126 protein-coding genes and 2 pseudogenes (1 of these 128 running past the window's edge) are annotated in these 115,343 nt (G+C 35.5%); 25 read left to right on the top strand and 103 right to left on the bottom strand.

Going from position 1 to position 115,343, the window contains the following annotated elements; genetic code table 11:
* Nucleotides 1-213: 213 nt before the first annotated feature.
* From CWO92_RS09790 to CWO92_RS09820, 9 genes are all read right to left on the bottom strand, one after another.
* Nucleotides 214-675 carry a YopX family protein gene (locus CWO92_RS09790; RefSeq protein WP_101354031.1) on the bottom strand — a complete coding sequence of 154 codons (462 nt, stop codon included), beginning with the start codon at nt 673-675 and terminating at the stop codon, nt 214-216.
* A gap of 103 nt (nt 676-778) precedes the next feature.
* Complete coding sequence (locus CWO92_RS25360; RefSeq protein ID WP_207767793.1) at nt 779-943, bottom strand: hypothetical protein; 165 nt, start codon at nt 941-943, stop codon at nt 779-781.
* A 25-nt stretch (nt 944-968) separates the two neighbouring features.
* Complete coding sequence (locus CWO92_RS09795) at nt 969-1,637, bottom strand: ERF family protein (protein ID WP_101354032.1); 669 nt, start codon at nt 1,635-1,637, stop codon at nt 969-971.
* Nucleotides 1,634-2,113, bottom strand: a complete 480-nt coding sequence (locus CWO92_RS09800; RefSeq protein WP_101354033.1) for a siphovirus Gp157 family protein — start codon at nt 2,111-2,113, stop codon at nt 1,634-1,636. Before CWO92_RS09800 ends, CWO92_RS09795 begins: the two co-directional genes overlap by 4 nt.
* Nucleotides 2,114-2,183: 70 nt before the next feature.
* A complete protein-coding gene (locus tag CWO92_RS25365) occupies nt 2,184-2,321 on the bottom strand; it encodes a hypothetical protein (RefSeq protein WP_165786654.1) in 138 nt (45 codons plus the stop codon).
* Nucleotides 2,322-2,358: 37 nt separating this feature from the next.
* Nucleotides 2,359-2,655 (bottom strand): hypothetical protein, encoded by a 297-nt coding sequence (locus CWO92_RS09805; RefSeq protein ID WP_101354034.1) that lies wholly within the window; start codon nt 2,653-2,655, stop codon nt 2,359-2,361.
* 30 nt (nt 2,656-2,685) lie between these two features.
* A complete protein-coding gene (locus CWO92_RS09810) occupies nt 2,686-3,051 on the bottom strand; it encodes a YqaI family protein (protein WP_101354035.1) in 366 nt (121 codons plus the stop codon).
* 1 nt (nt 3,052) lies between these two features.
* The gene (locus CWO92_RS09815; RefSeq protein ID WP_101354036.1) at nt 3,053-3,247 is read right to left on the bottom strand and encodes a helix-turn-helix domain-containing protein; all 195 of its coding nucleotides are present in this window, start codon (nt 3,245-3,247) and stop codon (nt 3,053-3,055) included.
* 52 nt (nt 3,248-3,299) lie between these two features.
* Complete coding sequence (locus CWO92_RS09820; protein WP_235851592.1) at nt 3,300-3,497, bottom strand: helix-turn-helix transcriptional regulator; 198 nt, start codon at nt 3,495-3,497, stop codon at nt 3,300-3,302.
* A gap of 185 nt (nt 3,498-3,682) precedes the next feature.
* Between CWO92_RS09820 and CWO92_RS09825 the strand changes: the two genes are divergently transcribed.
* From CWO92_RS09825 to CWO92_RS09830, 3 genes are all read left to right on the top strand, one after another.
* The gene (locus tag CWO92_RS09825) at nt 3,683-4,009 is read left to right on the top strand and encodes a helix-turn-helix domain-containing protein (protein WP_101354037.1); all 327 of its coding nucleotides are present in this window, start codon (nt 3,683-3,685) and stop codon (nt 4,007-4,009) included.
* 150 nt (nt 4,010-4,159) lie between these two features.
* Complete coding sequence (locus CWO92_RS26295) at nt 4,160-4,291, top strand: hypothetical protein (RefSeq protein ID WP_268877588.1); 132 nt, start codon at nt 4,160-4,162, stop codon at nt 4,289-4,291.
* Nucleotides 4,260-5,384, top strand: coding sequence for a site-specific integrase (locus tag CWO92_RS09830; RefSeq protein WP_165786655.1), 1,125 nt, complete (start codon nt 4,260-4,262; stop codon nt 5,382-5,384). Before CWO92_RS26295 ends, CWO92_RS09830 begins: the two co-directional genes overlap by 32 nt.
* A gap of 63 nt (nt 5,385-5,447) precedes the next feature.
* On the opposite strand, the gene CWO92_RS09835 is transcribed toward CWO92_RS09830, so the two are convergent.
* From CWO92_RS09835 to CWO92_RS26525, 9 genes are all read right to left on the bottom strand, one after another.
* Nucleotides 5,448-6,095, bottom strand: a complete 648-nt coding sequence (locus tag CWO92_RS09835; RefSeq protein ID WP_101354039.1) for an ATPase, T2SS/T4P/T4SS family — start codon at nt 6,093-6,095, stop codon at nt 5,448-5,450.
* Nucleotides 6,096-6,293: 198 nt separating this feature from the next.
* Nucleotides 6,294-7,232: an LCP family protein gene (locus CWO92_RS09840; protein WP_233270117.1), complete on the bottom strand. Its 939-nt coding sequence runs from the start codon at nt 7,230-7,232 to the stop codon at nt 6,294-6,296.
* A gap of 414 nt (nt 7,233-7,646) precedes the next feature.
* Complete coding sequence (locus CWO92_RS26515; RefSeq protein ID WP_101354041.1) at nt 7,647-7,985, bottom strand: DUF2785 domain-containing protein; 339 nt, start codon at nt 7,983-7,985, stop codon at nt 7,647-7,649.
* Nucleotides 7,945-8,196, bottom strand: a complete 252-nt coding sequence (locus tag CWO92_RS26520) for a DUF2785 domain-containing protein (protein ID WP_101354042.1) — start codon at nt 8,194-8,196, stop codon at nt 7,945-7,947. The genes CWO92_RS26515 and CWO92_RS26520 overlap by 41 nt, the downstream gene beginning before the upstream one ends.
* A 261-nt stretch (nt 8,197-8,457) precedes the next feature.
* Nucleotides 8,458-9,744, bottom strand: a complete 1,287-nt coding sequence (locus tag CWO92_RS09855; protein ID WP_101354043.1) for a S41 family peptidase — start codon at nt 9,742-9,744, stop codon at nt 8,458-8,460.
* 70 nt (nt 9,745-9,814) lie between these two features.
* A complete protein-coding gene (locus tag CWO92_RS09860; RefSeq protein WP_101354044.1) occupies nt 9,815-11,425 on the bottom strand; it encodes a S8 family serine peptidase in 1,611 nt (536 codons plus the stop codon).
* A 276-nt stretch (nt 11,426-11,701) separates the two neighbouring features.
* Nucleotides 11,702-12,115, bottom strand: a complete 414-nt coding sequence (locus tag CWO92_RS09865) for an NUDIX hydrolase (protein WP_101354045.1) — start codon at nt 12,113-12,115, stop codon at nt 11,702-11,704.
* A 29-nt stretch (nt 12,116-12,144) separates the two neighbouring features.
* Nucleotides 12,145-12,549, bottom strand: coding sequence for an alpha/beta fold hydrolase (locus tag CWO92_RS09870; RefSeq protein WP_101354046.1), 405 nt, complete (start codon nt 12,547-12,549; stop codon nt 12,145-12,147).
* Between the two features lie 120 nt (nt 12,550-12,669).
* A complete protein-coding gene (locus CWO92_RS26525; RefSeq protein ID WP_367593488.1) occupies nt 12,670-12,861 on the bottom strand; it encodes an alpha/beta fold hydrolase in 192 nt (63 codons plus the stop codon).
* Nucleotides 12,862-13,025: 164 nt separating this feature from the next.
* Here CWO92_RS26525 and CWO92_RS09875 point away from each other — a divergent pair, with 164 nt between their 5' ends.
* Nucleotides 13,026-15,554, top strand: a complete 2,529-nt coding sequence (locus tag CWO92_RS09875) for a glycosyltransferase (protein ID WP_165786656.1) — start codon at nt 13,026-13,028, stop codon at nt 15,552-15,554.
* 45 nt (nt 15,555-15,599) lie between these two features.
* Here CWO92_RS09875 and CWO92_RS09880 read toward each other — a convergent pair whose 3' ends face one another.
* A complete protein-coding gene (locus CWO92_RS09880) occupies nt 15,600-16,217 on the bottom strand; it encodes an NUDIX hydrolase (RefSeq protein WP_101354048.1) in 618 nt (205 codons plus the stop codon).
* Nucleotides 16,218-16,438: 221 nt separating this feature from the next.
* On the opposite strand from CWO92_RS09880, the gene CWO92_RS09885 reads away from it, so the two are divergent.
* Both CWO92_RS09885 and CWO92_RS09890 read left to right on the top strand, forming a co-directional pair.
* Nucleotides 16,439-17,692 (top strand): MFS transporter, encoded by a 1,254-nt coding sequence (locus CWO92_RS09885; protein WP_101354214.1) that lies wholly within the window; start codon nt 16,439-16,441, stop codon nt 17,690-17,692.
* 178 nt (nt 17,693-17,870) lie between these two features.
* Nucleotides 17,871-18,110, top strand: a complete 240-nt coding sequence (locus CWO92_RS09890; protein WP_101354049.1) for a DUF2626 domain-containing protein — start codon at nt 17,871-17,873, stop codon at nt 18,108-18,110.
* Nucleotides 18,111-18,143: 33 nt separating this feature from the next.
* Here the strand turns inward: CWO92_RS09890 and CWO92_RS09895 are convergent, their stop codons facing one another.
* Complete coding sequence (locus CWO92_RS09895; RefSeq protein WP_101354050.1) at nt 18,144-18,779, bottom strand: MBL fold metallo-hydrolase; 636 nt, start codon at nt 18,777-18,779, stop codon at nt 18,144-18,146.
* Between the two features lie 216 nt (nt 18,780-18,995).
* On the opposite strand from CWO92_RS09895, the gene CWO92_RS09900 reads away from it, so the two are divergent.
* Nucleotides 18,996-19,169, top strand: a complete 174-nt coding sequence (locus tag CWO92_RS09900) for a DUF2759 domain-containing protein (RefSeq protein WP_101354051.1) — start codon at nt 18,996-18,998, stop codon at nt 19,167-19,169.
* A gap of 13 nt (nt 19,170-19,182) precedes the next feature.
* Here the strand turns inward: CWO92_RS09900 and CWO92_RS09905 are convergent, their stop codons facing one another.
* The 8 genes from CWO92_RS09905 to rpmG all read right to left on the bottom strand — a co-directional run bounded on the left by CWO92_RS09905 (nt 19,183) and on the right by rpmG (nt 26,371).
* Nucleotides 19,183-20,313, bottom strand: coding sequence for a YqgU-like beta propeller domain-containing protein (locus CWO92_RS09905; RefSeq protein WP_101354052.1), 1,131 nt, complete (start codon nt 20,311-20,313; stop codon nt 19,183-19,185).
* Nucleotides 20,314-20,431: 118 nt separating this feature from the next.
* Nucleotides 20,432-22,300, bottom strand: coding sequence for an LTA synthase family protein (locus CWO92_RS09910; protein WP_101354053.1), 1,869 nt, complete (start codon nt 22,298-22,300; stop codon nt 20,432-20,434).
* 117 nt (nt 22,301-22,417) lie between these two features.
* Complete coding sequence (locus CWO92_RS09915; RefSeq protein ID WP_101354215.1) at nt 22,418-23,389, bottom strand: ROK family glucokinase; 972 nt, start codon at nt 23,387-23,389, stop codon at nt 22,418-22,420.
* 5 nt (nt 23,390-23,394) lie between these two features.
* A complete protein-coding gene (locus tag CWO92_RS09920; protein ID WP_101354216.1) occupies nt 23,395-23,601 on the bottom strand; it encodes a YqgQ family protein in 207 nt (68 codons plus the stop codon).
* A 36-nt stretch (nt 23,602-23,637) separates the two neighbouring features.
* A complete protein-coding gene (locus CWO92_RS09925; protein ID WP_101354054.1) occupies nt 23,638-25,167 on the bottom strand; it encodes a rhomboid family protein in 1,530 nt (509 codons plus the stop codon).
* A 124-nt stretch (nt 25,168-25,291) separates the two neighbouring features.
* Nucleotides 25,292-25,468, bottom strand: a complete 177-nt coding sequence (yqgO, locus tag CWO92_RS25370; protein WP_165786657.1) for a protein YqgO — start codon at nt 25,466-25,468, stop codon at nt 25,292-25,294.
* Between the two features lie 64 nt (nt 25,469-25,532).
* Entirely contained in the window at nt 25,533-26,093 is a 561-nt protein-coding gene (locus CWO92_RS09930; protein WP_101354055.1) for a 5-formyltetrahydrofolate cyclo-ligase, read from the bottom strand.
* Nucleotides 26,094-26,221: 128 nt separating this feature from the next.
* Nucleotides 26,222-26,371 (bottom strand): 50S ribosomal protein L33, encoded by a 150-nt coding sequence (rpmG, locus tag CWO92_RS09935; RefSeq protein WP_055739270.1) that lies wholly within the window; start codon nt 26,369-26,371, stop codon nt 26,222-26,224.
* A 183-nt stretch (nt 26,372-26,554) separates the two neighbouring features.
* On the opposite strand from rpmG, the gene CWO92_RS09940 reads away from it, so the two are divergent.
* Both CWO92_RS09940 and CWO92_RS09945 read left to right on the top strand, forming a co-directional pair.
* Entirely contained in the window at nt 26,555-26,908 is a 354-nt protein-coding gene (locus CWO92_RS09940) for a hypothetical protein (protein ID WP_233270114.1), read from the top strand.
* Between the two features lie 23 nt (nt 26,909-26,931).
* Complete coding sequence (locus CWO92_RS09945) at nt 26,932-27,381, top strand: endolytic transglycosylase MltG (RefSeq protein WP_101354057.1); 450 nt, start codon at nt 26,932-26,934, stop codon at nt 27,379-27,381.
* Between the two features lie 30 nt (nt 27,382-27,411).
* On the opposite strand, the gene CWO92_RS09950 is transcribed toward CWO92_RS09945, so the two are convergent.
* The 5 genes from CWO92_RS09950 to CWO92_RS09970 all read right to left on the bottom strand — a co-directional run bounded on the left by CWO92_RS09950 (nt 27,412) and on the right by CWO92_RS09970 (nt 34,977).
* Nucleotides 27,412-29,613: a peptidoglycan D,D-transpeptidase FtsI family protein gene (locus tag CWO92_RS09950; RefSeq protein ID WP_101354058.1), complete on the bottom strand. Its 2,202-nt coding sequence runs from the start codon at nt 29,611-29,613 to the stop codon at nt 27,412-27,414.
* A gap of 145 nt (nt 29,614-29,758) precedes the next feature.
* On the bottom strand, nt 29,759-31,981 hold the full coding sequence (locus tag CWO92_RS09955) for a peptidoglycan D,D-transpeptidase FtsI family protein (RefSeq protein WP_101354059.1): 2,223 nt from the start codon (nt 31,979-31,981) through the stop codon (nt 29,759-29,761).
* 190 nt (nt 31,982-32,171) lie between these two features.
* Nucleotides 32,172-33,392, bottom strand: coding sequence for an MFS transporter (locus CWO92_RS09960; RefSeq protein WP_101354060.1), 1,221 nt, complete (start codon nt 33,390-33,392; stop codon nt 32,172-32,174).
* Between the two features lie 365 nt (nt 33,393-33,757).
* Complete coding sequence (gene sodA / locus CWO92_RS09965) at nt 33,758-34,366, bottom strand: superoxide dismutase SodA (protein ID WP_101354061.1); 609 nt, start codon at nt 34,364-34,366, stop codon at nt 33,758-33,760.
* Between the two features lie 128 nt (nt 34,367-34,494).
* Nucleotides 34,495-34,977 (bottom strand): DUF456 domain-containing protein, encoded by a 483-nt coding sequence (locus CWO92_RS09970; protein WP_101354062.1) that lies wholly within the window; start codon nt 34,975-34,977, stop codon nt 34,495-34,497.
* 328 nt (nt 34,978-35,305) lie between these two features.
* On the opposite strand from CWO92_RS09970, the gene CWO92_RS09975 reads away from it, so the two are divergent.
* The 3 genes from CWO92_RS09975 to ispG all read left to right on the top strand — a co-directional run bounded on the left by CWO92_RS09975 (nt 35,306) and on the right by ispG (nt 37,878).
* Nucleotides 35,306-36,079 carry a DUF1189 domain-containing protein gene (locus tag CWO92_RS09975; RefSeq protein WP_101354063.1) on the top strand — a complete coding sequence of 258 codons (774 nt, stop codon included), beginning with the start codon at nt 35,306-35,308 and terminating at the stop codon, nt 36,077-36,079.
* 109 nt (nt 36,080-36,188) lie between these two features.
* Nucleotides 36,189-36,509: a protein YqfZ gene (gene yqfZ, locus CWO92_RS09980; protein WP_235851593.1), complete on the top strand. Its 321-nt coding sequence runs from the start codon at nt 36,189-36,191 to the stop codon at nt 36,507-36,509.
* 262 nt (nt 36,510-36,771) lie between these two features.
* The gene (ispG, locus tag CWO92_RS09985; protein ID WP_101354065.1) at nt 36,772-37,878 is read left to right on the top strand and encodes a flavodoxin-dependent (E)-4-hydroxy-3-methylbut-2-enyl-diphosphate synthase; all 1,107 of its coding nucleotides are present in this window, start codon (nt 36,772-36,774) and stop codon (nt 37,876-37,878) included.
* Between the two features lie 50 nt (nt 37,879-37,928).
* Here ispG and CWO92_RS09990 read toward each other — a convergent pair whose 3' ends face one another.
* A complete protein-coding gene (locus tag CWO92_RS09990; protein ID WP_437177537.1) occupies nt 37,929-38,309 on the bottom strand; it encodes a DUF4190 domain-containing protein in 381 nt (126 codons plus the stop codon).
* A 245-nt stretch (nt 38,310-38,554) separates the two neighbouring features.
* Here CWO92_RS09990 and CWO92_RS09995 point away from each other — a divergent pair, with 245 nt between their 5' ends.
* The gene (locus CWO92_RS09995; RefSeq protein ID WP_165786658.1) at nt 38,555-39,124 is read left to right on the top strand and encodes a hypothetical protein; all 570 of its coding nucleotides are present in this window, start codon (nt 38,555-38,557) and stop codon (nt 39,122-39,124) included.
* A gap of 23 nt (nt 39,125-39,147) precedes the next feature.
* Here CWO92_RS09995 and CWO92_RS10000 read toward each other — a convergent pair whose 3' ends face one another.
* From CWO92_RS10000 to CWO92_RS10010, 3 genes are read right to left on the bottom strand one after another with little or no spacing between them, the layout of a single operon-like run.
* Nucleotides 39,148-39,573, bottom strand: a complete 426-nt coding sequence (locus CWO92_RS10000; RefSeq protein WP_101354218.1) for a Fur family transcriptional regulator — start codon at nt 39,571-39,573, stop codon at nt 39,148-39,150.
* 6 nt (nt 39,574-39,579) lie between these two features.
* The gene (locus CWO92_RS10005; protein ID WP_101354067.1) at nt 39,580-40,440 is read right to left on the bottom strand and encodes a metal ABC transporter permease; all 861 of its coding nucleotides are present in this window, start codon (nt 40,438-40,440) and stop codon (nt 39,580-39,582) included.
* Between the two features lie 21 nt (nt 40,441-40,461).
* Nucleotides 40,462-41,220 carry a metal ABC transporter ATP-binding protein gene (locus CWO92_RS10010; protein ID WP_101354068.1) on the bottom strand — a complete coding sequence of 253 codons (759 nt, stop codon included), beginning with the start codon at nt 41,218-41,220 and terminating at the stop codon, nt 40,462-40,464.
* A 181-nt stretch (nt 41,221-41,401) separates the two neighbouring features.
* Between CWO92_RS10010 and CWO92_RS10015 the strand changes: the two genes are divergently transcribed.
* Entirely contained in the window at nt 41,402-41,656 is a 255-nt protein-coding gene (locus CWO92_RS10015; RefSeq protein WP_101354069.1) for a DUF2624 domain-containing protein, read from the top strand.
* 38 nt (nt 41,657-41,694) lie between these two features.
* On the opposite strand, the gene CWO92_RS10020 is transcribed toward CWO92_RS10015, so the two are convergent.
* Both CWO92_RS10020 and CWO92_RS10025 read right to left on the bottom strand, forming a co-directional pair.
* Nucleotides 41,695-42,591 carry a deoxyribonuclease IV gene (locus CWO92_RS10020; protein ID WP_101354070.1) on the bottom strand — a complete coding sequence of 299 codons (897 nt, stop codon included), beginning with the start codon at nt 42,589-42,591 and terminating at the stop codon, nt 41,695-41,697.
* 24 nt (nt 42,592-42,615) lie between these two features.
* Nucleotides 42,616-43,932: a DEAD/DEAH box helicase gene (locus CWO92_RS10025; RefSeq protein ID WP_101354071.1), complete on the bottom strand. Its 1,317-nt coding sequence runs from the start codon at nt 43,930-43,932 to the stop codon at nt 42,616-42,618.
* 262 nt (nt 43,933-44,194) lie between these two features.
* Between CWO92_RS10025 and vrrA the strand changes: the two genes are divergently transcribed.
* Together vrrA and CWO92_RS10035 are read left to right on the top strand one after the other, a co-directional pair.
* Nucleotides 44,195-44,947, top strand: coding sequence for a VrrA/YqfQ family protein (vrrA, locus tag CWO92_RS10030; protein ID WP_101354072.1), 753 nt, complete (start codon nt 44,195-44,197; stop codon nt 44,945-44,947).
* Nucleotides 44,948-45,141: 194 nt separating this feature from the next.
* Nucleotides 45,142-46,101, top strand: coding sequence for a 4-hydroxy-3-methylbut-2-enyl diphosphate reductase (locus tag CWO92_RS10035; protein ID WP_101354073.1), 960 nt, complete (start codon nt 45,142-45,144; stop codon nt 46,099-46,101).
* A gap of 31 nt (nt 46,102-46,132) precedes the next feature.
* Here CWO92_RS10035 and CWO92_RS10040 read toward each other — a convergent pair whose 3' ends face one another.
* The 24 genes from CWO92_RS10040 to rpsU form a co-directional block, all read right to left on the bottom strand.
* Nucleotides 46,133-47,251 (bottom strand): Nif3-like dinuclear metal center hexameric protein, encoded by a 1,119-nt coding sequence (locus CWO92_RS10040; protein ID WP_101354074.1) that lies wholly within the window; start codon nt 47,249-47,251, stop codon nt 46,133-46,135.
* Entirely contained in the window at nt 47,248-47,952 is a 705-nt protein-coding gene (locus tag CWO92_RS10045; RefSeq protein WP_101354075.1) for a tRNA (adenine(22)-N(1))-methyltransferase, read from the bottom strand. Before CWO92_RS10045 ends, CWO92_RS10040 begins: the two co-directional genes overlap by 4 nt.
* A 98-nt stretch (nt 47,953-48,050) precedes the next feature.
* A complete protein-coding gene (gene cccA, locus CWO92_RS10050) occupies nt 48,051-48,431 on the bottom strand; it encodes a cytochrome c550 (RefSeq protein ID WP_101354076.1) in 381 nt (126 codons plus the stop codon).
* 343 nt (nt 48,432-48,774) lie between these two features.
* Entirely contained in the window at nt 48,775-49,914 is a 1,140-nt protein-coding gene (locus tag CWO92_RS10055) for an acyl-CoA dehydrogenase (protein WP_101354077.1), read from the bottom strand.
* 97 nt (nt 49,915-50,011) lie between these two features.
* Complete coding sequence (locus CWO92_RS10060) at nt 50,012-50,542, bottom strand: hypothetical protein (RefSeq protein WP_101354078.1); 531 nt, start codon at nt 50,540-50,542, stop codon at nt 50,012-50,014.
* Nucleotides 50,543-50,659: 117 nt separating this feature from the next.
* Nucleotides 50,660-51,796 (bottom strand): RNA polymerase sigma factor RpoD, encoded by a 1,137-nt coding sequence (gene rpoD / locus CWO92_RS10065; protein WP_101354079.1) that lies wholly within the window; start codon nt 51,794-51,796, stop codon nt 50,660-50,662.
* A gap of 75 nt (nt 51,797-51,871) precedes the next feature.
* On the bottom strand, nt 51,872-53,683 hold the full coding sequence (gene dnaG / locus CWO92_RS10070) for a DNA primase (protein ID WP_101354080.1): 1,812 nt from the start codon (nt 53,681-53,683) through the stop codon (nt 51,872-51,874).
* 425 nt (nt 53,684-54,108) lie between these two features.
* Nucleotides 54,109-54,915, bottom strand: coding sequence for a pyruvate, water dikinase regulatory protein (locus CWO92_RS10075; RefSeq protein WP_101354081.1), 807 nt, complete (start codon nt 54,913-54,915; stop codon nt 54,109-54,111).
* Nucleotides 54,916-55,008: 93 nt separating this feature from the next.
* Complete coding sequence (ccpN, locus tag CWO92_RS10080; RefSeq protein WP_101354082.1) at nt 55,009-55,635, bottom strand: transcriptional regulator CcpN; 627 nt, start codon at nt 55,633-55,635, stop codon at nt 55,009-55,011.
* 154 nt (nt 55,636-55,789) lie between these two features.
* Nucleotides 55,790-56,542, bottom strand: coding sequence for a DNA repair protein RecO (gene recO / locus CWO92_RS10085; RefSeq protein ID WP_101354083.1), 753 nt, complete (start codon nt 56,540-56,542; stop codon nt 55,790-55,792).
* A 59-nt stretch (nt 56,543-56,601) separates the two neighbouring features.
* Entirely contained in the window at nt 56,602-56,748 is a 147-nt protein-coding gene (locus tag CWO92_RS10090; protein ID WP_101354219.1) for a YqzL family protein, read from the bottom strand.
* A 161-nt stretch (nt 56,749-56,909) separates the two neighbouring features.
* Complete coding sequence (gene era / locus CWO92_RS10095; RefSeq protein WP_101354084.1) at nt 56,910-57,833, bottom strand: GTPase Era; 924 nt, start codon at nt 57,831-57,833, stop codon at nt 56,910-56,912.
* Nucleotides 57,826-58,224 (bottom strand): cytidine deaminase, encoded by a 399-nt coding sequence (locus tag CWO92_RS10100; RefSeq protein WP_101354085.1) that lies wholly within the window; start codon nt 58,222-58,224, stop codon nt 57,826-57,828. Before CWO92_RS10100 ends, era begins: the two co-directional genes overlap by 8 nt.
* 198 nt (nt 58,225-58,422) lie before the next feature.
* Complete coding sequence (locus tag CWO92_RS10105) at nt 58,423-58,818, bottom strand: diacylglycerol kinase family protein (protein ID WP_101354086.1); 396 nt, start codon at nt 58,816-58,818, stop codon at nt 58,423-58,425.
* Nucleotides 58,796-59,266 (bottom strand): rRNA maturation RNase YbeY, encoded by a 471-nt coding sequence (gene ybeY / locus CWO92_RS10110; protein ID WP_101354087.1) that lies wholly within the window; start codon nt 59,264-59,266, stop codon nt 58,796-58,798. Before ybeY ends, CWO92_RS10105 begins: the two co-directional genes overlap by 23 nt.
* Before the next feature lie 56 nt (nt 59,267-59,322).
* Nucleotides 59,323-61,473: an HD family phosphohydrolase gene (locus CWO92_RS10115; protein WP_101354088.1), complete on the bottom strand. Its 2,151-nt coding sequence runs from the start codon at nt 61,471-61,473 to the stop codon at nt 59,323-59,325.
* A 242-nt stretch (nt 61,474-61,715) separates the two neighbouring features.
* Nucleotides 61,716-62,678 carry a PhoH family protein gene (locus CWO92_RS10120; RefSeq protein WP_101354089.1) on the bottom strand — a complete coding sequence of 321 codons (963 nt, stop codon included), beginning with the start codon at nt 62,676-62,678 and terminating at the stop codon, nt 61,716-61,718.
* Nucleotides 62,679-62,680: 2 nt separating this feature from the next.
* Nucleotides 62,681-63,868, bottom strand: a complete 1,188-nt coding sequence (yqfD, locus tag CWO92_RS10125) for a sporulation protein YqfD (protein ID WP_101354090.1) — start codon at nt 63,866-63,868, stop codon at nt 62,681-62,683.
* Between the two features lie 12 nt (nt 63,869-63,880).
* On the bottom strand, nt 63,881-64,165 hold the full coding sequence (gene yqfC, locus CWO92_RS10130) for a sporulation protein YqfC (RefSeq protein WP_101354091.1): 285 nt from the start codon (nt 64,163-64,165) through the stop codon (nt 63,881-63,883).
* A gap of 110 nt (nt 64,166-64,275) precedes the next feature.
* Nucleotides 64,276-64,707, bottom strand: coding sequence for a YqfB family membrane protein (locus tag CWO92_RS10135; protein ID WP_101354092.1), 432 nt, complete (start codon nt 64,705-64,707; stop codon nt 64,276-64,278).
* A gap of 26 nt (nt 64,708-64,733) precedes the next feature.
* Nucleotides 64,734-65,735 carry a flotillin-like protein FloA gene (floA, locus tag CWO92_RS10140; RefSeq protein ID WP_101354093.1) on the bottom strand — a complete coding sequence of 334 codons (1,002 nt, stop codon included), beginning with the start codon at nt 65,733-65,735 and terminating at the stop codon, nt 64,734-64,736.
* A 28-nt stretch (nt 65,736-65,763) separates the two neighbouring features.
* Entirely contained in the window at nt 65,764-66,522 is a 759-nt protein-coding gene (locus tag CWO92_RS10145; protein ID WP_101354094.1) for an NfeD family protein, read from the bottom strand.
* Between the two features lie 142 nt (nt 66,523-66,664).
* Nucleotides 66,665-67,111, bottom strand: coding sequence for a GatB/YqeY domain-containing protein (locus CWO92_RS10150; protein WP_101354095.1), 447 nt, complete (start codon nt 67,109-67,111; stop codon nt 66,665-66,667).
* 14 nt (nt 67,112-67,125) lie between these two features.
* Nucleotides 67,126-67,299 (bottom strand): 30S ribosomal protein S21, encoded by a 174-nt coding sequence (rpsU, locus tag CWO92_RS10155; protein ID WP_055739232.1) that lies wholly within the window; start codon nt 67,297-67,299, stop codon nt 67,126-67,128.
* Nucleotides 67,300-67,505: 206 nt separating this feature from the next.
* Here rpsU and CWO92_RS10160 point away from each other — a divergent pair, with 206 nt between their 5' ends.
* Nucleotides 67,506-68,441, top strand: coding sequence for a Na/Pi symporter (locus CWO92_RS10160; protein ID WP_101354096.1), 936 nt, complete (start codon nt 67,506-67,508; stop codon nt 68,439-68,441).
* Nucleotides 68,442-68,684: 243 nt separating this feature from the next.
* On the opposite strand, the gene deoC is transcribed toward CWO92_RS10160, so the two are convergent.
* The 13 genes from deoC to gpr form a co-directional block, all read right to left on the bottom strand.
* The gene (gene deoC / locus CWO92_RS10165; protein ID WP_101354220.1) at nt 68,685-69,356 is read right to left on the bottom strand and encodes a deoxyribose-phosphate aldolase; all 672 of its coding nucleotides are present in this window, start codon (nt 69,354-69,356) and stop codon (nt 68,685-68,687) included.
* Between the two features lie 117 nt (nt 69,357-69,473).
* Nucleotides 69,474-70,829, bottom strand: coding sequence for a tRNA (N(6)-L-threonylcarbamoyladenosine(37)-C(2))-methylthiotransferase MtaB (mtaB, locus tag CWO92_RS10170; RefSeq protein WP_101354097.1), 1,356 nt, complete (start codon nt 70,827-70,829; stop codon nt 69,474-69,476).
* A gap of 5 nt (nt 70,830-70,834) precedes the next feature.
* Entirely contained in the window at nt 70,835-71,587 is a 753-nt protein-coding gene (locus tag CWO92_RS10175) for a 16S rRNA (uracil(1498)-N(3))-methyltransferase (protein WP_101354098.1), read from the bottom strand.
* 5 nt (nt 71,588-71,592) lie between these two features.
* Nucleotides 71,593-72,531 (bottom strand): 50S ribosomal protein L11 methyltransferase, encoded by a 939-nt coding sequence (gene prmA / locus CWO92_RS10180; protein ID WP_101354099.1) that lies wholly within the window; start codon nt 72,529-72,531, stop codon nt 71,593-71,595.
* 23 nt (nt 72,532-72,554) lie between these two features.
* On the bottom strand, nt 72,555-73,682 hold the full coding sequence (gene dnaJ, locus CWO92_RS10185; RefSeq protein ID WP_101354100.1) for a molecular chaperone DnaJ: 1,128 nt from the start codon (nt 73,680-73,682) through the stop codon (nt 72,555-72,557).
* A gap of 332 nt (nt 73,683-74,014) precedes the next feature.
* Nucleotides 74,015-75,844: a molecular chaperone DnaK gene (dnaK, locus tag CWO92_RS10190; RefSeq protein WP_101354101.1), complete on the bottom strand. Its 1,830-nt coding sequence runs from the start codon at nt 75,842-75,844 to the stop codon at nt 74,015-74,017.
* Nucleotides 75,845-75,877: 33 nt separating this feature from the next.
* A complete protein-coding gene (grpE, locus tag CWO92_RS10195; RefSeq protein ID WP_101354102.1) occupies nt 75,878-76,474 on the bottom strand; it encodes a nucleotide exchange factor GrpE in 597 nt (198 codons plus the stop codon).
* A gap of 106 nt (nt 76,475-76,580) precedes the next feature.
* Nucleotides 76,581-77,609: a heat-inducible transcriptional repressor HrcA gene (hrcA, locus tag CWO92_RS10200; RefSeq protein WP_101354103.1), complete on the bottom strand. Its 1,029-nt coding sequence runs from the start codon at nt 77,607-77,609 to the stop codon at nt 76,581-76,583.
* 256 nt (nt 77,610-77,865) lie between these two features.
* Nucleotides 77,866-78,996 carry a radical SAM family heme chaperone HemW gene (gene hemW, locus CWO92_RS10205; RefSeq protein WP_101354104.1) on the bottom strand — a complete coding sequence of 377 codons (1,131 nt, stop codon included), beginning with the start codon at nt 78,994-78,996 and terminating at the stop codon, nt 77,866-77,868.
* Between the two features lie 71 nt (nt 78,997-79,067).
* Complete coding sequence (lepA, locus tag CWO92_RS10210) at nt 79,068-80,900, bottom strand: translation elongation factor 4 (protein ID WP_101354105.1); 1,833 nt, start codon at nt 80,898-80,900, stop codon at nt 79,068-79,070.
* Between the two features lie 261 nt (nt 80,901-81,161).
* On the bottom strand, nt 81,162-81,497 hold the full coding sequence (locus tag CWO92_RS10215) for a YqxA family protein (RefSeq protein WP_101354106.1): 336 nt from the start codon (nt 81,495-81,497) through the stop codon (nt 81,162-81,164).
* Nucleotides 81,498-81,562: 65 nt separating this feature from the next.
* Nucleotides 81,563-82,771 carry a stage II sporulation protein P gene (gene spoIIP / locus CWO92_RS10220; protein ID WP_165786659.1) on the bottom strand — a complete coding sequence of 403 codons (1,209 nt, stop codon included), beginning with the start codon at nt 82,769-82,771 and terminating at the stop codon, nt 81,563-81,565.
* 81 nt (nt 82,772-82,852) lie between these two features.
* Nucleotides 82,853-83,980 (bottom strand): GPR endopeptidase, encoded by a 1,128-nt coding sequence (gene gpr / locus CWO92_RS10225; protein ID WP_101354107.1) that lies wholly within the window; start codon nt 83,978-83,980, stop codon nt 82,853-82,855.
* A 238-nt stretch (nt 83,981-84,218) separates the two neighbouring features.
* Here gpr and rpsT point away from each other — a divergent pair, with 238 nt between their 5' ends.
* The gene (gene rpsT, locus CWO92_RS10230) at nt 84,219-84,482 is read left to right on the top strand and encodes a 30S ribosomal protein S20 (protein ID WP_101354108.1); all 264 of its coding nucleotides are present in this window, start codon (nt 84,219-84,221) and stop codon (nt 84,480-84,482) included.
* A gap of 73 nt (nt 84,483-84,555) precedes the next feature.
* Here the strand turns inward: rpsT and holA are convergent, their stop codons facing one another.
* Complete coding sequence (holA, locus tag CWO92_RS10235) at nt 84,556-85,569, bottom strand: DNA polymerase III subunit delta (protein WP_101354109.1); 1,014 nt, start codon at nt 85,567-85,569, stop codon at nt 84,556-84,558.
* 296 nt (nt 85,570-85,865) lie between these two features.
* Between holA and CWO92_RS10240 the strand changes: the two genes are divergently transcribed.
* Nucleotides 85,866-85,997 (top strand): YqzM family protein, encoded by a 132-nt coding sequence (locus CWO92_RS10240; protein WP_101354110.1) that lies wholly within the window; start codon nt 85,866-85,868, stop codon nt 85,995-85,997.
* 104 nt (nt 85,998-86,101) lie between these two features.
* Here the strand turns inward: CWO92_RS10240 and CWO92_RS10245 are convergent, their stop codons facing one another.
* The 3 genes from CWO92_RS10245 to CWO92_RS10255 all read right to left on the bottom strand — a co-directional run bounded on the left by CWO92_RS10245 (nt 86,102) and on the right by CWO92_RS10255 (nt 89,747).
* On the bottom strand, nt 86,102-88,393 hold the full coding sequence (locus CWO92_RS10245) for a DNA internalization-related competence protein ComEC/Rec2 (RefSeq protein WP_101354111.1): 2,292 nt from the start codon (nt 88,391-88,393) through the stop codon (nt 86,102-86,104).
* Between the two features lie 57 nt (nt 88,394-88,450).
* On the bottom strand, nt 88,451-89,011 hold the full coding sequence (locus tag CWO92_RS10250) for a ComE operon protein 2 (protein ID WP_101354112.1): 561 nt from the start codon (nt 89,009-89,011) through the stop codon (nt 88,451-88,453).
* Nucleotides 89,012-89,135: 124 nt separating this feature from the next.
* Nucleotides 89,136-89,747 carry a helix-hairpin-helix domain-containing protein gene (locus CWO92_RS10255; RefSeq protein WP_101354113.1) on the bottom strand — a complete coding sequence of 204 codons (612 nt, stop codon included), beginning with the start codon at nt 89,745-89,747 and terminating at the stop codon, nt 89,136-89,138.
* A gap of 136 nt (nt 89,748-89,883) precedes the next feature.
* Here CWO92_RS10255 and comER point away from each other — a divergent pair, with 136 nt between their 5' ends.
* Nucleotides 89,884-90,708 (top strand): late competence protein ComER, encoded by an 825-nt coding sequence (gene comER, locus CWO92_RS10260; protein ID WP_101354114.1) that lies wholly within the window; start codon nt 89,884-89,886, stop codon nt 90,706-90,708.
* 90 nt (nt 90,709-90,798) lie between these two features.
* Here the strand turns inward: comER and CWO92_RS10265 are convergent, their stop codons facing one another.
* The 8 genes from CWO92_RS10265 to CWO92_RS10300 form a co-directional block, all read right to left on the bottom strand.
* Entirely contained in the window at nt 90,799-91,542 is a 744-nt protein-coding gene (locus tag CWO92_RS10265) for a class I SAM-dependent DNA methyltransferase (RefSeq protein ID WP_101354222.1), read from the bottom strand.
* Between the two features lie 5 nt (nt 91,543-91,547).
* Nucleotides 91,548-91,895, bottom strand: a complete 348-nt coding sequence (gene rsfS / locus CWO92_RS10270) for a ribosome silencing factor (RefSeq protein ID WP_101354115.1) — start codon at nt 91,893-91,895, stop codon at nt 91,548-91,550.
* Nucleotides 91,892-92,467: a bis(5'-nucleosyl)-tetraphosphatase (symmetrical) YqeK gene (gene yqeK, locus CWO92_RS10275; RefSeq protein ID WP_101354116.1), complete on the bottom strand. Its 576-nt coding sequence runs from the start codon at nt 92,465-92,467 to the stop codon at nt 91,892-91,894. The genes rsfS and yqeK overlap by 4 nt, the downstream gene beginning before the upstream one ends.
* Nucleotides 92,454-93,029 (bottom strand): nicotinate-nucleotide adenylyltransferase, encoded by a 576-nt coding sequence (locus CWO92_RS10280; RefSeq protein ID WP_101354117.1) that lies wholly within the window; start codon nt 93,027-93,029, stop codon nt 92,454-92,456. Before CWO92_RS10280 ends, yqeK begins: the two co-directional genes overlap by 14 nt.
* Before the next feature lie 184 nt (nt 93,030-93,213).
* The gene (gene yhbY / locus CWO92_RS10285) at nt 93,214-93,504 is read right to left on the bottom strand and encodes a ribosome assembly RNA-binding protein YhbY (protein ID WP_101354118.1); all 291 of its coding nucleotides are present in this window, start codon (nt 93,502-93,504) and stop codon (nt 93,214-93,216) included.
* Nucleotides 93,504-94,343 (bottom strand): shikimate dehydrogenase, encoded by an 840-nt coding sequence (gene aroE, locus CWO92_RS10290; RefSeq protein WP_101354119.1) that lies wholly within the window; start codon nt 94,341-94,343, stop codon nt 93,504-93,506. Before aroE ends, yhbY begins: the two co-directional genes overlap by 1 nt.
* A 13-nt stretch (nt 94,344-94,356) precedes the next feature.
* Nucleotides 94,357-95,463 (bottom strand): ribosome biogenesis GTPase YqeH, encoded by a 1,107-nt coding sequence (yqeH, locus tag CWO92_RS10295; RefSeq protein WP_101354120.1) that lies wholly within the window; start codon nt 95,461-95,463, stop codon nt 94,357-94,359.
* The gene (locus CWO92_RS10300) at nt 95,460-95,984 is read right to left on the bottom strand and encodes a YqeG family HAD IIIA-type phosphatase (RefSeq protein WP_101354121.1); all 525 of its coding nucleotides are present in this window, start codon (nt 95,982-95,984) and stop codon (nt 95,460-95,462) included. Before CWO92_RS10300 ends, yqeH begins: the two co-directional genes overlap by 4 nt.
* A gap of 372 nt (nt 95,985-96,356) precedes the next feature.
* On the opposite strand from CWO92_RS10300, the gene CWO92_RS10305 reads away from it, so the two are divergent.
* Nucleotides 96,357-96,497 (top strand): sporulation histidine kinase inhibitor Sda, encoded by a 141-nt coding sequence (locus CWO92_RS10305; protein WP_101354122.1) that lies wholly within the window; start codon nt 96,357-96,359, stop codon nt 96,495-96,497.
* A 176-nt stretch (nt 96,498-96,673) separates the two neighbouring features.
* Here CWO92_RS10305 and CWO92_RS10310 read toward each other — a convergent pair whose 3' ends face one another.
* Nucleotides 96,674-97,453 (bottom strand): phosphatidylserine decarboxylase, encoded by a 780-nt coding sequence (locus CWO92_RS10310; RefSeq protein WP_101354123.1) that lies wholly within the window; start codon nt 97,451-97,453, stop codon nt 96,674-96,676.
* 116 nt (nt 97,454-97,569) lie between these two features.
* Here CWO92_RS10310 and pssA point away from each other — a divergent pair, with 116 nt between their 5' ends.
* Nucleotides 97,570-98,109, top strand: coding sequence for a CDP-diacylglycerol--serine O-phosphatidyltransferase (gene pssA / locus CWO92_RS10315; RefSeq protein WP_199256924.1), 540 nt, complete (start codon nt 97,570-97,572; stop codon nt 98,107-98,109).
* Between the two features lie 37 nt (nt 98,110-98,146).
* Here pssA and CWO92_RS10320 read toward each other — a convergent pair whose 3' ends face one another.
* The 6 genes and pseudogenes from CWO92_RS10320 to CWO92_RS10340 form a co-directional block, all read right to left on the bottom strand.
* A complete protein-coding gene (locus tag CWO92_RS10320; RefSeq protein ID WP_101354124.1) occupies nt 98,147-99,940 on the bottom strand; it encodes a M3 family oligoendopeptidase in 1,794 nt (597 codons plus the stop codon).
* A gap of 172 nt (nt 99,941-100,112) precedes the next feature.
* A pseudogene (sigK, locus tag CWO92_RS10325) lies at nt 100,113-100,658 on the bottom strand (RNA polymerase sporulation sigma factor SigK); the annotation flags it as partial.
* Complete coding sequence (locus CWO92_RS10330) at nt 100,630-102,222, bottom strand: recombinase family protein (protein WP_235851594.1); 1,593 nt, start codon at nt 102,220-102,222, stop codon at nt 100,630-100,632. The pseudogene sigK and the gene CWO92_RS10330, both read right to left, overlap by 29 nt.
* A gap of 120 nt (nt 102,223-102,342) precedes the next feature.
* Nucleotides 102,343-102,477, bottom strand: coding sequence for a hypothetical protein (locus tag CWO92_RS26300; RefSeq protein ID WP_268877589.1), 135 nt, complete (start codon nt 102,475-102,477; stop codon nt 102,343-102,345).
* A gap of 399 nt (nt 102,478-102,876) precedes the next feature.
* Nucleotides 102,877-103,296: an arsenate reductase (thioredoxin) gene (gene arsC, locus CWO92_RS10335; protein ID WP_101354126.1), complete on the bottom strand. Its 420-nt coding sequence runs from the start codon at nt 103,294-103,296 to the stop codon at nt 102,877-102,879.
* Nucleotides 103,297-103,321: 25 nt separating this feature from the next.
* Entirely contained in the window at nt 103,322-104,617 is a 1,296-nt protein-coding gene (locus CWO92_RS10340) for an arsenic transporter (protein WP_101354127.1), read from the bottom strand.
* A 227-nt stretch (nt 104,618-104,844) separates the two neighbouring features.
* Here CWO92_RS10340 and CWO92_RS10345 point away from each other — a divergent pair, with 227 nt between their 5' ends.
* The 3 genes from CWO92_RS10345 (at nt 104,845) to CWO92_RS10360 (ending at nt 108,742) form a co-directional block, all read left to right on the top strand.
* Entirely contained in the window at nt 104,845-105,831 is a 987-nt protein-coding gene (locus tag CWO92_RS10345) for an FTR1 family iron permease (protein WP_101354128.1), read from the top strand.
* Between the two features lie 807 nt (nt 105,832-106,638).
* Complete coding sequence (locus CWO92_RS10350; protein ID WP_101354129.1) at nt 106,639-107,106, top strand: divergent PAP2 family protein; 468 nt, start codon at nt 106,639-106,641, stop codon at nt 107,104-107,106.
* A 586-nt stretch (nt 107,107-107,692) separates the two neighbouring features.
* Nucleotides 107,693-108,742 carry a DUF3231 family protein gene (locus CWO92_RS10360; protein WP_233270112.1) on the top strand — a complete coding sequence of 350 codons (1,050 nt, stop codon included), beginning with the start codon at nt 107,693-107,695 and terminating at the stop codon, nt 108,740-108,742.
* Between the two features lie 260 nt (nt 108,743-109,002).
* On the opposite strand, the gene CWO92_RS10365 is transcribed toward CWO92_RS10360, so the two are convergent.
* From CWO92_RS10365 to CWO92_RS10400, 8 genes and pseudogenes are all read right to left on the bottom strand, one after another.
* The gene (locus tag CWO92_RS10365) at nt 109,003-109,629 is read right to left on the bottom strand and encodes a class I SAM-dependent methyltransferase (RefSeq protein ID WP_101354131.1); all 627 of its coding nucleotides are present in this window, start codon (nt 109,627-109,629) and stop codon (nt 109,003-109,005) included.
* Nucleotides 109,630-109,936: 307 nt separating this feature from the next.
* Nucleotides 109,937-110,335: a DoxX family protein gene (locus CWO92_RS10370; RefSeq protein ID WP_101354132.1), complete on the bottom strand. Its 399-nt coding sequence runs from the start codon at nt 110,333-110,335 to the stop codon at nt 109,937-109,939.
* A 31-nt stretch (nt 110,336-110,366) separates the two neighbouring features.
* A complete protein-coding gene (locus tag CWO92_RS10375; RefSeq protein ID WP_101354133.1) occupies nt 110,367-110,981 on the bottom strand; it encodes an alpha/beta hydrolase in 615 nt (204 codons plus the stop codon).
* Nucleotides 110,982-111,923, bottom strand: coding sequence for a ring-cleaving dioxygenase (locus tag CWO92_RS10380; protein WP_101354134.1), 942 nt, complete (start codon nt 111,921-111,923; stop codon nt 110,982-110,984).
* Between the two features lie 15 nt (nt 111,924-111,938).
* A complete protein-coding gene (locus CWO92_RS10385) occupies nt 111,939-112,547 on the bottom strand; it encodes a flavin reductase family protein (protein ID WP_101354135.1) in 609 nt (202 codons plus the stop codon).
* Nucleotides 112,548-112,570: 23 nt separating this feature from the next.
* Nucleotides 112,571-113,509, bottom strand: a complete 939-nt coding sequence (locus CWO92_RS10390; RefSeq protein WP_101354136.1) for a ring-cleaving dioxygenase — start codon at nt 113,507-113,509, stop codon at nt 112,571-112,573.
* 871 nt (nt 113,510-114,380) lie between these two features.
* Nucleotides 114,381-114,581 (bottom strand): annotated as a pseudogene (locus CWO92_RS10395) (flagellar biosynthesis protein FliA); the annotation flags it as partial.
* 186 nt (nt 114,582-114,767) lie between these two features.
* Nucleotides 114,768-115,343: the 3' end of an MFS transporter gene (locus CWO92_RS10400; protein WP_101354137.1), read on the bottom strand. It continues 618 nt past the right edge of the window; only the last 576 of its 1,194 coding nucleotides appear in the window; its start codon lies off the right edge, out of view; its stop codon occupies nt 114,768-114,770.

Below are 115,343 nucleotides of genomic sequence, written 5' to 3' on the forward strand. Positions count from 1 at the left end.
TTGTTCATTAACTGTAATATCCATCATTTTCACTCCTTCGCATTCTTGGTCTTATCTACATCACAAAGCCTTCTTCAATGCTTCATATGCCTTCTCCATGGTTTCTAACTCTTGGATGCGGGTTTGTTGGTGTTCGACGGTTTGGATTAACCATACCACTTCCTCAACTTCTAAATTATCCAAAACATGTGCATATTGAAGATTATCTTTGGCTCAATTTAATTGATCTTTGATATGTTGCAATTTATCATGTTGTACCTCCAGGAGAGAAGGGTTTTCGTAAATATTGCCGATAACTTCCCATGTTACTTTTGGTACATTCCAAGAATCAAAATGATTGTAAACCTTATCATTCTGATATACGCATACAAAACTTCCTTCTCGATATTCAACGACACATTTCCATTTTCTGTCATTAATAGAGTTGTTGAATAGCAATATATCCCCTTCATAAATCTCACGACCATTTTTGTCTTTTAGGCCTGTGTATTGTCCTATTGATTTAGGATTAACAAGATAATCACCACTATTGGTGTATAACCACCAATTAGAATCACGTCCCACTGCTTTTGCGTGATGTTCCGCAAACTTTAATTCCGAAACACCGAAACCTTCAAGCCACTGACCATTCACCATTTCTTCTACTGCATAACCGCGAAACTTAATTTCTCTCATGTTTCCTCTCCTCCTTCACAAACACACCTATCGTAATACCAAGCACCGAAAACAAAGCAGCAACACAATATAAAGCGCCTAATCCGAACATGGGTTGTCCTCCTTAGTTTTTTATATATTCTATATAGTTTTTTAAAGTATCAATTCTTCCTTGCACGTAACTAACCATCCCATTCAAGTTGATGCTTTGGTACTTATCTAAATCGCGTTGAGCCATTTTAATATCGCTTTCCATCATTTTTATTAAATCTTTTTGCCATTCCTCCATCATTGAACCTCCTTAGAGGGAGCGATTAAGCTCCCTTTTTACTTAATTCCTTTTTAGCTGATGCAATCCATCCGTTTAGCTTAGTGATAGAAAGTTTTGCTTCTCTTTCGTTCAAACTTTCCAAATCAGATATATTTAGAACTGCGTATACCTCTGCATCTGTTTTATTTCGTAGTTGCGCAAATTCAAGAACTCTTGCTTTCAATGTTCCTAAATCATGCGCTGAAATTGGGTCTGGTTTACGATATGATTCTGATTTCTCTTGGAAAGAGTCTGGATCATCTTTATCCGTTGCGATGTTGAATTGTTTCAGAAGGAAATATTTCTCTGCATACGTAAGAGCTTTCCCTACTCCTTTTTCTCCTGCTATATCAACACCTTGACCATAGAAAGGTAAGGTTAATGTTTCCTCTGGATTATCTGCGTTAATCCAGGTAAACTCTAAATCTAACTCTGTGAAGTAAGTAGTAGTCTTTTTCAGTTTGTCGTACTTATCTCTGTTTTCTACTGTCTCTGATTGCACGTTATGACCAATCACCTTAACTGTTAATAAAAGTCCTAATTCGTCCATTTTGGCACGCACAGCCGCTAATACTTGTGAACTACCTACGTATTGGTATTGAGCGCCTTGTGCTTCTTTTTGAAGATAAGGAACAGACTTACGAACCTCTACTAATTTTTGATAGATATTCATTTAATCCTCACACTCCTAGATTGAGATAAAGTACAACCTTCGATATATTCACCGTTTTTTAATGCAGTAAGAATCGCTTTTTTGTCGATTTTGTCTGGAACAGGTACTAAGTAAGTAGATGGGATTATGCTTTCATCTTCAATTTGTACACATGGAGGGTTGTTAACAACCGATACTGTGAAAGTCGGACGCTTCACTTTATCTATCCCAGCAACCTCCATTTCGTTCTGAAGGTATGATTTAATGGATTCAATTTTGTTTTCCATAGCTTTTCTTCTGTCGGCAAGTCGTTTTTCCTCAACCTTTATTGCTTCTATATCTCCTTGAAGTGAGCGAATTAGTTTGGCGGTATTTTCGATTTTTACATCCATTTCTTCTTGAATAGATTCCAACGTATCCAAAAACGTTTCTTGATCCAACTCTTCTGCCATTTCAAGTAATTGATTGTAGCTTTGAGATAATTCATACAACTTCACTTATTGGTCAACCTCCTGTATAATGTCCGTATAGTATTTTATTAAGGGCCACTTTGTAGGGAAGTGGTCCTTATTCATGTTCTAACTGCTCTTTCAAAAGCAAAAGCTCTTTCAATACTGTTCGTATCTCTCCGCTAGGATGATGATGGTTTACATGTTCTACATAGCCGATTAATTCAGTTAGAGTGAATTTTGCTTGTTCGGTCATGGTAAAACCTCCTTCATTTAATCTTCAAACTATGACATTATGGTTTGATTATTCCATATGGTGTATATACATCCTCTCTCCAATCCCAGCAATTATCTTCTGTATCAAATTCATCACCATTTTCATCATAGTCAATTGCTTTTTTATCTGTTTCGTATCCGTAGAAATGTTTTTCAACTTTTGCAAGAATTACCGTTTCATCAGTTGTAAACTCGCCTTCACCTTGAACATAATCCTTTTGATACTCCTTGCACTTTTCGTAATCACTTAACGCTTCCTCATATTTGTCATAAATACCAAGCAAGCCTTCTTCATTGTCATAAACAATCCACATTTTTATTCCTCCTTATGTCTCTTTATGGTTCTACTCCGCAATCGTAAATTGAAACCCATATTCTAATTTGAGATACGCTTCGAAATCATCTTCCCATTCCATGTTGATGATGTTTTCTTTCTTGGAGTCGTAAGCGAGTCTATCGCCTTTTTCGATTTCATTTCCGTAAAAATCTTTGCTGCCAGTTGCAGTTGCAGTATAGAATCGAAATTCATGTTCGCCTTGCAAGTAAGATTGAAGATGATCTTTTAGAATGACTTCTCCTTCGTCCAACACGATTAAGTCACCGCTTAATATCTCATCATGGAATGTGTCGAATCCATTAAACTCAGGTTGCGCAGCTAAGTTTGGATCGCCAGTAAGCATGATGTTCTCAATAATCGGATGTTCTCTCATATCATGAAACCTCCTTATTGGATTGTTTATCTAACCAGGTGAAGAAATCATCCCTATTTACTCGTTTGGATCTACGAATTCTAATTAATGGGAAATCCTTTTGGTCCATAATTTCATAAGCAACACGTTTGCTACATTTTAGTATTTGAGATATTTCATCAGCAGTTAATAATACTGGGAAGTCTTTTTGTTCCATTTTCGTCACTCCTTTTTTCCTATGAGGGTTGAGTTATAATTCAAGTTGTATTTTAAAAAAATAGATCGTCTAACTTGCAATCCAGTTCTTTAGCGATTCTGACCGCTAATTTCAAACTCGGGGTGCCTGCTCCTCTCTCTATTTTTCTAAGATGACTCAAAGAAATGTTAACTCTTTCGGCAAATTCCTTAGGACTCAAACCTTTTTTGATTCGATAATCTCTAATATTATTGACCAATAGGGTAAACATCCCTTCTTAAACTTTCCTTATAACTCAACCCTTGTCATTATTATAAACTCAACTTGAATTATTAGTCAATAACTTTATTTAAAATAATTTAAATTAATTTTAGTGCGATTAGTAAACTGTTGATGTATTAGTCAATTTTGTAGATAATATAGGTTGAGTTATCGTTAATCCAAAGGGGTGAAATTATGAGAGGACACGGTAAAAAAATAAAGTATTATCGGCAAAAACAACAGATGAGTCAAGAAGAACTAGGGAAAAGGTTAAATGTTTCCAATACTTATATATCGAAAATAGAAAATGAAAAGACACCAATAAGTTTGGAAACTCTAGGTAAAATAGCTGAGATATTGGATGTAAATCCAAAAGATTTAATCGACAATACGAAAATAGAGGTCAATGGTGATTCTGGAACAAGATGGATTATATTAGGTAAGAAAATGGAGGAAAGAGGAATTACTCCAGAGCAGATAGAAGAATGGGCAAGAATTGCTAAATTTTACGACGATAAATAAGGTCGAATTTTGTCGTAAAATGATAATGTTTAGATTTGCGAAAAAATAATCCGCACTCGTGTTAATGGTGGTATAATAAGATATACAGACATACAAACATATGTTCCTATATTTTGTTCTTATATCATCTATTAATAAGGGGTGTCTATTTTGCTAAAGAAAATCATCTATGTCCCAGAACTTCCAAACGGCGTATATATCGAAACAGAAAAGTACTTTCTTGTAGGAATTAGCGAAGGAGATGCTAAAGATGAGAGGCTATGTCCGCAAGAGGGGAAATAAGTGGAGTTATACCGTTGATATTGGTAAGGATCCTATAACAGGGAAAAGAAAACAAAAAACTAAAAGTGGATTCGATACAGAAAAAGAAGCAGAAACCGCTTTAAATGAAATTATTTATGAATTAAACAAAGGAATATGGATTGCTCCGCAAGATATAAAATTGAAGGACTTTGCAGAGGACTGGATTAAGATGCATCGTCACAAATTGAGAGCAACAACCGCAGAGCAATACCATTTAAAAATCAAAAATTGGATTGTACCATTGCTAGGAAACTATAAGATTCAAGACTTAAAACCTATACATGCACAAAAGTTTTCTGCTCAACTACTAGAAAAAATGCAAGAAAATACCGCTCATAAAATATATTCAATCACTAAGATGATTATGAATCACGCGGTGGATTTAGAAATTATTAATAAGAACCCTTTCAAAAATATTAATTTAATTAAACAAAAAAAGGGTAAGGTAAGCACTTGGACATTTGATGACTTGGAACACTTTTTAAAAGTGACGAAACGATATAGCAACTTTTATTATCGTTTGTTTGCTACTGCTGCATATACCGGACTTCGCAAAGGGGAATTATTAGCTTTAACAAAAGATGATATTGATTTCGAAAAGAAGTTCATCAAAGTTTGTAAAAGTATGTATTCAACAAAAGAAGAAGGAGTTCAAATCGGTGAATTAAAAACTTCTTCTTCTTTCAGAAAAGTAGCTATTGATGATGTAGTCGCTTCTATTTTAAAGGAACAAATTGCAAAAAACAATGAGATGAAGCTAAAACTAGGTAAAGAATATAACGACTCAAAATTAATCTTCTGTCATCCGGACGGTATGTATTATCATCCGACTAGTTTAGGAAGAATTATGAACAAATATATCGAACTATCTGGAGTTAAACAAATAAGATTTCACGACTTGCGACATACACATGCTACTTTGTTACTTGAACTTGGAGTAAACCCAAAAGTAGTTGCAGATCGTTTAGGTCATGCTTCCGTAAAAATAACATTAGATACGTACTCTCATGTATCTTTAGACTTGCAATCTGATGTAGCTGAAACCTTCTCAAAACGTATCAAAAAAGCTTGATGTGGTCAAAATGTGGTCAAGCCTAAATGAGTAAAGTTAAAAACACTGATATAATCACATCATTTAGGCTTTAACCATAATCATATCTGGGTCATGGCGTAATACTGCTCTTAATCCATTACTATACGTAATCCCAGCTTTTTCATTTACCTGTACTTGTAAAAAATGTTCATTTTTAATCTCAACAGGATCTTCCAATGTAATAACATTTCGCATAGCATGGTTTGCACTTTTTTCCACTAATGTATACATAGTGGTCGATTTGCCACTGCCGGTTGGACCAGTAAATAGTAGAAGGCCATGGGAATGCATTAATAGGGACAATAACTTTTTGGCACTGCTCGGAAAAAGTGACATTTGATTAATGGATAATGTCTGTTGATTTGAAAGGATTCGGATGACTAGGCTTTCTTTGGAGTTTGCCGTTGGGAGAGTAGATATTCTTAAGGAAGTATATTGATGTACAAAACTTAGTTGAAAGGAACCACTTTGTGGTTTTCTTTTTTCACCGATGTCTAAAGAGGCCATAAATTTGAAATGGGAAACAAGTCTTTCCCCAATCTTGGCCGGTAAGGGCCGATGCGGAATCAATCTGCCATAAAGCCGAAACTGTGTTAGATAATCATCTTGCCTCGGGATAATATGAATATCTGTTGCATTCAGCTTTATCGCCTGCTCCAATAACAAATCTGCAATTTTTTCTATGGACATATAAAATAAAACACCACCTTTTCATTTGGTTAAGACTTATTTCGACAAAAAGTTAGAGATTCCTGCAAGAATTTTAAAATAATTTATTTTATTATGAATCATCCTATCCGTATATTTTTTTACTTAGCAGAATTTGTAGAATGACCAAAAGCAGAGATTCAGTTCAAAACTCTCTGCTTTTTATCACAATTACACCGTTTAACTATTCGATGATAAAAATTCATCTAAAGCATGTTTATTTTGAGCTAAATCAATATTTAAAACAGCCCCTACATTGTCATATGTTTCGTTTGTATAGGATCCATTAACGGGAATTCGCAATGTTTGTACTTTGCTGGACTTGTTTGTTAGTAAGTCCTTTCCTAATGTAAATAAAGTTGGTGTATCTAAATCCGTATCCAAATATGGATTAATTACTCCAAGTATTTTAGGTAGTTTTAACAGACTTGTCATACTCATTGCTTGATCTTTCAGTTTCTCGATAACCTCTTGCTGTCTTTGAACTCGACCGAAATCGCTTAAGTTATCGTGTCTAAACCGTACATAACCTAATAATTTATCTCCATGCAGCACTTGTTTCCCTGGCTGCAATGTCATTCCAATTCCATAGGACATTTTCGATGGTACATCCACTTCAATTCCTTTTGGAGCAATAACATCGACTACTTTTTCAAATCCCTTGAAATCAACAACCGCATAGTAATTGATATCAATTCCAAAATTCTCTTTAATCGTTTTCCTTAACAGTTCTGTTCCGCCAATAGCATATGCTGCATTAATTTTTTGTCTTCCATACCCTGGAATATCTACAAAACTATCTCTCATGATGGAAATTAATTTTGGCTCATGAGTATTTTGATCATAATGGGCAATCATGATGGAATCCGTTCTTGCATGTTTTTCTCCGCGGGAATCACTCCCTAATAAGAGGACGTTTATTTTCCCAAACTTTACTTCTTCCCCTTGAAATGATTTTGCATTTTTATTATCATCACTAAAATTACCGGCCTTCGCTATTCGGGTGCCTTGGTAGTATTCCATAATCGCATAAATCCCTACACCAATAAATGCGAAAACCAATAAGACAGATATAACTCTTCCCCATCTTACCCGTCTTCTTCTTTTTCTTTTCTGCATTTTTCTCTCCCTTTTTAAATTCATTTGATCTTTTTTTCAATGTTATTGTCCAATAATAAAAAAACTCTTTTAATAATATGACATAAATTTATTTCATAGAGATTACAAAGCTCTAAAAATAATATGAACTTGTTTTATTATAGGTCGTTATACCCAGCCTAACTTGAAAAACAAAAAGCATTCCCAGTTTAAGGAATGCCCGATATCAAAAGATATATGATATTGCCGGTAAGCAAAAAGCATAGACAGAAAATCTAGTATATTTTCTATTTAATTTAGGGCGTTTTTGCTTATGTATTTCCATAACTTTAAACTCTTACTATTATTAACGAATAGTTCAAGTAAAAGTTTCAAAATATAAAAACGAGTTCCGGCTTTGTGTGTCCATTTTAAGCCAGAACTTGATTTCTTGGCTTAATTTACATAAATTACATCATGCCAATTCTTGATTATTTGGTAAATGAGCTTTCTGGAGGTGTTTCCTTTTTCCTTAAATTCCAAACGAAAATATAAGGTTTTTAGAAAGTTCATTATATTGGTCCTACTTCTATAAAAACCCAAGGAATACCTATCCTTCTTAAATATTTTTTCAAGAGTATGACTGATTGATGTGATCCAGCCTTCTAACATTTCATTACTTATATCTTTATCTAACAATGCTTCAACTGCAAATATAAGTCTTTCATCTTCATCATCTATATAGCTTCCATTCTTAAATAGACAAGAATGAATGGCCTTTAATGCAGTGGGGATATTCCGTGGCTATACTGTGTGCCCACCCTTTTTCTTCGACATATCCGGGCACATCCTTTTCTTGATGTAAATAAAGAAAGCTGCTTTGAATACTTTTTTCTAAAAGCTCTCTTGATAGAAATTCTTCTTTAATATCATGATTTAATATTAACTGAGCAGTAAGTGCTGAATATGATCTTGTGAATACCGCATCAGCGTTTTCTTCCCCAATTTAAAAAATAAATAATCCGACCCTATACAGGTTTCCAGTATTTTTTCCATTAGCTTAAACCCAATTAAACTATTTTTACTAGTCTGCAAAAAGATAAATAAATTAAGTCATCCCTTAATTCAGGCTCTGTATCTCCTATATGTTGCAACATGTTCTCGATTAGTGCATCCAGGTCTAATTGGATAATTTGTTCGTCCTTCATGTCTTTTATGTGAGTAACTGTTTTTTTAGATTCATTTCATGCCCTCAATACAATTTTGTTTATATTTTCCTCGACGCTGTCTCTTTTATCATATTAAGTGCCATTTTCATATCTATATCTTCAAAAATATGTTCCGGTGTCCATGGAATATGCACATGTGGGGTAATGCCAACTCCAGTCATTCCTTTCCCTTCGTCAATTCTAGAAAGCCTCGATGTCGGGTACCATAGTTCAAATAGACCATTCCAACTCTTAATTGCTAAATTCGCGTAATCATTTACCCCTAATGTTGGTCTGCCGATTACTTTTACCTTAGAGGACTTTTTGCATGTTTCTACAAATGAATCACCAGAACTAGCACAAGTCACATCCGCTAAAACAATCACTCTTTCCGGATTTTTTCTCCCTCCAATTATCTCAAAGGTCTTTAACTCAGAAAAATCAAATTCTACAAATCCTCTACCCTTATTTTTCTCCCATTCTCGAATAAAGACATTAATCACCTTATGTGTACCTTCGTCTTCTACCTCTTTAAGGGAATTTTTCATATCTTCTACTATCAAGTTATAATTATTTTCAGTGCAATTAATTAACATACTTTCTTCATCTGGATTTATATTAGTTAATTGCTCAGGAAATATATAGGGTAACAATGGATAGTAAGAAGAATCGCTGCCTCCATTATTTATTCTTACGTCAATTATTAAATTCTTGAAATTATTTAATTTCTCTTTATTGTCCTTTATCAGTTCATTGACAGCATCAGGATTCCCAAAATCTGTTAAAGTCATTAACAAAATTTCATCCTCTAAATTTTGTAACGAATACTGTGGAATATATTTTGCTCTTTCATACTTTTTTAAATCTAACATGAACCTTTTTCCGTTTAAATTTTCTATCTCACAGTAAGAATATTCACGGATAATCGTATCCCAGTTCTCTCTTTCCTGATTATTTTCTAATAATCTTCTTTTATGAAGCTCCAATAATTCCGGTATTCTTTTGTTTTCAAGGGAAATAATTGAATTTCCTTTTTCCACTCTGCTTTCCTTTCCAACAGAAGAAATATATAATCGATCCTCAAATCTTTTCACCTTAAATCCAACATCATACTGTTTTTGATTTTCATTCGTTACTAATTTAAAAAACATATGATGATCCTTGAAATCTAATAGATAATCCTGTACGATTTCTGCAAACTTAATTGGTGTTAATTCATTTTTCTCTTCCATTACTTGAATTGCCTTTGTATACACATCCGGACTATCCCAGCCTTTTTTATCTTCCCAACCAGAATAGTCATGGTGGCATATGGAAACAATTTCTTGAAATATCTCTTTATACATGATTTTCTCCCTTTATAATAGTAATAATTTCCTATAATTACTAAATTCATTATTACTATAAAAATTCCTGCTAAACATGATAAATATTCTCTAAATATTCCCTCCATTTTCGTGCTATATATAAACGTGATAGCATTCTCTTTTCTGAATAAGGATCCTCCCCTTCTCTCCAAGGTGTATCTAGTCCTACTTTAAATCCAGTAATTTCTTCTAACGCCTTACAACGATTTCCGAATGTAGCAATTCTCATTTTTCTTGCGTCTTCTTCCATTCCTTCTACTAATGATGTAATTAGTTTTTCATCTTTAAATCTCATTGCTAATCTCGTTGCATTAAAACGAATATCTTCGTTATGATCGTTAATCAAATTAGCTATAGTATTAGTAAAGCATTTCCACATAGATTCATACTTATTAAGAATATAAAGTCCAGCCATTCGGACAAAAATGTTTGAGTCCTGTAGAAACTCTTCTAGTTCTGCTTTCTTTATTACATGTAAATTGCAAGAAAGGACTAAAATAGCAGCTACACGGACTTTCTTAGAACCGTGATATAAATATTTTCTAATGAAGTCGGTTGCTTGTTCTGAAACACCTTCCGGGAAAAAGGACATTAGTATTTCAACTATATTTTGTTTTACTTCCAGTTCTGCTAATCTCTTCTTTTCAGAAAGAGATTTATAGTGTAGCCAATAGGTATAAACACTTTCTTCCTTCCAAATAAATTTGGCTTCTTCAAAAGAATACTTGGAAATAACCCCCGCTTTTAACTCTTTGCAGTTCGGATGTCTAAATCCACCACTTATAATCGCCATTTTCATTTGACTTGCACTCCACTCTGGATTTGCTTGCCATAAGCATGCGGCAAATCCTAAAACGATTGGACTGGCAAAAGAAGTCCCCCACTCCCGAGCATATGGGATGGGAAGATTATCTTCATTTGCTGTAAAATGTTTCCGTTTATCCTCCTCATTTTTATAAGGAAAAGGCAACATAACATTCCCAGCTGGTGCCAACACGTCAGGGTTCCATTTCCCGTCAAATGTAAGACCCCTGCTTCCGTGAAAAGGGAGAATGTTGTCTTTATCATTCTTATCAGGAATATAAATGCCGCCTACATTTAAAATAGAAGGAGAAACGGTTGAACCGCTTGTAATCTCTTGATGATTTCCAGAGGAGGATATTATCAGCAAACCATCACTAAACAGTTCTTCACATAATACACGAACGGGATCGACTTGCCATGGCAATAAGCCTGTATCCACTTGACAAACTATTGTTAAGACTGCACCTCGTATGTTGTAATTCTTCCAATTTTGTTTTAGCCAAAGTAGCGCATTACAAGTGCTTTCTTGAATTTCTTCACTGATTTGCAAAAGATAAAGATTTGCTTCTGGTGCTGCGCCACTATAAACCCCATTAGATAAACTCCCTGACCCACTTGCTGCTGCAGCTGTACATAATCCATGGTTTGCTAGTTTCCATTCACCTTTCATAGGATTAACTATTTGGGGTTTAGTACAAGGCCCATTAGATGTCTTGACTAAAAAGGTATTCCTTCCTTCGTTTGTTGCAATATCGGGATGTGGTGGAAACTTCCCATCGATGATTGCAATATTCACATCTTTTCCTGTTAGATGCTCTGGAATTTCGAGAAACCTTCTGATAGATGGCCACTTCATTGTTACTCCTCCAATATAAATTAAATGTAAAAAACAATTATGTGTACTAGAATTTGTTATTTGTGATAATCCAATGTATCGTTCTAGACGGACACTGGTTCCGTCATCAATGATAAAACACAAGAAACTCCCCTTTTTAGAGACAATAACGAAATCTTAGTGTTCAAAAGCTTGAAAATAACCATTTTGTCACATATAAAGGAACTGGTGTGCGTCTTCATTAGTGTTCACTCCATATAAAAGACCAAATCATCAGCGATTTGGTCAAATTGATTTCTATGCTTTTTTCAAAATATGTTTCTTTAGTAGTTCATCGATTACTTCCCTAGGTCTAATATCTTTGGACAAGCAGTCCTTAAGAGACAGCCAAACAGGTTCATATGTACCCCTATTTCGTTTTTGATTCGTGAATTCTTCCCCTATCCCTGTTCCAAATTTACCATCATTCATTTCTGCCAAGTAGAAATATTGTGTTCCATTGAACTCCACTATTCCAATTAGATCCTTGATTTCAATCTTTACACCTAATTCTTCATAAGCTTCTCTTATCGTAGCTTCCTCTGGCGTTTCTCCTTCCTCCATTCCCCCGCCGGGAAACACATAATAAATAATTCCTTCTCTATTTCGTTTGATTAGCGCGATATTTTGATTTTCCCAATCGATAAGAACCGCTGATCCCCTGTTTCTAATTTGGAATGCCTCCTATGCTTCTTATTAAGCTATGTTATTTTATTTTTTTGTAAAAACATTTCAAGAAAATTTGTATAAATTCCGGGTTGATTATCATGAACGAGATGGGAGGCGAATGGAATGACTGCAATATGAATATCAGAAACACGCTTTTTATATTGTACAGCACCAAACACTTCATGTTGTTTTTCTTCCCCTACAATGTATAAAACGGGAATGGTTACATTTTGTACATTGCTTGTTTCATGAAACGGATACCAATCTTGTTGTTTCACTAGTGAAAGAAACTTCGTCCAGTCATTACTTTCATGCAAACCATCAAAATAGGCCTTTGCGTTTTCATCGGAAAGAATCCTATCCTGCCGTTCTATATCGATACGTTGTAATTCTTCCCAATCATCTGGTTTTGTCGGTATTACTCTTGATTTCGCCAAAGTAATAACTCGTTTTGGATATCTTTTTGCAAAACATTAATCCCACTAATGCTCCTAATGAGCAACCGACTATATGGCATTTTAGAATCTTTAAGGAATCAAGTGTTTCAAATAAATCTTCTACCGAATCATGAAAGAAGTTCTCAACATTACACTAGTGGATTTTCCATGTCCCCGTAAATCCGGCAAAAGAATTCGGTAATGCTGTTGAAAATAATTTGCCTGATATTGAAAATCCGTTTCCCCTGTTTGTAAACCTGTATGAAGAAAGAGAATCGCCTCTCCTTCTCCGAATACCGTTGTATGTAAAATTAACCTCTTTCCCCCTAAATAGCATCATTCCCCTATAAAATAGAATCTTTTTCCAAAATGTAATTTTACTTTTATTGTAAACGGACATACTAATATTGCCAAGTGTTTTTGCAATATATTTCAGATTTTTCAACCACTTGATGAAATATGGAGGAGAAGTATTAGTGAAAAAGGCAACAATCGTGAAGAAAGCAAAGTTTGTCCTCAGTCCAATGAAGAAATATGTTATGGATAGTGGATTCCGAGGCAGAATTTTATATACAAAATGTCTAAAGAGCAAACCAATACAGGAAAGAACCATTTTGTATGAAGCATATCATGGTCAGAGTATGACTGGTAATCCTTATGCAGTTTTTAAGTATTTAATCCAACACCCAAAATACAAAAACTACCAGCATATTTGGGTTATCCAGGATGAATCGGTTATCCATGAGGAGTATAAACAAATACGCAACATCAAGTTTATTAAAAAGGATAGCAGCAAATATATTACATATCTTGCCACTGCTAAATATTTAATTAATGATACGACATTCCCATATTACTTTCAAAAAAGAGAGGGGCAAATTTACGCAAATATTTGGCATGGCACCCCTCTTAAGACAATGGGTTTGGATATAAAAAAACGCGGAAAGACGGACCATAAAAATATTCAGCGCAATTTTCTTTTTACAAACTTTTTTGTCAGTCCCAATAAATACACAGCGGAAAAACTGCTCCATTCTCATGATGTATATAGTATTTTTAATGGAAAGGTGCTCGATTCCGGTTATCCCCGTGTCGATCTAATGTTTCAAGCAAATAAGGATGAAATGAAGAAGAAATTATCTGTACCGCCTGATAAAAAAGTAATTCTCTATGCACCTACCTGGAGAGGAACATTAGGCAATGAAAAAAATGAAAGTGAAAAACTATTGAACGATATAAATATGATGCAAGAGCAAGTTGGAACTGAGTACGCTGTCCTATTAAAATCTCATTATTATGCTCACAAGTTTTTCGAAGAACAAGGGTTAGCTCATTTATGTGTTCCTAATAAGCTTGATTCCAATGAAGTACTTTCAGTCGTTGATATTTTAATCACCGATTACTCCAGTATTTTCTTTGACTTTTTACCTTCGAAAAATCCGATTATTTTTTACGCATATGACGTAGACGAATACCAAAAAGACAGAGGTACTTATATTCCGATGGATCAATTACCTGGGCCATTATGTATCCATTTAGAGGAAGTGATTGAGTCCATTCACAACATTGAAAACATAAACCAACAATACCAGGATATATATAAAAAGTTTTTACAAGAGTACTGCTATCATGATGATGGGAATGCAACTTCTCGTTTTGTGGATATCGTTTTGGAAGGAAAATCATCCGATAAGCTTTTTCAAACACTTTCTTCTAAAACAAAGATCCTAATTTATTGCGGCGGCTTTTTAAATAACGGAATTACCACATCGGTTATAAACTTACTTAACGCTATTGATTATGATAAATACGATGTAACCATTCTTGATTATGCAAGTAACGACAAACAGGAAAAATGGAAAAACGTTGAAAAACTAAATAAGAATGTCCGATTCATTCATAGGGTTGGAACCTGGAATGCTACTCTTTCCGAGTGGTACCGCCACGTCTTAATGCTACGCAGAGGTGCCTATACACTTTCCATGAAAAGACTCGTTCCTATCGAAATGTATAGGAGGGAACTAGAACGGATAATTGGTAATACTACTTACGATATCGGCATTGACTTTAGCGGTTATAGTCCCTTTTGGGCTGCTTTAATTGCATTTGGAAATTTCAAAAAGAAAAGCATATACCTACATAATGATATGGGTCAGGAAATGAATAAAAAAGTGAATAATAAGTATCCCCATCGTCAAAACCTAAAAGTGATTTTTTCTTTATATAACTATTTTGATAATGTCGTATCTGTTTCCAAATTGACAAATGAGCAGAATAAGAGAAGTTTAAATAAAGTGGTAAAAAATATAGATGAGCGCATGACATATGTGGTTAATAATATTGATTATGAAAACATTTTAGCTGGAAGAGAAGAATTTTCTGAGGAATTGGTGATCGATTTTAAGAATAGGAAGTTTATGCTATCCATTTCGCAAGATCATTATAATCATCTAGAATTAACAGGTTATCAAATTCCAGATGAAAAGGATATTAATTTTATTACAATCGGAAGGCTAAGTCCGGAAAAAGATCATGAAAAATTAATAGCTGCTTTCTCTCATATCGCCGCAAGACATTCCAATGCCAAATTATTTATTGTAGGGGATGGCGATTTAAAAACCTCCTTGCTGGAGTTAGTAAGAAAACTGAAACTGGAGGAAAAAGTCATCTTTACTGGACAAATCACTAATCCTTATGCCCTTTTACACAGATGTGATTGTTTTGTCCTGTCTTCTAATCATGAAGGACAGCCTATGGTGCTTCTGGAAGCCTTAACACTTGGAAAACCTGTAATTGTTACAGATATACCCGGATCCAGGAGTGTTGTTGAGGGTGGGCATGGCTTAATTGTTGACAACTCTATTAAAGGACTAATAGACGGCATGGAACATTTTCTTATGGGAAAAGAGCTCTTTGAAAAACAATTTGATTATGTAAACTATCGTGAAGAAGCAATGAAAATGTTTTACGAAAAGGTATGCTTGCCGGAAGATCAAACAGGCTGATAAGTAGATTATGATGAAACACCCCATATATTATTTGGAGGTGTTTCATTGTTTAATTAAATCTACAAACTGTTTAATAATGCTAGCTGTTAAACCCCAAATTACATGGTCTTGATAATAGTAAAAATACTCATCCATATGTCTTGTCTGCCAGTTATATTTTTCTCCACCGCGTATATGTTCATATGGAAAATTTTCCTCAGGTGCAGCTTTGAAATGAACTTTAAAACAATCTGGAGGGTTTGAAAGAAAATGGGATAAGGGAACCGTAAATACTTCTTCTACCTCGGATGAATTAGGATGAAGCTTCTCATGCTCTGAAATAAAGCCAACAAAAGGATAAATTATGGTACCAAATGGTGAAACCGAATAATCCAACGGGGCAATAATTGAAATTCTTTCTGTAGAAATCCCTAATTCTTCAGAGGTTTCCCGTATAGCTGTGTATTGCTCATTTTTATCGCCAGAATCCATTTTACCTCCGGGAAAGCATATTTCACCTGGCTGTCTTCGCAGACTAAGAGCACGCACTTCCAACATTAAGTGAAGTTCATTCTCTTTTTTTATGATCGGTAGCAAAACAGCATATTTTATAAAATTTTGCGTTCCCCAAATGGTAGGAACTCTATTTTGTAAGGTAGACTTTATTTTTTCTAGATCCATGTTTAATCACCCTCTTTTTGAAATGATCCCTTCATTCTCTATCTTTATTTTAACATGATAATTTTACATAATTTACGATTCTTTATATCAATATTCCTTCATTCATTTATTAGAATCCTTACCTGTCACAGCTTCTTCATAGATTATTTCCATTATTGCAAAAAATATATGATATAATTTCTATACAAAAAATGAATAAAATAAGCAGGTGATGTATATTGGTGCATACTAATAAAAATGGAAAAGAAAGCTGGAAATTGCCTATTTTACTGTTGTTAGGAATAGGTATCTCTGGTTTAGGTGATTTTGTTTACCTTATTGCAATCAATTTATTTATTTTAAATATGACACATTCTGCAGCCGCTGTAGCAGGATTATGGATTATCGGACCGATTATTGCCATTCTAACAAATTTTTGGTCAGGAGGTTTGATTGACCGCGGAAATAAAAGAAATATATTAATAATAACAGATATAGTTCGGGCTATTTCGGTAGCCATTATCCCATTACTGTCCTCTATTTGGTTCATTTATCTTATGCTTATTATCATCAGCTTGGCGAAAGCCTTCTTTACCCCTGCATCCACAACTTATATTGCAAAATTAATTCCAACTCATCAGCGGAAAAGATTTAATTCCATCAATAGTCTGGTCCGTTCCGGCGCCTTTATTGTAGGACCTTCGGTTGCTGGAGCTTTGTTACTAATTGGTTCTGTTGATATTGCCATATACATCAATGCAATCAGCTTTGCTTTTTCAGCACTTATCCTACTTATGATGCCTAATTTAGATGACACCTGGACTTCATCTAACTCCCCAAAAATTCGGAAATTCCAATCTCTTCTGTCAGATTGGCATGATGTAATCGGTGAATATAAAAAACAAGCATTCGTATTCCTTGTCTATAGCTTATATTTGTTTACGATTATTTTTACTTTTGCAATGGACTCTCAAGAAGTGGTCTTCACCCGAAAAGTAATTGGGCTTAGTGAGATGGAATTTAGTCTACTCGTCAGTATTACAGGAATAGGTTATTTGCTTGGATCTTTATTTGTCTCGTTTGTGTCTCAGCATATGAACATTAAACAATTAATCGGAATAGGATTAACGCTTATGTCCATTGGCTATATTATCTTTTCTGTTTCCCAAAACTTCACTACAGCTGTAATCGGTTTTACTCTATTAGGATTTTTTAATGCATTTTCTGGCACTGGGTTTACAACATTTTATCAAAACAACATTCCGATTGAAATGATGGGTCGGATAACGAGTATTTTAGGTGTATGGCAGAATGCTGCTCAAGTCATTTTTCTATTAATTATTGGTTTTCTTGGTGATTTATTTTCACTGCGTTATATTATTATTACTTTATCGATTTTGAACTTTTTAGTGGCTATCATTATAAACTTGCTTGTTTTCAAACCGGAAAAGCATTTGTACTTTACAGATCCTTCTAGTGAAAAGAAAAGCCAATAGAATTTTTAAGTATAAAACAACAAATTCGTTTAAAACTAATAATAATTCATATGAATATGGACTCGCACTTTTATCACGTAAATGTCACAAACAAACTTATTGGTGTATTTACAATTTGCACATTTTTCCTTTATAATTATAAATTGATGGATACACACGGTACAAAGGAGGGATACATATGGATCGAATGTACAGAGTATTAGGATTTTGGACTGCTATGTTTACTGTAATGTTTTATCTTCTAGGGTTGGATAAAACCGCTCTACTTTTCCTTGCACAAACAGGATTTTTTGTATTACTAAGTTATTTGAAATTATCAGAACGTATGTATATGTATATCTTTGGTGCATATTTGACCGTGTTTTTCGCAGGATTTACATACTATACAACTTTCTTAATGGTACCAGGCGCAGAATAATAGTATTAAAAAAAGACTCCTAAGAGTCTTTTTTTAATACCCATTAATAAATGGATTAAAGTGAACTTCCTTTTCAATGGATGTTACTGGACCATGGCCCGGAAGTACGGTAGTTTCTTTTGGCAAGGCCAATAACTTTTCTTTAATGCTGTTAAGTAATTGTTCCTGATTACCATCAGGCAAATCAGTTCGGCCAATACTTCCTTGAAACAGAGTATCACCTGCAAAAACAGTGTTCATATTTTCCACATAAAATGATACACTGCCTGGTGAATGTCCAGGCGTTTCCAATATTTCAAAGGTAAATCCACCTATAGATAAAACCTCTTCTTTCTTTATTATCTTATCTGGCGGTGAAACAGTGATAGATCTGCCATTCATGAATAATTGGGATCCATTAAGGGTTGAATCTGTTAACCAATTCGCTTCGTTTTCATGGACATAAACAGGAACTTTATAATATTGCCGTATCTCATCAACTGCCCCTATATGATCAAAATGAGCATGGGTTAATAAAATTGCCTGCGGTTTAAGCTGTTCCTTTTCTAAATAGGCAATTAGCTTTTCCCCTTCTGCCCCTGGATCAAAAATAATGCAATCTTTCTGTGGATTATAAAGCACATAACAATTGGTTTGTAATAGCCCTAGAGGAATTTGCCTCCACTCCATTTCCAATCACCCTCCTCGTCTCGTTCATTCTATCACGACCTTTTAGAAAAGAAAAAGAATCAAAAATTTATTCATGAAATTTACATGTAAGGGTATACTATGACAAAGAACTTTCACTTTTTCTCCTCGACAAAATTTATTAGAAAATGTAATATAATAAAGAGTGCTATTATTATTTACATAAGATTCAAACAAATGAAAGGGGTTCTGTGAGACATGGGGACTGTTATTATCTTTGCTCTTGTAACATTATTAGCTTTATTTGCAGTATTTACAACCATAAAAAGTAGAAATCCACTTGGATTCATTTGGGCAATTCTTACTTTATTCGTTTTTGGATTTTTTACTCTTATGACGGTAATCCATTCCGGATATCCTGCAACTGCCTAATACAAAAAAGGACCTATTCTGGGTCCTTTTTTTTATATTCCACAATCGATTTTATTTTTCCATTGCTTAAGTTAATAAGCTGAGTGAACTGATTGCCATATAAACTCATTTTCCCATCTGGTGAAAGGGAAAGAGGTTGGTTATTCAACTCTCCTGTTATCATTTTTTGATCTTTCTTCTGAATATCATATTTTATCAATTGGTACTTTCCGCTAAATTCATCAACAAAACCGCTCTTACTTGGCACAAAGGTTAGAAATTGATTGCGGATAAAATCATAGTTTGGCACAAGCCAATTATCGTGCTGGCTTAACAGCGGAACCTCGAAAGAATACAATTTCTTTACATTCTGATTATAAAAATGATATTCAGCACGATCTTGATGTTTCTCCGGTATAGTAATGGTCATTAAGTAGGAGGCAAATGTATCAAATTGATAAATTTCAGGAAATAATGTTATTGCCTTATCGGTGTCTGATAAGGAATAAGAACGCAATGGAGCAAATAAGTGCACCTTATTCTTTTTCCAATCTTGGATAAGGACCGTGTCGGTTTGAAACCACTTTACAAACGGATCCTCTATACCATACTCTTTAAATGTTTGATTCTTTATATTTAAAATATGTACTTGGTAACTCCAGTCTTCAAAAAAGACAGTTGTTAAAATGACGTCTGGATTGTCTGGATTCCAATTAAAATTTAAATCATAGGAAGGAACTTTTCTCGAAATCAGAATTTTTCCTTTTAAATTTATCACCTTAATTTCCGCTAAATTGGTTAAGGAAGCAGAATGAATTAATAGCCTCTTTTTATCTGGACTAATAACTGCAGTTTTAATTGGGGTTTTTGAAGTAAAAATAATGTGCCTTTTGCCATTTACCAAATTATAACGATACAAATTCGTATGGTTGTTTTCATCCGCAATATAGATCACTGTATTATTATTCAACCACCCTACTACTTTTTGAAAAGAATTCTCTTTAACGAGCAGCGGTCTTACTTGATTGAAAAATGCCGCAGTGGATGGTTTATGTTTTGAAGGTGTTGGTTTTATTTCGCGATGCTGACATGCAGAGAGGGTTAATACTAAATTAAGAAAGATGAGGAATCGCAAGGTCTTACCATAAATATGTTCTTTTTTCACTTTTCCCCATCACCCCTATTCCTCTTTAATATTTAATATTTAATATTTTATCTTTATTATATTATAAGGAAGGGTAAATATTAAAATGGTTTCATCCGAAAACCATTGTGATATATCACTACCTCTCTTTATTAAATCTTAAGAGATCCCCGTATATTATCTTATCTGAATACATAAAGATTTTGGATTCTTTCCCGATATAAGGTTTGCACTGTTCTACGTCTACTGCTATTCCTGATTCTCGCAAATAACATGTATTAGCTGTCCAAAGATATTGATCCGTAACAAATCTTCCGTCTCTAAATATCACATATTGCTTAAAGCTTGGTGAAAGCAAATCGTGACCAAATTGTACATCCTCCTTTGTTTCAATTCCCAATAGATGAAGGATAGTCGGTCTTATATCAATTTGGCCGCCAACAGTGGAAAAAGTAATTCCTTTCCCTTGATCGGTTATTCCTGGTATATGGATGATAAAAGGTACTCTATGAAGATTAAAGGAATCATATGGAGTAATTTCCTTTCTCAAATAGTGACTCATCGCAGCATGATGGTTTTCAGATATTCCATGATGGTCTCCGTATAATACAATGATGGAACGTTTATAAAGATTTTCTTCCTTCAGTTTTTGAATAAAATGTTTCAATGCTTCATCTTCATATCTTACCGTTGTAAAATACCTATTTACTATTGGATCATCAGAATCGTATTCATCAATAAGATTATCTTCCTCATTCAGTCTAAATGGATGATGATTTGTAAGGGTTATTAGCTTCACATAATAAGGATTCGGTAAACTCCTTATAAGATTTGCAGACTGCTCAAAAAAGGGGATGTCTTTTAATCCCCATCCGACGGAATTATTAGGTGTAATCTCATAAGATGTAGAAGAAAAAAACTTCTGATACCCAATCGACTTGTACATAATATTACGATTCCAAAAGCTTTTATTATTTGCGTGCATTGCTGCTGTATAGTAACCTGCAGTTTGCAGCTTTTTAGCCATGGAAGCGTAGGTATTTCCGCTATGTGTAAAAAATACGGCACCACGGTTTAATGGATATAGAGAATTTTCCACTATAAATTCTGCATCAGAAGTTTTTCCCTGCCCTGTTTGATGATAAATATTAGGAAAATAAAAGCTGTCTTTAAGAAAATGATTTAAAAAGGGAGAGATTTCCTTGCCATTTAACGTAGAGTTAATCACAAAATTTTGAGTAGATTCTAACGAGATAAGGATTAAGTTGCGGCCTTTTGCTAATCCATAATACTCTTTATTAGGTGGCGTATAATTTGCCTGAACATACTGTTGGGTATCCATTAATTTCGTTTCATCCGCAAATGCCTTTTGTGCAGAAGATTTCGATTGAAGGATTATATCATATAATTGATAGCTATAAGGTCCAAGATTTTTGACTAGCAATTTACGATCAAAAGTTCTTGTCAATAGCTGGGGTCTATCTATCTCAGAAATTCCAAGATTCACCATCATAATTATACATGCAATTAAAAAATACAGCCGACGGTGTCGAACATTATCTGGATTAACGGATATTGATAATAAAAACTGCTTTTTTTGGACGTAATATAAAACCAAAATATCGAGGAAAAAGATAAAATCCCACCACTTAATTTCTGTATAAACACTGTCCCCGAGTTCTCTAAAATTATTTGTTTGAAAAAGAATAGGTATCGTAATAAAGTCGTTAAAGAAACGGTAAAAAACGATATTTGCATACAGTATGATAGACAAAATAAAGCTTGATATAAGAATGTAACGAGATCGGCTTTTTCTAGTTTTTAAAAATAAGCAAGCTCCGAACAGTATCATTAAAAAACCGATAGGATTAATGAATAAAATAATTTCCTGCGTTAAATTGATCGGTTTAAAATGAAAACATGTGCGATATACAGTATAGGTTTTTAACCATAATAAAAAGGTTGCAATCATTGGTAAGAAAATATCTGCCCTTCTGTTACGAAACATTAAAATCGAAACCTCCATCTTACAAGGACCAGTTAAGGAAGAATTATTTCAGATCGTAATATTTATATAGTGGGCATTTATATACATTTCATACCATTCATGCAACCATTTTAAATACTAGTAACGATTATTTTTTGCTAACCATGCAGCTCCAAGAATTCCAGCGTCATTACCCAGTGTTGCAATGACCAATTCTGTTGACACGGCAACTGCAGAATAGGCAAATTGTTTAAAGTAGTTTTGTAATGGATGTAATAACAGGTTACCTGCTTTTGATACTCCACCACCGATGACAATTTTCTCAGGATTGAGTACATTTCCAATATTTGCAAGAACCAATCCCAAGTGATGTGTAATATGGTCAATTATCTTTTTAGATAAAGAATCTCCTTGACTCATGCAGTCAAAAACATCCTTCGCCTCAATGATTCCTTTATTTTTATAGAGTTCCTTTAAAGAGGATTTCCCCTCATATTTGATTATTTCTTCCTTAGCAATTCTAACGATACCGGTGGCGGATGCAACTGTCTCCAGACAACCAGTTTTTCCACAGTTACAAGGAGCTCCCCCTTCCGGAACAATCGTAATATGGCCTATTTCACCAGCGGCACCTTTTACGCCTTGTACAATATTCCCATTTACTATTATTCCTCCACCGACACCGGTTCCTAATGTCAAGCAGGCTATATCCTTAGCACCATTTCCTGCACCTTTCCACATTTCTCCTAATGCTGCACAATTGGCATCATTATCAATGTCTACCGGGAGACCGCTTAATTCACCTAGTATTTTTACGATTGGGTAATTCTTTGGCCAGCCAAGATTTACTGCCTCATAGATAATTCCTTGTTCTTTATCAACAGCTCCAGGCGCCCCCATGCCAATCCCGCTTAACCTCTCCTTGGTTTCCCCGAGTTCTGTTATTTTATTAAGAATGGAAGCAGCGATATCCGGTAAAATATTTTTACCTTGTTCAGATTTATCCGTTGGTATTTCCCACTTTTGGAGAATCTCCCCTTCTTCCTGAATAAAAGCTAATTTGACACTTGTTCCCCCTAAATCTACCCCTACAAACCATTTATCTTCCATCCAACTCACCCTTTTCCCCTACTTTTTTCTTTACCTATTTCCATTCTTAATACCAAAAGTGCCTTTTGAAAATCATCCTTTTGAATAAGCCCCGTTTTGTATAAATCTTTTATCTCTGATTCCATTAGTTCAAGATCTAAGAGCCTTTCCCCAACATAGATAATAATCCCAAATCGTTTTAGCAATTGTTGTACGTCATAAACTGTTTTTATCTTGAACACCAACTTTCTTGTTTAACCCTTTCATAGTTATTCACTTCGATTCAGTTGATCAAGCAAATCTTTAAATTTTTTATCATCTGAAAGTTGGACAGCTTTCTCGGCTTCTTTCTTCGCATCCGATTGATTCCCCTCATCCAAATAAATTAATGCTAAATTAAAATGAGCTTCTGGAAATCCTGGTTGCATTTTAATTGCCTTTTTGAGATGCTCCTTCGCATCGGAATATTTCTTTAATTGAATTTCGGCAAAGGAAAGCTGAAAATACGTAATAGCGTTTCCTTTCCCTTTTGACACATAGCCATTTAACAACTTATAAGCTGAATCATATTCTCCATCACTTATCTTCTGTTGTGCCAACGTATTCATCACATCTGGGGTAGAATAATTCCCCCCATGGTAACCCATTAAAAGGCCACCTACACAAAGGGCAATGGTTAATAGAAAAGCTCCTAATTGAACAATTAGTCTTTTTTTCTTAGGAAAATGTACAATAGCAGCTGCTAGGAAGCCCCCAACTAGTCCGCCAATATGACCAAAATTGTCAATACCGGAAACAGAGTAACCAAAAATTAAATTAATGATAATTACTACTATTACATTCGTCCCCATTGTTCTGAAAAATAATTTTGGATAGACGGCACCTATATACAGCAATGCACCGAAGCAGCCAAATATGGCACCACTTGCCCCGGCGGACACACTGCTACTGAAAAGAAAGCTCGCAAGGGTACCAGTAAACCCAGCTATTAAATAGATGATCAAGAAGCGAAGACGACCATAAATCCGCTCTATAGTAGGACCTAAAAAATAGAGTGCTAAAGAATTCATTAATAGATGTATGATTCCTATATGCAGGAAAATTGGTGTAATAAAACGCCACCACTGTCCTTCAATTATTAATGGATTATATTTGGCACCAAAACGTATCAGGTTTTGAGTATTAGAGCTGCCACCCATCACTTCTAATAACAAATAAACGATTATCTGAATCCCCAGTAATATATAAGTAAAAAATGGTTTCCCATTCTCAAATAAATTTCGCTCTTCTTGTGATCTCGAAACAGCGTCTGTTAATACGGTATCCCGAAGATAGTTAACATCTGCTTCTTCATAATGGTCGTTAAGCGAAATCGATATAGGCTGTTGGATAAAACCGCTGATTTGTTGAATCCCATTTTCGACATCTGTGCCTTCTATTAAGCGATTATACAAAATGGTCTTGCCCTTATTGATTGCCAATGGTGATTTTATAATAGTTTGATATTCGTCCACCGGCGGATATGTACTAACATAAATGTTTAAAACTTTCAGGTTTCTTTTCATAAAGTGCTTTCTCAGACTCTCTGCTTGGATGCATGAACGTTCAGCATCTCTTTTCAACCAATTTCCCCAATCAAGGTCGTATCTAAGCATTCTAATAATCTGTGCACTTTTATTAGAGGTATCTTCCATCCATATTTCACGATAATCTTCACTAATTTGAATGAGACGATACTTTTTTTCTACAATAAAAAAATAAGCTAGCCTCCAAAACAAAAAGTCCTGCGTACCGCTCAAACGTTTCCCCGCCTTTATGTATCTTTTTTATTTGATTATTATTAAATATAACGAAAAAATAGACCACCTGTAAAGCAATAGATATACGCTTAACAGATGATCTCTATTTTTTGTTTTTTCATGATTACCGAAATGTACTTTCCAAGAATTTAGTACGTAATCCTGGAATTCTCATAGCTGCACTAATAGCCAATTTTCGTATCCAGTAGCTGCCAAGTACTATATTTAATATTTTATATCGGTATTTTATAATTCCGGCAAACAGTACAAACGGAATAACCCATTTCATAATAGTACTCATTAAATGCCCTCCATTGCTTTTTATTTTAGTATGTGGAGAGAAGTGAAATTTATCCCATTTAGTACTATGAAAAGAAATGTTCCTTTTCCGTAATAATAGATTGCACGGGTATATCATGTTTTTCAATTGGTAGCTCCTGAAGTATTTGTAAAGAAAATGCTAATGACAACGTTTCTCCGTTAAAATTCTCCAAGTAGCGATCGTAATATCCGCCACCAAAGCCAATTCTATATCCTTGCTTATTAAAAGCTACTCCAGGCACAATCATTAACTCTATTTCGTGTTTCTTTATTTCCTCGGTTTGCATTTTTTGGGGCTCATATAATCCAAAATATACAGACTCTAATTGTTCAAAGGAAGTGATTTGTCTGAATACCATTTGTTTGGACTCGGGAAGGCATTTTGGAGCAACGATTCTCTTTCCTTCTAACCAGCCATTTCGAATAATTTGCCATGTATCTACTTCTGGTGATCGTGATATCGTTAGGGCAATAGTACTTGCCCTTTTCCAAATAGGCAGTTGATATAGTTTTCGGGCAATCTCAAATGAATATTGTTCATATGTACTTTTATCTAATGCTCTTAAATCATGCAAGACTCGCTTCCGAATTTCTTTCTTTTCCATCCCATCTCCACCTTTTCTAGCCGACAGGCGTTTTCGCTAGACATAGACGATTTTTCAAAAAAGTTACCCGGTTAAAATTTATAATTTCCTTAAAATGATAAGAAAAGCAGCAGGAAATCTCCTACTGCTTACTTTGTTTCACGGTGTGTTGTTGTACGTTTTTCTCTAGGACAGTATTTTTTAAGCTCAATACGGTCTGGATTATTACGTTTATTTTTTGTTGAAATATAGTTACGCTCACCGCACTCAGTGCAAGCTAATGTTATATTTACACGCATATTTTTCCCTCCAAACTTCATTGCATTCTCAACTATTCATACGACTTTTCTATAATATCATTTTTTCCACGGAAATGCTAGTCCGTTTTTTAACCTCCATTAGCATATGATCTCCTTAATATGCTAGATAAGAAAATTTGTTTATGATATAACTTTAAATAGTACATGAAGAGGAGTGAGATTTTGGACTCTTTAATCTTTTTTTTATTAGGATTGTCCATTCTATTATTTTTTATTTCTTTTTTTCAAAAAGACCGAACGTCTAAAGTGGAAAAAGACGTTGAGGAGCTTTCTTTGAATCTCTATCAAGAAACGTATCAATTAAAAAAACGAATGAAAGTGCTCGAAGAAGAATTTATGATAGATGGACAGGCACCCCATCTTCCCACTTTTTCAACACCGCCACATGAAATAAATGCGATTTTGAAAAATCAAGTTATAGCATTGCATAAACAGGGATTAAACGTAGAACAAATATCTAAGCAGTCTGCCTTATCCGTTTCGGAGGTGCAAAAAATTATTTTACAGCTCAGCTAAAAAGAAATGGAGAGAAAAAAATAATGGATCGAAGAACTACAAGAGCTTTTGCATCCGGCCTTTTACTTTCATCCTTATTAGTAATGGGGTATCAGTATTGTTACGGGAGTAAGGAGTCTGCATCTGTAAAGGAAGGCTATAAATCTGTAAAAATCAGTGACCTTAATAAATTAAAGAATGATGTTGATACTTGGAAAAATAAATATAATCATCTCGAAAAAGAAAAGGCGGTAAAAACACAGAATAATCCGCAACAAATTATTGATAAGTACCATCTATCTATAACAAGCGGAATGACACCGGATGAAATTGGAACAAGACTAAAAACAGGGGGAGTTATTAAAGATAGCAAGAAATTCGTACAATATTTAATCAATCACAAATATCATAGTAAGATTCAAGTTGGAGAATACGAGTTGAATAATACGATGAGTTTTGCTCAAATAGCAAAAACCATTACAAAAGAAAAATGATCAGCACTTTGTCTGCTGATCATTTTCTTATTATTGATTTGCATTATTTTCTGAATTAGCTTCTTCCTTTTTAACTTCATCAATATTTTCAACCTTTTGGATGGATTTAGCACTACTTAATCCTTCTTTTTCCCTTTTCTCCTTTAAATCGAAATAGGCTTTGAATACGGCATCCGCTATTTCTAGGTTAACATGTGTTTTATCTGTAAGGGAATATGGAACAACTACAGAAATTGCAACTTCAGGATTATCATATGGAGCATATCCAGCAAATGTAACGTTCCATGTCCATATAATTTGATTAGGCTTACGATTTGGACCATCATATACTGCTTGAGCAGTACCTGTTTTCCCAGCAATTTTAAATTGTTTATTATGAATTCCGCCATAAGCTGTTCCCAATGGATCGTTCACTACTAGCTTTAGTCCTTCTTGCACATGTTTCACCCAATCGCTTTTCATGTCAACTTTATTTAGGATTTTGGGTTCATTCTTGTAGACAATCGGTCCAAGCTCATCTGATTTAACACTTGGCTTCCGTATTTCTTTTACGATATGCGGCTGTAATCGATAGCCCCCATTTGCAATGGTTGAGATATATTGTACGAGCTGAAGCGGGGTATATGTATCGTACTGTCCAATAGCAAAGTCTAATACTTTACCACTTTCAGGAGGGATACCTCCACCAATTCCTGCAGATTCCCCAGGTAAATCTATACCCGTTTTCACTCCAAGGCCAAATTGTGAAAAGTTATTACGAAACTTCCTGATTGTTTCTACTTTGTCAAATAATAATGGACCATGTGGAACATAATTTTGTCCTCCAACCTGCATTGCCAATTTAAACATGTATACATTGGACGATCTTTTAAGTGCATATAAATCATTTATATAACCAAAGCCACCGACATCCCATGATTTCTTTACATCTGTACCTTTTAAATATATTGGCTCATCCCGAATTACATCATAGGGTTTAATAGCCCCTGTTTGATAGCCTGTCAATACCGTTGCCCCTTTAACTGCGGAACCCATCGAATAGGATGAATTAATATTTCCAAGCGCATAATCATTAATTTCCGTTTTTCCTGTTTCTTTATCTTTCACATATTGTTTTCCCGCCATCGCTAAAATCTCTCCGGTTTTTGGATTCATAACCGAGACAAATGTACGGTCCAAGTATGGCTGGCCAATATGTGCTTTACTAAGTTTATTCTGAATTATTTTCTCTATAGCTAGCTGCAAATCAATATCCGTAGAAAGGACTAGATCATCGCCTCTTTTTCCTTTTCGAATCACCTTCGACTCTAGAACATTTCCAGCTTTATCCGTCCTATTTTTGACTTTCTCTTTTTCTCCTTTTAGTACATCCTCGTATTGATATTCAAGATAGCTTTTTCCTACTCGATCATTTCTACTGTATCCAAGTGCAGTATAATATGTCGCTTTTTCCTTTGGCAACCCTTCCTTAGAAGAAGTTACCTTCCCTAATACAGAACCTAAAACAGTATCACCTGATTCATTTTTAAACACAGTATATCGATCCCAATCGATTGTAGTATCTACACCAGGGAGATTATCTAAGTTTTCGCTTACTACAGCAAATTCTCTCGGAGTAACGTCTCTTTTAATGATTTGCGTAGTTAAAGCATATCCGTTCATTTCTCGATAGATAGCTAATACCTCTAAATCCTGCTTCGTAAAAGATTGAATATCCTTCTTTGTAATACGTTTAAGTTGAAGCTGATAACTTCTTGCATCTATTTCCTTTTGGTCAAGGTCTTCCTTTTTAAACGCCGCTAAATCTTGATCGGTTATCAGGGCTTTTGCCTCATCAGGATGCGTAAGAATCCAGAAATCCTTTCGATCCCTTTGTGTAATTGCTTTTAAATCCTCTTTTGAGTCTTTGTCTATTAGTTTTGCCAGTTTCCGTGCCACCTTTAATTTTAATTCCGATTTTGCAGATTGAGGGATAGTATATGTAATGGCATTTAACGGTTTATTTCCAACAATCAGCTTTCCATTGCGATCATATATCAATCCCCTAGGCACCGGATTATAAACAGACACATCATTAGTTTTATTAATTTCTTTCTTGTAATCTTCCCCATGAACGATTTGAACAATGCCTAATCGCAAAATAAGGATTGAAAACAGTAAAAAGACCATTAAAAATAACAAGTTCATCCTTAATAGTATGAACGGCTTTTTTTTATTTTTGACTGTTTCCATTTCCCCACTCCCCTTGCATAATTTTCCTTTCTACCATTGTAATGGATATATCAAATGTATTCTATAAGAAAGTATAAAAAATAATGAATGTTTTTCTAAGGTATAAAAAAACGTTTAGCCTCAAAGAGACTAAACGTTTGCTTCATTATTGTGCAGAACTTGACGTTTTTACATTAGAATTGGTAATTTTTGCATCATCTGCATTTTCAACCTTTTGAACAGTATCGGACTGATCAAGGCCCTCTTTTGCTCTTTCTTTTTTCAGATCAAAGTACGCTTTAAAAACTTGATTTGCTATTTCTAGATTTATATGTGGATCCTTTTGAATTCCTTCATATGCCCAAGGTACAACAACAGAAACTGCAACTTCTGGATGATCGTATGGGGCATATCCAACAAAGGTTAGATTCCAAGTTATTGGTGGTAATTCATTTCTCTTCCAATATTCATTTGCTTTTGGACCATCATATAGACCCTGGGCAGTTCCCGTTTTTGCAGCTACCTTATATTGACTATCAATATAACCGTGGGCTGTACCACCCTGTTCATTTACAACCTCCCATAACCCTTTTTTCACATGGTCAATCCATGAACTCTTCATGTTTAAAGTATTTAAAACATTAGGTTGAACCTCATCTATTATAGGTCCTAATTCATCTGACTTTTCACTTGGTTCACGAATCTCTTTGACAATATGCGGCTGAATTCTATAACCACCGTTTGCAATTGTAGAAATATATTGAACAAGTTGTAGTGGAGTATAAGTATCATATTGTCCAAACGCGAAGTCTAATACATTACCGTTTTCTTGTGGAATTCCTCCCCCAAATCCAGTAGATTCTCCCGGTAAATCAATACCAGTTTTAACTCCTAAACCAAACTGATTAAAATTGTACCGAAGTTTTTTAATGGCATCCAATTTATCAATACTTAGGGGACCATTTGGTACATATGTTTGTTGTCCACCAATCTTCATAGCAATTAACATCATGTATACATTGGAAGATCTTTTTAAAGCAGTTAAATCAGATATTGGCCCCATTCCATATGGAGTCCAAGACTTCTTCACTTTCGTATGTGCAAATTTTAAAGGCTGGTCCACCTGCACCTCACCGGGATGAATAACTCCCGTTTGATAACCAGTTAGTACAGTAGCCGCCTTTACAACAGATCCTGGTGAATAGGAAGTAGTCATATTTCCTAAAGCGTAGTCTGCTAATACTGTTTTACCTGTTTTCTTGTCTGTAACATACTGTTTTCCAGCCATTGTCAACAGATCCCCAGTATTGGGATCCATCACAGAAACAAATGCTCTATCCAAAAATCGGTGACCTGGTTTATTTTTAGCTAACTCTTTTTCAATTATTTTCTCTACCTGCTGCTGAAGGTCAATATCAATCGATAAGACTAAATCGTCCCCTCTTTTTCCTTTGCTTACTACTTCTGATTCGAGAACATTCCCGGATTTATCGGTTTTATTTTTAACCTTTTCCTTTTGCCCCTGAAGAACATCTTCATATTGGTACTCTAGATAACTTTTACCAACTCGGTCATTACGGCTGTATCCTCGAGACAGATAATAATCAACAAGCTCTTTCGGTAAACCCTCCTTGGATGATGATACATTTCCAAGAACTGAACCAAGAACAGCGTCGCCTGAATCATTTTTAAACACATTGTAGCGTTCCCAGTCTGTAGTAGTATCCACACCTGGAAGCGAGTTTAAATTTTCGTTAACGACAGCAAATTCCTTTGGTGTAACACCTTTATTTTTTACGATTTGTGGAGAAAGAGCATACCCACTGGACATTTCTCTGTAGATAGCCAAGACTTCAAGTTCTTGCTTTGAAAATGAATTCATTTCTTTATCTGTTATTCTATCTAATTGCATTTGATAGATTTCATCATCACTTAACTTTCCATCTTTAAACTTCTTCCATTCAGCATCTGTAATTTTTGCTTTTGCCTTATTAGGATGTAGCATAATCCAATAATCCTGGCGATCCCTTTTAGTGATCGACTTAAGATCATCCGGCGAGTCCTTTTTAATAAGTGTTGCCAATTTACGAGCCTCAGCTAACATTTCTTTTTGCGATGTTGTTTTTGACCTAGTATACGTTATAGCATTTAGAGGTTTGTTTCCAACAATCAATTTATGATTGCGATCATAAATCTTCCCTCTTGGAACGGATGTATCTACCGTTACATCATCTGTACGTGCAATCTCTCGTTTATAATCTTGACCATGTACAATTTGCACAATTCCCAGCCGAAGAATTAAACATGAAAACAACACAAAAACAACAAAAAACAACATGTTCATCCTTAAAGGAACATGTGTCCTTTTTTTCTTTTTCGTCTTCTTCAATGTTCACAATCCTTCCTGCATTTAAATATCTATTCTTATATTGTATAGGAACAAGCTCTATTATTCTACAGGTAGAATAAAGAAATGTCGAATGGGATTGTGTTTTGTCAAAAAATAGTCAAAGACAATCGACAAATGTCGATTGCCCTTTATTAAAAAAAAACCGGTGTCAATAGAAAATTTTTTCTACTCAAGCGGATGGTTGGATTTTTACATGTCTAATAAAAAAGGAAATGCATAAATGCCCAGCACCAATAAACATTAGCAGTATAGGAATGCTTTTCTGCTCATCAAAGAAGGAAATTGCAAAAATAAAACATAGGATGGAAACAACGCGGCCGAAATTAAGGAAAAGTTCGCGGACCACAATATATTCAATCCTTGCTTCCGCAGCTTTCCACCCTTTTCCGATAACATCATATGTCATCGAAATATATGGTACTAAAGTCATTGGATATGCAAGTGCAATTACAGCTCCATAAATTAATAAACGGGGAAAGGTAACTTCAAAGACAATGATATAAATGGCTAAATATAAAAACAACCCACCAATTAATATCGACTTTTTACGGTATTTGGTTTTAATCAACCTTGAAGCAAGCGAATAACCTATAAAGGATATACCGGAGTTAATAAGGCCAAATGTTCCTAGTGCAAATTCGCTTCCTGTTGAGATAAAAACAAATACCGAAATAACGAAGACAAATGTCCCATCTCTCAAACCCTGCACAAAATGTGCATTGGTTATTAAACGCCAATTTGGATTATTTTTTCTCTCTTGAAAAATTCTTTTAAATAAGTAACTTCCATGTGCAGGTCTTCGTTTTAGAAAAAAACTCATTACTACAGCAAGTCCGAAAAGCAACAGAGATAGGCCGAATACTATGGTGTAGCCTAAATTGGACGGGAGTCTGGAAATAATAAATCCTGCTAAAATTGGACCAATCATGCCCCCTGCTGAATTCAAGGTTCCTAAAAATCCATTAAAAAAATCTCGTGTTTCAGGTTCCGTAATTTCGAAAGTTAAAACATTAAAGGCTAACCAATAAAATCCATAACCAATGCCTAACAATCCACCTAAAACAATGATAAACTGTGAGGCATTACTGCCAAAAAAGAGGACAGATAAATAAAAAAGTGCTAAAAAACTTACTCCAATCCTTAGCACGATTACCCTGTCAATTTTTTTTGCCCATCTGCCTGCTAATATAAATGTTAACGGCTGTAAAACAACAACAGATAAATTATAAATCGCTAAGTCCAAAAATTCCCCTGATTGTTTCCATAAATAAATATTTACGAAGGTATTGGATAAGGAGATACTGATGGAATATATCCCGCCTATCACCAATAACAAAGTCAAATCTTTTGTTAACTCAACCTCACCTAACAACTTTTGTAATTTACTCATTTAAAACTCCCCTTTTTCGTCCTTTATATTTTTAGAAAAAGAGGCGACATTATACATACGAATATGAGGAATTAGAAGTTGTTATACTATCTCTTAACAATATATCCGTTATGAATCTTTATTGAAGTATTTGTGCTTTGGATTGTTATCTGCTTGCAGGTCTTTCCTTTTACAGACATATCTATTCTGGTTGTTACCTGGATATGTACTGAAATGATTGGCACAGATAATAAAGGTGAGGTAGTTTGGGAAGTGGGTTAGTTTTTTTAATTATGAATGATACAATTGTCCAAATTCATACAGTAGGAATCAATAACAATTAAAAAAGCATCGGGATACTTAATTTGCCCGATGCTTTCATCTTATTATTTTGCAGCTTCGTAAAGTTTAGAAACTTCATCCCAGTTTACAACATTCCAGAATGCTTTAATGTAATCAGGACGACGATTTTGATAATTTAAGTAATAGGCATGTTCCCATACATCCAATCCTAGTAATGGAGTTTTGCCTTCCATTAATGGATTATCTTGGTTTGGTGTGCTAGTGATTTCTAGTTCACCATTATTAAGAACTAGCCAAGCCCAACCAGAACCGAAACGTCCAGCTGCTGCTGCAGCAAAATCTTCTTTAAATTTATCAAAGCTTCCGAACTTGCTATTGATTGCTTCCGCTAAAGCGCCAGTTGGTGCGCCTCCGCCATTTGGAGAAAGAAGCTTCCAGAATAAGGAGTGGTTTGCATGTCCACCACCATTATTACGTACAGCAGTACGAGCTGCTTCAGGAACAGCATCTAAATTAGAAATAAGATCTTCTACAGACTTACTTAATAATTCATCTTGACCTTGAAGTGCATTGTTCAAGTTAGTTACATAAGTGTTGTGATGCTTAGTGTGATGGATATTCATCGTTTCCTTGTCAATATGAGGCTCAAGTGCATCATAAGCGTAAGGTAATTGCGGTAGTTCAAATGCCATTTTAATACTCCTCCTTATGTATCAATTTTGAACCAAATTGATTCAAATTCTCTTCCACTTAAGATTAACAAATTTATGCAGAGCAATCAAATATGTTGCACAAATTCTTGAGAAAAAATTATACATTTTTAAAGCACAACAAACAGGAAATAGCCAACCATTAAAATTTGAATGAATCCTTTCGTGATGACACTGCTAATAAATCCGAGCAAAGATCCTATTCCAATTTTGAAGGCAGATTTCATGGAAGTGCGATTTACAAGCATTTCCCCTACTATTGCTCCAAGAAATGGACCAACTAGGATTCCAATGACTGGAATGACGAACGGACCAATCAGTAAACCGATTGTACTTCCCCACACACCTGCTTTAGAACCGCCAAACTTTTTCACACCAATTAAATTAGATACATAATCCGCACTAAATAGTAAAACAATGAAGAGAATTTCAATGCTCCAAAACAGCCAATTCAATGGATGGAAAGTGAAGAGAATTCCATACAGTATGAATGCTCCCAAGATAAATAGCACACTCGGAATAATCGGATAAACTAATCCTATAAAAGCAATGATAATAAGTATAACTATGAGTATCCAATAAAAAACTTCCATTCTTATCATCCTTTATACAAGAAGTAGAAAACAATACTTAACATTATGAACTTTTATTATTAAAATGGTGAATAGCGGAGTCTAAAAACAAATGCATAAGCTCCTTGCCCATCTGCATATGGATGTCGTAGGATACATACGAGATTAAGGACTTAAGTAGATTACGGGCTACTGAAATAGGCACTCTAATTTTAACGCGTGAAAATAGTACTTTCATTTTTCACTTGATGTTAACTTATCGTAGAGAGGAGATGTAGAAATCAGATAGACGTGGACAATTTTTTTATATTTATCCACATGTTAAACGAATATAAAGGAAGTGAAGTATATGAATATATTTACAAGATTCGTTAAGAGTCTATATTCCCCAAAAGAGGTTGCTAAATATCGATTTCTTGGTATCGGAAAAACGATATTTTATGTTTTTGTGATTATGTTAATTTCCATTTTACCAGGAATTTATCATTTTTCAAAAATGGCTGCAACAGCAATAGAAGAAGGAAAACAAGTTTTTTTAGAGGATCTTCCGCCATTTACGATTACAAATGGAAACCTAGATACGAAACAAAATCAGCCGCTTATTATCCCAAAAAGCAATGTTACGATTGTATTCGACCCAACAGGAGATATGAGTACAAAAGACGTCCAAGAAAAGGGCAATTCTGTTGGTCTCTTAAAGCATGATTTTGTTATAGTAGCGAATGGACAAGTACAAACCTTTCCATATTCAGCACTTGAAAATATGAAGGTAACCAATAAAGATATTGATAACTTTATTAATTCATTAAAAGGTGTTATGTGGATAGCTGTACCAATTATCTTTCTTTTCTACTATTTATTTGTTTCTGCGTTAGGATTTATTAAGATATCTATTTTTGCAGGAATTGGTTCTTTATTTGCTCAAACTCTTAATAGGAAACTAAGTTATCGTCAAGGTTGGCGACTAGCAGCGCATAGTATTACATTATCCACTATCTTTTTTATGCTAATGGATTTCTTAAATACTGGCGTTCCGGCCGGGATGTTTATAGATTGGTTCGTGTCCCTTCTATTCCTATATTTAACCATTAGAGAAATACCAAAATCAAAGAAAGTTGGATAAAGAACTGGCAGATGCCAGTTTTTTTTTATATAAATATTTTCTTTACAGTCATATTCCTCTATGGACAAGCATATATACATGATATATCAATTCTTAGGGGGCATTCATTTTGAAAAAATTCGTAGCTTTAGTCGCAGCAATAATTGTACTTTACAGTGTTTATTATGATTTGAAGATTGGAACCATCCCCTCTGTAACACATGCATCCGAGGTAAAAACTCCTTCCCAAAATACCACAAAACCAACTACACCATATGAAAAAAAGATTGTTCAGCCGGGTGATACTGTTTTGACGATTGTTGAGCAATTACAAAAGGGATCACTTTCTGTATCCATGGATAAAGTCATAACTGATTTTCAAAAATTAAATAATGGAATAAAGCCTGAGGAAATTCAGATTGGGCAAGAATATAAATTCCCCATTTACTAAGCTCCTTTGCTTTAATAGTATACGAAAATCTTAAATACACTTATTTAGTTAAAATAATTAAACTTTATGAGCGGATACCCATTACCAAAAACACCCGTAGGATTAATAACAAATGACCAGCGAAACCATTAATCAAAAACTGCTTTTATTAAAAAGACGAAAGGGTATTTCTTGTCAATTTCGGGAGAAGTGATAAAATACATATGTATATGTTAATTTAAAAATATAATTAGAGTTTTTAAATATAAAGGAGAGAAAACCCTTGGGTGAACTTATACATCGTTCAAAAACGCGTCCCGTTAAAGTTGGTAATTTAACAATCGGGGGCAGCAATGAACTTTTTATTCAAAGTATGACAACAACCAAAACTCATGATGTAGATGCAACCGTACGTCAGATTGAACGTTTAGAAGAAGCTGGATGTCAGATTGTCAGAGTGGCATGCCCAGACGAGCGTGCTGCTAATGCGATTCCAGAAATAAAAAAACGAATTAATATTCCTTTAGTCGCAGATATCCATTTCGATTATCGCCTTGCATTAAAGGCAATTGAAGGCGGAGTAGACAAAATCAGGATAAATCCTGGTAATATCGGAAAAAGAGAAAAGGTAGAAGCTGTTGTGAAGGCTGCCAAAGAACGCGGTATTCCGATTCGTATTGGAGTGAATGCAGGAAGTTTAGAGAGACATATTTTGCAAAAATATGGATATCCTACTGCTGACGGTATGGTAGAAAGTGCTTTGCATCATATTAAGATCCTGGAAGATTTAGACTTCCACGATATTATTGTATCCATGAAAGCATCCGATGTTAATCTTGCTATTGAAGCGTATGACAAAGCTGCCAGAGCATTCGATTATCCTCTTCATCTTGGTATTACGGAATCAGGAACATTATTTTCCGGGACTGTGAAAAGTGCAGCTGGACTGGGCGCTATCTTAAATAAAGGTATTGGTAATACACTTCGGATTTCCCTAAGTGCTGACCCTGTAGAGGAAGTAAAAGTTGCAAGAGAGCTTCTAAAGGTATTTGGCCTTTCCTCTAATGCAGCTACTTTAATTTCTTGTCCAACATGTGGAAGAATTGAAATCGACCTTATCAGTATTGCCAATGAAGTTGAAGAATATATTTCAACTATCAAAGCACCTATTAAAGTATCCGTACTTGGCTGTGCTGTAAATGGACCTGGCGAAGCTAGAGAAGCTGATATTGGAATAGCCGGAGCACGTGGAGAAGGTTTATTATTCCGTAAAGGACAAATTGTTAGAAAAGTACCGGAAGAAACGATGGTGGAAGAATTAAAGAAAGAAATTGATATCGTCGCGGAGGAGTACTTTAAAAAACAAGCATTAGAAGAACAAAATCAATAAAAGAAAAAGCGTGCCAAACGGCACGCTTTTTCTTCGCTCCTACGATCCATTTAAAAAAATGGAAGAACAAATATCCCTATAATGATGGAAACGACTCCTATCCCTATACTCCATGCACCCAAGGTTCCAGCACCCTTATGACGGGCTACAAAACCAAGAATAACTGCCGCAGCACCTAATATGACTGGTAAGACAAATAATGAAATAATCGATAATGCTAATGCAGCCCAGCCAATTACTCGGCCGCCTGTGTTCACATCATCCCTGTCATTTTCGTCCGTATCCTCATAATGATTCATATTAACAGGTGTGGCAATTTCTGCAGCTGTTTCTTCATGAAAATCATGATGATTATCATCCACTTTTCGAGCATGATAAAAATCGTCTACATCTTCTGCATCCTGTATTTCATCATAATCATCCTCGACAATATTTACATCATTATCAAGCTTGTCATAACGTGTATCTTCTTTCAATGCTATCCCCTCACTTTCTAGAGTAAGAGCAGGAGCATTTATTAGTGTGTGTCTTTCAAAGCGAAAATATTCGATTTAGGTAATATACTATATTTTTTTCACATCATTCTTAGGATATGTTACACTTTGTTCGTAGCATTTTATCCTTACTAAAAACATGGATTGAAATGAAAAAGAACATGCTAAGGAGTATCGTCTTTATGAAAAAAAGATTTGGAATAGATATTGATGGAACCGTAACAAGCCCTGATGCACTATTGCCATTCATCAACAATGAATATCAATTAACATTAACATTGGATGATATCACAGAATACGAACTAACAAATGTGATTGATATTCCGCCTGCTGAATTTTATGATTGGTTTACCAAAACCGAACCGGTGATTTATGCTGAATCCCCGCTTGCAGTAGGAGCAAAAGAAGTTTTAAATAGATGGAAAGAAGAATTTGAACTTTATTTCATTAGCGCAAGAAGTAAAAGCCTGTTGGAAGTAACGAATAAATGGTTTAATCAAAATGATATAAAGTTTCATCATATTGAATTAATCGGCTCCCATCATAAAGTAGAAACAGCCAAAAAATACAAAGTAGACTTATTTTTCGAAGATAAACACGATAACGCGGTCACAATACATAAAGAGTTAGGAATTCCCGTCCTCTTATTTGATACACCATATAATCGTGATCCTATTCCAGAAGGTGTGGTTAGGGTAAAGGATTGGAAAGAAGCGGAAGAATGGGTAAAGAATTGGATTAAAAAATCATAAGGAAATCACTCCTTATGATTTTTTTACATTTGATGTTGATTCCTGCAATCGGGGCATTTCCCATATATTTCAAATTTATGTCCTGATACTTCATAACCTTTCATATCCCCTTGTATTTGGGTCATGGGACATATATCAATTTCTTTCGTTTTCCCACAATCTAAACAGATAAAATGATGATGATGATCTCTCGTGGAACAACTAAAACGAAAATGCTTTTCACCAGATAGCTCCGTTTCTTCCAATATATCTAATTGTGCGAATAAGGATAAATTCCGATATATTGTATCAAAGCTTAATCCTGGATAATCCTCTTTCATATATTCAAGAACATCCTTTGCTGTCAAATACTTATTATTTGAAGCAAATAGCTCAAGCATTTGTTCTCGTTTTCCCGTATGCTTATAACCTTTTTCTTTAAGTGTTTGCATGGCTTCTGCTAATTCCATGACCATTTACACCTCTTCTTCTCTTGTCTTTAATAGCCCAGTTCTTGTACGTTTGATGAGTATAGAAATTAGTAATAATATAATCGAAATGATGACAATGGTTCCACCTGGAGCTAAATCCATGTAATATGCACTTACTAATCCGCCAATAACCGATATCTCCCCGAAGATGATCGAATAAACAATCGTTTGTTTAAACCCCTTGGCAATTCTCATACTTGCAGCAACTGGCAATGTCATTAAAGCTGATACAAGCAATATTCCGACAATCCTCATAGCGGAAGCGATGACTAGTGCAACAATAATAATAAATATAAAATGGATTGTTTTGGCAGGAATTCCAGATGCTTTGGCGTGTTCCTCGTCAAAGGATAAAACAAATAACTCTTTATATAACAAGAAAATCGTTGCAAGCACAATGATGAAAATAATGGAAATAATCCATAAATCAGTACTACTTACAGCACTAACACTTCCGAATAGGTAGTTCATTAAATCGGTATTAAATCCACCTGCCATTGAAATAAATATCACCGCAACACCGATACCACTTGATAATATAATTGGAATCGCAAGCTCTTGGTAATGCTTATATACTGCTCGCAACCGTTCTATAAAGATGGAACCGAAGACGGAAAATGCCATCCCCAAATAAAGAGGGTTCAACCCTGATAATACAGCAATCTTTTTACTGATAAATAAACTAACCGCAATACCTGACAATGTTACATGACTTAATGCATCTGCAATTAATGAAAGTCTGCGTACAACAATAAATGTGCCAAGGAGAGGCGCAATGATTCCAATAATTAAACCAGTTAAAAAAGTATTCCTTAAAAATTCGTAATGAAAGAATGCTGAAATCATTCGATTTTGTTCTCCTTTATATTAATTATGTTCATGGGAAAGTACTTTCACGTCAAACTGATAAAAGGAAGATAAATCCTTCTCTTCAAGTTTTTCATATTCTTCCTTGTCACCATGAAAATGCAAAAATTTGTTTAAACAAGCTACATGAGTAACTTTGTTCGTAACCGTTCCAATATCATGGGTTACCAGAATTAACGTAATTCCTAATTGTTTATTGAGCTTATCCAGCATTTCATAAAAGGCTTGAACGTTTTTCACGTCCACCCCTACGGTGGGTTCATCTAAAATAAGAATTTCCGGTTTGCTTACAATTGCCCTAGCAATAAATACTCGCTGTTGCTGTCCTCCGGAAAGTTCCCCGATATTTCGATGTATAAATGGATCCATGCCAACTGAATGAATGGCAGAGATAACATCTTCTTTCATTTTCTTATCCATAAAGTGAAATAAACCAATCTTTTTGGTCAATCCGCTGGCAACTACTTCATATACAGTAGCTGGAAACCCCGTGTTAAAAGAATTCGCTTTTTGTGAAACAAAACCTATCCGATCCCATTCTCGAAATTTCGATATTGGCATTCCGAATAATTCGATTCTCCCTTTTTGCGGCTTTAATAATCCCAGAATCAATTTTAATAATGTGGATTTTCCAGAACCATTTGGACCCACAAGCCCCAAAAACGATCCTTTTGGTATAGAAAGATCTATATTTTCAAGAACATTTTCACGTTCATATCGAAAACTAACATTTTTTACATTAATAATCGGATTTTCCAATGAAGGTTCTCCTCTCGATAATAATCATTCCGATTTAGAACATTTATGAGTATACCCCAATTCGCACAGTATGTAAAACTTTTTCGCTTCAGGAGTTGTTTTTTATTTAGTAAAAAAGCATATAAAAATTGGAACATTTTCTATGTCCCCTTCATATGTTTCAACAAGGGAGTGATGTGCGATGAAATTATTACAAAATGTGATTAATTACAAAATCAACATAATCACAGGAGATGAATTACTTAAATATGCCAAACAATTTAATGTTCAATTAACGAAAGCGGATGCAAGTAAAATCGCAGCTTATCTGCGTGGTAAAAATCTAAATATTTTCAGTGACAGCGACCGTGCCAAGGCCATAAAAGATGTAGCGAAAATAACAAGTCCAGAGATTGCCAAAGAAATTAATAAGGTTTTAGTTCAATTTACAAAATAGGTATCAAAAATAAAAGATCGGGAAATTCCCGATCTTTTTTATTCTTCATTCATGATTGTCTCTAATAAGTTATCATCAAATTTCTTATTTAGAAGCATAGCAATTTCATGCTTATACGGTGGCTTCTTATTATTCTTGTCTTCCCCTACAAATGGGGTTTCTAATATTTTCGGAATGTCCTTTAACTGATCATGGTGAACAACATAGTTTAAAGCATCGAACCCAATATGTCCAAAACCGATATTCTCATGACGATCCTTTCTAGCTCCACATGGGTTTTTGCTATCGTTAATATGCAGTACTTTTATTTTATCAATTCCGAGGATTTTATCGAACTCCTCTAAAACTCCATCAAAATTATGAACGATATCGTAGCCAGCATCATGGGTATGACATGTATCAAAGCATACAGATAATTTATCATTATGTTTTACACCTTCAAAAATTTGCGCAAGTTCTTCAAAGGATCGACCGCATTCAGATCCTTTTCCCGCCATAGTCTCTAAGGCAATTTGGACCTTTTCATTACCTGTCAAAACCTCATTTAATCCTTCAATTATTTTCTTAATCCCTATTTCTGCACCTTCCCCTACATGTGCACCAGGATGTAAAACGATTTGCTTTGCACCGATAGCCTCTGTACGATCAATTTCAGAGCGCAGAAAATTCACTCCAAGTTCAAAAGTATTAGCATTTACGGCATTCCCTATATTAATGATATACGGTGCATGGACAATAATTTCATCGATTCCATGCTCTTTCATATGTGCCACTCCTGCCTCAATGTTCAAGTCTTCTATTTTTTTTCGTCTTGTATTTTGAGGTGCACCAGTATAAATCATGAATGTATTAGCACCATATGACACCGCTTCTTCACTTGCTGCGAGCAGCATCTTTTTTCCACTCATAGAAACATGAGATCCTAATCTAAGCATTTCTCACAACTCCCTCTCGCCTATTTATTTGCGTTTTTGAAGTTTTCTTTCCCTTTTCTTAATTTGCTCTACTTCTCTATTTATTTTCTTCTTATAGCCTGGTTTTACCTTTTTAGGTTTCTTCACCATATTTCTAGCTTTTTCTTCTATTTCATTTGATATTTTTCTTCTTTTAGTTCTTTTATTACGATCCTCAAGTTGTATCCATTCTCCCCTGTGAATATCCTGATTCTGAAAATGAATTCCCAATTTCTCCAAACGATTTAAAGCATCTTCATCCGAGATATCGTAGATTGTCAAGGCTATTCCGGAAGCACCGGCCCGAGCCGTTCTTCCGGCACGATGAATATAAAAATCAAGATCCTGAGGTAGCTCATAATTAATGACATGACTAACCCCTTCTATATCAATACCACGAGCAGCAAGATCTGTTGCAATAATATATTGATATTCAAGGTTACGGATTTGCTTCATCACTTTGGTGCGTTCACGCGGTGTTAAATCACCATGTAACTTACCCACTTTCATCCCTTTTTCCAGCAGTTGATCTGCTACTTGATCCGCCATTGCTTTTGTATTAGTAAACACAATAGCTAGATATGGGTTAATCATCCCTAAAATTTGATATAACAAGTCGATTTTTTCGCGACTTTTCAGCGGAACAAGAATATGCTCAATATTCTCTGCTGAAATATGTTTAGTTTGTACATGCTCGTACGTTGGATTTTCCATATATTTTTTTAAGAAGGGCTTCATTTTTTCTGGGATGGTTGCCGAGAATACAAGCATCTGCAGTTCTTCTGGCATACGTCCTGCTATTTGATCTACATCAAAGAGAAAGCCCATATCCAACATTAAGTCAGCTTCATCCACTACCAGTGTCTTAGCAGTATAAACCAATAAAGCCTGTTCCCTTATTAAATCGTTAATTCTCCCCGGAGTACCAACCACGATTTGCGGTTGTTTTTTCAGCTTTTCAATTGTACGCTGTTTATCCGTACCCCCAATAAATAAGCGGGAATGAATCGCACTTTGAGCATCTTCATTTATTTTCGTTATTTTTTGGATCTCATGATATATTTGACTGGCTAATTCCCGAGTCGGAGCCGTAATAACAGCTTGTACCTCCTCTTTGCCTGGATCAATAGAGTGAATAATTGGTAACAAATAGGCATGTGTTTTCCCTGTACCTGTCTGTGATTGCCCAATTGCACTCTCCCCTCGCATAATATTTGGAATCATCTTTTTTTGAATTTCAGTCGGTTCATAAAAACCCAGTTCATTTATTGCTTTTTCTATAAATGGTTTAAAGTGGAAAATAGAAAATCGATTTTCACTCAAAAATTTCACACCCTTTAAAAGGAAATTTTATATTATTTTCAATCAAAAATGTACTAAATCAAGTCAAATTTAATGAAAAGTCCATTTTGTTATTATAATCGACATTAAAGAAAACTTCCACCCTCACCTAAAAGGATTGGATAAGATATCACAGGAGCCTTTCCTTAGAATTATATTTCTGTGGAAATACAAGACGTTTTTTACTTTTTTGCATATTGTAATATAGAGCAAATTTTTGTTTTCTAGAGAGGAGGCGTAAGGGATGAATATGCCACCAGGAGGATTCCCACCATTCTTTGGGAATATGGGTAGGGCACCCATGCAAATGGGTGGAATGACAAGAGCACCACTTAACCTACTAGGCAGATTTGGTAGAGCAAATATGTTAGGTGGTGGCATGGGTCAAAATCCTATGCAAATGATGGGCAGAATGGCTGGTCTTGGCGGACAAATGCCACCAGGGGTTGGCGGAATGAACGCAGGCGGAGGAGGAGGTCTTCTTTCCAGACTTTTTTCCCGTGCAGGGGCTGGTCTTGGCGGTGCAGGAGGTAGTGCTGGCGGCGGCGCAGGGAATATAGCCAATGCAGCGGCTGGTTTTCAAAGGGCGGCAACAGGCGGTGGCGGAGGTCTATTACGTGGGTTAGCAAACCCAGGAACCATTAGTACCTTCTTAAATAATACACAAGGTGTTTTAAGAGCTGCAGGTCAAGTTGGCCCAATGGTAAAACAGTATGGGCCACTAGTAAGAAATATACCAGGCATGATTAAAATGTATAGAAGTTTAAATAGTTCCAATACTGATGATGAATCTACAGAAAGTAATGATATTGAAGTTGAATCTTCCACAAGCAAAAATAAGAGTACCACAAGAAAACAAAACAAAAGGAATACCTCCAGTAAGTCATCAAAAAGATCAAGTAACAAGTTGATAGAGAAAGATACAGATAATCAACCTCAAAAAAAGACCACAACGAATAATACGAAGGGTGCATCTGTTCCTAAACTATATATTTAAGTAAAAGAGCGTTATGTGGTATTTTTCACATAGCGTTTTTCTATAGTTTCAAAGTGTACTCATCAAAAAAAAGAATCCTGTTACGGCGCCTGCATATTTGAGCTTTTCTTTGTAAAATATACTTTTTTTTTATATAATGTTTTTAATGTGTAATAGAATACAGAGGATATTTTTATCCTCAAGGAGGATTTTTCATGGAGGTTATTAAAATATCCCCCCGAGGTTATTGCTATGGCGTCGTAGATGCAATGGTGATTGCACGCAATGCAGCTTTAGATAAATCATTACCACGTCCCATTTATATATTGGGGATGATTGTTCATAATAAACATGTAACAGATGCGTTTGCTGAAGAAGGAATTATTACTCTTGACGGAAAAAACCGCAAAGAAATTCTAGAAAAAGTAAATGAAGGAACTGTAATATTTACTGCCCACGGTGTTTCTCCAGAAGTTCGTGAGCTAGCTAAGGAAAAAGGACTTGTGACAATTGATGCAACCTGCCCCGATGTTACAAAAACACATAACCTAATACTTGAGAAGAAAGCCCAAGGATATGATGTTATTTATATCGGAAAGAAAGGTCACCCTGAACCAGAAGGTGCTGTGGGAGTAGCTCCCGACATTGTTCATTTAGTCGAAACATTGGAAGATGTAAATCAATTAGATATTAAAAATGAAAAGATTATTGTAACCAACCAAACAACAATGAGCCAATGGGATGTTCAACACATAATGAAAAAAGTACAAGAAAAATACCCTAATGTGGAAATGCATAAAGAAATATGTCTTGCTACACAAGTAAGACAAGAAGCAGTGGCAAAACAGGCGGGTGAAGCAGATGTACTAATCGTAGTTGGCGATCCAAAAAGTAATAATTCTAACAGACTAGCACAGGTTTCTCAAGAAATCGCAGGGACAAAAGCTTATAGAGTTGCGGATATTTCAGAAATTCAACTGGATTGGATTAAGGATGCAAAAAAAATAGCCGTTACAGCAGGAGCTTCCACCCCAACCCCAATAGTTCGGGAAGTGATTCAATTCCTTGAACAATACGATCCAATGGACGAATCAACGTGGTCTAGAAAGAAAGAAGTACCGCTAAATAAAATACTTCCTAAAGTTAAAAAACTTAGTGAACAACCAACAAAATAAAAAAATCGGCTTTTGCCGATTTTTTTATTTTTTAGATAAACGTAAACGGATCAGTATGAATATCGGAAGCAACAAAAGTAACGTCAAACCCCTTTTCCTCACTCATTTTCGTTAACACCTTCGCTACTCCTTGTTTCATCACCTTTTCCACATTGTGTCCCGGATCTACTACATTCAATCCAGCATTCATCATATCATGAGCGGTATGATAATATACATCTCCCGTCACGTAAACATCCGCCCCTTTAAATTTTGCATGCTGAAAATATTTATTTCCATCGCCTCCAAGAACCGCTACCTTTTTGACGGTATCCTTTAGATCACCGACAACACGAACAGCTTTAACATCTAATGCTGTTTTGACATGCTGCGCAAATTGTGCCAAGGACATGGAGTCAGGAAGTACCCCGATTCTGCCAAGTCCTAAACTCGGTCCTTGGTTTTCAAGCGGATAAATATCATATGCCACTTCTTCATATGGATGCGCCTTTAGCATTGCAGTCAAAACCTTTTTCTCCAAATAATCCGGGTAAATGGTTTCAATTTTTACTTCTTTCGTAGCTTCTAATTTCCCTACCTCACCTATGTATGGATTGGTATTATCACCGGGTAAAAATCTGCCTATTCCTTCTGACGTAAAGGAACAATTACTGTATAGCCCAATGGCTCCCGCTCCAGCTTTTCCTAATGCTGTTCTGACCTCATTCTCACTTTCTATTGGAACATAGACAGCAAGCTTCTTTAATTTTTGTTCATACGTAGGAACAAGAACACTGACATCTTCTAACTGCAATGCATTTGCTAATAAATCGTTAACTCCGCCAGTAGCTACATCAAGATTTGTATGGGCAGCATAAACCGCTATATCATGCTTTATTAGTTTTTCGATTAGCCTTCCAGAAGGAGAGTCTGTAGCAATTTTCTTTAAAGGGCGAAATATTGGCGGGTGGTGAGCAATAATTAGCTGAACATTCTTTTCAATTGCTTCATCCACAACTTCTTCCAACACATCAAGAGCAACCAACACTTTCGTCACTGGCTGATTTAGCCTGCCAATCTGTAATCCAATTGGATCTCCTTCCATCGCATATTGCTTGGGTGAAAAGCTTTCAAATAGTTGAATAATCTCATGTCCATTCACCTTTTTCACGAGATTACCTCCTCTACCATTGTTATATTTTTCTGTAACTGCTTTTTCTTTTCCGTTGTTTCCGCGGTTTCTGCAGCTTGTTCTAATGATTTTAAAATACGTTTCCATTGTTGCAATTCCTGATGCCATTTTGCCTGAAAAACGCTATTATTTTCTTTTATTAATATCGGCCCCATTAATAGCTCCGCTTCGGTTAAGAAATATGGCTTTTTATCTTTAAGCTTCTCTAACACTAAAATTTCGTAAATTTTTTGATCTTCTTCGATTATTTCTTCCGCAATAATCTGCCATCCTTGTTCGATACACCATTCACGTATGAAATTCGCTGCGATATTCGGTTGAAGAACTAATCTTTCATTTTCACTAAGTTTCTCCATACCTTTGTTTAATATCGACGAAATCAATGCACCGCCCATTCCAGCAATCGTTATACAGTCCACTTCCCCTTTTTGGATAACTTCAAGGCCATCTCCTTTTCTCACAGAAACAGCATCACCTAAACCTGAATTCTTTACTTGCTGCAATGCAGATTGATAGGGTCCCTCTACCACTTCGCCTGCAATAGCAAATGAAGCTATTCCATTCTTTACTGCATAACAAGGCAAATAGGCATGATCGGAACCTATGTCCGCAATTCTCGAACCACTTGGTATATATGTACACACGGTTTCTAATCTTTTCGATAGTTTTTCTATGTTCATTATTCCACCACTTTTTTAGTTTACTTTCTCTATTTTAGACTTAATCTGAATGAAAAAAAAGTTCTTCGCACATATGCGAGGAACTTTTTTTATACAAATTATTTTAGATTTGCGACCCAATCAGCCATAGCATCAATATTTTCAGCTGGAACCATACCTGCTGGCATCGCTCCTTTACCATTTTTCAATACATTTTTTATTTCATCTTTTGAGATCTTTTTACCAATTCCGTGTAAATTAGGACCGGCATTTCCTTCTAAATTGTTACCATGGCAGGCAACACAAGTTTGTTTTGCAAACCCTTCCGGATCAAATTTACCTCCTGTTTGACCCGCTGGAGCTTCTGTCTTCGCATCTCCCTTTTTATTATCTTTGGCAATCTCTTTTGCATCACCAAGCCCCTTGACAGAGAGAAAAAATACAAGTGCAATTCCTAGTAACATAATAAAAATGTAAGGTATAGCAGGATTACGTTTCACAAAATAACCTCCCTTATGTAAGAAAACAAAAAAGTACAAATTGGTACAAACAACTTTATTTTACTCGAAAAACAAATGAAGGAAAACCCCTATTAGAAAGATTTATTATATTTTCGGAATTTAGACAAAAACTTCATCCATAAAAAGATGAAGTTTTCTGCTTTCATATTTAGTTTGTTCATTTTTTTTATTTTCATAAGACACTTTTCTTAAACTTTTGTGATTTTGTATATGAACATACCATTTCCTTTTATTAGCTAGAAATAGCCCCTTATTGAAAGATGCTTTGTCACTAATGTTAGCTAGAGTTGTATTCTAAATCCAAATGTCTGCGAAACCGATACTAACATCCAACTTCTCTAGAAATGACCATGCGCTGAACCTCTGATGTACCTTCACCGATCTCTAGTAATTTTGCATCTCTCATAAATCTTTCGACATGATAATCCTTCATATAGCCGTTTCCGCCATGAATTTGAACAGCTTGATTCGTAATTTCCATACAAATTTCAGAAGCATACAATTTACACATTGCAGCTTCCTTAGTAAACGGTTTTCCTTGATCTTTTAACCATGCTGCCTTATAGACCATATTTCTAGCTAACTCAATTTTCATCGCCATATCCGCAATTTTAAATTGAGTAACCTGAAATTCAGACAAAGAACGTCCGAACTGCTGTCTTTCCTTTGAATACGCTAAAGCTTTTTCAAACGCGGCCTGTGCAATACCTACAGCCATTGCCCCGATACCGATTCTTCCACCATCTAAGGTAACAAGAAACTGTTTAAATCCTTTACCGCGTTCACCTAACAGATTTTCCTGAGGGACTCGAACATCTTCCAATACTAATTCCGTTGTATTAGAAGCATGCAATCCAAGCTTTTCATAGTTATCAATAATCTTGAACCCTGGTGCATCAGTTGGAACAATGATTGCACTTATTTCCTTACGATTATTAGATTCACCTGTTATTGCTGTAAGCGCTAAATGCTTTGCATAACTGGCATTAGTAATGAAGCATTTATTACCATTGATAACAAAATTATTGCCTTCTTCTCTCGCCGTTGTTTTTGTCCCTCCTGCATCTGAACCAGCGTTCGGCTCCGTTAGACCAAAGGCCCCAAAGGATTCGCCAGTACATATGGGAGTCAAATATTTTTCCTTTTGTGCCTTTGTTCCAAACAAATGAATCGGTGCACCTCCAAGAGAAATATGTGCAGAATATGTAATACCTGTGGACCCGCACGCACGACTTAATTCTTCTACGACAATGGCAAAACTTATTGTATCGGCACCTGCTCCACCATATTCCTCAGGGAAAGGAAGCCCCATCATTCCTAGTTCACTTAATTTCTTAAAAACATCAATCGGAAACTGTTTATTCCGATCACGTTCTAAGGCTCCAGGCGCAACCTCTGTATCAGAAAATTCACGAATGGTGCGCTGAATCATCTTTTGTTCTTCCGTAAGTTCAAAGTTCATATCCATCCCCCTCGAATCTTGAATCCGCTTACATTTAATATTATAATAGAGGTAGATGAATATTCTCAACTTTAAAAAGTTTTTCATTATTTGATTATTATACTGAAATATAAATTATTAGAACAATAATTCCTATTATTCCAGATAGGATAAAATAGTACAGTTTTAATTTCCAGCCTGTCAAAATCCAAAGAAGGCAATTGATAATTATCATTATGCACAATGATTCCGCACCATTGTGAAATAATTTATCATTAAAAAAAACAGAGAGTAAGAGTAGTTCAATAGCAGTACCAATATAAAAAAATGTATACCAATATTTTTTTTTAGAATAATAAATTCCGAATAATAGCAATAAAACGACAAAACTTGTCAAAATCATCGTTTGCAAAACAAAATTGAATTCAGTAAAATAAATGACAAATACTGATAAACCTAATGCAGCTAGTGCTAGAAAAATAATTAAACTATTCTTTACTAAATGTTTATCATAACTTTTTTCACTTGCTTCTGTTTCCCCTTCTGTATACAAAGCAAGTAAAAAATCGCAATAATGTTCAGGAAGCATATGATGTTGCTTCCAATAGGTAATTTCATTAATAATGATCTCTTTTCTAGAAGAATTCATTTGCAACACATCCTGTAATTCTATGATTCGATAAAGATAGGCAAAATTCCTGTTTAAAATTAATTTTTTTACAAAAAAAATTAGTTTACCCGTGAAAGGTAAACTAACTTTAAAATATTATTCAAGAAAATCTTTTAACCTTTTGCTGCGGCTGGGATGACGAAGCTTTCTAAGTGCTTTTGCTTCTATTTGGCGAATACGCTCACGCGTAACTCCAAATACTTTTCCAACTTCTTCTAATGTTCTTGTTCTGCCATCGTCCAAGCCAAATCGTAAACGAAGGACATTTTCCTCACGATCTGTTAAGGTATCTAGAACGTCTTCCAATTGTTCTTTCAACAATTCATAGGCGGCATGTTCAGATGGTGAAGTAGCATCCTGGTCTTCAATGAAATCACCTAAATGGGAATCATCTTCCTCACCTATTGGTGTTTCTAACGAAACCGGCTCTTGAGCAATTTTTAAAATTTCACGGACCTTTTCAGGAGTTAAATCCATTTCCTCTGCAATTTCTTCTGGTGATGGTTCACGACCTAAATCTTGAAGTAATTGGCGTTGCACACGAATGAGCTTATTGATCGTTTCCACCATATGAACTGGAATACGAATGGTCCTAGCTTGATCCGCAATAGCTCGAGTAATAGCTTGTCGTATCCACCAAGTTGCATAAGTACTAAATTTAAAACCTTTATCGTAGTCAAATTTTTCTACCGCTTTAATTAGTCCCATGTTACCTTCTTGAATTAAATCCAAGAAAAGCATCCCGCGGCCGACATATCGTTTTGCAATACTTACAACAAGGCGCAAGTTTGCTTCTGCTAATCGTCTTTTCGCTTCTTCATCGCCTTGCTCTATTCGTTTTGCAAGTTCAATTTCTTCATCAGCAGAAAGGAGATCAACACGCCCAATCTCTTTTAAATACATTCTAACTGGGTCATTAATTTTAACACCTGGAGGGACACTTAAATCATTTAAATCGAATTCGTCCTCATCGTCTTTTTCGAGTTCATGGATATCAGGAGATTCCTCGTCATCATCATCATTGTCTTCAAGAATCTCAATTCCTTGCTCACCTAAAGTTTCATAAAATTCATCCATGTGTTCGGAATCCAATTCAAAATGGCTAAGTTTTCCCGATATTATTTCATATGTTAAAAATCCGCGTTTTTTACCGCGTTCAATTAATTGTTCTTTTGCTTGATCAAGAGTCAATTCAGGTTCTAATTCTTTGGAACGAGCTGATTTTTCAGCCATTTGTTCCCCTCCTTCCAACTATTTAAACAAAACGAATATAATGGATTATCTAATTTAAAATGATCCCTTATATTATCATAATGACTTGCGGAGTTGTATTATTTCTTTTGCGATGGATAGTGCCTTTTGCAAATCATTTTCCAACTCGGCTTTTTTTTGTTCTTTTTCTTTTTCATTTATTTTTAACATCTTTTGATGTTTCAACACTTGATTTATATAATCTTCAATTTCTTGATTAGATACATCATTATTTAGTGGCATCATTTCTATATCTGCTACAACTCTTCGCAGCTGTTCATCTGGCAAATAAAGCAAAAACGAACTAGTGTCTGGTTCATTACCTTCCTCATAAAAGCCGAGTAAGTATGTTAGGATTGCCTGATGCTCATCTATATTAAAGGTATGATTAGCTAATAAATCTCTGACCTTATATGCTATTTCCACATCTCTTAACATATGACTAATAAGTCGCCTTTCTGCAGTTTGATGAGCAGGAAATAACTTTTTTTCTGGTTTTATTAATACTTTATGATTAGTGCTTTGTGGAATGAATGAGTTTTTTTTCTTATTTGCATAAAATGTTTGACGCTGCTGTTGTTTTAAAGCATCCATTGAAATTTGAAATTCATCCGCCAACTGACGTAAATAGTGATCTCTTTCAACTGCATTTTCAAGCTTAGAAATTTCACTTATTATTATTTCTATATACTTGAGCTTTTCTCCTTCATTTTGAAGCTTTTTTCCAATGCGATGGTATTGCATCTTAAAAGCCATAAATGTCATGCTCGCCCCTATTACATCTTGGCGGAATTTTTCCGCACTGTTCTGTCTAATGTAGTCATCAGGGTCTAAGCCGTCCGGCATTCTTGCAATTCGAATATTAAAATGTTGTTGAGCAAGCATTTGGCCAGCTTTATATGCAGCCTCCGTTCCAGCAGAATCAGAATCGTAACAAATGATAATATTATCCGTTAATCTTCGTATTTGCTGAACATGCTGCTCTGTTAATGCAGTTCCCATAGTGGCTATCCCATTAAAAACTTCAGCCCGGTCCGCCGAAATGCAATCAGCAAATCCCTCAAATAAAATAGCTTGCTGCTGTTTCTTTATATGACTCCTGGCATGATGCAAATTATATAGAACGGAGCTCTTATTAAATAATTCAGTTTCAGGGCTATTTAAATACTTAGGCTGATCCTTTTGATCTAAAACTCTGCCAGAAAATGCAATAGTTTGACCTTTGGAATTTAAAATAGGAAACATTATCCTGTTTCGAAAGCGATCAAAATAAGAATCATCACTTTCTCTTTTAATAATTAAACCGGCTTTTTCCATTAAAGATAATGGAAAACCTCTTTTTTGAAACAGCTTTACAGTGAAATCCCAACTTGGTAAGGAATAACCAATTTGAAATTTCTCCATACTTTCCCTTGTAAAACCTCTTTGAATAAGATATTCAAAAGCTTCTTGACCCTCTTTTGTATTTACTAATAAATGATGGTAAAATTTTTGCAACAGCGCATGTGCTTCTAACATTTTCTGATGATCATTAGAATACTGGGATGTTGAATGCTGTTTCAATTCCGGGTCAATATTTAGTTCAATATTTGCCTTTTGAGCTAGTTTGAAAACCGCCTCTTGGAAACCAATCCCGTCAATATCCATTATAAATGTAATAACGTTACCACCGGCTCCACATCCAAAACAATGAAATATTTGTTTATCGGATGAGACGGAAAAAGATGGAGTATTCTCTCCATGAAAAGGACATAAACCGAAGTAATTTCTCCCTTGCTTTTTCAAATGAACATATTCACCAATCACATCTACTATGTCTACGGATTGACGAATTTCATTAATCTTTTCCTCAGGAATTATTCCCGTCACGAAAACATCCCCAATTGCCTATATTTTTATTTTTTTGCATTTTTCGACAAAATTCGCACAAGTGCAGAAACTGAATACAATTGGTTTAGAGATCATCGATACTTTTAACATTTTTCCTCAGCATCGTTAAGTCGGAAAGTTTACTTTCCTCATTACTAGTAACTATTCTACATCACTCCACAGAATCCTTCTTTCTTTACCCAATCATTTTTTAGAATTTACGGACCTTGTCGAACAATTTCAAGAAAATAATCTTGACATATCCCAATAGTTAGTTTATTCCTTATTTCGTGACTCTAAACCTATTTTAATTACATTTTTATCACAATTTTTTATTATAGTATATTTTTATGCATTTGACCATATATTTTTATGTTGATGCTGATAAAAAAATGAAAAAACACATCATCCATACAGATCATGTGTTATTCCGTACCGTGAATATGGTTGATAATAATGTTAGCTGTTTCCTCTACTGCCTTATTGGTAACATCTATAACCTTACAACCAATTTTATTTGCTATTTGATCGAAATATTCAATTTCTGATTTAATGCGTTCAATATTGGCATAGCTTGCTTGATCATTAAGCCCTAAAGTTAACAACCGTTCTTTTCGAATATGATTTAATTTCTCCGGGCTAATCTTTAAACCAATACATTTCTCAGGAGAAACTTGAAATAATTCTTCCGGAGGGTCCACTTCCGGTACTAAGGGGACATTGGCAACTTTATATCTTTTATGTGCCAGATATTGAGATAGCGGTGTTTTTGATGTTCGCGAAACACCAATTAATACGATATCGGCCCGAAGGATACCTCTTGGGTCACGACCATCATCGTATTTAACAGCAAATTCTATAGCTTCTACTTTTTTAAAATACTGTTCGTCTAATTTACGAACTAGCCCTGGTTCACATAATGGCTTTTTTCCATACAAATCTTCGAGTTTATCTAATAACGGGCCAATGATATCAATGGTGTATATTTGATTCTGCTCAGAATGTAATTTTATATATTGCCTCATCTCTGGCTTTACCAAAGTATATACAATGATTCCATGATTCAATTTAGCAAGTGATATTACTTCATCAATATGCTGGAAATCCTCCACATAAGGATATCTTTTTATTTCTGCATCTTTTCCGTTAAATTGACTTATGGCAGCCTTGGTAACTAATTCCGCCGTTTCCCCAACCGAATCAGAAATAATATAAATGATTGGTTTTATCATCTATTTCACCAAACTCCTTTTAAATTTATAAAGCTTTCGATTCAACAATTTTTAATGATTCAACTATAACAAAATAAAGCGAAAGCTGCCTTCCTATAATTCTCCTTCTACGAGAGCTACAAATGCTTTGGTAATATTCGTTTTCGTAATTCTCCCTGTAACTTCTAGGCCTTGATCTGTACTTTTCACAACCGGCATAGAATCAATTTGTTTATCGATTAGCTTTTTAGCTACTTCAATTAGCAAATCGTCCTTTTCACAGTATGTAATGTTTGGCATTCGTGTCATAATAATATTCACCGGTAATGCGGAAAGTTCTTGTTTTCCTATACTAGCTCTCAGCAAATCTTTTCGCGAAAGCACACCAACCAAATGAGAGTGTTCGTCTACTACATATAAAGTACCTACATCTTCTAAAAATACCGTAACGATCGCATCGTAAACAGAAATACTTTCATTAACCACTACAGGCATAGATTGATACTCTCGAACATAAATTTTATTTAGATTTTCCGTTAGGAGCTGTGCTCCAGTCTTCCCGGTATAAAAATAACCTACTCGCGGGCGCGCATCTAAATAACCAGCCATCGTTAGAATTGCTAAATCTGGCCTTAAAGTTGCTCGAGTTAGTTTTAACCGATCTGCTATATGCTCACCTGTAATAGGGCCATTATCCTTTACAATTTGCAATATTTGTTGTTGCCTTTTATTAAGTTCTATCGTTTACACCCCCATTCAAAGAGATTTCAGATGTGTTATACTTTTATATAATTATTATATACTAATTTTAAATTATAAGAAAAAATTTGCAAGAAATACAGAACATAAATAAAGACTCTATTTCCTTTATGAAAGGAAGAGCCTTTATTCATTATCAAAAAATATCTTTGAATTTTTCTATTTGATCCAGGAATTTTTTTGATTTTAGGTGCAGACCTGAATATTCATCATAATACATGGTAATGGTTGTCCGAAGTTCCCTTTTTGTTTCTGGCTTAACGGAAATCGAACCCAGTCTTTGAATGTCAATATAATAAAAAAGACGTAAAAGTCGAATGCTGCTCTGTGAAATAGGCAAAAGATATGGATCCTTTTCAAAACACCGATGACAAATGAGACCATTTTCCCGAATAGAAAAAGCAAATGTACCATTTTTACTGCCGCAAACCGCACACTGATCCATAATTGGGTATAACCCTAAAACATTTAACATTTTCATCTCAAATATATTGGTAATGATATCTAAATCAACATCTTCGTTAATATAATTTAATGTTTGGTATAATAATTCAAACAAAAAAGGATTTCGTTGCTTTTCTTCGACACTTTTATCCAAAAGATCAACTATATACGATGCATATGCGGTTTGGAATATATCTTCTCGGATAGACCTCATGGAGGAAATCATTTCTCCTTGCTGAAGTGTCCCAAGACCATTTCCTGTTTGCACAAGAAAGTATCCATACGTAAAAAGTTGGGAAACAGCTGAGAGACGGCTGTTGGTCTTCTTTGCCCCCCTTGCCATCATCCCAAGTTTCCCAAACTCACGTGTATATACATTGACAATTTTATTCGATTCACCATAATCATGTGTTCTAATTACAATACCTTCACATTTTTGAAGCATCATATCCACCTTCCAAAGCAATCTTTATTTGCTTCATTCAGGTGATAACAGAAACTTTCTCAGGAAATTGGATTAAAATCAATTCCTGTGATTTCATGCTCTGTTTTCATTGGTTCATCTTGTCCTTCTTTTTCCAGTTCCTTAAAAAGCAAATAGGTATCAATACTACCAGTTTCAGCAAAAACTTTCCATGTAAACTCTAGCATATAAACCCCGCCTTTCATGTTGTGAAAACTCATGAAATCTTTAATAAAGCTTTAATAATTATAGCTTCACCAAGACTTCCTGAAATCATGTGACGTAAAAATTGCTAACAAAGTTTGATGTATAATTCATTTCATCACTAAAACACAACTTAAGGCTAACCTTAATATTCATCTTCCCTAAAACCAAAATCCCGCAATTGATTGATTTTATTTCTCCAATCTTTTTGAACCTTTACCCATAGTTCAAGAAATACCTTAGAACCTAATAAGTGTTCAATATCAACACGGGCTCTTTTCCCCACTTCTTTCAGCATACTCCCCTGTTTACCTATAATAATTCCTTTTTGAGAAGATCGTTCCACGATAATAGTTGCCATCACATGAACAACATCAGATTCAGATTTTTTCTCCATTTTATCGATTACAACCGCAATAGAATGTGGTACTTCTTCTCGAGTTAAGTGTAAAACCTTTTCTCTAATTAATTCAGAAACAATAAACCGTTCTGGATGGTCTGTTATCTGGTCCGCAGGATAATATTGAGGGCCAACAGGGAGATACTTTTGAATTTCTTCTAATAATTTTTCGGTATTATTGCCTTGTAATGCCGAAATTGGAATAATCTCTTTAAAATCAAAGAGACTCTTATACTGCTCAATAATAGATAATAATTCATCCGGATGTATTTGGTCGATTTTATTAATTACAAGAAATACTGGCGTCTTGACTCCCTTTAATTTATCAATGATAAATTCATCACCACGTCCTAGTCCTTCCGCCGCATTAATCATAAATAATATTAAATCAACTTCTTTTAATGTATTGGTTGCAACCTTCATCATAAAATCGCCTAGTTTATGTTTCGGTTTATGAATACCTGGAGTATCGATAAAAATCATCTGAGCTTCGTTTGTCGTGTAAACTCCCTGAACCTTGTTTCTAGTTGTTTGCGGCTTATCACTCATAATGGCAATCTTTTGCCCAATTACTCTATTCAGATAAGTTGATTTCCCAACATTAGGACGTCCAATAATGGAGATAAAGCCTGATTTATATTCCTTATCTTCGAATTGTTTATTACTCATGTAAGTCCTCCGGAGAAAAAGCACCAGGCAATAGCTCTTCCACTGTCAATTCTTTTGAATCGCCCTTTAAATTTGTAAGGATGATTTTCATATCTTTCGGACAAAGCTCAGATATTACTTGACGACAAGCTCCACAAGGGGGTACAGGACGGTTAGTATCTGCCGTAACGACTAATGCGGCAAAGGAAGTGTCTCCTTCTGAATAAGCCTTAAAAAGAGCTGTACGTTCAGCACAATTGCCAACAGTGTATGCAGCATTTTCAATGTTACAGCCTTGGTAAACCTTTCCGTCTGTTGTAAGCAATGCAGCACCTACTGCGAATTTAGAGTATGGTACATATGCTTTTTCCCTCGCTTGTTTCGCTTCCTCAATTAAATGATCTACGTTCATATTTCTTCCCCTTCAAAACTTATTTTACCACAAAATTGTCAATAATCACAGAATATTTTTAATTTGCTTGAAATTATTAAAAAATCTGACTAAAAAAGTTTATCCACTAAATTGCTGGATAAACTTATTTTAACTCAAATAAATGTTGGATTCAAATTCTACAATGGTAAAAACTGTTACGATCACTTGTTATCATTACTATATGAAATTTATTATTAAATGTGCAAATTTAGGAATAAAAATAACACATGCAATGATAACAGACATGATTGAATAGACTAAAACCGCTCCTGCTGCCAAATCCTTTGCTTGTTTCGCTAAAGGATGATATCCAGGTGCTGCCAAATCCACTACCCTTTCAATTGCAGAATTTACCAATTCTAAACTAACTACCCCAAAAATGGACAAAATTACAAATAACCATTCCATTAATGAAATTCGCAACAGAAAACTAATAGAGATTGCCATTATAGCTGCAGCAGCATGTATTTTAAAATTTTTTTCCGCTTTAAATCCATGGATAATACCACAAATTGCAAAAGAAAATGTTTTGTGCAGAGGAGTCTTTTGTTTATCTTTTAAGTCCATATTCATCTAATATTTCCTTTTGTAGTCCAAACATTTCTTTCTCATCTTCTGGTGTCATATGATCATATCCCAGCAGATGCAAAAATCCATGAAGGGCCAAAAATCCTAATTCACGCGAAAAAGCATGTCCGTAGTCATCGGCCTGTTCATGTGCTTTCGAAACGGAGATAATAATATCTCCAAGTACCCTTGGCATTTCGGATCCATTGATTTCTATTTCACCTTCCCCTAACTCTTCCATCGCAAAAGAAATAACATCAGTGGGCTGGTCCTTATCCCGGTATTCTCTATTTATTTCTCGAATTTTCTCGTTTGATACAAACGTAACCGAAACTTCACTTCCATTTTCAATCTCTAATTTATTTCCTGCAAAGTTCAAAAGACTTTCCACTAAATCAAAATCTTCTTTTTTTAATTCATTTGTTTCATCCATAAAATCCATGGATAAAGACATAATATCCACCTCTAAATATTCAATTTTATTGTAAATAACAAAGGGATGACGATGAATCAGCCGCTAATGCTTTTGTTATTCGGATACTCAATTCGGGAGTGAAATATACCGTTTAATGTTTCACAAAATGTTTTCTTTATTACTTCAAGTTCCTTTAGAGTAATGTCACATTCATTTAGCTGGCCATCCTGCAACCGCTCCTGAACAATGTTATGAATTAGCTCTTTAATTTGATCAGGCGATGGGTGTGACATGGATCGAACCGCGGCTTCCACACTATCTGCAATGCTAATAATAGCAATTTCCTTCGTTTGCGGCTTTGGTCCGGGATAGCGAAAAGATTCTTTATCGATATCCGGATTTTCTTCCTTAGCCTTGACATAAAAGTATTTAAGCAATGTTGTACCATGATGCTGTTCAGCGATATCAATAATTTCTTTTGGAAACTTATGCTTTCGCAGCATTTTACCTCCGTCCACTGCATGGGCAATAATGATATCTCTACTTACTTCTGGAGATAAGTGATTGTGCGGATTCTCCATATTTATTTGGTTTTCTATGAAAAACTGCGGACGCTTTGTTTTCCCAATATCATGATAATAGCATCCAACCCTTGCTAGCAAACCATTTGCTCCTACAGCTTCACATGCTGCCTCTGCTAAGTTTGCAACCATAACACTATGATGATATGTTCCCGGTGCCTCTGTTAAAATTTTCTTTAATAACGGGTGGTTCGGATTGGAAAGTTCAATTAATTTAATCGTTGATAATATTCCAAACCCAGCCTCAAAAAATGGAACAAGTCCGATTGTAAATATAGCGGACAACAAACCGGAGACAAGAGCAAATACCACAAAATATATGTATTCAATGTTCGAATACTGCCCATTTCCTAATAGTATTAAGGCAAATATCATCATCAAGTTAATAAGCGATACAAATAAACCTGCTTGTAAAATATTGGAGCGCCTGTTTCGATTAGTTAAAAATAATATCCCGGCAGTACCACTAAACAGAATATAAACAGCAATTTCAATATTGATCGTTCCGGCAAGCTCATCCCTAAAGATAATAGATCCACATGCAGCTAATAAAATCGTGACAATAAAAGCAAAGCGTTCATTTAACATGATTCGAATTAACATTGGCGCCAGGGCAGCTGGATAAATATAGCCTAAATTAGGTAAATCTGCATTATCAATATATCCCACAATTCTCATTAACAAAAGGGATATAACAAAAATAAAACTCACAAGTATTAAATATAGTTGTTTTTTATCTTCTGGGTACGATGTACTATGTATATAAAGATAAATAGGTGCAATCATTAATATGACAAACAAAGCAAGCCCGTAAAAAGGCTTTACTGTTGGATTACTTTTCAATAAACCAAGTATCTGCAACTGATGATATATATCCCTGTCAATAAGATGTCCTTCTTGAACAATAATTTGTCCTTGTAATATTTTTACTGGTTCCACATTTTCCATTGCCTGTTTCTGTCTCGCTTCAGTAAGTTGCCGATCATAAATATCGTTCGGTACAATCGCATATTTACCTAATTCTACAGCAGCTTCACGCAAGTCTCTATTTAAATTGGACTGATTAATTTTATCTGCTATTCGCAACCTTGCTTGAGATACTTGATCATCTCTTATTTTTTCACTCATTAAGGTTTCTACTTGTTCAATGACAATATTTCTCGCCTGTTCTAGATCATAATGATTGGTTTTTAGTAAAGTATAGAATATATCATCAGGTATCTTTTTCGTTACATCCTCATTTACATTTTTCGATAAGTCGGATTTTAATATGTGTAACTTCTCTGTATCGGATTTTTTTTCTGGCTTATCCTTGGATTTTTCTTGTACGCCAGGTTCATAATTTACATCATTCACAAAGTCAAAGATCGAGTTAATTAGGGATACTCTGTTTTGTACGGTTTCTTTTTTAAAGGTATAAACCTTACCTACTTCTTCTGCAGCTTTTTGGCGTTCCTCATTAGTTTTCGCTTCGTCTTCAACCGTTTTCGGAGAACGAACTGTTTTATCAGCAATGGAAAATAGCTCCATATTATAGGTCTGAGGCTTCACATTATAATAAAGTACTCCATAAATCAAAACCGACAAAATAAGTAACGTTATAATGGTAAATACTCTGTAGCTTAATAGAGTTCGTATTTTTCCAACATAATCTTGAATGTTCACGTACCTCTCACACCACCTTCAAATAACCTAAACGTTCTTCGAAGCAAACAGTTATAATATAAAAATTACTTTTAGAAATTGAGAGTTATGTTCTTCCCTAATTATGTAAAATCATATCAGTTTTTGTACAGAAATGCACTTCATTTTATAAAAAAACCTGAACAACAGGATGTTCAGGTTTTTAGGTAGTATTGACCTAATAACGGAAATGTACTTCTTGTTTTGCAAAAGCAATCGACACCTTAAGAAGAATACTGATTATAAGCATCAATTATCTTTGCAACTAGTGGATGACGGACAATGTCACTTTGTTCCAGATACACAAATGAAATCTTTGGAATATCTTTTAATATTTTTTCCGCTTCTATCAGACCTGATTGCGCACCTTTTGGCAAATCAACCTGAGTTCTGTCCCCAGTTATAACCATTTTAGAATTAAATCCCAAGCGGGTTAAAAACATTTTCATTTGTGCATGTGTCGTATTTTGCGCTTCATCTAAGATAACAAAGGCATCATCTAATGTCCTACCTCTCATATACGCAAGGGGAGCAATTTCAATCGTCTCCCTCTCTATTAGCCGAGCTGTATGTTCACTTCCCAATATATCATGCAATGCATCATATAATGGCCGTAAATAAGGGTCTACTTTTTCTTTTAAGTCACCCGGTAAAAAACCTAGGCTTTCTCCTGCTTCTACAGCTGGTCTGGTTAATATTATCTTTTTCACCATTCCATTTTTCAATGCGTGAACAGCCATTACAACTGCTAAGTAAGTTTTTCCTGTTCCCGCTGGCCCAATACCGAATACTAAATCATGCTTTTTAATTGCAGTAATATACTGCTTTTGTCCTAATGTTTTAACACGTATTGACTTGCCACGGGCATTTTTGGTTATTTCTTCATCATAAATTTCTTCAAAAAATTCCAATGTTCCTTGGTTTTCCATTTTTATAGCATATAGAACATCCCTGGAACCTATATTGATTCCTTTTCTAATAATTAATAATAGACGTTCTAATATTTTATTAACCCGCTCTACATCCTCTGTATTACCAGATATATGAACGGATTCACCCCTTGTAATGATGGATACTTTAAAAGATTCTTCCAGTAGTTTTAAATGGTTGTCTGATATTCCAAATAAAGAAATCGCTTCATTTGGATTTTGTAATTGTATCTTGGCTGTAATAATTTCTATTGACATTCTCAGTCTCCTTGAACAATTGGTTTTGCCTCTGCTATGTCTTCTATAACTTGGAAATACATCGATAATTTTACTTTACCATTCTCCACTTGTTCATGCAAAACATATTCATCCACTATTTTTGCATCATTTGGAATTTTTGTTTTCAAATCATTTACAGCAAGTTCTTTTGCTGCATTCACAGCTTGTGCTTTTGTATAATCTCTTTGAACTAGTTGCCTTTCACGTACTGTTTTGTGCACATATTCAATCGGGAGTGTCCATTTCAAAAATTTTATCGGATGTACATTCTTTTCTGTTTCATATTCTTTATACTTTATCTTGCCAAATCCCCAAAAAGGAATACTGAAAGATCCGATTTTTAAAGAATATTTTTTTTGTTCATGACCGGTAAATACTTGAAAATCTGATTGTAAAGGCAGCTCAACATCAGTTTTATACCATGTCTTCCCGTATACTTTTCCAATAGCGGCTATTGGTTTTTGATCTTCCTCTCTGCCAACCAGGCCAGACACCAATAATTCTCCTTTATTAACAAATTGATTGATTTTTACCATTGGAATCCCGGCCTCTACAAACATATCTACGATAATAGCCTTTTGATTTGCAACCAAATGTCTAGGACTCAAAGACTTCTTTTGTTTAGGCGTGTTTTTTTCTACCACGTGTAATTGGAAGGTTGTCCCATGTAAATCCACACCGACCCATGTTATGTTCGGAACTTTATTCGTCAACTCATGTTGGATTGATTCTAGGCTATCCATATTAAATTGTAATTTTCCAACTTGAATACCCATTTTATTTAATTCTTTTTTGATTTGGTGCTCTGTCTGCGGACTGGCGCCTTTTATCTGGATTCCCCATACAACATTGGACAGCAATGTAATAACTATAAAAAATAATATTAATCCTGTTAAAAAACCTGCATTTTTCAAAGTGCGCTTCCAGAGAAACGGCATACCTTGTCCACTTAAAAAAGATATACGACAATCAAACTTCCTTGCTTGATGCCGCAGCTTATGAAGATCCTGAAGTCGAATATAAAAGGTAATAGCATCCGTTCCCTGTCTTTTCACATTCCATATCAATAGACGGGTACGGGTGAGCTGATTAATGAACCGCTCTACCCCTCTCCCCTCCACTTTCACATGAATTGTCCCACCTAGAAATGTAATCCAATGATTTTTCAAGCCCTGTCACTCCTATTCATTCAAATAACTGACTGCATCTATTTTTCCTTCCAACAATATTTCTTCTGGTAAAATGGTTTTAATAACAAACGATTTTCCCTTTATTAACAATTGACCTTGTTTGAGAAGCAGCCTTACCTCCCGATCCGAGAAGGTAAGAAGTCCGCGGTGATTTTCTATGTAAATGTGTATTTGGCCAATCATGGTAATACGCGGCAGGTCCATCATGACATCTTGCGGAAGCTGCATCGTGTTGGTCATCAGATTTTGCAAAAGTCGGCTCCATTTTTTTGCCATAGAAAAGAACCCCCCTTTCATATCATATTTATGAATAAAAGTAAGGATTCAGCACCTATTTTTGTATTAATAAAAAAAATCCGTACCATCATACAACGGCACGGATTTTTTTACTTTCTCCTATATGGTTTTTTGGCGCGAGGAGGACCTAATATTTCGGATAAAATGATTCCTCGTACCAAATCATCACCATTATTTAAAAGTGACAGGTTCTCCCTTTTTTCAATATTGCTGACTTGTTTATTTATTTGTTCAAGTTTCTTTTGATAATACTCCTCTTGAATCTTTAAACGGTCGGCCTCAATTTGCGCCTCCAATTCTTCATCTCGATAGACATTATCATTACTTTTATTCTTTTTTGCCGTCTGAGATGGCGTCTGAGGAGAAAACTTTTTTGTATTTTCTTCCATGTTTTTTTGCATTTCTCCAAAGAGTGACTTTGGATTTGGAACAGGTTTTCCGCTTTTAGGTTTTTCAAGTTTTTTCTTATTTGCAAGAGCTCCAATAATACCAATGATTATTGCTAGCAAAATCGCTTCCAAAGGAAAAACCTCCTTCCTGCGATGTCTTATTCCGGCTTATTCGGATCTTTCTTTTCTCCCGTCATTTTTCCTATAGATCCTCTCATATCTGTATCTGATTCTATATTTTTAAAGTTCATATAGTCCATTACGCCAATATTTCCTGATTTCAATGCTTCCGCCATTGCTAATGGAACCTCTGCTTCCGCTTCCACTACCTTCGCTCTCATTTCTTGAACCTTGGCCTTCATTTCTTGTTCTGAGGCTACCGCCATCGCTCTGCGTTCTTCCGCTTTTGCCTGGGCGATTTTTTTATCCGCTTCCGCTTGTTCTGTTTGCAACTCTGCACCAATATTCTTACCAATATCCACATCCGCAATATCAATGGACAAAATTTCAAAAGCGGTTCCTGCATCAAGACCTTTCGTCAAGACAGTTTGAGAAATTAGGTCAGGATTTTCTAGTACCTTCTTATGATCTTCTGAGGATCCAATCGTACTGACAATACCTTCTCCTACACGTGCAATAACTGTCTCTTCACCTGCTCCTCCGACTAGTCTTTCAATATTTGCTCGGACCGTAATTCTCGCTTTTGCTTTAACCTCAATTCCATTCATGGCAACACCAGCAATAAACGGTGTTTCAATAACCTTTGGATTAACACTCATTTGCACTGCTTCTAATACATTTCGTCCCGCTAAATCAATAGCTGCACAGCGTTCAAACGACAATTCAATATTTGCTCGATGTGCTGCAATTAATGCATTTACCACTCTATCTACATTACCTCCGGCAAGATAATGACTTTCTAATTGATTAATACTTACCTCAATTCCCGCTTTTCTTGCTTTGATTAACGGATTAATAACTCTACTTGGGATAACTCTTCGCAGCCTCATTCCAACTAAGGTGAAAATTCCAATTTTTACTCCTGCAGCAAGTGCTGAAATCCAAAGCATTACAGGAACAAATGTTAATAGAATACCAATAATAATAACAGCTGCAATGATTCCAACAATTAATAAAACTGTTCCAGCTTCTAATACCAATCTAAATTCCTCCCCTTCATTAAATTCTTTAATTTTGATGCAGTCTTACAATAATTCTGACTCCCTCTACCTTTATTACCTTTACATAAACACCCGCTGCAATAAATCCTCCTTCGGTCACCACGTCTAATCGTTCTCCCTCAATATCAATGGTTCCAGCGGGTCTCAATGGAGTAATAGTTTTACCTATTTTGTCTAATAAATCGATTCGGCTTTTATTCGAAACATACCCTTTTTCCGTACTGACAGAGTCTTGTAGTACAATTTTTTTAAATAGTTTCATTCTTCTACCAAACACCTTTATCATAATAATCATTGCAATAATTGTAATAAGGAGGGCGATTATAATGGAAATTCCTGTATGTAGAAGGTTTCCCCCAGCCATTAATAAGGAGCCAATAATGGCCAAAACCCCTAGAAATCCTGCAATTGCCCCGGGTAAAAAAAGTTCTGCGATAATAAGAACAACCCCAAGGACAAATAAAATAAGAGAACTGAAATTAGCGTCACCTGTGACAATATGGCTAAAGTAAAATAAAACAAGCGCGATGATTCCGACAATTCCATAAAGCCCAAATCTCGGAGTATACAATTCCAAAACCAATCCTAAGCTTGCTAAACATAATAATATAGTAACCACAATTGGATTTGTTAAAAAATCTGCAAAACTTTCAATCGGACTCCTGGGAGCGACAGTTATCTCCTGATTCATAGCAGCATGGACAGGAAGCTTTACACACAACATAAAAATCATAAAACCAATTAACCCTGCAAACTGTTTTCTCAAGTAATCACCCCCATTTTACCTATTTTACGATATAGCTACTCAGAAAGTTTCATGAAAATACCAGAAATATTAAATTTTCATGTAACTATTCGATTATAAATAAAAAAGGTCGAAAAGTTACCTTCTCGACCTTTTTTATCAATTAAGACAAATGCTGCTGTACTTTTTTGTTTACGGCTGATCCATCTGCCTTCCCTTTTACTTTAGGCATAATGGCACTCATGACTTTACCTATATCAGCTTTTGAGGTAGCATTTACCTCACGAATTGTTTCTTCAACAATAGAAGATAACTCCTCGTCTGTTAGCTGTTTTGGCATATATATATTCACAAAAGTCAATTCCGTTTGAATTTTTTCAACTAGGTCTTCACGACCTGCCTGTTTAAATTCCTGGAGGGAGTCTTTACGTTGCTTTACTTCGCGAGAAAGGATTGTCAACTCTTCTTCTTCGGTTAAAACTTCCTTTTTAAGCTTAATTGCTTCGTTTTGTAATGAAGCTTTAAGCATACGAATGACAGAGAGTTTCTCTTTTTCTTTGTTTTTCATAGCTTGTTTCATATCTTCATTTAAACGCTCGAGAAGACCCATATTTTCACCCTCTATTAGAACTTACGTTTTCTAGCAGCCTCAGACTTTTTCTTACGTCTTACGCTTGGTTTTTCATAAAATTCGCGCTTTCTATATTCTTGCAAAGTTCCCGTTTTAGAAACTGAGCGTTTGAAGCGGCGAAGAGCATCTTCAAGCGATTCGTTTTTACGAACAACTGTTTTTGACATCTCTCTTTCCCTCCCTCCGAACACACTACGGTTACATGTTAACGCATGTAAATAAACCATGTACCATGCAATTATAATATAACCTTCCTATTAGGTCAACATTCTTCGATAAAACTATGAGAGAAGTACGGAAGTTTTCTATTCTTTATAACTTATTATCATCTCTAACCAATGCTTGCATATCATTATCTAGAGGTGACCTGTCCATGTTGTATCTTATCCTTTTTATTTGTCTGGTTGGAATCTTCATTCTCGGGATTACGTGGCTTAGAGTAGGGCTTTTCAATTTATCAGGCAAGGCGATGGAACAATGGTTAAAAAAAGTAACCAATACTCCTGTTAAAGGGATGCTTGTTGGCATTATTATGACCCCTATCTTGCAAAGCAGCGGCGCTGTGATGGTTATTACGGTAGGTTTAGTAGCGGCAAGGGTACTTGCATTTCCTCAAACAATTGGTATTATTTTAGGGACTAACATTGGTACAACCTTTACATTGGAATTTCTATCGTTTAATTTATCTGTTCTAGTTATACCTTTTTTGGTGCTAGGACTTATTTGCTTCTTTCTCCAAAAAACAAGATGGAAAAGTCTAGGTTATGTATTTGTGGGTTTCGCTCTCATTTTCGCAGCAATGCAAGCTTTTGAACAGCTGGCTGTTCCCTTTACCCAATTACCAGCCACTCAAAAATTGCTGTTGCTATTAAGCGACCATTTCCTGTATGCCTTTATTGTTGGGATCATTATGACAGCGTGTATCCAATCTAGTACGGTTATGACCGGCATTGCAATGAGCTTTTTAAGTGCACACATTTTCTCACTCGAAACAGGTATCGCCATTATGCTTGGAGCAAATATCGGTACATGCATTACCGGACTACTAGCCAGTGTAGGAGCTGGGGAAGAGGCTAGATTGACCGCTTATGCACATATATGGCTAAATGTTGGTGGAGCGCTCCTATGCATGCCGTTCTTAAGTCAACTATCGTTAATCTGCCAAGAATTATCCTCCAATCCAGAAACACAGCTTGCTCATGCCAGTGTTATTTTTAATCTGCTCTCTTCCATTCTAGTTTTACCCGTTGCTACGAAATTCGGTCAATTCATCATCAAGATTCATGGAAAAAAAACAATATGGAATTAAGAAAAGCGCAAGTGCTTTGCTCATCTGCGTACGGATGAGAAAAATTGGAAGTGTAATTTCACCCTCGTAGTCATCGACTGAGATAAAGGAAACAAGGCGAGGTTGTTCACGAGCAAGTGAAATTAGCACTTAAATTTCAACCGATGTTGACTTATCGTAGGGAGAAGATGGAGAAATCCACTAGCCGATAGGTACTGAAGCTAGACAGAAAAAAAAAAACGAGGCATAAAGCCTCGTTCTCTATTAATATTCTGCATCGCTTGCTAATCCTTTTACAATTTTCACACCAGAGCTGGCTCCAATTCTACTGGCTCCTGCTTGAATCATCGCCTCAGCATCGTCTACACTTCTAACCCCACCTGAAGCCTTTACACCTATTTTAGGCCCTACTGTTTTTCGCATTAAGGCAACATCTTCAGGTGTTGCTCCTCCTGTTGAAAAACCAGTTGATGTCTTTACAAAATCCGCTCCAGCTTTAACAGCAATTTTACATGCACGAACTTTTTCATCCTCTGTTAATAAAGATGTTTCAATAATTACCTTGGTTAAAGCTTTCCCTTTTGCAGCTTCTATTACTGATTTAATATCCTTCTCAACTAACTCCTCATTACCGCTTTTTAAAGCGCCAATATTAATAACCATATCTACTTCACTAGCACCATTTTCAATGGCATTCCTAGTTTCAAATGCTTTTGTTTCAGGAGTATTTGCTCCAAGCGGAAATCCAATTACTGTACAAACCTTTACATCTGTATCTTTAAGCAAATCAGCACAATATGGAACCCATGAAGGATTCACACAAACTGAAGCGAAGGAATATTCTTTAGCTTCCAGACAAAGGGTATGTATTTGTTCTTTTGTTGCATCTGCCTTTAATAATGTATGATCTATCATTTTTGCAATATTATTATCTATCATCAAGCTCTCCTCCTAACTATTCATTTACTATACCATTATTTTTATCATTCGTTCTTTATAAGCTTGCCCAATTAATCAGCATTTTGTAAAAAAACTGCAGAAATCTGCAGTTTTTTATATTGCCTTAAGTTCTTCTTTTGAAGTGGTATCCTCTAAAACACGAACAAATTGTCCCTCATTATATGGATACCCAGCTTTGGTTATTTTCACTCTAACAAGCTTTCCGACCATATCTTCTGTTGCCGGAAATACTACTTTCAAGTAATTGTCGGTATATCCTTCATATAATCCGCTATCTGGATCTTCCTTGTATTTTTCCTCAGGAATTACTTCTAATACTTCATTCTCAAATGTTGAGGAGTACTCTTTCGCTAATTGATCAGAAAGAGCAATCAAGCGATGTACCCGCTCATTCTTAATCTCTTCGTCGATTTGATCCGTCATCCTAGCTGCAGGTGTACCAGTACGTTTAGAATAAGGGAATACGTGAAGTTCAGAAAACTTATGATCTTTGATGAAATTATAAGTTTCCATGAATTCTTCTTCCGTTTCGCCCGGGAAACCAACAATAACATCAGATGTAACAGCAAGACCAGGCAAAGCCTTCTTTAATTTTAACAGTCTCTCTGCAAACTGAGCCATTGTATATTTACGTCTCATTCGTTTTAAAACAGTGTCTGAGCCGGATTGTAACGGTATATGCATATGTCTGACAATGATATTGGACTTTTCGATTACATCAATAACTTCATCAGTTAATTGACTTGCCTCAATGGAAGAAATTCGAATTCGTTTTAATCCTTTAACTTGTTCTTCTAAATCACGTAGAAGCATCGCTAAATTATAGTCCTTCAAATCTTGACCGTATCCGCCAGTGTGAATACCTGTTAAGACAATTTCTTTATATCCTGCATCCACTAATTGCTGTGCTTGGCGAACAACCTCTTTCGGATCTCTTGAACGCATTAACCCTCTTGCCCAAGGGATAATACAGAAGGTACAGAAATTATTACAGCCCTCTTGAATTTTTAATGACGCACGAGTACGGTCCGTAAAGGCTGGTACATCCAATTCTTCATAAACACGGTTCTTCATGATATTTTTAACACCATTAATTGGCTGACGCTCATTTTTATATTGTTCAATATACTCGAGCATCTTGGTTCTATCTTGTGTACCAACAACAATATCAACGCCCGGAATGGCCATTATTTCGGCTGGGGATGTTTGAGCATAGCATCCTGTTACACAGATAACTGCATCAGGGTTTTTTCTGACAGCTCGTCTAATCACTTGACGACTTTTTTTATCACCAGTGTTGGTTACCGTACAGGTATTAATGACATATACATCAGCGGTTGATTCAAAATCAACGCGTTCATATCCTTGATGTTTAAATAATTGCCATATCGCTTCTGTTTCATAGTGGTTTACTTTACAACCTAATGTATGAAATGCTACAGAGGACATGTTGATCACCTCATTAATTCTAAATGATAGGAAATTGCAGATAAAGCATATAATGGCGCAGTTTCTGTTCGAAGAATTCTAGGACCGAAACCACAAATTTCAAACCCATTGTTCCTTAAATGTTCAATTTCCGAGTTGGATATTCCGCCTTCAGGTCCAAATACAATTAATACCGTATCATCCTGCTTAAAGTTTTTCAACATTTTAGCAAAATTAGTGCTTTCACCTTGTTTCGCATTTTCCTCATACGCAACAATCTTGTGAGTATACTTGGAACTGATTTGCAGTATTTCTTTAAAAACAACTGGAGGCAAGACATTCGGTTTATATTGACGATGTGATTGCTCTGCAGCCTCCTCTGCAATTTTCAACCACCTAGTTACTTTTTTTTGTTCTTTTTTTACATCCCACTTCACAACCGAGCGATCCGCAATAAAAGGGATAAATTCAAATGCTCCTAGTTCTGTTCCTTTTTGAATAATCCATTCCAACTTATCCCCTTTAGGCAATCCGCTCGCTATGGTAACATGAACAGGCATTTCTTTATTCATTTCTTCCCATTTTACAATAGAAGCAATAACTGCTTCATTGGTAATATCCGTTATTTTGGCAATACATGCCTTTTGATTTTGAAAAACAACGTAAATCAACTCTTCCGGAGACATTCTCATAACTCGAGCTATATGATGAAAATGATTATTGGTTAACATTATTTCCTTTTCTCCAGAATAAGGTTTATCTAGAAAGTAACGCTGCACTTCTTTCACCTGCGCTTTGCAATAAATGCTATCCAATCTTCCATCACAATGGTTTCTTCAATAGTAAAGCCTGATTCAACGATTGCTTCTTTCACTTCATTCTTCTTTGCCTGAATAATTCCAGAAGCAATAAAGTAACCGCCCTTTTTTACAGCATTGGCAACATCGTCGGTAAAACTCATGATGACCTCTGCCAAAATATTTGAAACTACTACATCGGCCTGACTTTCGACACCATTTAAAAGATCATTTTTTGACACAGTAACAACATCCTGTACCTTGTTCAATTTAACATTTAATTTGGCAGATTGAACAGCTACCTCGTCTAGATCTAATGCTGTAACTTTCCCGGCACCTAATAGTGCAGCAGCAATACTTAAAACCCCAGAACCAGTACCTACATCAATAACATGATCATTTTTTTGAACGGTACGCTCTAAAGCTTGAATACACATAACAGTTGTCGGATGGGTTCCAGTTCCAAAAGCCATGCCTGGGTCCAATTCAATAATTAATTCATCACTATTTACCGGCTCGTATTGTTCCCATGTAGGCACGATTGTAAACTTAGATGATATCTTGACAGGATTATAATATTTTTTCCATGCAGTAGCCCATTCTTCTTCGTTCACTTCACTGATAGATACAGCATTCTTGCCTATATCAATATTAAATAATGTTAAGTTAGTTATGGATTGTTTTATTTCCTCAACTGTTTCTCCCAGAAAGCTATTGACTGGCAAATATGCCTTTATGATGACTCCTTCTTCGGGATAATCTTCCGGATCAAGCTGGTAGATCTCTCCAAATTGATCTTCACGATCTTTAGTAAGTTCAAATGGATCCTCAATGACAACCCCGCTTGCACCTGCTTCATGCAAAATATTGGAGATTGGTTCTACTGCCTCATTAGTTGTGTGAATCATAATTTCAGACCATTTCAAATCTTGCCAACTCCATTCATCGATTATTCCCCTTTGAATGCTTTCTTCATCTTATCGAAAAAAGATTCGTTTTGCTCATCAGGAACCGTTCCGCTAATCTCTGCGAATTCCCGAAGTAATTGCTTTTGCTTATCCGTTAATTTTGTTGGAGTAACTACTTTCACGTGAATATTTTGATCACCGACCCCATAGCCTCTAACATTTGGCACACCTTTTCCTCGTAAGCGGAATTTCGTGCCTGTTTGAGTTCCAGCCGGTACTTTTAGTTTCACTTTTCCATGTAAAGTTGGAACTTCTATTTCATCTCCAAGAGCTGCCTGTGTAAACGTAATCGGAACTTCACAGTAAATATCATCTCCGTCACGCTCGAAAAACTCATGATCTCTTACATGGAAAACTACGTATAGATCCCCTGAAGGACCTCCATTTATACCTGGTTCTCCTTGACCAGATACACGTAATTGCTGTCCATCATCAATCCCTGCGGGTATTTTAACATTGATTTTTCTGCGTTTTTTAACCTTTCCGCTTCCCCCACAGGTTCTACATTTATCCTTTATCAATTGCCCAGTACCATTACAATAATTACATACTCGTCTATTAACTATTTTACCAAATGGTGTATTTTGTTCGGTATTTAATTGACCGCTTCCATGGCAGTGTGGACAAGTTTCCGGTTTTGTTCCGGGTTTGGCTCCAGATCCATGACAAGTATCACATTCTTCTTCTCTTGGTATTTCAATCTCTGTTTCTTTTCCAAAAACGGCATCTTCAAAAGATAAGGTCATAGTATATTGAAGATTTGCCCCTTGTCTTGGCGCATTAGGGTCACGTCGTCTGCCACCGCCGCCAAAAAAGGTGCTAAAAATATCCTCAAAACCACCAAAGCCGCCAAAATCGCTTGCACCACCGAAGCCACCAAAGCCTTGATTCGGATCCGTATGTCCAAATTGATCATAATGTGCACGTTTATTATCATCACTTAAAACTTCATATGCTTCTTTTACTTCTTTGAATTTATCAGCTGCATCTGGGGCTTTATTTATATCAGGATGATATTGCTTAGATAGTTTTCTATAGGCCTTCTTAATTTCATCTTTTGAAGCATTTTTCTCTAGTCCTAAAACTTCATAATAATCCCTTTTACTCATAACAAACACACTCCCGAAACAATCAGCATAAAGGTAATTTTAACATTGACAGTTATAACAATCAATAAAAGAATAAGTTGGCGGTTACATCATAAGAAAAGTCAAAGCCAAGATGGACCTGACTTTGACTTTATCTTTTCCGGGACCTTATACTCAATAATCGCCCTTTGCTTTTTCTATTTGTCTAGCTATAGCGCCTATCGACTTGCGGATTTCTCCGTCTCCTCGCTACGATAAGTCAACAACAACCCGCGAACTACCTCGCCGTGTTTCCTTTATCTAGTCGAAGACTACGAAATGCGTACGCTGATGAGCAAGGCGCCTTCGCTTTTCTATTTATCGTCTTTTACTTCTTCAAATTCAGCATCTACAACATTATCGTCTTTTTTAGCCCCATCTTGGCCGGCATCTTGAGAAGCCTGTGCTTGTTTTGCTGCTTCTTCATATAGCTTCACAGATAGGTTTTGAACAATTTCTTGAAGAGCATCTTTAGCAGAACGAATTTCATCTAAATCATTTTTCTCAATTGCTGCTTTTAAAGCATCTTTTGCTTCTTCTGCTTTTTTCACTTCTGCTTGATCTACTTTGCCTTCCAGTTCTTTTAATGTTTTTTCAGTTGTAAAGACGAGCTGGTCAGCCTCATTACGTAATTCAACTTCCTCTTTACGTTTTTTATCTGCTTCAGCATTTTCTTCTGCTTCCTTAACCATACGTTCAATTTCATCATCAGAAAGTCCTGTAGATGATTTAATCGTGATGTTTTGCTGTTTACCAGTTCCTAAATCTTTCGCACTTACATTTACAATACCGTTTTTGTCGATATCAAATGTAACTTCGATTTGTGGGATACCTCTTGGTGCTGGCGGAATATCAGATAATTGGAAGCGACCAAGTGTTTTGTTATCAGCTGCCATTGGACGCTCACCTTGCAATACGTGAATGTCAACACCTGTTTGGTTATCCGCAGCTGTTGAGAATACTTGTGATTTAGAAGTTGGGATTGTAGTGTTTCGATCAATTAGTTTCGTAAATACTCCACCCATTGTTTCAATTCCTAATGAAAGTGGTGTTACATCTAGTAGAACAACATCCTTAACATCACCAGTTAAAACTCCACCTTGAATCGCAGCACCCATTGCCACAACTTCATCTGGATTTACCCCTTTATGAGGATCTTTTCCAATTTCTTTACGGATTGCTTCTTGTACCGCTGGAATACGTGTAGATCCACCTACAAGAATAACTTTATCAATATCAGATGGTGTTAAGCCAGCATCCTTAAGTGCTTGACGAGTTGGTCCCATTGTGCGCTCTACTAATCCAGCAGAGATTTCATCGAATTTTGCACGAGTTAATGTAAGCTCTAAATGCAACGGACCAGCTTCCCCAGCTGTAATGAACGGTAATGAGATTTGTGTTGATGCCACTCCAGATAAGTCTTTTTTCGCTTTTTCAGCCGCATCTTTTAAACGTTGTAATGCCATTTTATCTTTAGAAAGATCAATTCCATTCTCTTTTTTAAATTCAGCTACTAAATAATCGATAATTACTTGGTCAAAATCGTCTCCACCAAGTCTATTATCACCAGCTGTTGCACGAACCTCGAAAACGCCATCTCCTAATTCAAGGATAGAAACGTCAAATGTACCCCCGCCTAGGTCATAGACTAAAATAGTTTGATCTTCATCCATTTTGTCCAATCCATATGCTAATGCCGCTGCTGTAGGCTCGTTAATAATACGCTCTACTTCTAAGCCGGCAATTTTTCCAGCATCTTTAGTTGCTTGACGTTCTGCATCATTGAAGTATGCAGGAACAGTAATAACAGCCTTGTCAACTTTTTCACCAAGATATTCTTCAGCATAGGATTTCAAATATTGTAAAATCATTGCTGAAATTTCTTGTGGTGAGTAATCTTTGCCTTCAATTGTCTCTTTATGGTTTGTACCCATATGACGTTTAATTGAAATAATTGTATTTGGATTGGTAATGGCTTGACGCTTAGCTACCTCACCAACCTGGCGTTCACCATTTTTAAATGCCACAACTGAAGGAGTCGTACGATTTCCTTCTGGATTCGGAATAACTTTTGGTTCCCCGCCCTCAAGGACTGCAACACATGAGTTTGTTGTCCCTAAGTCAATACCAATAATTTTGCTCATGTTAATTCCTCCTACTTTTGTTATATGTATGGATTATTGATTTACTTTCACCATCGATGGGCGAATGACACGGTCATTTAAGACATAGCCTTTCTGAAACTCTTCTACAATAATATTCGAACCATAGTTTTCATCTTCCACTTGCATAATAGCCTGATGGTATTGCGGATCAAATTCTTTTCCTACTGACTCAATCGGAACCGCACCTTCTTGTTTTAATGCTTCTAATATACTTCTATACACCATTTCCATTCCTTGCATAAGCTGTGTTGCTTGTTCATTTTCCGGTGTAATTTGCATTGCACGCTCGAAGTTATCGATAGCTGGTAGTAAATTCGTAATAATACTTTGTGCTCTATATTTTTCACTTGATTCACGGTCAAGTTGAACACGTCTGCGGTAATTATCAAAATCCGCACGAAGCCTTAGATACCGGTTTTCTGATTCGTTTAATTTAGCTTCTAGTTCTTGAATTTTATTTTCTAGTGCTGCAGTATCCTCATTCACATTATGAGTATCGGAAGAAGGATTAGCGGCTGTTTCTTCATCAAAAACTACTTCAATATTTTCACTTTGTTCTTCTTTAGTTTGTTCCAATTCTTCTTCTGCAAGTTTTTTTTCTTCTGTCACCTGCAATCACCTCCCTCAAAAGTCAAACAAATACAAGTGCATGAAAATAACTAGAAATTAGCATAATATACTAATCTCCAGCTATCTTTCAATATATCCAGCTGTTTTATGCTTGATACAATTTTGTAAGTGCCTTCGACATATCAGTACTTAAAAAATCTAGCAAGCTTATTACTCGAGAGTACTCCATTCTTGTGGGACCTAATATCGCAATGGTTCCGACTGGCTCATTTCCAATGGAATAAGTTGCAGTTATTAAGCTGCAATCCTCCATTTCCGATACCTGATTTTCTTTTCCAATTTTCACATGTATCCCCTTTGGTATATGCCTGAATAAATCATAAAAACCTTGTTCACGTTCGATCATATCCATTAAGGAACGCACCTTTTGAATATCATGAAACTCAGGCTGATTTAACATATTTGCTTTTCCGCCAAAGAAGAGTTTCTCATGATCAGGTATTTTCAATGTTTCAGAAATGGTATATAGCATGGAATCATAATTATGAATATGCTGTTTTAAGATTTCGGCAACTTCCTTATAAATCTTATCTTTCAGATTATGAATAGGAACATTAGCCAATCGCTCATTAAGTATATTCACCATTCGTTCCAATTCACCGACATTAAATCCTTTTGGAAACGTAAATAACCTGTTCTCGACATGTCCTGTATCTGTAATAATAATTGCTACAGCAGTGTCATTATTTAGTGGAACAATTTGCAGATGCTTTAATTTCGTTTCCTTTACAGCCGGTCCTAACAGGATAGCTGTATAGTTTGTTAAATCGGAAAGGATTTTCGCCGATTTTTGCACAATATTTTCAAGTTCATAAATTCTTTCTGCAAAAATGGAATGAATCAATGAAATATCCTTTTGATTAAGCTTTTGCGGTGACAGAATGTGATCTACATAATAGCGATACCCTTTTTCTGAAGGAATTCTTCCTGAAGAAGTATGAGTTTTTTCAATAAAACCCAATTCTTCCAGATCAGCCATCTCATTACGTATGGTCGCCGAACTAAATGAAATCTCTTCTTTTTTCGAAAGAGTTCTTGAACCAACTGGTTGCGCAGACCGAATAAAATCATCAATTATAACTTGTAAAATTAGGAGCTGACGATCTGTTAACAACTTCTATCACCTCTGTTAGCACTCTAAAAGGATGAGTGCTAATTCTAATAATAAATTATCAAAACAGGTCGATAATGTCAATATATTTGCGTTACGAATAGCAGTGCATATGCTATTTTATTATCAAGGTACGGACAATTGAAAATCAACTGCCGATTTCAGCAATATGGAAAATATTATTTAAAGAAAATCAAAGTCATATTATCATTCTGACTACCTAAAAGGCAGAAAACTACGATGACGTATAAAAATTATATCAAAGAAGAAGAAATGATTGAAATACCTCGTTTCCAAGGAACCTGCCTTCTTTTGTTAACTTTATTCTATTATCTACAATTTCCAATAGTTTTCTCTCTACCATTTCAGAAATTGCATCTCCAAATACGTTTAACACATTTTCCTCATATTTTTCCTTAAAAAGAGATAAACTGACGCCATTATTTTTTCTTAATCCTAAAAACATTTCCTCTTCCATCATTTCTTGCTTTGTCAGTTTGTGTTGCTCGAAAATAGGCAGTTCCTCTTTATCTAAATGGTGAATGTATTTTTTTACTGGCCCAAAATTAGATTTTCTTACTTGTTCAACATAACTATGTGCTCCTGCACCAAAACCAAAGTATTCTTCATTATCCCAATAAACAAGATTATGTTTACTCTCATATCCAGGCTTTGCAAAATTACTAATTTCATACTGATGTAAACCATGCTTTTCCATTTCCGTCATCAAAATATCATACATTCTTGCTTCCACATCTTCTGACGGCAAATGAAGCTTCCCTTTTCTCATTAAGTTATAAAAAATGGTCTTCGGTTCAACTATTAAGGAATAGCTGGAATAGTGAGGAAGGTCTAAATCTAGAGCAGTTTTCAATGTAGAACGAAAATCATTCTCTGTTTGGCCAGGGAGTGCATACATTAAATCAATACTAATATTTTCAAACCCTGCATTTCTTGCTTTGTTTAATGTTTCAAAAACATCATCGGAAGTATGTGTTCTGCCAATTTTTTTTAATAACTCATTATTAAAGGACTGAACCCCAAAGCTTAACCGATTTACCCCATATTCATGCAGAATACTTAATTTTTCATCAGATAAATCACCTGGATTTGCCTCAAAGGTAAACTCACCATTTTGAAAGGGAAGTATGGAACGAATTCCGTTGCAAAGCCTATCTAACTGATTTTCATCTAAGACTGTAGGAGTCCCTCCCCCAACAAAAATAGTTTCTAATTCCTTCACTGGAGTAATTTCCAATTGTATTTTCATTTCCCTTAATAATGCTTCAATATATTCATCCACTGGCTGACCCTTTAAAAATACTTTATTAAAATCACAGTAAAAACATATATGCTCGCAGAAAGGAATATGAATATATGCTGCTTTCATTTCATCACAACCTAATTAGTAAAATAGAAAAGAGGGAGTACTAGTTACTTCTAGCTTTCTCCCCCAAAAATTTATTTCGGATTATTATCATCCATCTTAAGAATAGCCATGAATGCTTCTTGTGGAACTTCAACAGAACCTACTTGCTTCATGCGCTTTTTCCCTTCTTTTTGTTTCTCAAGTAGTTTACGTTTACGGGAAATGTCCCCTCCATAACATTTGGCAAGTACGTTTTTGCGCATCGCTTTAATGGTAGAACGGGCAACGATCTTCTGACCAACTGCTGCTTGGACTGGTACCTCAAACTGTTGGCGCGGAATAATTTCTTTCAGTTTTTCAACAATTACTTTTCCTCGTTCATAGGCAAAGTCTTTGTGAACAATGAAACTTAAGGCATCCACTTTTTCCGCATTTAATAGAATATCCATTTTCACTAACTTCGAAGGCTTATATCCAATTAGTTCATAATCAAAGGAAGCATAACCTTTTGTACTTGATTTTAATTGGTCAAAGAAATCATAAACAATCTCAGAAAGTGGAATTTCATAAATTACATTTACACGTATATCATCTAAATATTGCATATCGATAAAATTCCCGCGTTTTGCCTGGGAAAGTTCCATTACTGCTCCTACATAATCGTTAGGAACCATAATAGATGCTTTTACATATGGTTCTTCCACTCTGTCAATTTTTTGAGGGTCTGGCATATTAGATGGGTTATCAACCTTTATTTCTGTACCATCTGTTAAGTAAACCGTATAAATAACACTTGGAGCTGTTGTAATTAAATCGATTTTAAATTCCCGTTCAATACGTTCCTGAATAATTTCCATATGGAGTAAGCCAAGGAAACCACAGCGGAACCCAAATCCAAGTGCTTGGGATGTTTCCGGTTCAAATTGGAGGGAGGAGTCATTAAGCTCCAGCTTCTCTAATGCCTCTCGCAAATCATTGAATCTTGCAGAATCAATTGGATAAAGGCCGCAGTAAACCATTGGATTTAATCTTCTATAACCAGGCAGGGGCTCGGTAGCTGGATTTTTGGCACTTGTTATCGTATCCCCGACACGTGTATCACCAACATTTTTTATAGAAGCAGTTAAAAAACCTACATCCCCAACTGTCAATTCATCACATAATACTTGTTTAGGTGTATGCACTCCAACTTCTGTGACTTCAAACTCCTTGCCGGTTGCCATCATTCTTATTTTATCCCCAACTTTTACAGATCCTTCTACTACCCTAATATATGCGATTACTCCACGGTAAGCATCATATAGCGAATCAAAAATAAGCGCTTTGAGTGGTCCATCGGGGTCTCCTGTAGGTGCTGGAACCTGTTCTACAATTTGTTCTAGGATTTCTTCAATTCCGATTCCTGCCTTTGCAGAAGCTAAAACAGCTTCGGAGGCATCCAAACCGATAACATCCTCTATTTCTTGTCTTACTCTTTCAGGATCAGCCGCCGGCAAATCTATTTTATTAATTACAGGCAAAATTTCCAAATTATTATCTAGAGCTAAATATACATTAGCTAATGTTTGAGCTTCAATACCCTGTGCAGCATCAACAACAAGTATTGCTCCTTCACAAGCCGCTAAGCTTCTAGATACTTCATAAGTAAAATCTACATGTCCAGGAGTATCGATTAGATGCAATATATAATCTTCTCCGTCTTTCGCCTTATATTTTAATTGGACTGCGTTTAATTTTATGGTAATCCCGCGTTCACGCTCAAGATCCATGGAATCAAGTAACTGAGCTTTCATTTCGCGAGATGACAATGCATTCGTTTTTTCTAATATTCTGTCGGCCAAGGTCGATTTTCCGTGATCGATATGTGCAATAATAGAAAAGTTTCGAATTTTTGCTTGTCGTTGTAGTTTTTCTTCATGGTTCATCAAGTTTCAACTCCTGTTAATCGACACATATACACTATTTCTGATTATATCAGCACGCTTTTTAAGATTCAATAAGAAAAGCAAAAGCGCCTTGTTCATCGGCGTATGGATTTTGGAGTCTTCGACTGAGATAAAGGAAACACAACGAGGTAGTTCACGAGTTGATGTTGACTTATCGTAGGGAGAAGACGGAAAAATCCATACGACGATAGGCGCTGGAGCTAGACATAAGAAAAGCATCCAGTTGGATGCTTTAACAGATTAAATAAAAGATGAGACAAAATCAATGATTTTTTCTGTTACAGAAGAAATGATGTTGGTTAAGACCTTTCCTATAGAGGAGAAAAAATTAAAGGCTTTAATATCCTGCAAATGTTCTTTTTTCTTTTCCAAATTATGAGATGTAATATTCTTCCCCATAACAACGGTATCTATTTTCCCATTATTTTTCTCTTGTGTCTGAACAGGAGATTGTAAGGATGGATCATCATACCCTTTCATTTTAACCATTCCCTGATTGGCTTTTTCCATTCCTATTAAAACACCTATGAATAATAAGGCAATGAGAAGAGAACATTTTATAAAAAACCTCGTCATTTATATCATCCTTTATATTATTCCATATTTTAACCACTTCATATGTCTGCTCCCCTATATGCGTCCTATTTTTTGGCCGGTGGCAGCAGTTCACTTCCATTTACGTTTTCTGCCTGCCAATAAAAATCACTAAACACATCCGCGAAAGCTGTGACAGTTCGATACATTTCTTCAAATGTGTTATCCACTCCCCCAACTTCAATTAAAAAAGAATTAGAAGAAAGGTCTTGATTAAATTTTCCATTGGTAGATGCACCAGCTTTTTCAATAATTCCTTTACTTATTCCTTTGTATTTTTTCTCCAGTCGACTGTGTATATTTTTAACAAGCTGAACATTTTTATCATGATTAGGGTTTTCACCGCCAATAATAAATGAAATTTTGGCATAGGACTGACCATTTATTACGACAGTTGTCTTTTTCTTACGTGCAGAATCCCGATGAATATCAATAAAATAATGGAGGTCTCGGTCTTGTTTCATTGCATCCTGAACAAGCGTTCTTGATTCAAGATAGGATTGTCCATATTTCCAACCTTTTTTCAGCAATTGACTTTGAACATCTGTTTTATCAATGGTAGTCCCAATACCGCGGTCCTCTAATTCTTCTTTCAGCTTGTCACCAACCATTGTTACGTTCATTTTTGAATGACTTGCCGCATTTGGATTTGTTATCCCCTTTAAGTACGGTAAGTAAGATTCGCGTGTATGAGTGAAATAAAGAAATACCACTTTTTTATTACCAGTCGTTAAAATAGAATGTTGTTCCGAATTGCTTGATCCCTTTGTAGTTACAATATTTTCTGTGTTTTTCAAGTCGGGATCTTTATTAGAATGAAAAACATGTTCTGGAGGAACCGACTCAATCGGAAGGTTTGTATAATCTGTCCCCTCCCCAGCTACGAGAATTTTGCTGTCAAACATATTAAATCCTGAAAGTTCTCGACCTAAAAAGCTTCTAGGATCCTTAAAACTTATATTAGTCACTACATGAAAAAGTATATTTCCTATTGAATCGGTAATTCGGTTGTTATCGATACTAGAACTTAAGCTATGATTTTCTGATGCCATTAAATGATAGAGAAGTCCTCCGGAAATATTTTGACTTGCATCTGTGACTAAATTAGAACTCACTCTATAACCCGGCTTGATGGTAGTTAAAATACCGCTCAATGAAAAAATAAGAATTAGGGTTAGAACAATCATCCCGGATATTTTTAAAATACTAGTTAATTGCAATGAAATAATGAAGTTTTGATTTTTATATGGCTTCAATTTGTTCCACCCTCTCCAAGCTAATCTAGTATAATGTATGAATTTACTAGAGAAAGTAGAACAAATTTTGCTTGATATCTCCTATCTAGTTTTAAAGCCAGTGTCTGTTTGATCAACTGCTTCGTGAAGTGCAGCATTTAATCCACTTGCAATTAAATTAGACATATCTTCTATAAAAAGATCCACTTCCTTTGGTGTAACCATTAAATTATGTCCAAGAGGCGCTAACACTTCATGGATAAGTCTCCTTTTCTCGTCATCTTCAAGCGTTCCAATCATACCCATAAACATTTTTCGATGTTCTTCACCAGGTAAATCCTCTTCCGTTAACACCCGCTTCTCCCCAAATGTCATCCCTGATGGTGCCAGTGAACTAGATGGCCTATTACCTTCTTTCATTTCTCTTCCAAAATGCTTTAATAGATAGTCAATGGTATCACTAGTGATGGAGACTGCATCTACTACAGTTGGAACTCCTATAGCGATAACGGGGACACCAAGGGTTTCTTTACTTAATTCCTTGCGTTTGTTTCCTACTCCTGACCCTGGATGAATACCAGTATCCGATATTTGAATAGTTGCATTCACCCTTTCAATCGAACGAGATGCTAAGGCATCAATAGCAATGATAAAATCGGGTTTTGATTTTTCAGCGACACCAAAAATAATGTCGCTGGTTTCGATACCTGTTAACCCCATTACACCTGGTGCAATAGCACTTACAGACCGATACCCTTCTTCCACATTTTCAGGTTGAAGCTTATACAAATGTCTTGTTACAATAATATTTTCGCAAACCAATGGACCAAGTGCATCCGGAGTGACATTCCAATTTCCTAAACCAACAACTAAACAACTTGCATCCTTTGGAATGTCTAATTGTCTTAGAAACCCACTAAATTCTTTTGCAAAAACTTCCCCGACTTTTTGTTGTAGTACTGTATCATGCTGGCGTATCCCTTGCACTTCGAGAGTTAAGTAATATCCAGCCTTTTTCCCTATTGTCTTTTCTCCTTCTTTTGTAATTTCCACTGAGGAAATTTTAATATCATCAACTTCCCGATCTTTAATAATTACGCCTTCTATTTCCGTAACTTCCTCGGTTGATTTATTTTTTTTACGCTCCTCAACAGCCATATTATGTGCTTCAAGCGCCAAATCAGTTCTAATAGAGTAAACACTTAAGTCAAGATGGTCATCTTTTTTCAAACTTATTCCTCCTTAGATTTTTAGAAGAATTTATACATAATTTACATGATTACCCTTCCAGGAAAAAATCATTCATTTCTGAAAAAATTCATCCTCACAAGAAAAAACATTTTTCATCCAGATTCAATCTGTTTTTACTAATAGTATTGCATTATCACGGCTCGTTTGATAAAATATCACTTGTTCTTACTGTGATAGTCGAGTAGTGAATGTGTATTACTCGTAGGAGGTGAAATAAATGCCAAATATTAAATCTGCAATTAAACGCGTTAAAACAAGCGAAGAGCGCAATGCTCAAAACTCAGCTCAAAAATCAACTATGCGTACGGCTGTGAAGAGATTCGAGGCTGCAGTTGTAAATAACGATGACAACGCTAAAACTTTATTAGCTACTGCTGTTAAGCAACTTGATAAAGCTGCATCTAATGGCCTTATTCATAAAAATGCTGCAAATCGTCAAAAAGCACGCTTAATGAAAAAATTGAATGCTGCTAATGCATAATAAAAAAACGATCCTTTTGGATCGTTTTTATTTTTATTCATTTCTTCTAATGCGAGGTTTGTCCGCATTTCTTTTATTTACTGCCGTGTATTTTAAATAACAACATTTCAATAATCATCGATTTAGCTAAACCGCTTGTTTTCATTTGATAATCTGCATCAGCTATCCACATCATGATCTTATTTAGTTCTTCTTCCGAAAACATTTTTGCTTGTCCAGCTGCAAGTTTAATTCTAAACGGGTGGATTTTTAGATAAGTAGCAATTTGCTGCTGCCCGTATCCGCGTCTCATTAATTCCTTTGTTTGATACAGTAATCGATACTGTCCAGCTAATATTGATAGAATTTTTATCGGTTCTTCATTTTGTTTTAAAAGGTCATAATAGATTCGTAACGCTTCGTCTATTTTACGATTCATTACTTTATCAACGAGAGAAAAAATATTTTGTTCTAATGATTTTGAAGCTAAAATTTCCACTGTATTTTTATCTATACACCCATTGGAATAAAGTGCAAGTTTATCTATTTCACTTGCTAGCATCATAAGATTGGTGCCAGATAATGTTAATAACATTTCAACGGCGTCATCAAGAATCTCTACTTGATTTGCTTCTGCGCGATGACGTATCCACGCCTTTATTTCTTGTTCACTGAATTTTTTTGCCTCTAACACGTCTGCGGTCCGCTTTAATAGCTTTGTCACTTTTTTTCGCTCATCCAGCTTCTCATATGGTGCAACAAAAACAATTGTACTGTATGGTACGGGTTCCTGTAGATATGCCTCCAGTTTTGAAATATCGTGTTCTACCTTAGACTTCGCTTTTTCAGAGGTTAAAAAAAAGGGGTTATGTAAAAATATTAATCTTCTTTCACCCATAAAAGGAAGCGTTTCAGCATCCTCAATTGCTACGTCGATAGGAACTTCCTCCAAATCATACGAAGCAAAATTAAAATCCAATTCTTCTTCAGTTAACATATTTTTCAATAATTTTTGCTTTGTCCCATTGATTAAAAAGCTTTCAATTCCATATAATAGATATATCGGAGAAAATTGTTTTCTTTCTATTCTTGTCCACATGTCAATCATCGCAGAAGCCTTCTTTCCAAAATTTCAAATCATATCTCTATGGTAAAAAAGGATGATGAATTTGACAAGTGGAGATTAACCCAGAGAGAGAGTCAATCTCCATTATCTATATTAAACGTTAACGAAAAAGGCCTAGGATACTTTTTCATTAACGGAAAAACTCGGGTGTAATAATATTTTGACCTACTGATTAAAAAGTATTTGTGTTAACTCTTGTCAGCGAAGGAAATTGGACGGTTACTATAGATTTTTCATACTAAATCGTCTATACTAAAGTGGATATAGGAGGGGTAGTTGTGAATCAATTTGAAAAGAATGTACAGTATAAAGGAAATGATGCAATCGATTCCGGCATTGGATTTGGAGTATCTTTTGCTTTCTTTGCAATTATGTTCATTATCGCAACTGTCATCAAGCTCGTTGGTTAAGATCATGAGTTTGCCGGAGGAGTTTGCTATGAAGCAAACTCCTTTTTGTTTTCCGAAAATTCAGTGCTGAAATTCTGTTTCTACTGGAGAAATCATACATTATTCTATGGAAACACCGTTTCAAATGTTCCATTATTTCCGGTAAATTTATAGATAACTTCTCCTTCCAAATCTGTTCTAAACACCTTTATTTTTTCATGTTTCAATCTTTCCAATACTTCCTCATTAGGATGACCATATCGATTATCCTCACCTGCAGATATAACAGCAATTTTTGGATCAATACTTTCTAGAAACTTTAATGAAGTGGAGGTTTTGCTTCCGTGGTGGCCAACCTTTAATACATCTGCTTGGATACGATGAGAACGGACTAACTCCTCTTCCCCTTCCTGTTCCAAATCACCAGTAAATAGCCAGCTACGTCCCCCAATTTTAGCTAAAAGCACCAATGAATCATTATTCCCTTCATACTGACGGTCAAATGGATATACCATTAGAAAACTGCTTTCCTTTGTTTTCCAGCCAAATCCATCTTTTACTTCCATAATCGCTATCTTTTCTTTTTGAAAATGGAACAGCGTCTCATACATCAACGGTTTTCTCCAAGAATCAGGAGAAATATAAGCTTCCGTAATTTTGATGGTTCCAACTAACTCTTTGGCAGCACCTATATGATCTGCATCGCTATGAGTTAAGATTAATTTATCAATTTTACTGATTCCTTTTCCTTTTAAATATGGAACGAGAATATCTTTACCCACTGAAAATTGGCGCTTTCTCTTCGACCATTCAGGTACTTCAAAAGCCATCGATCCTCCTGTATCAATCAGATACGTTCCTCGATTATACGGCAGTTGTATGAGAATGCTGTCGCCTTGACCAATATCAATAAAAGCCACTTCTCCATAAGGATTAAACCACTTTGATATCATATACAAAGAAATTACAATACAAAGCGGATATGCAGAAACATGAATTTTTTTACCTTTTTCCCAATTATAAAATAAGAATAGAACTGCCAGCAGGATAACGATCAATACCCATATACCCGGTCTCCCCACAATTAAAACCGACCATTTAAAATCCAGAAATTCTGCGAACCATTCTGAGGCAGAGATAATAACTAATAGAACATTAACAATTAAACGGAATACCATTGGAATGAGAAACAGGGTAAAAAAAGAGAGGATTAAGAGTGGTAAAAGCACAAAACTGTATAAAGGGACAAAAAAAAGATTACTAAGAATGCTAATAATGGAAATTTGATAAAATTGATACATGATAATTGGAAGTGAGGATATTTGCGAAATGAAGGAAATGACCATCAATTGTACGATATTATTTTTATATCTTGCAATAACAGTCCTAGATGATAAAAGAATGGACAGACTTACAATGAAGGAAAGCTGAAAACCGACATTAAAAATAATAAAGGGATCTTTCATTAAAAAAAGTAAAAAACTAATGGCCAAACCATCTATCGAAGTTAAGGAAAGTCGCGAATGGGTAGATAAAAGAATAATAATTAACATAATCGTTGCTCGTATAACGGGTGGATTTGCACCGCAAAGGATAGCATATATAGGTAAAAAGCAAATAATAATCCACGAACTGTTCTCTCTTGTTACACCAATCCGAATCAGAAAATAATAAAATCCTAAATATATTAACGATACATGCAGCCCGGAAATAGCTAATAAATGAACAATCCCTAATCTTTGAAAAAGGGAATAAGCATCCTCTTCGAAATCAACACGATCACCAAAAAGAAGTGCTTTGGCATAAGGTATTAATTCTGGAGGATATTGAAGTTCAATTTCCTTTAGTGCGGATTCTCGAACACGTTTTAATTTATAGACTATTCCTTTCCCGTTATCCCTACAGTTTTTAAATTGTGTTACCTTGAGTTTCCAGTGAACATTTTGTCTAAATAAATATTGTTTATAATTAAATAAATTTCGATTTTTATTTTTCTCAGGTTTTGATAATGTACCTGTCACATTACAGGAAATACCTGTTTTAAATTGACGCTCCAGATGCTTCTTTTCTGCTTCACTTGCGATTATATAACTAAGTGCCACATGTTCTTTTTTATCTGTTTGCACAATGGAGCTTACCTTATTTCCATCTATTATTGGCATATTTTGAAAGATAATATGAAATTCAGTTTGAAGAATGCTAAAATTTGTTTTTTTATGAGACTGATTGCTGTAGAAACTAATTACAAAAAAAAGAATATAGGTCAAAAGAGTAAAAATGATGAGTTTTCTTTTTTTAGTGAGGATAGACTGTAGGCAGAATAGGTGAAAAATAATACTTAGACCGTAATGAACATGCAATGCTAAAGACGTTGCACTTAGAGCAGCCATCGACAAATAGAACCAATATCCTTGCATAATCTCTCCTTTGTATTTCAGGTGGGCAGCTAGCTCTTAGCCACCCACCTAAAGGAATTATTTAAATAATTTTTCAGCCTGTAACTGTAAAGTGGATAGCGTCTCTCCATCTGTCCCTTTTTCTTCTAACATTTTTAATATGGAATGAACAAAATCTGCTTTTTCATTAGCTGCAAGATCTAATGAATGTTGATTAAACGGCACCTGTTCTACTTGGACTCCTGCTTTTTGAAACAGTTCAATCGCATATGGATGATTTTTATAATCCTGTGCATAATACACTGCCTTAATCCCCGCCTGAATGATAGCTTTACAGCATTGTAAGCATGGGAAATGAGTAACATAAATCTCCGCTCCATTTGTAGGAACACCAAATTTTGCACATTGTAGAATTGCGTTCATTTCCGCATGAATCGTTCTAACGCAGTGATGATCAATGACATAGCAACCTTCATCAATACAGTGTTCTCCACCGGCAATAGAGCCATTATATCCACCTGCAATAATTCTTTTATCACGAACAATCGTTGCTCCAACTGTTAGTCTCGTACATGTACTCCTGGAAGATAATAAAAAACTTTGCGCCATAAAATAGTGATTCCAAGATATTCTTTCCATTTCTGTCTTCCTTTCCATAATCCTATGTAACTAAACCAACGTATCTGATAGATACAAGTTTGACAATAAACTATTTTTGATCGAAAGCCGACATTTTTCACCTTTTCTCTCTTTAAGTGTATCATTAATGAACTATAATAGAATCCCTTAATTTTTCAAGTGTTTTTTCCCCTATCCCCGTAACATTAGTAAGATCCTCCACTTTTTTAAAGCCTCCATTTTTCTCCCGATATTCAATAATCGCAGATGCTTTTGATGGTCCAATCCCTGTTAATGTTTGTAATTGTGCTAAATCCGCCGTATTGATATTAACTTTACCTTCATCTTGACTTGAAATGGGGGTTTCGAAATTTATTTCATTATCCGGGGTTTCACCTTTCTCAGGTACGTAAATCACCATTTCATCATGGACCTTTTCTGCCAAGTTAACCTTTCTTTGATCTGCCTTCTTTTGAAATCCACCAGCTTTTTGAATTACATCTAATACCCTTTCATCTTTCTGAGCATCGTAAACTCCAGGATGTACTACTGCTCCTTTTACATCAATCTTCATTTTCTTATTTTGCGTTTCCTCCTGTTTGTTCTCTTCCTCTTGAATTTCATCCATATAAGGGAAAGGAGTTTCGTTATTTTCTTGTTCCAGGGACCTATGTTGATATAAATAAACGCATAATGCTAAACCAAGGATACCAATTCCTAATACAATCATTTTGTTTTTTAATAAGAATGCTTTCATAATAACCACCCTTTTCACAGTGTAAGATAATGATGAATATTCGTATTAAAAATGACATAGAGTTTTATGAAGGAAATTTAACAACGTTGTGAAGGTTTAATCAGCCATTAAATTCTCGTAAAGGAGGAGAGAACAAATGAAAATAGGCATCATAGGAACAGGAAATATGGGGACTATTTTGGTGGAATCCTTCGTAGATAGTAAGGCACTTTCTCCTTCCAATCTATATATAACTAATAGGACAATCGAAAAAGCTGAGAAATTACAGACCAAATATCCGTCCATTCATGTTTGCAGAGAAATCCCAGAACTGATACAAGAATGCGATTTGATTTTTCTCTGTGTGAAACCATTAGATTTTCACCCATTACTAACAAAATATAAGGATATACTTTCTAAAGACAAATGTCTGGTGTCCATTACAAGTTCTGTTTCCGTAGAACAACTCTCATCTATACTCCACTGTTCATGCGCAAGGGCAATACCCAGCATTACAAATAGGGCACTATCAGGAGTTTCTTTACTTACTTTCTCGACATCCTGTGATGAGTATTGGAAAAGAGCGATAAAAGAATTACTAGCTTATATTTCTATTCCCCTTGAAATAAATCAGTCTATTACACGCGTTTCTTCGGATATAGTTAGCTGCGGTCCTGCTTTTTTTAGTTATTTAACACAAGCATTTATTAATGCTGCGGTAAAAAAAACAAGCATTGACCAATCTACTGCAACTGTTTTAGCGGGAGAAATGTTAGTTGGCCTAGGAGACTTATTAAAAAAAGGATTTTACACTCTCCCTACTTTACAGGAAAAAGTATGTGTGAAAGGCGGAATCACGGGAGAAGGAATAAAAGTTTTGGAAAATGAGCTTGGAGATGTCTTCGAGCACATTTTTGTTGCTACACATGAAAAGTTTAATGAGGATGTGGAGGCTGTTACAAAACAATTCGGAGTCAGTTAAATTATTCTACAAGGATGCCTAAATTCCTTCAAAATATTTTTATTTTTATAATTTTTTTGTTGAATAAAAGTGGGAGCAATTGCGCTCCCACTATTTTTTACACGTAAAAAAAATTCTTTCTGAAGTTTCATCTGGTTTGTTATGGTGAAAATCAGCATTTATTTCCAGTATTTCAAAACCAGCTGATACTAGCCATTGTGCATATTCCTCTTGCGAAAAAGTACGTTGAACATGTAATTCATCAAAACGGTCATAACGTTCTGTTTCGTCATCCAAAACAAAAAAGGAAAGATCGTGTTCAACAGAATATGGATATTCACCTTCAAAACAGTTCCATATAATGGAAACAGCATCATCATTATCAGCAAATGTATTATTATGAAATATATTTTCCACTTTATATATAGAATGTACGTCAAAGAGAAAAAGTCCATCTTTATGTAAATGGGAGTAAACCCTGCGAAACGTTTCTTGAACTTCTTCAGGTGTTCTCAAATAATTAAGAGAATCACAAAAAATCGTCACTATATCGAAACTTCCCAGTCCCTCTAACTCGCACATATTTTGCTGAAATAATGAAATATCCACCTGATTTTGTATTGCCTTTTGACTGGCAACAGTAAGCATATCATCAGATAAGTCAACACCCGTGACTTCAAAGCCAGCTTTAGCTAGTCTTACGGACAATTCACCCGTACCACAGGCGATTTCAAGTAGTTCATTTCCTGGTATAGAATTTCTCTGAAGTTTTGACTTTAAAAAATTCACCCATTCCTCATACGGAACTTCTTTCATTAGATAGTCATAAACATAAGCAAATCTTTCATAGGACACATTCATCACTCACTAAAAACATTAACTGTCGGAGCGTCTCCCCACAGTCTTTCAAGATTATAGTAGCTTCTTTCCTCACGATGAAAGACATGAGCGATAACATCTCCCAAGTCGATTAACACCCATTTTCCTTCATCAAAGCCTTCCATCTTTTTTACATTATAACCCATTTCTTCTGCTTTTTCTTTTATTTCTCTTGCAATTGCTTGCACCTGTTTGTCGGAATTTCCGTGGCAAATTAAAAAATAATCAGCTATAAGGGAAATCCCGTTCATATTTAAGACAACAATATCTTCCGCTCTCTTATCATCGGCGGCCTTTACCGTTACAGATAATAACTCATGATTCTTCATTTTTGTACATCCTCACCTTTCATAATAAGATCATTGTAGAAGTCAATTGTATCAGGATAAACGGTTTGATTTCGGCTTAATAAAAATTGAATGGTATTCCGAACAGAATAGACCAATGCCTTATCTAAACTTATTTGTGCCAACTCTCTAGCATCTTCCACGCCTGGAAACATCCGTCCAGGTTCAATATAATCCGCGAGGTAAATGATTTTATCTAATAATGTCATTCCTATCCTTCCGGATGTATGATACCGTATCGCATCTAAAATCTCTGGATCCGTAATTCCAACCTCTGCTTGCACTAAATATGCACCAACAGGCGCATGCCATAACTCAGGATTAAATTGTAACAGCCTTGGATCAAACTGCTGTTCCACAATAATCTGTCTCATTTCGTTCAATGGACGAAATTTAGCATAGTCATGAAAGATAGCGGACGTCTCCGCTTTTTTTGTATCAGCACCATACTTCTCTGCTAATTGAATGGCTGTTTCCATAACACCCAATGTATGAATATAACGTTTCTCTGTTATTTGTTTCTTGACGATACTTAGAGCCTTATTTTGATCCATATAAATGCCGCTCCTTAATATAATTCCAAACATAATCCGAAATTAAATATTTTACCGACTTATTTTCGGATATCCTTTTCCTTATCAGCGTGGAAGAAATATTTATATCAGGTATTGTAACTTGTAAAATAGGATAGTTAGTTTCCTGAGAATGATTTGGGCGATTGACACCTATAAATTGAATTAATTTCAATAATTCATCAATTTTATACCATTTCGGCAAATATTCAATCATATCTGCACCAATAATAAAATAAAATTCAGTCTCTGGCTCCCGATTGCGCAGCAAAACAATACTATCATATGTATATGAAAGGCCTTCTCGTTCCATTTCAATTGTTTCAACGGCAAAGTACGGATGGTCAGCTATCGCTAATTTTAGCATATGAATGCGATCATCATTCGAAATCGCTTTATCCTTTTGCTTATGTGGAGGATCCTGATTTGGCATAAATCGAATTTCATCAAGATTTAGCTCCTGTAATACCTCATTGGCGATGATTAAATGGCCGAGATGTGGAGGGTCAAATGTCCCTCCTAGAATCCCTACTCTTTTCCTCATCCTTCTCACCTTCTATGGAGAATGTTTTCGTATTAGATTGCTGCTTTTCGTAAAAGGGCAATATATCCTAATACAGGCTTAGTTTCGCGGCATCATTTCCTATAAGCCCCTATCTTTTTAAAACCTTATTAACGATGTTTACCAGACATTCGTCTTTAAAATATCAAGTTTAAAAATATAGCCTTTACGGAAGCTGAATTTGTTTGTTTTCTCTCGATTCCTTATATAAAACAATAGTATTTCCAATTATCTGTACAATTTCTGCTTTTGTTCCTTCAGCTAGTTGATTTGCAACTGTATCTCTATCAACGTCACAATTTTGTAAAACACTTACTTTAAAAAGCTCCCTAGCCTCAAGAGCATCACCAATTTGCTTTATCATATTTTCGTTAACTCCACCTTTTCCAACTTGGAAAATTGGATTTAGATGATGAGCCTGTGAACGTAAAAAACGTTTTTGTTTCCCAGTTAACATTATTTTAAACCTCCTAAATGTTGAAGAACCTTATGTTCCATTCGAATAATATCAGGTTTCATACCGGTCCATTTTTCAAAGGCAACGGCACCTTGATGCACAAACATTCCAATCCCATTTTGGGTGGTTGCACCTTTTTGCTTTGCCTCACATAGAAATTTTGTCTCTAATGGATTATAAATGATATCTACTGCATGTGTATGTGGCATGAGATTTTCTAAACTAATAGGAATTTCCTGTATGTTTGGACTCATTCCAATCGACGTCGTTTGAATGACTAAAGTATATTCTGCCAGTTGTTCACTAGCCTCGTTTAAACTTAATATATTTGTTTCACAGTGAAAAGGACAGTAATCCACTAACGCTTGAGCTTTTGCGGGTGTACGATTACAAATATCTATTTTGTCAACTCCTGACGAGGCAAGTGAATAGAATATAGCCTTGGCAGCACCACCGGCACCAATGATAAGCGTTTTCTCATTTTTAAAATCCTTTTTCCATCCATCTTGCAAAGAGCGAATGAACCCTAGTCCATCCGAATTATAGCCTACAAAATCATTTCCCTCTCGAACTACTGTATTTACAGCTCCGATAGCTTGTGCAAGCTGGTCGATCCTATCCAAAAATGGAAGGATCGACGTTTTATGAGGAATAGTAACATTGAATCCTTCAACCCCTATTGCCTTCATTCCTTTTACGGCAGTCTCCAAGTCCATTGGTGAAATTCTAAATGCATGATAATATCCATTTATCTTTAAATTTTCAAAGGCATCATTATGCATCATTGGGGACATGGTATGGGAAATTGGGTCACCGATTACTCCAAAAAGCTTTTTCATAATATCCCCCCATCTAAATCAAGGATGGTCTAGTTAACACACTAACCCCTTTGGGAACATAAGCTGCCACAACCGCACCCGGTTCATTAATGGTTACCCAGCCAAGACCTGAAAAAACAATATCTGTCTTCCCTTGTTTTAGAGAAAATTCATGGCGAACTAGATCAGGAAACTCCTCTAAATCATTTTTCCTAGGCGGATGCAAAAGTTCACCAACATGCTTTTTATATAGAGACTCTGCGTTTTCCAGCTTTGTACGATGTATCTTAAGTTCATTTGATACATAGCAAATAAGGGAACGTCTTCCACCTTTAATATAATCAAGCCGGGCTAGGCCACCAAAGAATAAGGTTTGCTCTTCATTAAGCTGAAAAACCATTGGTTTTATTTCCTTCTTTGGTGTAATAAGTTTTAAATCCTTTTTATCTACAAAATGAGCCATTTGATGATGATTGATAATTCCAGGAGTGTCTACTAATGCGCTGCCGTCATCCAATGGAATTTCAATCATATCAAGGGTTGTCCCTGGAAAGTGAGATGTAGTAATAACATCTTCTTCCCCCGCTACATTTTTAATAATTCGATTAATAAAGGTAGATTTTCCTACATTCGTACAGCCTACCACATAAACATTCTTACCGTTCCGATAATGTTCAATGGCATCAATCGCTTCATTAATAGAACTACCTTTCGTAGCACTTACCAATAAAACATCTATTGGCTGAAGCCCTAATTGTTTTGCCTCTTGCTTCATCCACTGAATAAGCTTTGACCGCTTTACTGATTTAGGCAGTAGATCTTCCTTATTTCCAATAAGTAAAATCGGGTTCTTCCCGACAAAACGGTGCAATCCAGGCAGCCAACTGCCATTGAAGTCAAAAATATCGACGATTTTTACAATTAATCCTTCGACTTCTGATAAACCATTTAGTATTTTTAAAAAGTCGTCATCTGTTAAAGATACATCTTGTACCTCATTATAATGCTTAAGTCGAAAGCATCGCTGACAAATAACCGTTTCCTTTTCCAACGAAGAAGCGGGTGCATACCCAATTTGTTTAGGATCATCTGTTTGAATGGTTACTCCGCAGCCGATACATGTTATTTCTGATTTACTCACATTTTATCCTCCCATTGTAATAATCCTTTTCGCTTAAACCATGCCATAATCCTGCGTTCAATCATTCGATTGAATCGGGTCATGAAACCATCAGACTGTGCGACAGGTACAACTAAAATGGTATAAAACCCACTTCTATTGCCGCCAAGTACATCTGTAAGCAATTGATCACCAATAACCACTGTTTCTTCTTTTTTTACTCCCATCATAGATACTGCTTTATTAAATGCACTTCTTAGCGGTTTTCTCGCTTCAAAAATAAACGGAATACCAAGAGGGTCAGCAAAGGCTTTAACCCTGTTTTCATGGTTATTTGAGACAATTGTCACAAGAATATTATGCTCTTTCATCATAGAAAACCATTTAATTAAGTTTGGTGTTGCATTTGGACGATCCCATTCTACTAATGTATTATCCAAATCCGTAATAATGGCCTTTATGCCTTTGGCTTTCAAACTTTGCGGGTCTATTTGAAAAACATCCTTAACATGTTCATTAGGCAAAAATTTATTTAATAGCAATCAGGTACACTCCTATCTATTTTTACCGTTTTATCATATCAGTTATTTTTTCATAATCAAAGAAGAAAAACTATTTGTTTAGCTTTGGATAGTAGAAAAATTAGTAAGAATTAGTAATTATCTAAAGAAAATTCGACATTTTTCCCCTTTTCCCTACACTTGTGGATAATTTTATACACATTTTACACATTGGTTTATATAGTCTTCTTCCAATTATAAACAAGTTAATAACAGGTTATCCACTGCTATTTGTGGATAATTAGAACGCTTGTTCCATTCCCTGATGTTTGATAAAGTTAAATTACAACATGACAACCTACATAATATGCAGTATATATATTATTTAGAACGTCAAAGTGGAGGTGATGGCTTATGAGAAAATTATCCGATGAATTATTAATCGAATCCTACTTTAAGGCAAAGGAATTACGTTTAAGCCAGGATTTTATACGCCTCATTGAGTTAGAAATTCACCGTCGTTCATTAACACAAAAAATTAAAATATCTTCGTAACTTGAAAAGCATGAGCGTCATATTCCTCTCGCAGACAGTAGGGCTTCGATCTTCTGGAAACAGAGGGAGCCCATTCCTTTTCCATCAGAAAGAGAGTTTAAGTCTGCTTTTCTGCTTCTGCTCGTTCTAAACAATAGGTAGATCCCTGCTGCAACAGCAGGGATATTTCTTTTTATCTACTTTATATGGCCCAACGGTTCCCCGACTTGAATATCATAAGGAATATGTATGTGATTTTGTATCTCAAATGTATCTTTTTCGAATAAAAGTACCACAGTAGAGCCAAACGAGAAATAGGCAACCTCTTCCCCTTTCTGCCAGTTTTGATGAGTTGCCATGCACTCAATCGAATTAATAAACATCGCACCTACCTTTACAAATAGCAGGTGGTTGCCCTGTGCTTTTAACTCTGTTATCACGCGATAGTTCTTAGATAAGGGCGATTTCCCATATTTTAAACCATATCGATTCACAGGATAGGATTTCGTGCCCAATGTATATTGTGTAATGATTTCCCCATCAATGGGACTATGTATACGATGATAGTGACTTGGACTTAAGTATAGAATAAGGAATTTCCCACCAATATATTTTTTTATACGATGTTCATCACCAATCATTTCCAGTATTGAGTATTGTTTCCCTTTTACCGTTATTATTTTATCTGATTCAACGATACCGTAATCCTCCAGCACTCCGTCAACAGGACTAGTAATCACTTTTTCGTCATTTACAAAACTCCGCACACCGGGCTTTAACTTTCGTGTGAAGAATTCATGAAGGTTTTCATAAGTATCTATATCATAGAGCATTTCTTCTTGATTAATGTTGTAAACTTTTGCATACGATGGAATTAAGAATTTACTTATTTTAGATTGAGAAAATTTTTTCAATAAGGCAGAGGTAAATTTATGATTTGTTAATTCAATCAATAATCGATAAAACCAGGTTTTCAAGGTAAAACCTCCAAACATAAAAAATTTCTTCTTAACTTTAAGTCTAATTGGGCATATAATAATATAATACAGATTTAATTTGTAAAATAAATCCTTCTTACAGGAGGTGATCTAGTTTGTTTTGGTCCGGTGTTTTTGATCAAACTGTAAAAAAACTTAGAGCACAGACAGCTAATTTAATGACTTTAACAAATTTAAGTTTAGGGGGATTTGCCATATTAATTGCGGTCCGTGGACAGCTAAGCTTAAGTTTACTGTTAATTTTTCTTGCTGCTCTAGCTGATCGATTTGATGGTTTAATTGCCAGAAAGCTAAATATCGAATCAGAATTAGGGAAACAGCTTGATTCAATGAGTGATATTATATCATTCGGCGTCGCTCCAGCCTTACTATTATACCAAGGAATATTAAATTTGTTTGGCTTTCCAGGATTATTTTTTACCGTTTTTTATATTGGTTGTGGAGCTTATCGCCTAGCACGTTTTAACATCACAGAAAGTAATGGATATTTTACAGGTATGCCAATTACTGCAGCAGGTTGTCTGCTTACGTTAAGCTTCTTAGGTATTCCATATCTCCCACCGCATTCATACTTATTCATAATAATTATCTTATCCATTTTAATGATTTCATCGTTTAAATTAAAAAAAATATAAAAAAATCCGGCATTTTTGCCGGATTTTTTTATATTTTCTATTTTGTCATTTCCAAAAATTCTTCTACATCTTTTACACAAAGCTTTACTCCCGCTTCCCAGAAGTCTCTTTGAGTAAGATCTACATTCAAATGTTTGAATGCGAGCTCTTCCACATTCATAGAGCCAGTATCTCTTAATAAAGCCATATATTTTTCCTCGTAGCCTTTCCCTTCCTTCAGAGCTTGAGCGTAAATACCCAACGAGAATAAATATCCGAATGTATAAGGGAAATTATAAAAAGGAACCCCTGTAATAAAGAAGTGCAATTTAGATGCCCAGAATAACGGATGGTATTCTTCCAGTCCATTTCCATATGCCTCTTTTTGAGCTTCAACCATAAGCTCATTCAATCGTTGTTTACTTACTACTCCATTTTTGCGTTCTGCATAGAATCTAGTTTCGAATAAGAAACGTGCATGTATGTTCATTAGAAGCGCTACCGATCTTTGTACCTTATCCTCTAATAAGGTTAATTTTTCCTTCTCATCCTTGGCATTTTTCACAGAAGCATCTGCAACGATCATTTCAGCGAAGGTAGAGGCTGTTTCTGCAACATTCATGGCATATCCTCTTTTTAATGGGTGAACATCCCTTAACGCATAGGAATGGAATGCATGCCCCAATTCATGTGCCAAAGTTGAAACATTCGATGGTGTGCCAGAATAAGTCATAAATATTCTTGATTGACTGCTTAATGGAAATCCTGTACAGAAACCTCCAGGACGTTTTCCAGCACGATCCTCGGCTTCAATCCAGCTATCTTCAAATGCTTTTTCCGTAAAGCTAGCAAGTGTATCTCCAAATTCACCAAAATGTTTAATAATAAATTCTGCACCTTCATCAAAGCTAAAATGGCTGTTTACATCCCCTACAGGAGCGTCCAAATCATACCAGCTTAATTTTTCTACCCCTAACATTTTTGCCTTGCGATTTAAGTATTCAACAAAAGGCTGTTTATAATCGCTAATTACCTGCCACATTGTATCAAGCGTTTCTTTTTTCATTCTATTATAGCTTAGTGGTTCTTTTAAAACCTTATCCCAACCTCTTTGCTCGTAAATAGATAAACGGAATCCAGCTAAATGGTTTAAAGTAGCAGCAAATAAATCTGCTTTATCATCCCATGCCTCTTCCCATTTACGAAATACATCTTTTCTAACTTCTCGGTTTGGGTTAGAAAATTTATTATGTGCTTGGCCGACTGATAATTCCTTTTCTACTCCATTTTCTGCAAATGGAATCTTGACCTTGCTTACAAGGGAATCATACATTTCTCCCCAGCCGTGATATCCATCTACACTTAAAGCATTTATAAGCGCTTCTTGATCCTTGGAAAGCTTTTCTTTCGCTTTTTGGCGACGTTCATTTAATATAAATTCTAATTCATTAATTCCATCTACCTTTAATAATTGATTCCAATCCTGATCATTAATATTGGTTAACTTATCATCAAAGTTCGTTAAAATAGTACTTAATTGTGCTCTTAAAGTAGCAACAGAGCCTCTTAATTCATTTGCCTTCGTATCTTCAGTGTTTTGCGCTTGAAGACAACTTACAAATGCTCCAGCCTGTCCAAGCTTTTGGTTGCTATTTTGAAGGCTTTCAAGAATTGATACAAAGTTTGAAGGATCGTTTAAAACGGTTTCAGGCTGCCAATCTCTTACTTGTTGATCAAAACTTTTTAACGTTTCTTTGATTTCTCCTAAAAAGGTTTGGAATTCCCTTGAGTTGCTTCCGCCTTGAAAAAAAACATCCAAATCCCAGGTTAATGAATATGTACTTGTTGTCATGTGAATCCCCTTTCTATGTTTGATACGGACTTTATTATATATCAATTCCGTTAATTTTTCTAATATTTAAAACATAGTTAAATCCGAAATATTTTTTAGAGAAACGAATAACGGTGTACGTGTTTTAAACGGGTATCAAATGAAAAACAATCGGACATTAGTGACCGATTGTTCATTCTTGCTGATTTCTCTTCAGCTTTTCTTTCTCAGCACGATAAAATTCGTGAAACATTTTCATTAAAGCACGCTTTTCAATTCGTGATACATAGCTTCTGGAAATGCCCAACTCTTTTGCAATTTCTCTTTGCGTTTTCTCTTTTTGAAGATCCAATCCGAACCTTCCAATGATTACTTCTTTTTCCCTGTCGTCCAAAACGCGTATATACTCTTTTACCTTCTCTAGCTCCATACTTAACTGAATGGTATCAAAAACATCTTCCGCTTCTGATTTTAATACATCTATTAAAGATATCTCATTTCCTTCCTTATCTTGACCGATGGGATCATGCAGTGAAATATCTTTTTTAGTCTTTTTTAAAGCGCGTAAATGCATTAGTATTTCGTTTTCAATACAGCGAGCAGCATAAGTGGCCAATTTTGTACCCTTTCCTTCTGAATAACTTTCGATGGCTTTAATCAAGCCAATTGTTCCAATTGAGATTAAATCTTCCACATCCTCGCCGGTATTTTCAAACTTTTTGACGTTGTGACCATAAAGCTATGTCATTTAATAAACCTTTTACACTAACTTCAACCTTTGGACTGGTAGCATTAATAATAATTTCCTCCACCAGGAGTTCCATTAACTCACGCTTCTCATCAAAGGTTAATTCATTCTCAAACATATCTATCGTATTAGTAATGATCAATTTAATTTGTTCGTCAGTTAAAACATTACTTTCCTGCATATTTTTTTTCTTGGTTAACTTTTCTATCTCGCTAGTTATAAAGGATATTTCTTCATTAATCCTTTTCATATCTTTCAGCATTTCTTCTTCGGTAATGACTTGTGCTACTACATACATTCGTTTAATTCGGTCACGCTCATCAATTTTCTTGCTTAATTGCTTCTGAAAATCATGAATCTGTAAATCTATTGTCTCATCCTTCACCTCAAACTGGGAACGAATTGCTTCATCGAACATTTCGCGATCTGATAAGACATCTCCGATTAATCCCATAATATATTCATCCAATAGTTCAACACGGATACTCGTTGATGGACATCTTTCAATCCCATCTCCATAACGTTTAGGATTCATGTTGGGACATCTGTAGACAGCATATCTTTTTTTTACACCAGTAGCTTTGTCTTCTCTGCCGCAATAATAAGTACATTCCCACATACGACCGCAGTGTTTACAGCGGATCATCCCTTTAAATAGGTACTGTAATTTTACATTTCCTCTATTTTTCATATTCTTCTTTTTTTGTTTCTGGGCTAAAGCAAAAGTTTTCTCATCTATAATAGATGGAACTTCAACTGTAATCCATTCCGATTCATCTCGAATAGTGTAGGTTTTTTTAGGGTTTCCAGAGGCTGTTTTCTCTCCCCAAACCTTTTTGGTTGCCCGCTTGTTATAGACGTACTTCCCAATATATATTTCGGAAGTTAGTATTCTTCTAATGGAAGAAGCCCCAAAGTTTTTGGTTTCAGCTCGTTTCGGCACCGCTCCTTCTTTATAAAGCTTATCTCCTATATTACGGAGGGTATATCCATCGAGATACCATTTGTAAATTTTCTTGACAAACTCTGCTTCTACTTTATTTATAATTAATTCTCCGTCTCGGTAATCATATCCATAAGGAGGGACTCTCATCGGCATGATTTTTTTGTCTTTCTCCACTGCTCGAAGTCTTCCTCTTGTTGTCCTTTTCCGAATCTGCGCTAATTCATATTGAGCAAACACGGACCTCATATTAAAGAACATTTGACCCTCTGGTGTATCTTGATATTCCGTATCAATAAAAATAACTTCTACCCCTTGCCTATCCCATTCCTTACAAACAATCAATTTATCGGTAAGATCCCTAGTTAAACGATCTGGATCTGTGATGATGACCGTATTAATGATTCCGTTAGCTGCATCTTCACGAAGTTGATTCATCATTGGGCGATCGATATCTTCTCCACTTCGCCCTTCTTCGCGATACACTTTTATTTGAGATTGAGAATATCCAAGACTTATTGCCTGTTTCATGCAAAGTTCTTCCTGGGTTTCTAAGCTGTAGCCTTCATTCGCCTGAGCTTGTGTACTGACACGACAATAAATTCCTATCATCATAAATCTCCTTACAGTTTTTTTATTATGTATATTCATTAAATGTAGAGTTCATTAAATGTATAGGAGTTACATTCAGATACACAATACTGGGGAGTAAATTACCAAACAAAAAAGCCGCTAGTTATCAGCGACTTTTTTCAAGGATTTTCTGACAAGAAACTCTAAAGTTAACTTTTTAGCTTCTTCTATTCTTTTTTCATCTTGTTCTTTCTTATTGTAAGGGTGATACACAAACTCTAGATGTTTTGACAAGGTACTCACCTCATCAAAATGTATGAAAGAGTTGACTTGTCTTATGCTTTTGTTCATCGATATGAAATTGTTATTTTACTTTAAAATGGAACAGTATCGTTATGTGATTACATTTGCATATTGTTTTCCTAGAGTTAATACATAACGGAATCCACCAAGTTTGTCGTAACTCAATTGTTGCAGAAGCAGGCATAGTTCCTCCACTAAACAGAATTATTAACATCTTCCTGCCAATTGCAGTCTTATGGCTCTCAATGTAATTGATATAAATCTATTGGACAAATATTTGAAATTAATACTTCAAGCTGAATAAGTAATGGCTGTGGTGCCAATGCAAAAAAAAAAAACGATACATGTTTTACATAGAAAAGCCAAGAGCATCAAAATCTTAGCTGAAAACTATTCTCCTGTCTCAGCAAAACGTTTAACGCGCTCCCCTATCTCATCCCGAACACGTCCAAAGAAATCCCGCCTTTCCTCTTCTGTCCCTTGGGCTTTTGCAGGATCATCAAATCCCCAATGAACTCGTTTCACTTTCGGTGGTGTGACAGGGCACTTGTCTGCAGCATCCCCACACAACGTGACCACTAGATCTGCATTATTTAATATTTCTGGGTCAATAATATCAGACGTTTGATTGGATATATCAATCCCTACTTCTTTCATTGCCTTTACGGCATTAGGATTTAATCCATGTGCTTCAATACCAGCACTTTTGACTGTCCATTCATCCCCTAAGTATTGCTTCGCCCATCCTTCTGCCATTTGGCTGCGGCAGGAGTTACCAGTACATAAAAAGTAGATTGTTTTTTTAGACATTCTTAATCTCCTTAATCCATTTTAATTAAATAAGTCGTAACCATAGGTACAATCCTAAAAGGGTAATGAATAAGACCGGAATGGTTAATACAATTCCCGTTTTAAAATACGTTCCCCATGATATTTTTACACCTTTGGTTTTTAATACATGAAGCCATAAGAGTGTTGCTAATGAGCCGATTGGCGTAATTTTTGGTCCTAAATCGGAACCGATGACATTCGCATAAATCAGTCCCTCTTTTATCACTCCTGCCGTATGGGTTCCACTTATCGCAAGAGCATCAATCATGACGGTCGGCATGTTATTCATGATAGAAGATAAAAATGCCGCCAAAAATCCCATGGAGACCGTTCCAACCAGCGTACCATGATTGGCAGCCGCTTGAATGACATCTCCCAATATAGTGGTTAGGCCAGCATTTCGCAATCCATAAACTACCACATACATTCCAATCGAGAAAAATACGATTGCCCAAGGTGCACCCTTTAACACCTTTTTAATTGCAATCGCCTTACTTTCTCTTCCCATAAGTAAAAAGAAGATAGCGATAACCCCTGCAATAATAGAAACTGGCAAATGGAATGTCTGGCTGATAAAATAACCTGCTAATAATACCGCTAGCACTATCCAAGACATTCGAAACATCTTCCTATCTTGAATAGCATCAACTGGCTTTTTTAATTTCGATAAATCATATTGCTTTGGTATATTCCTTCTAAAGTAAAGAAATAAAACAAGTATACTTGCTACTAACGAAAATAAGTCTGGAATAATCATTTTAGATGCAAAATGAACAAACCCAATTCCAAAAAAGTCAGCTGAAACGATATTTACAAGATTACTTACCACTAGTGGAAGAGATGTCGTATCGGCGATAAATCCACTTGCAATGATAAACGGGAAGATCATTTTTTCATCCAGGTTCAAGTTTCGAACCATGGCAAGTACTATCGGCGTTAAAATAAGGGCTGCTCCGTCATTCGCAAAGAATGCTGCAACCAATGCCCCAAGAATACTTACATAGACAAACATTTTAATTCCATTACCTTTTGCCGTCCTTGCCATATGGAGGGCCGCCCATTCAAAAAACCCAATTTCATCTAAGATTAAAGAAATAATAATAATAGCGATAAAAGAAAATGTGGCATTCCACACAATTTTCGTAACTTCGATAACATCGTTGAAATCAACGACTCCCACTATAAGAGCTAAAACAGCACCTCCGCAAGCGGACCACCCGATGGATAAATTTTTCGGCTGCCAGATAACCAAAATGAGGGTGATTAAGAAAATAAATATTGCTAAGATAGTTGAAACCAATGTTGAAACCTCCTATTAATTACACGAAATACGTTTCCCTTGCGCTTCCAGCTCTTATCATACGGTACCCCTACCCTATGTCAAGAAAAAATAAAAAATAGACTATTTCTTTTTTTATTTCCTTTTAACGCGTTTTTAGTATTGACGATAACCACACAAAACCATATTATATATTTAGTAATTGATAACGATTATCATTTTCACTTACATACTAGGAGGAATCTTACATGCTTAAAAGAATATTTAATATGAAAACGATTCTAATCGCTCTTTCCATCATTGTTTTAATAGGTGTTTTAATTTGGCAAGGGATTTATTTTAAAGGAAATCCCGATCCTACTGCCAGTCATATTACTCCCGGTGCAGCAGTTATTAATACTGCCATTTTAGTTTTTCGAGAAGGCTTAGAAGCAATTTTAGTATTAGCAGCGATTATCTCAGGACTAATTCGCAAGAAACAGGATAACTATTGGAAGCCTATTTCATTAGGAGCTGGTGTTTCTTTTGTTGCTACTCTAATTACGTGGTTTATAGTAGTTGCTATCCTTTCCTCTGTTAATGCACCTCAATTAGATATTCAAGCATTTACAGGAATTTTAGCAGTTGTTGTATTATTAGTCATTCTTAATTGGTTCTTCCATAAAATATATTGGACTGGGTGGATAAGTCTCCATAACAGAAAGAAGCAACAATACATCGGTAAAGATAATGTTGTAACGAAAGGTGCTTTTTGGTCTTTATTTATCGTTGGATTAACGTCCATTTATCGAGAAGGATTTGAAGTTGTTTTATTCCTTCAAAATCTTAGATTAAAAGTTGGATCTGATATTATCCTTCAAGGGACATTAATTGGATTATCCCTCACAATGATTGTGGGTGTCCTTACATTCTTATTTCAGAAGAAACTTCCACACAAGAAAATGTTGGTGTTTACTGGTGTCCTTTTAGTAATGGTTCTTGCCGTAATGGTTGGAGAAACTGTTCAGGAAATGCAACTTGCTGGATGGATGAGTACAACATCAATCGGTATAAAGTTCCCTGATTGGATCGGAGTTTGGTTCTGTGTATTCCCTAATGTGGAAGGATTATCCTTACAAGCTGTTGCTGTTATTTATGTTTTAGGATCTTATTTCCTTCAACGTTTTCTGACGAAGCGTAAGGCAGAGAAAAAGTTAGCTAAACTAAAATCAACAACAATCGAACAACATATTTAAATAAAAATGCACATACAAATAAGCACCGAATTTATTTCGGTGTTTTTTATATTTTCCTGTTCAATTAACGCCGCTTATAGTTTATGTGAAATTTTTCATAAATTTTTGTGTAGGAGCTTTTTTAAAAAGACGTCTTTACAAAAACAGCGGATTATTGAGCATATACCGTACGAATGATATTATATCATCCTATTAATCTGTGTGAATGGACACTACAAAAACTGATTGTTTGCTGTACTAATAAAACCACTGTTGGCCAGGTTTAATCCATAGGTAATTACGGTGAAAAATAATGGAACAATTCAACTATTCGCGTAGTATTCTGAGTAATAAGCATTCCGTAATAATTGACCATTAATGATTAGCGGAATATTAGCATTAATGGACAGTTGACCACTGGCTTATAAGACTAAATACCAAGCAATATAGGAGTCCAAACGTCTTGAAGCAGCAGGGGCGTCTTCACCAAGTACGAAAAATGGTAAGGAGCCATAAAATAGTAATAAGAAAGGAAGAAATATTTGGATTTTTTCTTGTTTTATTTAGGTTTTAAGAGTTAATATTCCCATTAAATCCTGATTTCCTTGTTCAGATATTAATTCATTATTTTATTCATCAAAATTAGCACTAATTATTTTGATATAGCTCTTTTTAATGAAACTTTAATAAAACAATAAGAGATTTTTAGTACTACACTGTTATTTTATAAACAGAGGACCTATTAGGTAAATGAATCTTTTCTTCATAAGGAAAGCCATCCTAATCGATCTTTGAGCACGATATTTTCTTAAACAAATAGGAGGAAAAATGTTATTATCTTATCCAATTTTAGCTGCGCTTATGGGTATGCTAATTGCACAATTTGTAAAGATTCCCATTCATTTATTAACAACAAGAGAATTAAAGTGGAAATTAATGTTCAGTACAGGTGGAATGCCAAGTTCTCATACATCAACTATTATCGCGTTGACTACGGCAATCGGATTAACTTCTGGTATTTATTCAAATGAGTTTGCAATTGCTCTTGTCGTATCCCTTATCGTAATGCACGATGCTACTGGGGTTCGAAGACATGCTGGTTTTCATGCTGAAGTTCTAAATAAATTATTAGTTGATTTTAATAGACTTATTGATACCTTAAAAAATCCTAATTTAAAGAAGGCAGAGTACAGAGAAAAATTAAAAGAACTGCTAGGACACAAACCAATTGAAGTGTTTTGTGGAGCCATAACAGGGATATTAGTAGGAGTACTAACGTATTATTTCTATCCATAAAAATGACCTAATCCATATTAGATTAACCTGTTTACTTGTGAGGTGGAAACGGATATTATCACATGGCATATTTTTTATCAAAATACCAAAAGGGTCACCTCTACATTCACAGCATAAATAACACAAAAAGAGGCTTGGACATAAGTAAAAAAATCATTGAAATTGGTTAAATCTACGAAAGCAAAAACGCATGAAATCAAGGTTTTTAAATTTGATTTCATGCGCTTTTTTGATTTTCACTGCGTTTTGTCCCAGCCTCTTTTTATACGACTATATATGCAGGAAAATAGAGTAAATCTTACTGGTATTACAGAAAAGTGTATAGGAAAGAAGGATTATCAAATAAAAACACCGAATAAACGGGTTCATACTCGATATCACCTAACACCTTTTTTAGATATCTTGATAAAACAGTCAGTGCCAAGAAAGAGGGATCTGTTTTTTATGTATTGACAATGAAGAGATGTTTCATCAAAAAATATGCCATATTTCAACTATCTTTCAAAAAAATACGAAAAGGATAGAATTTATGGTATTAAATATTTGCTACAGGTAATGCTAAGTAAAAATGCATGAGGGGATAGTTATGACTACAGACAAAGAATTAAATCCTATGAATGTGATGAAACCTCTAAAGTTTAGTTCAAAAGCAATGGATGAGAGTCACCCTTTATCGACTTTCGAAATGGGAAAACTTTGGACTACATATATGGGAAACAGTATGTCGATTCAAATTTTAAGTTATTTTCTTCAACATTGTGAGGATGAAGAAATTAGGACACTATTGGAAAATGGTTTAGCCTTATCAAAGGATTTCATCTATAGGATAGAAGGATTTTTTAAAAAAGATAACTTCCCAATACCTATTGGATTTACTAAAGATGATGTAAATCTTGGAGCTCCGCGTTTATACGCAGATGAATTTTATGCTCACTATCTAAAATATGCTGCTAAGGCAGGTATGAGTCTCTACGCAGTAGCCGTTCCATTAATATTACGGGAGGATATAAGAGAGTTCTTTATATATTGTAATGAATGTACTACAGTCTTTTTAGGGCAAATTAATAATGTTCTTATGGAAAAAAAATTAATTATACAACCTCCTTTCATTCCAACACCAGAAGGAATTGATAAGGTCGATAAACAAAGTTACTTAAAAGGATTCATTGGTGAAGTCCGACCATTACAGGCATTAGAGATCATTCATCTGTGGGATAACATTGAGAATAACACAACAAGCTTGGCGTTATTATTGGGATTTTATCAGATAGTTCAAGATGAAAAGATAAAAGCTTTGTTTAAACGGGGTTTAACTATGACTGAAAAAGCTGTAAAGCAGTATAAGGAAAAACTTCACATTGAACACATGCAATCACCATCATATCTGGACCATTTAGTTACAACATCTACATTTCCTCCTTTTTCCGATAAAATAATGCTGTTTCATAAAGTGGACATGTTTGCTATGAAGATAAGGTCATTCGGAAACTCACTGGCAGTAACTGCAAGAAGAGATATAGATATGTTGTATATAAGAACGCTTATAAACATTGGCTTATTTGTTGAGGACGGTATGAATATCTTAATTGATAAAGGATGGTTGGAATCACCACCAAAAGCGTATGAAAGAGAGTAAGATCCAATGGAACAGCTCGAAAGCATGATAAATAGGAGATTTATTCAAAAAAATGAATCCATCAAAGCCAGTCTTAGCTGTGGACTGGTTTTGATCCTTTAACCGCCGACAAAGCACTTGTAACCTAACTAGTATGAGAACTGAATGCTCACTTCTTCACCGTTCAGATCCCTATTACACTAACCGTCCCTTTTTTATTCGGTTAAAGCGTTTGTATAAAATGCAGTGACAATGCTTCGACTCAGTAATTCCTGACTTTTTCATTTCTTATCCTCCTTTTTCATCCCCATTATTTTTCTATATACCCCACCCATCATGATATTTTTATCTTCTATCACTATACAATGGTCCTCAACTTCTGTAAAAATGTCATAAAAATCCAATCCTATATCGGTACCCATTATTTTAATCACAGGGCGAAGGATTCTTTGAAGTAAAAAGTTACTATCCCTTTTCTCAAACTTATCAAATATGAGAAATCTGGCATCCTTCTTTAAAACCCTGGACATTTCCATCATTGTTCTTTGGGGATCAGCTACGACACTGAGAATTAAACTTGCGACAACAAAATCAATCGATTCATTTGGAAAATTCATGTTTTGCGCATCCATTACCATAAACGTTAAAGAGTTGTCATTGTATTTGGATTTAGCAACCTGTAACATCTCGTTAGAATAATCAATTGCTGTTATTTCGTATTTTTTATTCAAGAAGTACGGTAAATCCGCCCCGGTTCCAACCCCTACAAAGAGAACTTTACTTCCTTTTTCAAGATGGATATCTTTAAAAATTGTTTCTCTCGCTTTGCGAAATGTTCCCGACTCAAAAAAATAATCATAAATAGGTGACCAGCATTTATAAATGAAATGATTCCAACGATTGTTCAAGTTTCCCGACTCCCTTTTTCAAATCCTAAATATATGCACACATAATAAGTAGAATCGTTATCATTAACAAGCAAACTCACAAAATTGACATACATTATCTAGAAAAAACACGGACAATCCCAGAAAAGGGTTTTCAACAAATCGCCTTATTCAATAGAAAAGAATACTCCATGATATGGAAGAATGCCCTTTCGTTTAATTGATAAACATCATAATGATACTAAAATTTCAAGCTATAATTTCAAAGTATTACTTTATAAAAAAAGCCCGTAATGGGCTTTTACTACAATATAAAAAAAGTGGTCTTTTATCTTATTAATATATCTAAGGAATATTGCCCTGGACCTATTAAAGCTAAACCAATAACAACTACTATCAACACCAAATTGTATTCGTAACCACCTGCACCATTTGCAAAACCTTTAGGTCCATGTACCTTTACAATTGCGCCTAACATTATAATTAAAATAATTACAGCACCCACAGGTAAAAATACTCCGAGAATAAATAGTAGTCCACTTACTAACTCACCTAGGCCGCTAAGAACGGCAACAGCATTTCCAGGCTTAATTCCGATAGATTCAAACCATCCACCAGTACCCTTTATTCCATATCCACCAAACCATCCAAATAACTTCTGAGTTCCGTAAAAGAAGAACACAATTCCAATCATAATACGAATTAATAATAGTCCTAAATCTTGCATTATTAATACCTCCAAATTTATTTATCATAACTTAATTAATTACTTTTTGTTTATACCAGTTAGCAGCAGCTTCAACTTCCTCAACAGTTAACTGATGACCTCTATTTTCCCAATGAAGTTCTACATCAGCATCAGCATTCTGTAATAATGTGTATAACTCTCTAGATTCCAAGGAAGAACAAATTGGATCGTTTGTCCCTGCAGCAATAAATACTGTTTTTCCTGATAAATCAGGAAGATCAATCCCCCTTCTCGGTACCATAGGATGATGTAGAATTGCTCCTTTTATAGCGTTTTGAAAGTGAAATAATAAACTTGCTGCTATATTTGCACCATTGGAATAACCAATTGCGATTATATTATTTCGTTTAAACTGATATTTTTCAGCTGCTTCATCGAGGAATTCATTTAACTCCTTTGTTCGAAAGAGTAGATCTTCTTCATCAAAGACTCCTTCAGCTAATCGGCGAAAGAAACGCGGCATTCCATTCTCTAGTACATTTCCCCGTACACTTAATAAGGATGCTTCATCGTCAACTCTTCCCGCAACGGGAAGTAAATCCAATTCATTACCACCTGTACCATGAAGCAAAAGTAAAGTTGGTTTTGAAGGGTCTTTCCCTTTTTGAAAAAAATGTCGCATTATTTATTCTCCTTTCAAACTCTTAACCTCTACACGAGGAAGTAGTTCAACCAACTCTTCCCGTTTTTCCTCTAGCCATGTAGGCAGCATAAGATTTTCCCCTAATTCAGACATGGGCTCATCAACTGTAAATCCAGGTGGATCTGTTGCGATTTCAAATAAAATCCCTCCGCCTTCATGAAAATATAATGCTTTAAAGTAGTTACGGTTTAAAATCTCAGTTGGAAAGTATTCTTCTTGTTCGAGCAATTCTCTCCACTTCTGATGTTGTTCATCATCTTTGGCTCTCCACGCAATATGGTGGACTGTTCCCGCACCCATCAGCCCTCTTACAGATGCAGATAACTTAATGTCAATGATATTTCCAAGGTGTCCGACAGCCTTAAATCTCAGAAATTCACCTTCTTGACCAAGACAGGTTAATCCTAAAATAGTTTCCAGAACTTCTGCAGTCTTATAAGGAAATTTTGACAATAGAGTCGCTCCGGCAAAACCTTTAATTGCATATTCCGCAGGGATTTCGCTTGCATTCCATTTATTCATGGATCCTTCTTCTCGTTCCACTAACTCAATATGAAGTCCATCGGGATCACCAAATTCCAAGTATGTTTCACCATACCTAGACGAAGATTGAAATGGAATTTGATATTTTTGTAAGCGACTCTCCCAAAATGATATGGAACCACTTGGAATCATGTATGCCGTTGCACCTACCTGACCAGTTCCGATCCGTCCTTTAAGTTGTTTAGCCCATGGAAAGAAGGTAATAACGCTTCCAGAATCTCCAGTTTCATTTCCAAAGTAAAGATGATATACTTCAGGACGATCAAAATTAATGGTTTTCTTCACTAATCTAAGCCCCAGTAATCCTGTATAAAAATCAATGGTTCTTTGTGCATCATTGACCATCGCAGATATATGATGAATCCCATCTGTTTTTAGCATTTGTACACCACCTTTTTATTTCGGTCTCTCAATGGAGAATACCTCACCAATTTTCGCGTAATTATTTCCCGCCAATCTACTCACTGCAGCTAAGCCTGCTTGATTAATTCTTCCTTCTTCATAAATTTCCTCGTCTATATGAAATTGCACTATTTTCCCAATAATTAAGTCACAGCCTATCGAGCTATTCTCCCCCAGTACTATGGAGTACTCCAAAGTACACTCCATCCGAACCTTAGACTCGTTAACCCCAGGCACCTTGATTTTTATACTATCAACTAACGTTAACTCAGCCAACTCAATTTCGCTCTGATTTGACGGTAGGGTTGCAGCTGTCTGGTTTATCTTTTCGACGTTTTGTTCATCCACGATATGAACAACAAACTCTTTGGTATGAATAATATTACGGGCAGTATCCTTTTGTTTCCCTCCTGAACGCTGTATCGATAGAGAGATCATCGGCGGATTCGATGAAACAATACTGAAGTAGCTAAAAGGCGCTCCATTTATGATCCCATTGTCTGAAACCGACGTTACAAACGCAATGGGTCTTGGTATGATGGTTCCAATTAATAGTTTATAGTTTTCTCTTTCTGTATTTAAAGATGGGTTAATCGAAAGCAAAGATTATCATTCCTTTCGTAAAATCAATCTATTTCTTTTACTTGTATCGGAATCAAAATATCATTCAAACGGCTTCGGTACATTTCGTATTGTGGCGGCAACATCAATTTTTCACCCATTGTCGCGTATGATTCATCATGTGCGAAACCTGGGGGATCTGTAGCAATTTCGAATAATATTTCTCCATGCTCTCTAAAGTAAATGGCGTTGAAATAATTGCGATCTCTAACAGGTGTCACTCCGTAACCATGTTTGCTGACATATTTTTGCCAATCTAATTGATCTTCATTATCTTTGGCTCTCCACGCAATATGGTGGACAGTTCCTACCCCCATTTCTCCACGCCCTACAGGAGTTAATTTTAAATCGATGATATTTCCAATATCACTTGGCGAACGGAAACGACGGATATCATTTTCTTCTCCAACAACTTCTAACCCTAACACATTTTCTAATAGTTCAGATGTTTTATCTGGGCGAGCAGATAATAAGGTAGCACCTCCAAACCCCTTTATGGAAACATCAGGTGTTACTTCTCCAAACTTCCAAGTATTTTTTTCTCCTTCTTCTCTTTCAACAATTTCCAAATGAAGACCATGTGGGTCATCAAATTCTAAATAGGTCTCTCCAAACCGTTCTGTATTATCATAGGGAATATTAAACTTTGTTAACCGTTTTTCCCAAAAATCCATTGCCCCTCTTGGAACTACGTAAGAAGTGACTCCTACTTGACCACTTCCAATTTTCCCTTGCACAGCATCTGCCCATGGAAAAAAGGTAATGATAGTCCCAGGCTTTCCACCCTCGTCTCCGAAATAAAGATGATATGTTCCTGGATCATCAAAATTTATAGTCTTCTTAACCAAGCGTAAACCTAAAACCCCCGCATAAAAATCTACATTCTCCTGTGGATGTCCTACAATTGCTGTTATATGGTGAATTCCCATTGTTTGCTTATTCATTCCACACACGTCCTTTCAATAATTTTTTAAATAAGGTACAAAAATTAACTTCTGGAGTTTTAGAAGGCATTCTATCCACTAAGATTAAGAATTACTGCAATTGAACTTTGAATTTTATATTGTCCATTCGCAGTTTGCCTCACTTTTACCTATATCAAACAATCAATTGACCAGCTACTTTGTATGTTTCCGTTTAGATGGAGTCAATTTTACAAGTTCACAAATATTAATAAGTTCCTCTCTTGCGATCAAGCATTGCATTATCATGAATAATACTTATAAACCTTCTTTTCACCAAGACAATAATTTAGGTTATTTCAACTCCTTTTGTTTCGTATACCGAATATCTCAATTTCGAGATATTAAACAAAAAAATATGCTTTGCAACTTTAAATTTATTAATCAGGTTACTAAAAGTAAGTAACTGTTCGTTTGTAAGTATTATATACAACTAATCTGTAAAAGTAAAGAGTATTTTTTAAGTTATTTTTTACCGTTTAGCCGAACGAACTGTTTCCACTTTTTTAATAACAGAATCCTCCCTTTAAAGAATCTCTAATGCTCACTGGTATATTAAAAAGTGACATATCTGGTCACTTGTTCAACTATTCCATTTAACAATGAATGGTTTTCGAAGAAGTTTACTCTGAAATATCGTGCTGCTTCATCCGCTCAAAATGTTGTTCGGCATTTCCCTCTACTCACTGAACTTTATTCAAATAAAGGTATATCTTCACCTAAGCATACTTTAAAAATAGGCTTGTTATAAGTGATGTTGATTTGCTTTTATTTAATTTCTCCAATAAAAACCTTCCTGTTATTTCAATGGCTTTATCCATATCATGTTGACATTGCTTCAACCTCATAACATCTTGACGATATGAGCAACTAAGCGTAAATTATGCTCAATTAAAATGTTCCGGGCTTCTTCATCGCCCTCAGCCATTTTCCGCAAATACTTCCGTTCATCGCTGGCTGAGAGCGGCTGTGGAAAAGCGTTATTTTTTACATAGGAAACCAAAAAAAACAGTTCTTTAAATAAATAACCGATTGCAGTTAAGATTCCGGACATTTTTTCACCTCCGTTAGGCAGTTGCCTATAGTAATGCTTATGTGTAACGGAGGTTAATTGTGTCTGTCCGAGGGATAAATTTAGCAGGTAAATTCTGCCTCCTTTCTTATCCTCACTTTCATCCATCCCCACTGTCCACCTATGGCGGACAATTTGTCAAAATGTCCATGAGTGGTGCCTGGCACCCTATACGGTGGAGACTTTCTTTAGTGGTTTTTGTTTTGCTAGGTAGGCCATTCCCATTGCAGCTATTAGGAGTATTCCGGTTACGAAAAATACTGTTTGTATCGGGAATATTCCGCCAATGAACCCGCCAATCATTGGTCCGATCATGCCGCCAATTTGGTTAGCGGTTTGATTTAAGCCAAAAGCACGTCCTCTGAAATCTTCTCTGGTGGAGCGGACGACAAGTCCGTTGATAGCAGGAAATACGGCACAAAAGAAAATTCCGAACATAAAACGGACGATTGAAAATCCCCAAATATGACCAAATATCATTTGGGCAAAGGTACCGATTGCCCCTCCTAGAAGCCCTATTATTAATACTTTTCGGAAGCCGACTTTATCCGCGAATTTTCCCCAAAACGGCCCGAAGATGACACTAGCAATGCCAGGCAATGAAAATACTACCCCTGCTATAAATGATGCATTTTCCGCAGCTCCGCCTAGCTTTACAATATATAATGGAAGAACTGGTTCAATCGTCATTAATGAGCATGACGTAATGACTGTCATAAACATCACAATCATAAATGTGCGGTT

It is taken from the genome of Heyndrickxia camelliae, from assembly GCF_002844575.1.
GTDB classification, from domain to species: domain Bacteria; phylum Bacillota; class Bacilli; order Bacillales; family Bacillaceae_C; genus Margalitia; species Margalitia camelliae.

Bases quoted from the DNA above. Each gene is read 5' to 3' on its own strand.
- CWO92_RS10245 (WP_101354111.1), bottom strand. From the start codon at position 88,393: ATGCAAGGATATTGGTTCTATTTGTCGATGGCTGCTCTAAGTGCAACG.
- CWO92_RS10320 (WP_101354124.1), bottom strand. From the start codon at position 99,940: ATGACAACAAGTACATATTCATTAACCTGGGATTTGGATGTTTTTTTT.
- CWO92_RS09805 (WP_101354034.1), bottom strand. From the start codon at position 2,655: ATGTGGATTGTTTATGACAATGAAGAAGGCTTGCTTGGTATTTATGAC.
- dnaK (WP_101354101.1), bottom strand. From the start codon at position 75,844: ATGAGCAAAATTATTGGTATTGACTTAGGGACAACAAACTCATGTGTT.
- CWO92_RS10215 (WP_101354106.1), bottom strand. From the start codon at position 81,497: ATGACGAGGTTTTTTATAAAATGTTCTCTTCTCATTGCCTTATTATTC.
- CWO92_RS09995 (WP_165786658.1), top strand. From the start codon at position 38,555: ATGAAAAAAAGATTTGGAATAGATATTGATGGAACCGTAACAAGCCCT.
- CWO92_RS09830 (WP_165786655.1), top strand. From the start codon at position 4,260: ATGAGAGGCTATGTCCGCAAGAGGGGAAATAAGTGGAGTTATACCGTT.
- recO (WP_101354083.1), bottom strand. From the start codon at position 56,542: ATGCTTCAAAAATGTGAAGGTATTGTAATTAGAACACATGATTATGGT.
- CWO92_RS10380 (WP_101354134.1), bottom strand. From the start codon at position 111,923: ATGCTAAAAACAGATGGGATTCATCATATATCTGCGATGGTCAATGAT.
- CWO92_RS09890 (WP_101354049.1), top strand. From the start codon at position 17,871: ATGGATCGAATGTACAGAGTATTAGGATTTTGGACTGCTATGTTTACT.
- CWO92_RS25365 (WP_165786654.1), bottom strand. From the start codon at position 2,321: ATGACCGAACAAGCAAAATTCACTCTAACTGAATTAATCGGCTATGTA.
- CWO92_RS10150 (WP_101354095.1), bottom strand. From the start codon at position 67,111: ATGGGTCTTCTCGAGCGTTTAAATGAAGATATGAAACAAGCTATGAAA.
- rpsU (WP_055739232.1), bottom strand. From the start codon at position 67,299: ATGTCAAAAACAGTTGTTCGTAAAAACGAATCGCTTGAAGATGCTCTT.
- era (WP_101354084.1), bottom strand. From the start codon at position 57,833: ATGAGTAATAAACAATTCGAAGATAAGGAATATAAATCAGGCTTTATC.
- ybeY (WP_101354087.1), bottom strand. From the start codon at position 59,266: ATGTCTTTATCCATGGATTTTATGGATGAAACAAATGAATTAAAAAAA.
- CWO92_RS10055 (WP_101354077.1), bottom strand. From the start codon at position 49,914: ATGAACTTTGAACTTACGGAAGAACAAAAGATGATTCAGCGCACCATT.
- rpsT (WP_101354108.1), top strand. From the start codon at position 84,219: ATGCCAAATATTAAATCTGCAATTAAACGCGTTAAAACAAGCGAAGAG.
- CWO92_RS10250 (WP_101354112.1), bottom strand. From the start codon at position 89,011: ATGGAAAGAATATCTTGGAATCACTATTTTATGGCGCAAAGTTTTTTA.
- CWO92_RS09950 (WP_101354058.1), bottom strand. From the start codon at position 29,613: ATGGAAACAGTCAAAAATAAAAAAAAGCCGTTCATACTATTAAGGATG.
- yqgO (WP_165786657.1), bottom strand. From the start codon at position 25,468: ATGAGTACTATTATGAAATGGGTTATTCCGTTTGTACTGTTTGCCGGA.
- CWO92_RS10370 (WP_101354132.1), bottom strand. From the start codon at position 110,335: ATGCAAGATTTAGGACTATTATTAATTCGTATTATGATTGGAATTGTG.
- holA (WP_101354109.1), bottom strand. From the start codon at position 85,569: ATGATTGACATGTGGACAAGAATAGAAAGAAAACAATTTTCTCCGATA.
- rsfS (WP_101354115.1), bottom strand. From the start codon at position 91,895: ATGAAGAATCATGAGTTATTATCTGTAACGGTAAAGGCCGCCGATGAT.
- CWO92_RS10305 (WP_101354122.1), top strand. From the start codon at position 96,357: ATGAGAAAATTATCCGATGAATTATTAATCGAATCCTACTTTAAGGCA.
- CWO92_RS10060 (WP_101354078.1), bottom strand. From the start codon at position 50,542: ATGAATTCTTCTAGAAAAGAGATCATTATTAATGAAATTACCTATTGG.
- CWO92_RS10045 (WP_101354075.1), bottom strand. From the start codon at position 47,952: ATGAACATAGAAAAACTATCGAAAAGATTAGAAACCGTGTGTACATAT.
- CWO92_RS09960 (WP_101354060.1), bottom strand. From the start codon at position 33,392: ATGAGTAAATTACAAAAGTTGTTAGGTGAGGTTGAGTTAACAAAAGAT.
- CWO92_RS09840 (WP_233270117.1), bottom strand. From the start codon at position 7,232: ATGCAGAAAAGAAAAAGAAGAAGACGGGTAAGATGGGGAAGAGTTATA.
- CWO92_RS09825 (WP_101354037.1), top strand. From the start codon at position 3,683: ATGAGAGGACACGGTAAAAAAATAAAGTATTATCGGCAAAAACAACAG.
- comER (WP_101354114.1), top strand. From the start codon at position 89,884: ATGAAAATAGGCATCATAGGAACAGGAAATATGGGGACTATTTTGGTG.
- CWO92_RS25360 (WP_207767793.1), bottom strand. From the start codon at position 943: ATGGAGGAATGGCAAAAAGATTTAATAAAAATGATGGAAAGCGATATT.
- CWO92_RS10100 (WP_101354085.1), bottom strand. From the start codon at position 58,224: ATGAACGTAGATCATTTAATTGAGGAAGCGAAACAAGCGAGGGAAAAA.
- CWO92_RS10105 (WP_101354086.1), bottom strand. From the start codon at position 58,818: ATGAATATGGACTTAAAAGATAAACAAAAGACTCCTCTGCACAAAACA.
- lepA (WP_101354105.1), bottom strand. From the start codon at position 80,900: ATGAACCATGAAGAAAAACTACAACGACAAGCAAAAATTCGAAACTTT.
- CWO92_RS09930 (WP_101354055.1), bottom strand. From the start codon at position 26,093: ATGGAAAAGAAAGAAATTCGGAAGCGAGTCTTGCATGATTTAAGAGCA.
- CWO92_RS09945 (WP_101354057.1), top strand. From the start codon at position 26,932: ATGGATCGAAGAACTACAAGAGCTTTTGCATCCGGCCTTTTACTTTCA.
- CWO92_RS09790 (WP_101354031.1), bottom strand. From the start codon at position 675: ATGAGAGAAATTAAGTTTCGCGGTTATGCAGTAGAAGAAATGGTGAAT.
- CWO92_RS09880 (WP_101354048.1), bottom strand. From the start codon at position 16,217: ATGGATCTAGAAAAAATAAAGTCTACCTTACAAAATAGAGTTCCTACC.
- dnaJ (WP_101354100.1), bottom strand. From the start codon at position 73,682: ATGAGTAAAAGGGATTATTATGAAGTTTTAGGACTAGAGAAAAATGCT.
- sodA (WP_101354061.1), bottom strand. From the start codon at position 34,366: ATGGCATTTGAACTACCGCAATTACCTTACGCTTATGATGCACTTGAG.
- CWO92_RS09820 (WP_235851592.1), bottom strand. From the start codon at position 3,497: ATGTTTACCCTATTGGTCAATAATATTAGAGATTATCGAATCAAAAAA.
- arsC (WP_101354126.1), bottom strand. From the start codon at position 103,296: ATGTCTAAAAAAACAATCTACTTTTTATGTACTGGTAACTCCTGCCGC.
- CWO92_RS10035 (WP_101354073.1), top strand. From the start codon at position 45,142: ATGGAGGTTATTAAAATATCCCCCCGAGGTTATTGCTATGGCGTCGTA.
- vrrA (WP_101354072.1), top strand. From the start codon at position 44,195: ATGAATATGCCACCAGGAGGATTCCCACCATTCTTTGGGAATATGGGT.
- CWO92_RS10280 (WP_101354117.1), bottom strand. From the start codon at position 93,029: ATGAGGAAAAGAGTAGGGATTCTAGGAGGGACATTTGACCCTCCACAT.
- CWO92_RS09895 (WP_101354050.1), bottom strand. From the start codon at position 18,779: ATGGAGTGGAGGCAAATTCCTCTAGGGCTATTACAAACCAATTGTTAT.
- CWO92_RS09810 (WP_101354035.1), bottom strand. From the start codon at position 3,051: ATGAGAGAACATCCGATTATTGAGAACATCATGCTTACTGGCGATCCA.
- CWO92_RS09900 (WP_101354051.1), top strand. From the start codon at position 18,996: ATGGGGACTGTTATTATCTTTGCTCTTGTAACATTATTAGCTTTATTT.
- CWO92_RS10015 (WP_101354069.1), top strand. From the start codon at position 41,402: ATGAAATTATTACAAAATGTGATTAATTACAAAATCAACATAATCACA.
- CWO92_RS10000 (WP_101354218.1), bottom strand. From the start codon at position 39,573: ATGGAATTAGCAGAAGCCATGCAAACACTTAAAGAAAAAGGTTATAAG.
- CWO92_RS09860 (WP_101354044.1), bottom strand. From the start codon at position 11,425: ATGAAGTGGCCATCTATCAGAAGGTTTCTCGAAATTCCAGAGCATCTA.
- CWO92_RS10160 (WP_101354096.1), top strand. From the start codon at position 67,506: ATGTTGTATCTTATCCTTTTTATTTGTCTGGTTGGAATCTTCATTCTC.
- CWO92_RS10330 (WP_235851594.1), bottom strand. From the start codon at position 102,222: ATGATAGGAATTTATTGTCGTGTCAGTACACAAGCTCAGGCGAATGAA.
- CWO92_RS10005 (WP_101354067.1), bottom strand. From the start codon at position 40,440: ATGATTTCAGCATTCTTTCATTACGAATTTTTAAGGAATACTTTTTTA.
- CWO92_RS09795 (WP_101354032.1), bottom strand. From the start codon at position 1,637: ATGAATATCTATCAAAAATTAGTAGAGGTTCGTAAGTCTGTTCCTTAT.
- CWO92_RS09970 (WP_101354062.1), bottom strand. From the start codon at position 34,977: ATGGAAGTTTTTTATTGGATACTCATAGTTATACTTATTATCATTGCT.
- CWO92_RS09910 (WP_101354053.1), bottom strand. From the start codon at position 22,300: ATGTTTCGTAACAGAAGGGCAGATATTTTCTTACCAATGATTGCAACC.
- rpmG (WP_055739270.1), bottom strand. From the start codon at position 26,371: ATGCGTGTAAATATAACATTAGCTTGCACTGAGTGCGGTGAGCGTAAC.
- CWO92_RS09835 (WP_101354039.1), bottom strand. From the start codon at position 6,095: ATGTCCATAGAAAAAATTGCAGATTTGTTATTGGAGCAGGCGATAAAG.
- yqfC (WP_101354091.1), bottom strand. From the start codon at position 64,165: ATGGCAAAAAAATGGAGCCGACTTTTGCAAAATCTGATGACCAACACG.
- CWO92_RS09855 (WP_101354043.1), bottom strand. From the start codon at position 9,744: ATGTATAAAGAGATATTTCAAGAAATTGTTTCCATATGCCACCATGAC.
- CWO92_RS09915 (WP_101354215.1), bottom strand. From the start codon at position 23,389: ATGGAAGATAAATGGTTTGTAGGGGTAGATTTAGGGGGAACAAGTGTC.
- rpoD (WP_101354079.1), bottom strand. From the start codon at position 51,796: ATGGCTGAAAAATCAGCTCGTTCCAAAGAATTAGAACCTGAATTGACT.
- CWO92_RS10020 (WP_101354070.1), bottom strand. From the start codon at position 42,591: ATGCTTAGATTAGGATCTCATGTTTCTATGAGTGGAAAAAAGATGCTG.
- CWO92_RS10390 (WP_101354136.1), bottom strand. From the start codon at position 113,509: ATGAATAAGCAAACAATGGGAATTCACCATATAACAGCAATTGTAGGA.
- mtaB (WP_101354097.1), bottom strand. From the start codon at position 70,829: ATGTCCTCTGTAGCATTTCATACATTAGGTTGTAAAGTAAACCACTAT.
- CWO92_RS10120 (WP_101354089.1), bottom strand. From the start codon at position 62,678: ATGTCAATAGAAATTATTACAGCCAAGATACAATTACAAAATCCAAAT.
- aroE (WP_101354119.1), bottom strand. From the start codon at position 94,343: ATGAAAAAGCTTTTTGGAGTAATCGGTGACCCAATTTCCCATACCATG.
- CWO92_RS10255 (WP_101354113.1), bottom strand. From the start codon at position 89,747: ATGAAAGCATTCTTATTAAAAAACAAAATGATTGTATTAGGAATTGGT.
- CWO92_RS10075 (WP_101354081.1), bottom strand. From the start codon at position 54,915: ATGATAAAACCAATCATTTATATTATTTCTGATTCGGTTGGGGAAACG.
- CWO92_RS09815 (WP_101354036.1), bottom strand. From the start codon at position 3,247: ATGGAACAAAAAGACTTCCCAGTATTATTAACTGCTGATGAAATATCT.
- hemW (WP_101354104.1), bottom strand. From the start codon at position 78,996: ATGAAAGCAGCATATATTCATATTCCTTTCTGCGAGCATATATGTTTT.
- CWO92_RS10345 (WP_101354128.1), top strand. From the start codon at position 104,845: ATGCTTAAAAGAATATTTAATATGAAAACGATTCTAATCGCTCTTTCC.
- CWO92_RS10360 (WP_233270112.1), top strand. From the start codon at position 107,693: ATGACTACAGACAAAGAATTAAATCCTATGAATGTGATGAAACCTCTA.
- CWO92_RS10350 (WP_101354129.1), top strand. From the start codon at position 106,639: ATGTTATTATCTTATCCAATTTTAGCTGCGCTTATGGGTATGCTAATT.
- yqeK (WP_101354116.1), bottom strand. From the start codon at position 92,467: ATGGATCAAAATAAGGCTCTAAGTATCGTCAAGAAACAAATAACAGAG.
- CWO92_RS10090 (WP_101354219.1), bottom strand. From the start codon at position 56,748: ATGCTAGAGTTTACATGGAAAGTTTTTGCTGAAACTGGTAGTATTGAT.
- CWO92_RS09975 (WP_101354063.1), top strand. From the start codon at position 35,306: ATGAATATATTTACAAGATTCGTTAAGAGTCTATATTCCCCAAAAGAG.
- yhbY (WP_101354118.1), bottom strand. From the start codon at position 93,504: ATGTTAACTGGGAAACAAAAACGTTTTTTACGTTCACAGGCTCATCAT.